The organism is Microvirga sp. CF3062, from assembly GCF_036314045.1.
Classification (GTDB): Bacteria; Pseudomonadota; Alphaproteobacteria; order Rhizobiales; family Beijerinckiaceae; genus Microvirga.
This window is the reverse complement of sequence record NZ_JAYGGN010000001.1, coordinates 504824-617052: the sequence shown is the minus strand read 5'-3', so window position 1 is coordinate 617052 and position 112229 is coordinate 504824. Positions and strand designations below refer to the sequence as shown.

108 protein-coding genes, 1 tRNA gene and 1 riboswitch (2 of these 110 running past the window's edge) are annotated in these 112229 nt (G+C 63.2%); of the genes, 61 read left to right on the top strand and 48 right to left on the bottom strand.

Annotation, left to right across the window (positions count from 1 at the left end; translation table 11 throughout):
* The 3 genes from gatA to VB618_RS02985 all read right to left on the bottom strand — a co-directional run.
* Window positions 1–970 carry the 5' portion of an Asp-tRNA(Asn)/Glu-tRNA(Gln) amidotransferase subunit GatA gene (gatA, locus tag VB618_RS02995; protein ID WP_329795006.1) on the bottom strand. 545 nt of this gene lie to the left of the window's left edge, so only the first 970 of its 1515 coding nucleotides appear in the window; its start codon is at window positions 968–970; its stop codon lies off the left edge, out of view.
* Between the two features lie 115 nt (window positions 971–1085).
* A complete protein-coding gene (gene gatC, locus VB618_RS02990; RefSeq protein WP_329795005.1) occupies window positions 1086–1373 on the bottom strand; it encodes an Asp-tRNA(Asn)/Glu-tRNA(Gln) amidotransferase subunit GatC in 288 nt (95 codons plus the stop codon).
* A gap of 335 nt (window positions 1374–1708) precedes the next feature.
* Complete coding sequence (locus VB618_RS02985; protein WP_329795004.1) at window positions 1709–2410, bottom strand: metal-dependent hydrolase; 702 nt, start codon at window positions 2408–2410, stop codon at window positions 1709–1711.
* 130 nt (window positions 2411–2540) lie between these two features.
* On the opposite strand from VB618_RS02985, the gene VB618_RS02980 reads away from it, so the two are divergent.
* The 5 genes from VB618_RS02980 (at window position 2541) to ruvX (ending at window position 7377) form a co-directional block, all read left to right on the top strand.
* Window positions 2541–3806 carry an ABC transporter substrate-binding protein gene (locus VB618_RS02980; protein ID WP_329795003.1) on the top strand — a complete coding sequence of 422 codons (1266 nt, stop codon included), beginning with the start codon at window positions 2541–2543 and terminating at the stop codon, window positions 3804–3806.
* A gap of 2 nt (window positions 3807–3808) precedes the next feature.
* Complete coding sequence (locus VB618_RS02975) at window positions 3809–4780, top strand: carbohydrate ABC transporter permease (RefSeq protein WP_329795002.1); 972 nt, start codon at window positions 3809–3811, stop codon at window positions 4778–4780.
* Window positions 4777–5601 (top strand): carbohydrate ABC transporter permease, encoded by an 825-nt coding sequence (locus tag VB618_RS02970; RefSeq protein WP_329795001.1) that lies wholly within the window; start codon window positions 4777–4779, stop codon window positions 5599–5601. The genes VB618_RS02975 and VB618_RS02970 overlap by 4 nt, the downstream gene beginning before the upstream one ends.
* A gap of 15 nt (window positions 5602–5616) precedes the next feature.
* Window positions 5617–6753 (top strand): ABC transporter ATP-binding protein, encoded by a 1137-nt coding sequence (locus VB618_RS02965; RefSeq protein WP_329795000.1) that lies wholly within the window; start codon window positions 5617–5619, stop codon window positions 6751–6753.
* Between the two features lie 63 nt (window positions 6754–6816).
* Window positions 6817–7377, top strand: coding sequence for a Holliday junction resolvase RuvX (gene ruvX, locus VB618_RS02960; protein WP_329794999.1), 561 nt, complete (start codon window positions 6817–6819; stop codon window positions 7375–7377).
* A gap of 73 nt (window positions 7378–7450) precedes the next feature.
* Here ruvX and VB618_RS02955 read toward each other — a convergent pair whose 3' ends face one another.
* Entirely contained in the window at window positions 7451–8005 is a 555-nt protein-coding gene (locus tag VB618_RS02955) for a calcium-binding protein (RefSeq protein WP_329794998.1), read from the bottom strand.
* A 444-nt stretch (window positions 8006–8449) separates the two neighbouring features.
* On the opposite strand from VB618_RS02955, the gene VB618_RS02950 reads away from it, so the two are divergent.
* Window positions 8450–8523, top strand: a tRNA-Gln gene (locus VB618_RS02950).
* Between the two features lie 426 nt (window positions 8524–8949).
* Here the strand turns inward: VB618_RS02950 and VB618_RS02945 are convergent.
* Entirely contained in the window at window positions 8950–10434 is a 1485-nt protein-coding gene (locus VB618_RS02945; RefSeq protein WP_442931623.1) for a DUF1254 domain-containing protein, read from the bottom strand.
* Window positions 10435–10840: 406 nt separating this feature from the next.
* Between VB618_RS02945 and VB618_RS02940 the strand changes: the two genes are divergently transcribed.
* Complete coding sequence (locus VB618_RS02940) at window positions 10841–11254, top strand: response regulator (protein WP_329794997.1); 414 nt, start codon at window positions 10841–10843, stop codon at window positions 11252–11254.
* 206 nt (window positions 11255–11460) lie between these two features.
* On the opposite strand, the gene VB618_RS02935 is transcribed toward VB618_RS02940, so the two are convergent.
* Window positions 11461–11835 (bottom strand): hypothetical protein, encoded by a 375-nt coding sequence (locus tag VB618_RS02935; RefSeq protein ID WP_329794996.1) that lies wholly within the window; start codon window positions 11833–11835, stop codon window positions 11461–11463.
* A 1198-nt stretch (window positions 11836–13033) separates the two neighbouring features.
* Window positions 13034–13276: a DUF6894 family protein gene (locus VB618_RS02930; RefSeq protein WP_329794995.1), complete on the bottom strand. Its 243-nt coding sequence runs from the start codon at window positions 13274–13276 to the stop codon at window positions 13034–13036.
* 221 nt (window positions 13277–13497) lie between these two features.
* On the opposite strand from VB618_RS02930, the gene VB618_RS02925 reads away from it, so the two are divergent.
* A complete protein-coding gene (locus VB618_RS02925) occupies window positions 13498–13752 on the top strand; it encodes a hypothetical protein (RefSeq protein ID WP_329794994.1) in 255 nt (84 codons plus the stop codon).
* A gap of 21 nt (window positions 13753–13773) precedes the next feature.
* Here the strand turns inward: VB618_RS02925 and VB618_RS02920 are convergent, their stop codons facing one another.
* Both VB618_RS02920 and cobD read right to left on the bottom strand, forming a co-directional pair.
* Entirely contained in the window at window positions 13774–13944 is a 171-nt protein-coding gene (locus tag VB618_RS02920; protein ID WP_329794992.1) for a hypothetical protein, read from the bottom strand.
* Window positions 13945–14539: 595 nt separating this feature from the next.
* The gene (gene cobD / locus VB618_RS02915) at window positions 14540–15538 is read right to left on the bottom strand and encodes a threonine-phosphate decarboxylase CobD (protein WP_329794991.1); all 999 of its coding nucleotides are present in this window, start codon (window positions 15536–15538) and stop codon (window positions 14540–14542) included.
* Between the two features lie 11 nt (window positions 15539–15549).
* On the opposite strand from cobD, the gene cbiB reads away from it, so the two are divergent.
* Complete coding sequence (gene cbiB / locus VB618_RS02910) at window positions 15550–16536, top strand: adenosylcobinamide-phosphate synthase CbiB (protein WP_329794990.1); 987 nt, start codon at window positions 15550–15552, stop codon at window positions 16534–16536.
* On the opposite strand, the gene VB618_RS02905 is transcribed toward cbiB, so the two are convergent.
* Window positions 16523–17968 carry a cobyric acid synthase gene (locus VB618_RS02905; RefSeq protein ID WP_329795120.1) on the bottom strand — a complete coding sequence of 482 codons (1446 nt, stop codon included), beginning with the start codon at window positions 17966–17968 and terminating at the stop codon, window positions 16523–16525. The two genes, cbiB and VB618_RS02905, sit on opposite strands and share 14 nt — an antisense overlap.
* A 12-nt stretch (window positions 17969–17980) precedes the next feature.
* On the bottom strand, window positions 17981–18586 hold the full coding sequence (gene cobO / locus VB618_RS02900; protein ID WP_329794989.1) for a cob(I)yrinic acid a,c-diamide adenosyltransferase: 606 nt from the start codon (window positions 18584–18586) through the stop codon (window positions 17981–17983).
* Window positions 18587–18690: 104 nt separating this feature from the next.
* Window positions 18691–18879: riboswitch (cobalamin riboswitch) on the top strand.
* 120 nt (window positions 18880–18999) lie between these two features.
* Here cobO and VB618_RS02895 point away from each other — a divergent pair.
* The 8 genes from VB618_RS02895 to cobJ are packed head-to-tail and all read left to right on the top strand — an operon-like array spanning window position 19000 to window position 28019.
* Window positions 19000–19629 carry a HupE/UreJ family protein gene (locus VB618_RS02895; protein WP_329794988.1) on the top strand — a complete coding sequence of 210 codons (630 nt, stop codon included), beginning with the start codon at window positions 19000–19002 and terminating at the stop codon, window positions 19627–19629.
* A 19-nt stretch (window positions 19630–19648) separates the two neighbouring features.
* Window positions 19649–20044 (top strand): DUF1636 domain-containing protein, encoded by a 396-nt coding sequence (locus VB618_RS02890; protein ID WP_329794987.1) that lies wholly within the window; start codon window positions 19649–19651, stop codon window positions 20042–20044.
* A 26-nt stretch (window positions 20045–20070) separates the two neighbouring features.
* Window positions 20071–21108, top strand: coding sequence for a cobalamin biosynthesis protein CobW (gene cobW, locus VB618_RS02885; RefSeq protein WP_329794986.1), 1038 nt, complete (start codon window positions 20071–20073; stop codon window positions 21106–21108).
* Window position 21109: 1 nt separating this feature from the next.
* Window positions 21110–24589 (top strand): cobaltochelatase subunit CobN, encoded by a 3480-nt coding sequence (gene cobN, locus VB618_RS02880; RefSeq protein ID WP_329794985.1) that lies wholly within the window; start codon window positions 21110–21112, stop codon window positions 24587–24589.
* On the top strand, window positions 24586–25881 hold the full coding sequence (cobG, locus tag VB618_RS02875) for a precorrin-3B synthase (protein WP_329794984.1): 1296 nt from the start codon (window positions 24586–24588) through the stop codon (window positions 25879–25881). Before cobN ends, cobG begins: the two co-directional genes overlap by 4 nt.
* Window positions 25878–26510: a precorrin-8X methylmutase gene (locus tag VB618_RS02870; protein WP_329794983.1), complete on the top strand. Its 633-nt coding sequence runs from the start codon at window positions 25878–25880 to the stop codon at window positions 26508–26510. The genes cobG and VB618_RS02870 overlap by 4 nt, the downstream gene beginning before the upstream one ends.
* A 7-nt stretch (window positions 26511–26517) precedes the next feature.
* Window positions 26518–27258 carry a precorrin-2 C(20)-methyltransferase gene (locus VB618_RS02865; protein WP_329794982.1) on the top strand — a complete coding sequence of 247 codons (741 nt, stop codon included), beginning with the start codon at window positions 26518–26520 and terminating at the stop codon, window positions 27256–27258.
* A complete protein-coding gene (gene cobJ / locus VB618_RS02860) occupies window positions 27255–28019 on the top strand; it encodes a precorrin-3B C(17)-methyltransferase (RefSeq protein WP_329794981.1) in 765 nt (254 codons plus the stop codon). The genes VB618_RS02865 and cobJ overlap by 4 nt, the downstream gene beginning before the upstream one ends.
* On the opposite strand, the gene VB618_RS02855 is transcribed toward cobJ, so the two are convergent.
* Window positions 28001–28753 (bottom strand): cobalt-precorrin-6A reductase, encoded by a 753-nt coding sequence (locus tag VB618_RS02855; protein WP_329795119.1) that lies wholly within the window; start codon window positions 28751–28753, stop codon window positions 28001–28003. The genes cobJ and VB618_RS02855 overlap by 19 nt on opposite strands.
* A gap of 37 nt (window positions 28754–28790) precedes the next feature.
* On the opposite strand from VB618_RS02855, the gene cbiE reads away from it, so the two are divergent.
* Genes cbiE through cobM form a run of 3 tightly spaced genes read left to right on the top strand, consistent with a single transcriptional unit; the run spans window position 28791 to window position 31155 of the window.
* The gene (gene cbiE, locus VB618_RS02850; RefSeq protein ID WP_329794980.1) at window positions 28791–30002 is read left to right on the top strand and encodes a precorrin-6y C5,15-methyltransferase (decarboxylating) subunit CbiE; all 1212 of its coding nucleotides are present in this window, start codon (window positions 28791–28793) and stop codon (window positions 30000–30002) included.
* Window positions 29999–30385: a cobalamin biosynthesis protein gene (locus VB618_RS02845; protein ID WP_329794979.1), complete on the top strand. Its 387-nt coding sequence runs from the start codon at window positions 29999–30001 to the stop codon at window positions 30383–30385. The genes cbiE and VB618_RS02845 overlap by 4 nt, the downstream gene beginning before the upstream one ends.
* Window positions 30382–31155 carry a precorrin-4 C(11)-methyltransferase gene (gene cobM / locus VB618_RS02840; protein WP_329794977.1) on the top strand — a complete coding sequence of 258 codons (774 nt, stop codon included), beginning with the start codon at window positions 30382–30384 and terminating at the stop codon, window positions 31153–31155. The genes VB618_RS02845 and cobM overlap by 4 nt, the downstream gene beginning before the upstream one ends.
* Window positions 31156–31166: 11 nt before the next feature.
* On the opposite strand, the gene VB618_RS02835 is transcribed toward cobM, so the two are convergent.
* On the bottom strand, window positions 31167–32270 hold the full coding sequence (locus VB618_RS02835; protein WP_329794976.1) for a cobalt-precorrin-5B (C(1))-methyltransferase: 1104 nt from the start codon (window positions 32268–32270) through the stop codon (window positions 31167–31169).
* Between the two features lie 71 nt (window positions 32271–32341).
* Here VB618_RS02835 and cobA point away from each other — a divergent pair, with 71 nt between their 5' ends.
* A complete protein-coding gene (gene cobA, locus VB618_RS02830; protein WP_329794975.1) occupies window positions 32342–33136 on the top strand; it encodes a uroporphyrinogen-III C-methyltransferase in 795 nt (264 codons plus the stop codon).
* Complete coding sequence (locus VB618_RS02825; RefSeq protein ID WP_329794974.1) at window positions 33133–34455, top strand: cobyrinate a,c-diamide synthase; 1323 nt, start codon at window positions 33133–33135, stop codon at window positions 34453–34455. Before cobA ends, VB618_RS02825 begins: the two co-directional genes overlap by 4 nt.
* A 12-nt stretch (window positions 34456–34467) precedes the next feature.
* Here the strand turns inward: VB618_RS02825 and VB618_RS02820 are convergent, their stop codons facing one another.
* Window positions 34468–34842 carry a response regulator gene (locus VB618_RS02820; RefSeq protein ID WP_329794973.1) on the bottom strand — a complete coding sequence of 125 codons (375 nt, stop codon included), beginning with the start codon at window positions 34840–34842 and terminating at the stop codon, window positions 34468–34470.
* A 181-nt stretch (window positions 34843–35023) separates the two neighbouring features.
* Between VB618_RS02820 and VB618_RS02815 the strand changes: the two genes are divergently transcribed.
* From VB618_RS02815 to VB618_RS02765, 11 genes are all read left to right on the top strand, one after another.
* A complete protein-coding gene (locus VB618_RS02815) occupies window positions 35024–36592 on the top strand; it encodes a sensor histidine kinase (protein WP_329794972.1) in 1569 nt (522 codons plus the stop codon).
* Between the two features lie 66 nt (window positions 36593–36658).
* Window positions 36659–36826, top strand: coding sequence for a hypothetical protein (locus VB618_RS02810; RefSeq protein WP_329794971.1), 168 nt, complete (start codon window positions 36659–36661; stop codon window positions 36824–36826).
* 284 nt (window positions 36827–37110) lie between these two features.
* Window positions 37111–37314 (top strand): hypothetical protein, encoded by a 204-nt coding sequence (locus VB618_RS02805; RefSeq protein ID WP_329794970.1) that lies wholly within the window; start codon window positions 37111–37113, stop codon window positions 37312–37314.
* Between the two features lie 251 nt (window positions 37315–37565).
* Window positions 37566–39542, top strand: a complete 1977-nt coding sequence (locus VB618_RS02800) for an AMP-dependent synthetase/ligase (RefSeq protein ID WP_329794969.1) — start codon at window positions 37566–37568, stop codon at window positions 39540–39542.
* Window positions 39539–40339: an ABC transporter ATP-binding protein gene (locus VB618_RS02795; RefSeq protein ID WP_329794968.1), complete on the top strand. Its 801-nt coding sequence runs from the start codon at window positions 39539–39541 to the stop codon at window positions 40337–40339. Before VB618_RS02800 ends, VB618_RS02795 begins: the two co-directional genes overlap by 4 nt.
* Before the next feature lie 9 nt (window positions 40340–40348).
* Window positions 40349–41305, top strand: coding sequence for a branched-chain amino acid ABC transporter permease (locus VB618_RS02790; RefSeq protein WP_329794967.1), 957 nt, complete (start codon window positions 40349–40351; stop codon window positions 41303–41305).
* 13 nt (window positions 41306–41318) lie between these two features.
* A complete protein-coding gene (locus VB618_RS02785) occupies window positions 41319–42404 on the top strand; it encodes a branched-chain amino acid ABC transporter permease (RefSeq protein WP_329794966.1) in 1086 nt (361 codons plus the stop codon).
* Window positions 42405–42479: 75 nt separating this feature from the next.
* Complete coding sequence (locus VB618_RS02780; RefSeq protein ID WP_329794965.1) at window positions 42480–43802, top strand: ABC transporter substrate-binding protein; 1323 nt, start codon at window positions 42480–42482, stop codon at window positions 43800–43802.
* 145 nt (window positions 43803–43947) lie between these two features.
* The gene (locus VB618_RS02775; protein WP_329794964.1) at window positions 43948–44781 is read left to right on the top strand and encodes an ABC transporter ATP-binding protein; all 834 of its coding nucleotides are present in this window, start codon (window positions 43948–43950) and stop codon (window positions 44779–44781) included.
* 62 nt (window positions 44782–44843) lie between these two features.
* Entirely contained in the window at window positions 44844–45233 is a 390-nt protein-coding gene (locus VB618_RS02770) for a DUF805 domain-containing protein (RefSeq protein WP_329794963.1), read from the top strand.
* Window positions 45234–45288: 55 nt separating this feature from the next.
* Complete coding sequence (locus VB618_RS02765; protein ID WP_329794962.1) at window positions 45289–46521, top strand: phenylacetate--CoA ligase family protein; 1233 nt, start codon at window positions 45289–45291, stop codon at window positions 46519–46521.
* A 480-nt stretch (window positions 46522–47001) separates the two neighbouring features.
* Here the strand turns inward: VB618_RS02765 and VB618_RS02760 are convergent, their stop codons facing one another.
* The 3 genes from VB618_RS02760 to VB618_RS02750 all read right to left on the bottom strand — a co-directional run bounded on the left by VB618_RS02760 (window position 47002) and on the right by VB618_RS02750 (window position 49466).
* Window positions 47002–47781: an outer membrane protein gene (locus tag VB618_RS02760; protein ID WP_329794961.1), complete on the bottom strand. Its 780-nt coding sequence runs from the start codon at window positions 47779–47781 to the stop codon at window positions 47002–47004.
* 322 nt (window positions 47782–48103) lie between these two features.
* Window positions 48104–48553: a sigma factor-like helix-turn-helix DNA-binding protein gene (locus VB618_RS02755; protein WP_329794960.1), complete on the bottom strand. Its 450-nt coding sequence runs from the start codon at window positions 48551–48553 to the stop codon at window positions 48104–48106.
* A gap of 124 nt (window positions 48554–48677) precedes the next feature.
* Entirely contained in the window at window positions 48678–49466 is a 789-nt protein-coding gene (locus VB618_RS02750) for a pentapeptide repeat-containing protein (protein ID WP_329794959.1), read from the bottom strand.
* A gap of 623 nt (window positions 49467–50089) precedes the next feature.
* On the opposite strand from VB618_RS02750, the gene VB618_RS02745 reads away from it, so the two are divergent.
* The 3 genes from VB618_RS02745 to VB618_RS02735 all read left to right on the top strand — a co-directional run bounded on the left by VB618_RS02745 (window position 50090) and on the right by VB618_RS02735 (window position 53746).
* Window positions 50090–50752 (top strand): Crp/Fnr family transcriptional regulator, encoded by a 663-nt coding sequence (locus tag VB618_RS02745; protein WP_329794958.1) that lies wholly within the window; start codon window positions 50090–50092, stop codon window positions 50750–50752.
* 147 nt (window positions 50753–50899) lie between these two features.
* A complete protein-coding gene (locus VB618_RS02740; RefSeq protein WP_329794957.1) occupies window positions 50900–51940 on the top strand; it encodes a Fe(3+) ABC transporter substrate-binding protein in 1041 nt (346 codons plus the stop codon).
* A gap of 81 nt (window positions 51941–52021) precedes the next feature.
* Complete coding sequence (locus VB618_RS02735; RefSeq protein ID WP_329795118.1) at window positions 52022–53746, top strand: ABC transporter permease; 1725 nt, start codon at window positions 52022–52024, stop codon at window positions 53744–53746.
* Window positions 53747–53794: 48 nt separating this feature from the next.
* Here VB618_RS02735 and VB618_RS02730 read toward each other — a convergent pair whose 3' ends face one another.
* Window positions 53795–54475, bottom strand: a complete 681-nt coding sequence (locus VB618_RS02730; RefSeq protein WP_329794956.1) for a 3-oxoacid CoA-transferase subunit B — start codon at window positions 54473–54475, stop codon at window positions 53795–53797.
* Window positions 54475–55212, bottom strand: coding sequence for a CoA transferase subunit A (locus VB618_RS02725; protein ID WP_329794955.1), 738 nt, complete (start codon window positions 55210–55212; stop codon window positions 54475–54477). Before VB618_RS02725 ends, VB618_RS02730 begins: the two co-directional genes overlap by 1 nt.
* Before the next feature lie 199 nt (window positions 55213–55411).
* Here VB618_RS02725 and VB618_RS02720 point away from each other — a divergent pair, with 199 nt between their 5' ends.
* A complete protein-coding gene (locus tag VB618_RS02720; protein WP_329794954.1) occupies window positions 55412–57223 on the top strand; it encodes an AsmA family protein in 1812 nt (603 codons plus the stop codon).
* Here VB618_RS02720 and VB618_RS02715 read toward each other — a convergent pair.
* From VB618_RS02715 to VB618_RS02695, 5 genes are all read right to left on the bottom strand, one after another.
* A complete protein-coding gene (locus VB618_RS02715) occupies window positions 57217–58017 on the bottom strand; it encodes an ABC transporter permease (RefSeq protein ID WP_329795117.1) in 801 nt (266 codons plus the stop codon). The two genes, VB618_RS02720 and VB618_RS02715, sit on opposite strands and share 7 nt — an antisense overlap.
* Before the next feature lie 2 nt (window positions 58018–58019).
* Window positions 58020–58925 (bottom strand): ABC transporter permease, encoded by a 906-nt coding sequence (locus VB618_RS02710; protein WP_442931621.1) that lies wholly within the window; start codon window positions 58923–58925, stop codon window positions 58020–58022.
* A 2-nt stretch (window positions 58926–58927) separates the two neighbouring features.
* Window positions 58928–60097 carry an ABC transporter ATP-binding protein gene (locus VB618_RS02705; protein ID WP_329794953.1) on the bottom strand — a complete coding sequence of 390 codons (1170 nt, stop codon included), beginning with the start codon at window positions 60095–60097 and terminating at the stop codon, window positions 58928–58930.
* 207 nt (window positions 60098–60304) lie between these two features.
* Complete coding sequence (locus tag VB618_RS02700) at window positions 60305–61900, bottom strand: DHA2 family efflux MFS transporter permease subunit (protein WP_329794952.1); 1596 nt, start codon at window positions 61898–61900, stop codon at window positions 60305–60307.
* A gap of 6 nt (window positions 61901–61906) precedes the next feature.
* Window positions 61907–63094 (bottom strand): HlyD family secretion protein, encoded by a 1188-nt coding sequence (locus tag VB618_RS02695; protein ID WP_329794951.1) that lies wholly within the window; start codon window positions 63092–63094, stop codon window positions 61907–61909.
* Between the two features lie 145 nt (window positions 63095–63239).
* Here VB618_RS02695 and VB618_RS02690 point away from each other — a divergent pair, with 145 nt between their 5' ends.
* Window positions 63240–63908 (top strand): TetR/AcrR family transcriptional regulator, encoded by a 669-nt coding sequence (locus tag VB618_RS02690; RefSeq protein WP_329794950.1) that lies wholly within the window; start codon window positions 63240–63242, stop codon window positions 63906–63908.
* A gap of 59 nt (window positions 63909–63967) precedes the next feature.
* Window positions 63968–64882 carry a DMT family transporter gene (locus VB618_RS02685; RefSeq protein WP_329794949.1) on the top strand — a complete coding sequence of 305 codons (915 nt, stop codon included), beginning with the start codon at window positions 63968–63970 and terminating at the stop codon, window positions 64880–64882.
* Here the strand turns inward: VB618_RS02685 and VB618_RS02680 are convergent.
* The gene (locus VB618_RS02680) at window positions 64879–65565 is read right to left on the bottom strand and encodes a Crp/Fnr family transcriptional regulator (RefSeq protein ID WP_329794948.1); all 687 of its coding nucleotides are present in this window, start codon (window positions 65563–65565) and stop codon (window positions 64879–64881) included. The two genes, VB618_RS02685 and VB618_RS02680, sit on opposite strands and share 4 nt — an antisense overlap.
* Before the next feature lie 204 nt (window positions 65566–65769).
* Between VB618_RS02680 and VB618_RS02675 the strand changes: the two genes are divergently transcribed.
* From VB618_RS02675 to VB618_RS02665, 3 genes are all read left to right on the top strand, one after another.
* A complete protein-coding gene (locus tag VB618_RS02675; protein ID WP_329794947.1) occupies window positions 65770–67647 on the top strand; it encodes an ABC-F family ATP-binding cassette domain-containing protein in 1878 nt (625 codons plus the stop codon).
* 373 nt (window positions 67648–68020) lie between these two features.
* Window positions 68021–68158, top strand: coding sequence for a hypothetical protein (locus VB618_RS02670; RefSeq protein WP_329794946.1), 138 nt, complete (start codon window positions 68021–68023; stop codon window positions 68156–68158).
* A 926-nt stretch (window positions 68159–69084) separates the two neighbouring features.
* On the top strand, window positions 69085–69753 hold the full coding sequence (locus VB618_RS02665) for a calcium-binding protein (RefSeq protein WP_329794945.1): 669 nt from the start codon (window positions 69085–69087) through the stop codon (window positions 69751–69753).
* A gap of 104 nt (window positions 69754–69857) precedes the next feature.
* Here VB618_RS02665 and VB618_RS02660 read toward each other — a convergent pair whose 3' ends face one another.
* From VB618_RS02660 to VB618_RS02645, 4 genes are all read right to left on the bottom strand, one after another.
* Complete coding sequence (locus VB618_RS02660) at window positions 69858–70247, bottom strand: hypothetical protein (RefSeq protein ID WP_442931619.1); 390 nt, start codon at window positions 70245–70247, stop codon at window positions 69858–69860.
* The gene (locus VB618_RS02655) at window positions 70247–71800 is read right to left on the bottom strand and encodes a S10 family peptidase (RefSeq protein WP_329794944.1); all 1554 of its coding nucleotides are present in this window, start codon (window positions 71798–71800) and stop codon (window positions 70247–70249) included. The genes VB618_RS02660 and VB618_RS02655 overlap by 1 nt, the downstream gene beginning before the upstream one ends.
* A 103-nt stretch (window positions 71801–71903) precedes the next feature.
* On the bottom strand, window positions 71904–72356 hold the full coding sequence (locus VB618_RS02650; protein WP_329794943.1) for a DNA polymerase III subunit chi: 453 nt from the start codon (window positions 72354–72356) through the stop codon (window positions 71904–71906).
* A gap of 122 nt (window positions 72357–72478) precedes the next feature.
* Window positions 72479–73975, bottom strand: coding sequence for a leucyl aminopeptidase (locus VB618_RS02645; protein WP_329795114.1), 1497 nt, complete (start codon window positions 73973–73975; stop codon window positions 72479–72481).
* Between the two features lie 214 nt (window positions 73976–74189).
* On the opposite strand from VB618_RS02645, the gene lptF reads away from it, so the two are divergent.
* The 7 genes from lptF (at window position 74190) to rpiB (ending at window position 82719) form a co-directional block, all read left to right on the top strand.
* Window positions 74190–75350, top strand: coding sequence for an LPS export ABC transporter permease LptF (gene lptF, locus VB618_RS02640; protein ID WP_329794942.1), 1161 nt, complete (start codon window positions 74190–74192; stop codon window positions 75348–75350).
* 2 nt (window positions 75351–75352) lie between these two features.
* Window positions 75353–76438 (top strand): LPS export ABC transporter permease LptG, encoded by a 1086-nt coding sequence (gene lptG / locus VB618_RS02635; RefSeq protein WP_329794941.1) that lies wholly within the window; start codon window positions 75353–75355, stop codon window positions 76436–76438.
* 35 nt (window positions 76439–76473) lie between these two features.
* Window positions 76474–78996: an LPS-assembly protein LptD gene (locus VB618_RS02630; protein WP_329794940.1), complete on the top strand. Its 2523-nt coding sequence runs from the start codon at window positions 76474–76476 to the stop codon at window positions 78994–78996.
* Between the two features lie 24 nt (window positions 78997–79020).
* Window positions 79021–80022 carry a 4-hydroxythreonine-4-phosphate dehydrogenase PdxA gene (gene pdxA / locus VB618_RS02625; protein WP_442931617.1) on the top strand — a complete coding sequence of 334 codons (1002 nt, stop codon included), beginning with the start codon at window positions 79021–79023 and terminating at the stop codon, window positions 80020–80022.
* Window positions 80019–80879 (top strand): 16S rRNA (adenine(1518)-N(6)/adenine(1519)-N(6))-dimethyltransferase RsmA, encoded by an 861-nt coding sequence (gene rsmA, locus VB618_RS02620; protein WP_329794938.1) that lies wholly within the window; start codon window positions 80019–80021, stop codon window positions 80877–80879. The genes pdxA and rsmA overlap by 4 nt, the downstream gene beginning before the upstream one ends.
* A 151-nt stretch (window positions 80880–81030) precedes the next feature.
* Entirely contained in the window at window positions 81031–82143 is a 1113-nt protein-coding gene (locus VB618_RS02615) for a D-alanine--D-alanine ligase family protein (protein WP_329794937.1), read from the top strand.
* A gap of 126 nt (window positions 82144–82269) precedes the next feature.
* Window positions 82270–82719: a ribose 5-phosphate isomerase B gene (gene rpiB, locus VB618_RS02610; protein ID WP_329794936.1), complete on the top strand. Its 450-nt coding sequence runs from the start codon at window positions 82270–82272 to the stop codon at window positions 82717–82719.
* A gap of 46 nt (window positions 82720–82765) precedes the next feature.
* Here the strand turns inward: rpiB and gmk are convergent, their stop codons facing one another.
* From gmk to fabD, 7 genes are all read right to left on the bottom strand, one after another.
* Window positions 82766–83416 carry a guanylate kinase gene (gene gmk, locus VB618_RS02605; protein ID WP_329794935.1) on the bottom strand — a complete coding sequence of 217 codons (651 nt, stop codon included), beginning with the start codon at window positions 83414–83416 and terminating at the stop codon, window positions 82766–82768.
* Window positions 83417–83420: 4 nt separating this feature from the next.
* Window positions 83421–84308 (bottom strand): YicC/YloC family endoribonuclease, encoded by an 888-nt coding sequence (locus VB618_RS02600; protein WP_329795113.1) that lies wholly within the window; start codon window positions 84306–84308, stop codon window positions 83421–83423.
* Window positions 84309–84398: 90 nt separating this feature from the next.
* A complete protein-coding gene (gene mltG / locus VB618_RS02595; protein ID WP_329795112.1) occupies window positions 84399–85760 on the bottom strand; it encodes an endolytic transglycosylase MltG in 1362 nt (453 codons plus the stop codon).
* A 94-nt stretch (window positions 85761–85854) separates the two neighbouring features.
* Window positions 85855–87117 (bottom strand): beta-ketoacyl-ACP synthase II, encoded by a 1263-nt coding sequence (gene fabF, locus VB618_RS02590; RefSeq protein WP_329794934.1) that lies wholly within the window; start codon window positions 87115–87117, stop codon window positions 85855–85857.
* 66 nt (window positions 87118–87183) lie between these two features.
* The gene (locus tag VB618_RS02585; RefSeq protein WP_036347903.1) at window positions 87184–87420 is read right to left on the bottom strand and encodes an acyl carrier protein; all 237 of its coding nucleotides are present in this window, start codon (window positions 87418–87420) and stop codon (window positions 87184–87186) included.
* Window positions 87421–87654: 234 nt separating this feature from the next.
* Window positions 87655–88392: a 3-oxoacyl-[acyl-carrier-protein] reductase gene (fabG, locus tag VB618_RS02580; protein ID WP_329794933.1), complete on the bottom strand. Its 738-nt coding sequence runs from the start codon at window positions 88390–88392 to the stop codon at window positions 87655–87657.
* A gap of 12 nt (window positions 88393–88404) precedes the next feature.
* Complete coding sequence (gene fabD / locus VB618_RS02575; protein WP_329794932.1) at window positions 88405–89352, bottom strand: ACP S-malonyltransferase; 948 nt, start codon at window positions 89350–89352, stop codon at window positions 88405–88407.
* A gap of 415 nt (window positions 89353–89767) precedes the next feature.
* On the opposite strand from fabD, the gene rpoZ reads away from it, so the two are divergent.
* The 4 genes from rpoZ to VB618_RS02555 all read left to right on the top strand — a co-directional run bounded on the left by rpoZ (window position 89768) and on the right by VB618_RS02555 (window position 93976).
* Window positions 89768–90175 (top strand): DNA-directed RNA polymerase subunit omega, encoded by a 408-nt coding sequence (rpoZ, locus tag VB618_RS02570; RefSeq protein ID WP_329794931.1) that lies wholly within the window; start codon window positions 89768–89770, stop codon window positions 90173–90175.
* 190 nt (window positions 90176–90365) lie between these two features.
* A complete protein-coding gene (locus VB618_RS02565; RefSeq protein ID WP_329794930.1) occupies window positions 90366–92537 on the top strand; it encodes a RelA/SpoT family protein in 2172 nt (723 codons plus the stop codon).
* A 6-nt stretch (window positions 92538–92543) separates the two neighbouring features.
* On the top strand, window positions 92544–93251 hold the full coding sequence (locus VB618_RS02560; protein ID WP_329794929.1) for a gamma-glutamyl-gamma-aminobutyrate hydrolase family protein: 708 nt from the start codon (window positions 92544–92546) through the stop codon (window positions 93249–93251).
* A 14-nt stretch (window positions 93252–93265) separates the two neighbouring features.
* The gene (locus VB618_RS02555; protein ID WP_329794928.1) at window positions 93266–93976 is read left to right on the top strand and encodes an HAD family hydrolase; all 711 of its coding nucleotides are present in this window, start codon (window positions 93266–93268) and stop codon (window positions 93974–93976) included.
* A gap of 61 nt (window positions 93977–94037) precedes the next feature.
* Here VB618_RS02555 and VB618_RS02550 read toward each other — a convergent pair whose 3' ends face one another.
* Window positions 94038–95093 (bottom strand): type I restriction endonuclease, encoded by a 1056-nt coding sequence (locus tag VB618_RS02550; RefSeq protein WP_329794927.1) that lies wholly within the window; start codon window positions 95091–95093, stop codon window positions 94038–94040.
* 133 nt (window positions 95094–95226) lie between these two features.
* Between VB618_RS02550 and pyrE the strand changes: the two genes are divergently transcribed.
* Both pyrE and VB618_RS02540 read left to right on the top strand, forming a co-directional pair.
* A complete protein-coding gene (pyrE, locus tag VB618_RS02545; protein WP_329794926.1) occupies window positions 95227–95814 on the top strand; it encodes an orotate phosphoribosyltransferase in 588 nt (195 codons plus the stop codon).
* Between the two features lie 238 nt (window positions 95815–96052).
* Complete coding sequence (locus tag VB618_RS02540; RefSeq protein ID WP_329794925.1) at window positions 96053–96697, top strand: LabA-like NYN domain-containing protein; 645 nt, start codon at window positions 96053–96055, stop codon at window positions 96695–96697.
* Between the two features lie 57 nt (window positions 96698–96754).
* Here VB618_RS02540 and VB618_RS02535 read toward each other — a convergent pair whose 3' ends face one another.
* The 3 genes from VB618_RS02535 to dapA are packed head-to-tail and all read right to left on the bottom strand — an operon-like array spanning window position 96755 to window position 98707.
* Window positions 96755–97285, bottom strand: a complete 531-nt coding sequence (locus VB618_RS02535; RefSeq protein WP_329794924.1) for a glycine cleavage system protein R — start codon at window positions 97283–97285, stop codon at window positions 96755–96757.
* A 55-nt stretch (window positions 97286–97340) separates the two neighbouring features.
* A complete protein-coding gene (smpB, locus tag VB618_RS02530) occupies window positions 97341–97814 on the bottom strand; it encodes an SsrA-binding protein SmpB (protein ID WP_329794923.1) in 474 nt (157 codons plus the stop codon).
* Between the two features lie 8 nt (window positions 97815–97822).
* The gene (gene dapA, locus VB618_RS02525; RefSeq protein ID WP_329794922.1) at window positions 97823–98707 is read right to left on the bottom strand and encodes a 4-hydroxy-tetrahydrodipicolinate synthase; all 885 of its coding nucleotides are present in this window, start codon (window positions 98705–98707) and stop codon (window positions 97823–97825) included.
* A 189-nt stretch (window positions 98708–98896) separates the two neighbouring features.
* Between dapA and VB618_RS02520 the strand changes: the two genes are divergently transcribed.
* Together VB618_RS02520 and VB618_RS02515 are read left to right on the top strand one after the other, a co-directional pair.
* Window positions 98897–100939 (top strand): lytic transglycosylase domain-containing protein, encoded by a 2043-nt coding sequence (locus tag VB618_RS02520; protein ID WP_329794921.1) that lies wholly within the window; start codon window positions 98897–98899, stop codon window positions 100937–100939.
* A 45-nt stretch (window positions 100940–100984) separates the two neighbouring features.
* Window positions 100985–101866, top strand: a complete 882-nt coding sequence (locus VB618_RS02515) for an alpha/beta fold hydrolase (RefSeq protein WP_329794920.1) — start codon at window positions 100985–100987, stop codon at window positions 101864–101866.
* Between the two features lie 131 nt (window positions 101867–101997).
* On the opposite strand, the gene VB618_RS02510 is transcribed toward VB618_RS02515, so the two are convergent.
* From VB618_RS02510 to VB618_RS02485, 6 genes are all read right to left on the bottom strand, one after another.
* The gene (locus tag VB618_RS02510; RefSeq protein ID WP_329794919.1) at window positions 101998–103245 is read right to left on the bottom strand and encodes a porin; all 1248 of its coding nucleotides are present in this window, start codon (window positions 103243–103245) and stop codon (window positions 101998–102000) included.
* Between the two features lie 504 nt (window positions 103246–103749).
* The gene (gene hppD / locus VB618_RS02505; RefSeq protein ID WP_329794918.1) at window positions 103750–104865 is read right to left on the bottom strand and encodes a 4-hydroxyphenylpyruvate dioxygenase; all 1116 of its coding nucleotides are present in this window, start codon (window positions 104863–104865) and stop codon (window positions 103750–103752) included.
* Between the two features lie 82 nt (window positions 104866–104947).
* Window positions 104948–105574: a maleylacetoacetate isomerase gene (gene maiA / locus VB618_RS02500; RefSeq protein ID WP_329794917.1), complete on the bottom strand. Its 627-nt coding sequence runs from the start codon at window positions 105572–105574 to the stop codon at window positions 104948–104950.
* Window positions 105571–106074: a MarR family winged helix-turn-helix transcriptional regulator gene (locus VB618_RS02495; RefSeq protein WP_329794916.1), complete on the bottom strand. Its 504-nt coding sequence runs from the start codon at window positions 106072–106074 to the stop codon at window positions 105571–105573. The genes maiA and VB618_RS02495 overlap by 4 nt, the downstream gene beginning before the upstream one ends.
* A 105-nt stretch (window positions 106075–106179) precedes the next feature.
* On the bottom strand, window positions 106180–106944 hold the full coding sequence (locus tag VB618_RS02490) for a hypothetical protein (RefSeq protein WP_329794915.1): 765 nt from the start codon (window positions 106942–106944) through the stop codon (window positions 106180–106182).
* Between the two features lie 2 nt (window positions 106945–106946).
* A complete protein-coding gene (locus VB618_RS02485; RefSeq protein ID WP_329794914.1) occupies window positions 106947–108035 on the bottom strand; it encodes a TRAP transporter substrate-binding protein in 1089 nt (362 codons plus the stop codon).
* A 73-nt stretch (window positions 108036–108108) separates the two neighbouring features.
* Here VB618_RS02485 and VB618_RS02480 point away from each other — a divergent pair, with 73 nt between their 5' ends.
* Both VB618_RS02480 and VB618_RS02475 read left to right on the top strand, forming a co-directional pair.
* Entirely contained in the window at window positions 108109–109128 is a 1020-nt protein-coding gene (locus VB618_RS02480) for a fumarylacetoacetate hydrolase family protein (protein ID WP_329794912.1), read from the top strand.
* A complete protein-coding gene (locus VB618_RS02475) occupies window positions 109128–109481 on the top strand; it encodes a VOC family protein (RefSeq protein ID WP_329794911.1) in 354 nt (117 codons plus the stop codon). The genes VB618_RS02480 and VB618_RS02475 overlap by 1 nt, the downstream gene beginning before the upstream one ends.
* 59 nt (window positions 109482–109540) lie before the next feature.
* On the opposite strand, the gene VB618_RS02470 is transcribed toward VB618_RS02475, so the two are convergent.
* On the bottom strand, window positions 109541–110065 hold the full coding sequence (locus tag VB618_RS02470; RefSeq protein WP_329794910.1) for a DUF4142 domain-containing protein: 525 nt from the start codon (window positions 110063–110065) through the stop codon (window positions 109541–109543).
* Between the two features lie 186 nt (window positions 110066–110251).
* Here VB618_RS02470 and VB618_RS02465 point away from each other — a divergent pair, with 186 nt between their 5' ends.
* A complete protein-coding gene (locus VB618_RS02465; RefSeq protein ID WP_329794909.1) occupies window positions 110252–111016 on the top strand; it encodes a tellurite resistance TerB family protein in 765 nt (254 codons plus the stop codon).
* 66 nt (window positions 111017–111082) lie between these two features.
* Complete coding sequence (locus VB618_RS02460; RefSeq protein ID WP_329794908.1) at window positions 111083–111298, top strand: dodecin; 216 nt, start codon at window positions 111083–111085, stop codon at window positions 111296–111298.
* A gap of 50 nt (window positions 111299–111348) precedes the next feature.
* On the opposite strand, the gene VB618_RS02455 is transcribed toward VB618_RS02460, so the two are convergent.
* A protein-coding gene (locus tag VB618_RS02455; RefSeq protein WP_329794907.1) for a cadherin domain-containing protein crosses the window boundary here: on the bottom strand, window positions 111349–112229 show its 3' portion. 1207 nt of this gene lie beyond the right edge of the window; only the last 881 of its 2088 coding nucleotides appear in the window; its start codon lies off the right edge, out of view — the gene reads right to left on this strand; its stop codon occupies window positions 111349–111351.

Genomic DNA, 112229 nt, shown 5'->3' with positions numbered 1-112229 from the left:
AAGCGGGCAGCGCATACTTGGTGTGCGGCAGCGAAACCTCGACGATCTCGGCGCCGGCAGCGCGTAGCCATTCGGCGCCCTGATGCCAGAGCGCCTCGATCTCGGGCGACATGCCGTCGATCCGGTATTCCTTCGGAATGCCGATCTTCAGGCCCTTCACGCCACGGGAGATGGCCGCCTCGAAATCCGGCACCGGCAGGTCCACGCAGGTAGTGTCCTTCGGGTCGGGGCTCGCCATGGAGCGCAGCATGATGGCCGAGTCGCGCACGGTACGGGTGATCGGGCCGGCCTGATCCAGCGACGAGGCGAAGGCCACCGTACCCCAGCGGGAGACGCGGCCATAGGTCGGCTTGATGCCGACCGTGCCGGTGAAGGCCGCCGGCTGGCGGATGGAGCCGCCGGTATCGGTTGCGGTGGCGCCCAGGCACAGATGAGCGGCCACAGCCGCCGCCGAGCCGCCCGACGACCCGCCGGGCACGAGATGGGTGCCCTCGATGGCGCCGGAACCGCCCGCACTCACGTTCGAGCCCTCGCGCCGCCAGGGCGACACGACGGGACCGAAGGCGCTGGTCTCGTTGGACGAGCCCATGGCGAACTCGTCCATGTTGAGCTTGCCGAGCATCACGGCGCCGTCGTTCCACAGGTTCCGGGTGACGGTGGATTCGTAAGGTGGGTTGAAGTTGCCGAGGATCTTAGAGCCGGCCGTGGAGACCACGCCTTCCGTGCAGAACAGGTCCTTGATCCCGAGCGGAATGCCCTCAAGTGCGCGGGCCTCGCCCTTGGCGATCTTCTCGTCGGAGGCCTTGGCCATGGCGAGCGCCTTCTCGGGCGTCTCGAGCACATAGGCGTTGAGCGCCCTCGCCTTCTCGACGGCGGCGACATGGGCCTGCGCGAGTTCCAATGCGGAGAAGGTCTTGGCCTTCAGGCCGTCGCGGGCCTCGGCAATCGTGAGATGGGTCAGTTCGGTCACGGGATCATCCTCGTCATCCCGGACGCTGCCCTGCAGCGATCCGGGATCGTCTGGAAATGAAAACTGGTCTAGCGATCCCGGCTATCCGCTCACGCGTCCTCCCGGGATGATGTCGTTATTCAACGACCTTGGGCACCAGGAAGAAGCTGTCTTCCGTGGCGGGGGCGTTCTGGACGATCTTCTCCGGATAACCGCCATCGGTCACGCCGTCCTGGCGCTTCTTCATCACCATGGGCGTCACGGAGGTCATGGGCTCGACGCCCTCCACATTCACCTCGTTGAGTTGCTCGACGAAGGAGAGGATGGCGTTGAGCTCGCCCTGGAGATGGGGCACCTCCTCATCCGTCACGGCAATGCGCGCCAGATGGGCGATGCGGCGAACCGTTTTCTCATCGACCGACATGAATGGTCATACCCCTTGGATATCTGATGGGCGGGCTATAGCACCCGCCCGCGCCGGGGGGCAACGGCGGATGTGAGGCAGAGCCACTCGCGATGTTCATCGTCATCCCGGACGGAGCGCAGCGAAGATCCGGGATCGCGTTCAGGAGGAGGCGCTGTTTCCCTCCCCCTTGTGGGGAGGGATTAAGGGTGGGGGTGTTGGCGCTGAACTGGACCAGCGTGGCGCCTACACCCCCACCTCCAACTCCTCCCCACAAGGGGGAGGAGGGTTCCAGCGCCACACTTCTCTGACGATCCCGGGTTCAGCTCCGCAGCCCCGGGATGACGACCTTTGGACTAAAGCGTCACACCCACAGTCTTGTGCGGCACCACCACCTGGATTCCTTTACCGTCCATGGCGGCCACGAAGCGGTCGGCGTTGGGGAGGATCATGGGGAAGGAGCCGTAGTGGCAGGGGATCACCGCCTTCGCGTTGCTGAAATAGCGCTCAATGGCGAGCGCCGCGACCTCGGGACCCATGGTGAAGCGGTCGCCGATCGGCACGATCACCACGTCGGGTTTATGGATTTCGGCGATCAAGGCCATGTCACCGAAGATGTCTGTATCGCCCATGTGATAGATTGTGGGCTGGTCCATGGCCTTGACGATGATTCCGTTGGCGCTGCCGAGGGGGAAGTTCACGTCCATCTCGACGAGGCCGGATGAGTGATCGGCCCGCACCAGGGTGACGGTAAATCCACCCTGCCCGGTCGTGCCGCCCGTGTTCATGGGATCGAAGTGCTCAAGGCCCTGCTTGGCCAGATACATGCACAGCTCGAAGTTCGTCACCACCTTGGCGCCTGTCGCCTTCGCGATGTCGAGGGTATCGCCCACGTGATCCCCATGGCCGTGGGTGACGAGGATGTGTGAGACACCCTCAGTGATCGCCGCCTTGTCGCCTTCGAAGCCAGGATTGCCGGTGAAGAAGGGGTCGATGAGCACGGCCTTGCCGGCGAAGTCGAGCCGGAAGGCGGAATGGCCATACCACGTGATTTTCATGGAAATACCCTCATTTTCGGCAAGATGAAATGGAGCGGCTTCAGCCCCTGACCATGTTCCAGAGGAACAAAACGGCAGATCGGGCTTTAAGAAGCTAAGCAATAAACATCAAGCCTGCAGGAGGATAGCCATGCCACGCCTCATCGCCAGCCTCGGCCTTGCTGCCGGAATTCTCGTCTCGACCAGCGTCTGGGCGGTGGAAATCTCCATCTCGTGCAGTGCGCTCGGCAAGGAACACGAGATCTGCAAGCAGGGTGTCGATGCCTGGGCAAAGCGGACCGGCAACACGGTCAAAATCGTCTCGACGCCCAACTCCGCCACCGAGCGCCTGGCCCTCTACCAGCAGCTTCTGGCGGCAGGGGCGTCCGACATCGACGTGTTCCAGATCGACGTGGTCTGGACCGGCATCCTGGCCGATCATCTCATGGACCTGACCGCCAAGGGTCAGGCGGACATCGACGATCACCTGCCTGCCATGGTCGAGACGAGCCGCGTCAACGGCAAGCTCATGGCGATGCCGTGGTTCGCCGATGCGGGCCTGCTCTATTATCGGCAGGACCTTCTCGACAAGTACAAGCGCCCCGTGCCGCAGACCTGGGCCGAGCTCACGGAGACCGCCCGCCTCATCCAGGACGGCGAACGCAAGGAGGGGCGTGGCGATTTCTGGGGCTATGTCTGGCAGGGCCGCGCCTATGAGGGCCTGGCCACCAACGCGCTGGAATGGGTATCGTCCTTCGGCGGCGGCACGATCATCGACGACAAGGGCGACGTCACCATCGAAAACCCGAAAGCCGCCGAGGCCCTGAAAACCGCCGCCGGTTGGGTCGGCACCATCACGCCCGAAGGCGTGCTCAACTACACGGAAGAGGAATCCCGCGGCGTCTTCCAGTCCGGCAACGCCGCCTTCATGCGCAACTGGCCCTATGCCTGGGCGCTGGCTCAAGGCGCCGACAGCACCATCAAGGGCAAGGTCGGCATTGCACCTCTGCCGAAGGGCGGCGCCGACGGACGCCATGCGGGCACGCTCGGCGGACAGCTTCTTGCCGTCTCCAAGTACTCCAAGAACGCCGCGGCCGCGACGGATCTCGTGCTGTATCTCACCGGCCAGGGCGAGCAGAAGCGCCGCGCGGTCGAGGGCTCCTTCAACCCGACCATCGTGTCGCTCTACAGCGATGCGGACATCGCCAGGGCCAACCCGTTCATCGGCGACCTCGTGGACGTGTTCACCAATGCGGTGGCGCGCCCCGCCACCGCGACAGGCCAGAACTACAACAAGGTCTCGACGGAGTTCTTCAACGCGGCCCATCAGGTGCTGTCGAAGCGCGCCGAGCCTGCCCAGGCGCTGAACCGCCTCGATCGTGACCTGAAGCGGATCAAGCGCGACGGCTGGAAGTAGGCATGACGAGCGCCGTCGCTCAAGCGGGCGTTCCCGTGCCGCAACAGGCACGGGGACGCCGCTCATCGCTGACGCGCTCACGCCTTCGGTCTGCATGGCTCTTCATCGCCCCGAGCCTGATCATCCTCGCACTCATCGCCGGCTGGCCCCTGGCGCGGACGATCTGGTTCAGCTTCACCGATGCCAACCTCAATAACTTAAGCGACTACGAGTTCATCGGGTTCGAGAACTACCTTGCCAATTACGACGGCGAATGGCTCGGGCTGCTGACTGATCCCGACTGGTGGCATTCCGTCTGGAACACGGTGTGGTTCACCCTCGTGTCGGTCTCCATCGAGACCGTGCTCGGGATCATCGTGGCGCTGATCCTCAACGCCGCCTTCCCCGGCCGTGGCCTCATGCGTGCCATCATCCTCATTCCCTGGGCCATCCCGACCGTAGTCTCCGCACGCATGTGGAACTGGATGCTGCACGACCAGTTCGGCGTCATCAACGACATGCTCCTGCGCCTCGGCATGATCGCCGCGCCCATCACCTGGACGGCCAATCCCGACACGGCGCTGTGGACGGTCGTCATGGTCGACGTGTGGAAGACGACCCCGTTCATGGCGCTCCTCATCCTTGCGGCGCTCCAAATGCTCCCGGGCGACATCTACGAGGCCGCACGGGTCGACGGCGTCCATCCCGTGCGCGTATTCTTCCGTGTGACGCTGCCGCTCATCAAGCCGGCCCTGCTGGTCGCGGTCATCTTCCGCGCACTCGATTCCTTACGCGTTTTCGATCTGATCTACGTGCTCACGGCCAATTCCCGCGACACCATGTCCATGTCCGTCTATGCGCGCCAGCAGCTCGTGGATTTTCAGGAGGTGGGCATGGGGTCCGCCGCCTCGACGCTGATCTTCCTCATCATCGCCCTTCTGGTCGTCATCACGCTGGCGGTGGGACGAGTCCGGCTCGGGGAGGATCCGCGATGAAGGTGCTGACCCGGATCGGTTTCTGGCTGCTCGTGATCGCCATCGGGCTCTTCGCGCTCTTTCCGTTCTACTATGCGATCATCTCGTCCTTCCGCTCGGGTGCCGAGCTGTTCTCCGTGGCCTATCTCCCGGAACGCTTCGATCTTTCGAACTATGCGGCCGTGTTCGACCGCCAGCCCTTCGGCCAGAACATCCTCAACTCGATCATCGTCGCAGGCGCGGTGGTTGCCGTGTCGCTGGGCCTCGGCATCACGGCGGCCTATGCCTTCGGGCGCATTGCGTTCCGGGGCCGCGCGCTCCTTCTGATGACCATTCTCGCGGTCTCCATGTTCCCGCAGGTGGCGGTGCTGTCGGGCATGTTCGAGCTGATCCGCAGCTTCGGGCTCTACAACACCCTGCCGGGCCTGATTCTTGCCAATCTCATGCTCACCCTGCCCTTCACGATCTGGGTGCTCACCACCTTCATGCGCGAGCTGCCGAAAGAAATCGAGGAGGCGGCTTTCGTCGACGGGGCAACGCCCTGGATCGTGGTCAGGCGCGTGTTCCTGCCGCTCATGATGCCGGCGGCGGTGACGACGGGGCTTCTCGCCTTCATCGTGTCGTGGAACGAGTTCCTCTTCGCCCTCACCTTCACCCTCACCAACGAGCGGCGCACCGTGCCGCCCGCCATCGCGCTCATGACGGGCTCAACGGCGTACGAGCTGCCCTGGGGCACGATCATGGCGGCTTCCGTCATCGTGACCCTGCCGATCATTGCCCTGGTGCTCGTGTTCCAGCGCAAGATCGTTGCGGGGCTGACCGCTGGCGCGGTGAAGGGCTAATCCGGGAAATCATGCATGGCTGATGTGGTTCTCAAGAATGTCCAGAAGTCCTTCGGCAAGGCGAAGGTCATCCATGGGGTCAATCTCGACATCCGCGACGGCGAGTTCGTCGTGTTCGTCGGCCCCTCCGGCTGCGGGAAGTCGACGCTCCTGCGCCTCATCGCAGGCCTTGAGGACATCACGGCGGGCGATCTCTTCATCGGCGCCGAGCGGGTCAACGACCTCGCGCCCGCCAAGCGCGGCATCGCCATGGTGTTCCAGTCCTATGCGCTCTACCCGCACATGAACGTCTACGACAACATGGCCTTCGGCTTAGAGCTGGCGAGATCCTCTCGCGCCGAGATCGACCGCAAAGTGCGGGAAGCAGCGCGCCTGCTGCAGATCGAGGCGCTGCTCGACCGCAAGCCGCGCCAGCTCTCCGGCGGCCAGCGCCAGCGGGTTGCCATCGGCCGCGCCATCGTGCGCGATCCGAAGGTGTTTCTGTTCGACGAGCCGCTCTCCAACCTCGACGCGGCCCTGCGCGTGCAGACGCGCATCGAGATCGCCAAGCTCCACACCGACACTCGCGCGACCATGATCTACGTCACGCACGATCAGGTGGAGGCGATGACTCTCGCCGACCGGATCGTCGTGCTCAATACGGGCCGGATCGAGCAGGTGGGCACGCCGCTCGAGCTCTATCATCGCCCGGCGAACCTGTTCGTCGCGGGCTTCATCGGCTCGCCGCAGATGAATTTCATCGAATGTGAGGTTGCCGGCGCTGGACCCAACGAGGTGCTGGTGAGCCTGCCTGGCGGCGGCACCCTGTCGGTCCCGGTCCAGCCCGACGGCGTGCAGGCCGGCGACGCCGTCACCCTCGGCATCAGGCCGGACCATGTCAGGATCAGCCCTGAGGGTGCGCTGACCGGCCGGGTCGAGCTGGTGGAGGAACTGGGCGAAAACCATCTTCTCTACGTGGATGCAGGCCAAGGCCGCCGTCTCACAATCCGCGAGCCCGGCGACGCACGGCACGAGGCGGGCAGCACAGTGTCCCTCGATCTTGCCCGCGAGTTCTGCCACCTGTTCCGGCGCACCGGCGAAGCGTTGGCGCAACGCACAGGCGCCACGAGCCCGGCCCCCGCCTCCCCCGACCTGACCAGCAGCGCCGCCTGATCTCGACGCCGGGCGAGTTCCTCTATACTGCGGGTGATCCGCGACGCTGCTGAGGAGGCTTCCATGATTTCCAAGGACGACGAACTGGTCGCCTTCATCGACGGCCTGTCTCCACGCGCGCGCCTCATGGGGCTGGACCTCGGCACCAAGACCATCGGCCTCGCTCTCTCGGACGTGGAGAGCCGGATCGCGACGCCGCTCGAGACGATCAAGCGGGTGAAGTTCACGCCGGATGTAGGGCGTATCAAGGATCTCGCCGTCCGCTACGATGTCGGCGGGCTCGTCTTCGGGTTGCCCCTCAACATGGACGGCACGGAAGGCCCCCGCTCACAGGCCACGCGCGCCTTCGTGCGCAACCTTAAGCCCCTCCTGCCCCTGCCCGTCCTGTTTTGGGACGAGCGCATGTCCACCATGGTGGTGACCCGCACCCTTCTCGATGCGGACGCCTCCAGGGCCAAGCGCGCCGACGCCGTGGACAAGATGGCCGCCGCCTACATCCTGCAGGGGGCTCTCGACCGCTACGAGCGGATCGCCGCTGACATGGCGGATGCGGAGGACGAGGCCGCCATGAGAGCAGGCTTGGACATGGAAACGCCGCCCGAAGGCGGCGCCATTGATGAGTAGAAGCGATCGAAACGGCAGACTAGACCCTAGGCGGCTTGCTAGGCCCTCCCCGGCAGGTTCGCTCCGTGACAAGTCAGAAAACGATGAAGTCCTTGTGGGTTACGCTCAGATTCTTATCGAGCGTCGCAAACTGCAGCGCCGCCTTAGACCCGGTGCCATCCGCATCGTAGAAGAGCGCGCCTGTGCTCTTATTGTAAATGATGCGGTCGTTCGCATCATGAGCCTGCGATCCAGTCCAGAAGGCACCCGACGAGATCACGCCGTTTGATGAAGCCGAGACCTTGAAGATGTTCTTCCAGAGCATGATCGTATCGTACTTCACGCTGAAATCCGTGACGGTGTCGATCGAAGAGTTCGACAGCCTGGACTCGAAGGCGAAGAAGTCATAGCCCGAGCCGCCGGTCATGGTGTCACGGCCTGCACCACCGCTCATGAGATCGTTGCCGCCGTCGCCATAGATCTTATCATTGCCTGAGAAGCCATCGATCAGATCGGCTCCACCGCCGCCCCTAATGACATCGTTGCCGCCGCGACCGTCTATGATGTTCGTCCTGCTATTGCCGGTGATGGTTTCGGCCCCGGACGTTCCCAAAGCGTTGCCATTCGAATCGAGCGTAACTCTAGCCATGAAATAAATTCTCCTCTTGAGATTTATCCTAAGATCAATCCGGTTATCATCGCAATAATATCCACGCCCCCAAAAAGCAACGGTATACTAAGTGGATCATATAGATCATCCGGGACTGCGAATATTTGCCTCAGATCTGATAAGATCCCTCTGCGAATAAAGTGCTTCTAGAATTTGCCTCAACGGCAAGCTGTGCGGTTGCGCACGCTGCTCCACAACGGAAGGTGCAGCCTGGGAGAGCTCAGGACGCCAATGCTGTCTGGTTTGAATGCTGGGGAGTGGGTGCGCCGACCAGATGAGCCAAAGTGCCGAACACGCGGCGATTTCGAGGCTTGACGCCGCAAAAAAAGCCCCCTATTTCAGCGCCTCCACGGGCGCTGATTGGCGACACTGGCACTGCCTGAGGGCACAGCACAGAAAACGCTTGTAAATCAGCAGCTTCGGTGGGGGATAGTTTAATGGTAGAACAGCGGACTCTGACTCCGCTAGTCAAGGTTCGAGTCCTTGTCCCCCAGCCAACCTTTATAGCCCCAACGAATAGCAATAATTACAGCGGCTTAGGGGTCGCGGGTTCGATCTTGGCAGCCCAAACCGGTAGCCCAGGATGGTTTTGGGCGGAGTGTCCGCAAATTGCGGTACAATGACTTGCGGAGGCCAGCGTCAGAACGCCGGTCCCTCATCGCCCCCTTCGTCACCCCCTAGGATCTCCTCCAGCTCCCGTTGCACGTCTCTCAATCTGTCCTGGAACGTGATTTCAAGTACCTTCGCCGTCAGCATAATGGTTAAAATCTAACACTTGGTACCCAATCCGCGATACCCGACCGAAGCCAAAGCGGATGTTGGGCCAACGTGGCTTCGTGCCAGGATCGGACATTCGCGACAGTGATGTAATCAGTCAGTCCAAGCGCCGACGTTGAGAACGCGTCGGCGCTCTGCTTGAATACTCATTGGGCGACCAAAGTTGGAAGCCCCTGCACTTTCGTGACCGGCGGCGGGTTCCATTTGCCGGTGAGTGCTTCGGACTTCGGGCCGTAGAGCCGCATCGTCAAGTTGAAGCCGCCTTTCGGCGCCGGCAGCCAGTTGGCCTCCTTGTCCTTGCCCGGGCTCTCGTTCTGGAAATAGAGGTCGAGCGACCCGTCCGGATTGTACTTGAATGGCATCCAACTGCTGACCGCAAAGCGGTCGAGGCTGTTTGTCACCTGGAAACCGTCCGGATCATAGAGCGTGACCGACCAGAAGGCGTTCACGGGCGGCGTCGCGCCCTTCTCGAAGTGCAGCGTGTATTTGTTGGCGCCATCGAGCGGCCTGCCGGCTTCGTCACCAAGATTGAGCGGGTAGACCGCATCCTCGGGCAGATTCGCGCCGAGGCCCTGCTGCGTAACGATGGCGCGCTTGAGATAGTAGTTCCCATAAACACCCATCGTATCGGTGTTCATCGACCAATGGTTCGCGACCCGCGCCAGCGTCGGGAGCTTCCACTCCATCAGCTTCTGCCCAGATTCCGGCGCACTTTCGAGGCCTTTCTTCACCGCTGGCGGAGCCTTCTCGATATCGAAGCTCTGGCCCGGCACGATGCCGATGCGCTTCATCTGCGCGAGGATCGGCTCATCGGTGAGATGCGGTGGATGGAGCTTCAGCAACTCGGCGGCGTAAGCGAAGTATTGACCCGCCGACATGGTGTCGGCCTGAACCTTCGGCGCTGTCTTCATGTCGACGCTGGGATCGATCTTCACCTCGACCGGCCTTGGCGCCTTGCCCCAGTCGGATAGCATCGTGACCTTGTAGCCAGCCTGAATCTTGTGAACCGCGTCATAGTCCGGCGGCCCGTCCGTCTTCGTCCGGCCGATGACCCAGACATACGGTGTCGGTGCGCTGATGCGCGTCATCTCGGCGGGAACGGTCCCGCTCCAACCAGGCGGGGTGACCAGAAAGTTACCGGCCTGCGTTCCGGTCGTGCGCCATCCGGGGGATGCAAACACATCCGTCCACATATCGAGCATTGGCAGGAGGTAGTAGCGCCCGCTGGTGTCCGGCGCGGAGACGACCAGCGGCTCCTTGGTCAGATCAAGCCACGCAACGGAATAGAGCGTATCGAAGTTGACCCGCACGACTATTTTCAGATCAGCAGGGGGAAACGACGGGACATTCACGAACGTGTTCATCGGACCTTTGGCGAACTCTTTCCCGGGTTCGATGTTCGTGGATTGCTTCCGCGTGATGTCCATTGAGATCAGCGGGTAGAAGTAGATGTAGGCATCGACGCCGATGGCGTGTGCCTCCGCCTCAGTGATTGCCGGCGCTGTGCCCTGAGCTATCGCCCCTTGCGCTAGGGCTGGGCCTAAAAGAAGGCCTAACGACAGTGCGATTGCGTTCCTATTCACGTCGTTCTCCCGCTGCAGTTGAAGTGATCGCGACGCAACAAGCCCCATCCAGTCATACCACCCGACTGGGCTAGGCGATTGTCCCCTTAAGGATAGTGTGCCCTGACAAGCCGTATCCTGGAGGCGTCAACGTGCGAACGGGGAAAGCCAAGAATGTCCGGCCCAAGTCGAATCCGGCAATACGGAGAGGATAGGTGAATGTCCGCTTTCTACCCAATGTGCAGGCTTGGTGGTCGGTGCCAAGCGTTAGAATTTAACCACTAGCGAGGCTGGCCCGTTGTCCCTGTGAGGAGGGTCTTCATCGTCCTCTCGGCCAGCCCCGACAAGGGGCAGGATCGGGGTAGCCTCGCCACCACTACAGCCCTTCGTGACGATACCTCAAAGGGGCCGTTTCAATTAAGCTGGCGTTAATCAGATCAGGCGGAAACTCAAGCATCATCTGGAGGAAACCAGAATGGTCTCCGCTTCCCGTTCCAAGGCTACGGTCCTTGTTGTCGAAGATGATGCACTCGCCCGCGAGCTCCTAGTTCAACTGCTTCAGGCCGGCGGTTTTGATGTCATCGCTGTAACGGCGTCAGATCGGGCTCTGCTGATCCTTTGCCAGCAGGGTGAAGAGATTGACTGGCTTGTAAGCAAAGTAAGCCTCCCAGGGCTCGTCTGTGGATGGATCCTCGCAGACGAGTACCACGAGCATCACCCTGATCGACCCGCGCTTTTGCTCTCATCGCTCGATCCGGCAGACAAGCCATCTGCGAACGCAGTCTTTATCCCGCCGGTGGCTCCCATGAGGGTCCTTGAGGCACTACAGGCATTGAAGAGTCCTGAACCAGCACAGGTGCTCCAGTTTCCTATTACCAGAGCAGCTTGACCGTTTTCGTGTTGAACAGCTGCGTGCGCCTCGAAGCCCTTATCTGCGGCAATCGAAACGAGCGGACCATTCACTCAATCCCACCCCGCTTTACCCTCCCAATGACCTACTCCCGCGACACCACCGCCTTCTTTGAGGTGACGGTCAGCAGGGTCGGGGCACATGCAGCTATCAAGCTCAGCGGGAATAATGCCCCGAAAACCAGCTTAATTCATGTGGACAGATTCGAAGGTGCTTTTGAGCGGATGCGGGTTCCAGTCTCCGTTCGAGGCCGGTTTCACGTGTGACCCGCCCGACCACCGCAGCTCGAATTTTTTGGCCGCTTTCTGATCCCTGAAGCCCATGAGGCCGAAGCCGGTGCGGATTTGAAAAAAGTCGTAGGTTGCACCCTGATCCTCGAGCCAGCGAACGACTTGAAGCTTGAGCGCTCTCTTACTCCCGTTCCAGATGTCCCAATCATTGACCAGGAAAATGAAGGGCCAGAGCCTGGCATAAGCCTCAACCTCGCAGCATGTGGCCGAGGCCAGCTCCTCATCGCGGGTGGAGGCTGCAATAGCCTTTTTGATTTTCTCCAGCTCCATCACTGCCTTGCCTCACATCCACGCTAGATCATGGCTAGGCCCGAATCGCATGTCGGCGCCGCATACCCACCGGTATACCTCACATGGGTAAACAATAGGTCATTTGGGCGGTTCCAAAAGCATAATTCTTGAAAGGCGAGAGACCTGCGCTATTCGCGAGCTTCTCTGATCTTGCCAGTCCGGCAGCATCTCGTTTGACGGATCGCGGAAGGCTCTGGCAGCCGCGCAGGAGCTCGGCCGGAGGACCGAAGCCGAGAAAGCCTTGCGTCTTTCCTCGGGCAACTCACCCGTGGAGCACGGTCTGGCGCTGAATGTGGGCGAAGTGACCTATGGCACTGGCGGATCTGCGCACTTCACGTCAGCCTCGCCAATCGCCAAGCCGCAGAAAATAAGCCGTTAGTCGCACAGGGAGCAAGGTTGACACCGGCTCGTCCTGCCACACTTAGACCATCCTATGTTAATCACACCGAGAGCTGGGTTTTGATCAGGCGAGTGCTGGATCGCAAAGCGGTGCCCAATGACCCCGTTGATCGGGGCCTCATGGCTACGGCTCTCGTGGCTGCGCTGACGGCGCTCCTCATCTGCTGGCAGCTCCCCTGAAGCTAGGCCGTATATCGGAAACAGCCCTGAGGCTTCACTTACTCCCTGTTCTATGTTGACGCAAAAGTAGATCTCCTTTTGCCCTAGCCCTTCCGATGGGACGTTCGAGGCTGGAAGTGGTTATGCTTCATGAAGTGAGCCGATCCTCACAACATGAGCACCGATATGCGTTTTTCGACTTTGTGCGTCTTTGCTGCGGCGACTCTCATCTCTGCAAATGCTTTCGCGCAGCCCGGCAACTGGGCCTCTACCCCCGAAGGGAAAGTACGCTGGGACGCGTGCTACAAGGAGACCCGACTGATCCACAGAACCCGCAACCGATCTTCCCTCGATTATAGGGAAATCATCAAGGTGGCCCGCCAGGACCATATGCGCGAGTGCATGACGAGGGACCGACCCCCAGCCCCGGTGCAGGTTGCAGTTCCCACCGACAAGCATCCCGAGACCGCTCTGTCGGGCTGGGCCAGCAACAATTAGTTGCAGCGGCACGCCTGAGGGTTTTGTCGCACCGTGCCGCATCTCCAAAAGCTTCTCGCCGTGCAACAGATGACCGCATGGGCAGGCTCCCTGCCTGTTCGCAATGAAGGCTGCGTGGCGTTCAGTGCTTCATGAACTCCAAATCGAGGCATGGGATGATCAGCACGGGGCGCAGGTCTTCGCCCACGATTTCGATCATGATCTCGTTGCTGTAGTGCGGGCGCATGGCTGCCCAGCTCCGCAGAAGCTCCTGTGCGATCCTCAAGGCCTCGGATCTGGCCGCTGCAACGTCCGGCAGTTCTATGCCGCTCGGATCCTCGTCGGTTCCGAAATGGCTCCTGATATCGATGTAATAGCGGGGCAAAAGCGATCCCCTCGACAACTCTGGACCTGAGGACTATCCCCTCACTATATACACCTATGTTAAACTACAGCGTGCATCGCTGAAATTCACTCTGAATCGCCTCACACTCTTTCGAGCGGATCCTGCTCTCCGGAGCAGTCGGGTCCAACTTTCCAGATTTGAGAGGATCAGATGCCGGCGCTTGGATGTTATCGATTGAGAGAAGCGCCTCAGGAGTTCCGATGCTCGTACCTTGGATGAAGCTTGCAACAGACACCACAATGCTAGCCTTTGAGGCGCAGGCGGTAATCTGGACCCGTATGTCACAGGCCGCTATGGGCCATGGATCTCCCGCAGAAAACCTGCTCATGGTGACGGAGAAGATCACGGCCTTCACCGAAGCGGCAGCCGTTCTTGCTGCCGGCGGCTCCGCTCACAAGGTCGTCAAGGGATATCGCAAGAAAGTCCGTGCCAACTCGAAGCGCCTGAGACGATAGGCACAGCGAACATCACCCCAATCAGCGCGGGGTGACCGTATCCGGATTGGACGGGATCGGCTTGATCGTCTCCTGGCTGGCAGCCCTGCCGGGTGCGGCTTCCGGATCGGCGTGCGTTTCGCGAAGCGCGAAGAAGACGACCACAACGGCAAGTGCAACGAGCGCCAGAGCCGTCCAGCTTCGGGTGTTCATGATGTGCTCTCCTGCTGGGTCATGTCAGAGGGCTGAACTCGGACGCTATCGGCTGGTTCCTCCTGCGATGCACCCGATCATCCCAAAGCAGGGCACGTCATTTCGCGCTTGAGCGAAGAATGGGAGCATCCCACCCCCGTCCCCTGCACATCGACCCCGAAAATGCCCCTTGGATCAGGGAGGTGCGACACTTTGCGCTGCAACGATCACCGGACCGCCTTTCGAAGCGTGGCTTTCGTTGCGGAAGTAAATCGTCCCGACGCCTGTGAGACAGAAATCCTTTTGTATGAAGGGTTTGCGGTCCACCCTTATGCCATGCCCAAGCGAATGGCCAAGCTTAGGCGGCACGATTCCCGCGCAGAAACGTAAACTTGACCGTAGCGCCCTACGTAATTTCCACTATTCCATTCGGCGAACAAATCAGCTTATAGATTTCTGCATTGGCGAAGAATAATTATACAAACGTTCACCAAAGAAATACTTTTGAAGACTTTCGTGTCGGTGGGGGCAGACACGGGCCAAGCCGCGAACCAGCTATACAAGCTGGGCGCGGCTTTTCTTTTTGTCCAGCCACTACATAAACCAATAAATCATCTTACGAGAAGCGGCCCAATACTGTCTTGAGACGCTGCCATTCCGCTTCACCACAGGGTAGCCCGAACCTCAACTGGCCTGAGTTATACTGGAACCGCCGCACCCAGATACCTTGCTCTCCCAGAGCCTGGAACAGTTCATCCGCCCGCGAACCCTCCAGCAGGCGATAGAGGATCGTGCCACGCAGGGGCGCATCCGCAACAGGCCTCAGAAGAGCATCCAGGCGGCAGGCATCATCTGTGCGGGCAACCCGAGCCGCATCGAGCCATCCCTGGTCGCGGAGAGCCTTCCGGCCCACCTCGATGGCAGGTCCCGACACGGCCCAGGGACCAAGCGCCGATCTTAAGCTCGTGGAAATCGGCTCCGGCGCAAGCGCAAAGCCGATCCTCAACCCCGCCAGGCCATAGGTCTTGCCGAAGGACCGCAGGACGATCGCGTTGGACGGCAGCACAGGCACGAGGCTCTCGCCTGAGTCGAAATCGGCAAAGGCTTCATCCACCACCAGCCAGCCGCCGTGCAGGCGAAGGTTCCCGGCGAGGTGAAGCAGGGCCTCGCGCTTGAGGAGCCTGCCGTCGGGATTGTTCGGATTGACCACGACCACGACATCCGCACGGTCAAGACCATCCAGAGACGGGACCTCGGCCACGTCATGACCGGCCTTGCCCCACGAATGAGCATGCTCCGCATAGGTTGGTCCGAGAACAGCCACGCGGGAACGCGGCCGCAGATGGGGAAGAAGGCTGATCAGCACCTGCGTGCCAGGGGCCGCGACCACCATGGCGGCGTCTTTGGCTCCATAGGCTTCGGCGGCAGCCTCCTCCAGATTCCGGTGATCGGCCGGCGACGGCAGCCGCGCGAACAGGGAGGCTGGCAAGGCGGGCACCGGATAGGCTATGGGGTTGATCCCCGTCGACAGGTCGATCCACGGCTCGGGCGCCTGCGGAAACAACCGCCGGGCCTCGCCCAGATCGCCCCCGTGCCAGATCCGCGCCTCACTCATCCGATTTACCCATGGCCCTCTCCGACAGCCTGCTCACTTTAAGCCTCGCCCTCGCGGCGGAGGCGGCTTTCGGCTACCCCAACCGCCTTTACACGGCGATCGGGCATCCCGTCACCTGGATCGGGTGGCTGATCAAGGGGCTCGACCGAACCTTGAACAGGGAGGTTTCATCCTTCCGGCAGCGACGAGCCGCCGGCATCCTGACCCTGCTGGTCCTCCTCGCTGTCACGGGGCTAGCGGCTTGGGGGTTGAGTGCGCTTCTCCTGCCACTCGGCTTCATCGGGATTCTGCTCCTGGCGATCCTCGCCAGCAGCCTCATCGCCCAGCGCAGCCTTCATGAGCATGTGAAGGCCGTGTCGAAGGGGCTGCGCGAGGGCGGCATTGACGGCGGACGCCAAGCCGTCTCGATGATCGTCGGGCGCAACCCGCAGAGCCTGGACGAGGCAGGGGTTTCTCGCGCGGCTATCGAGAGCCTTGCCGAAAATTTTTCGGACGGGATCGTGGCGCCCGCCTTCTGGCTCGGCCTTGGGGGCTTCCCCGGCGCTGCCCTCTACAAGGCTGCGAACACCGCCGACAGCATGATCGGACACCGCACGCCCCGGCACGAAGCCTTCGGCTGGGCGTCAGCGCGCTTCGACGATCTCGTGAACCTCCCCGCCTCGCGCCTGTCGGCGCTGCTGATCGTTGCGGCGGCTGCATTGAACAAGGGTGCCTCCCCCCTCAATGCCCTGCGCGCCGTTAGGCGCGACGCCGCACATCACCGCTCGCCCAATGCCGGCTGGCCGGAGGCTGCAATGGCGGGAGCGATGGGCCTGCGGCTCGCCGGACCGCGCGTCTATGGCGACGTTCGCGTCGAGGATCGCTGGATGGGCAATGGACGCGCGGAAGCGACGGCCGACGACATCGATTTGGCGCTGAAGCTCTATCGCACGGCCTGCGCGCTTCTCTTCGGTCTCGCTGCGGGATTGGCGCTTCTGGCGTGGCTCATCGTGCGCTGATCGCGAAGAGCCTATCGCAATCAAGATGCGCTTCGAGATGATCGGCGAAGCGATCGATAATGTCGTCCACGAGGGTTTCATAGGCAAGATCGCTCGTCTCGGCTCCAAGCAATGTGAGCCATCGGGAGCGCTGGCGGTCATCCGCGAACAGGCCATGCACATAGGTGCCAACCACGCGCCCATCCGCCGAGACCGCGCCGTCCAATTGCCCGTCAGCCAGTCGCGCGAAAGGTCGCTCCGATGCGCTCGCACCGGAGGTCTCGCCGATATGCATCTCGTATCCGGAGAACGGCGTGCCATCAGCAACCGTGGCGCCTGTCACGGCCTCGAGCCGCTTCTCGGCTGTCAACGTGGTCGTGACATCGAGAAGACCTAAGCCCTCAATGGAACGGCCCGCCTCGCCCTCGATGCCGAGAGGATCGTCGATGCGCTCTCCCAGCATCTGGTAGCCGCCGCAGAGGCCGAGCACCCGCCCGCCCCGGCGCACATGCGCCTTGAGGTCGATGTCCCAGCCCTGCCGGCGGATGAACAGAAGATCGTCAATGGTGGTTTTCGACCCTGGCAACAGCACAAGCGCGGCATCGGCCGGCAGAGGCTCGCCGGGCTCGACCAGAGCCACCTCGACACCCTCTTCCTCGCGCAGGGGATCGAGATCGTCGAAATTGGAGATCCAGGGCGTCACCGGCACGGCGATGACGACCGAGCCCTTGCGCCCCTCGCGCCGCAATCCCAAACCGTCCTCCGCCGGCAGACGCGCGGCATCGGCAAAGTGCGGCACGAGGCCGAGCGCCGGCCAGCCGGTGCGCTCGGAAACGAAACGCATGCCGCTGTCGAACAGGGCCGGATCGCCCCTGAAGCGGTTGACGATGAAGCCGCGGATCATCGCGGCATCGGCCTCGTCGAGCACAGCCTTCGTGCCGACAAGGCTCGCGATCACGCCGCCCCGGTCGATGTCCCCCACCAGCACCACGGGCACATTCGCCGCGCGGGCAAAGCCCATATTGGCGATGTCGCCGGCCCTGAGATTCACTTCCGACGCCGAGCCCGCGCCTTCGACGAGCACAAGATCGGCCTCCTGAGACAATCGCCCGAAACTGTCGAGCACCGCTTCCATGAGGCGCGGCTTCCACGATTGATATTCGCGCGCCTTCGCCGTGCCGACCACGCGCCCCTGCACCACCACCTGCGAGCCGATCTCGCTCTGGGGCTTCAGCAGCACCGGGTTCATGTGGACGCTAGGCGCTACGCCCGCCGCTCGCGCCTGCAGCGCCTGAGCGCGGCCGATCTCGCCGCCATCGGCCGTCACGGCGGCGTTGTTCGACATGTTCTGCGGCTTGAACGGCCGGACCCTCAAACCCTTGCGCGCAAAGACCCGGCACAGGCCCGCCACCAGCAGCGACTTGCCTACATTGGAGCCGGTGCCCTGCACCATGAGCGCGCGCATCTAGAACTCCACGCCTTCCTGCGCCTTCACGCCGGCGGCGAAGTGGTGCTTCACCAGGGTCATCTCGGTGACGAGGTCGGCCGCTTCGATCAGTTCCGGCTTGGCGTTGCGGCCGGTGACGACGATGTGGAGACCGGGCCTGCGCTGCCTCAGGGTCTCCACCACCTCGGCGAGCGGTAGGTACTCGTAGCGCAGGGCGATATTGAGCTCGTCGAGCACCAGGAGGCGGATGTCCTCGCGGGCCATCAGTTCCTTGACCTTCTCCCAGGCGCGCTCGGCCGCCGCCACGTCGCGGGTGCGGTCCTGCGTCTCCCAGGTGAAGCCCTCGCCCATGGTGTGCCACTCCACCTGATCGGCAAAGCGGTTAAGCGCCATGCGTTCGCCGGTCTCCCAAGCGCCCTTGATGAACTGCACCACGCCGACCTGGAAGCCGCGCCCCAACGCCCGTAGCATGAGCCCGAAGGCGGCCGTCGACTTGCCCTTGCCGGGACCGGTGTGGACGATGAGAAGCCCCTTCTCCACTGTCTTCGAGGCGACCTCCCGGTCCTGCACTTCCTTGCGCTTGATCATCTTGGCGCGGTGGCGCGCCTCGTCGTCCTGGGTCATCCCGGCCTGCTTTCCTGTGGAAGGCCCGCACCATGAACAGGCTGAAGCCCGATTTCAAGGCCAGCCGCGCCCGATGTGCAGGCTTGAAACATCCCCCCTGGCCAGATAAGCATGAAACCGACGGTGCCCCGGCAACGGGGTGAAAAGGGAATGCGGTGAGACACCGCGGCTGCCCCCGCAACTGTAAGCGGCGAGCCTACGCTCCAAATGCCACTGGGTTTCTACCCTGGGAAGGCGGCAGCGAAAAGCATCGACCCGCGAGCCAGGAGACCTGCCGTCAGCCTTTGCTTCTATCGGGTCTGTCGGACGGGGTGTGCCGACGGTGACCGTAGTCGAATGACTCCTCGTCGTTCGGTTCCGTCCGTGGAAGCGCACCAGACTCTTGACCTTTGAGTCTCCCGACGGAGAGAACGATGATCGCACCGATTCTGCCCAAGACCCGCCTTATCCCCCTGGCATTCGCCGGCCTCGTCGCCGCGACACCGGCCCTCGCCCACCATCCCATGGGCGGCATGACGCCGGAGACCTTCTCCCAGGGACTGCTCTCGGGCCTCGGCCATCCGGTCATCGGTCTCGATCACCTCGCAGCCCTCGTGGGCGTCGGCCTTGTCGCCTCGCGCTTTGCCCGCGGCCTTACGCTTCCGGCCTTCTGGATCGTCGCCATGGCGGCCGGCATCGGTCTGCACCTGATGAGCGCCGACCTGCCCTACGCGGAAGCCCTCGTGGCGCTGAGCGTCGTGGCCATCGGCATCGCGGCCACCATGCGCACCACCCTGCCCTATGGGCTGATCGCGGCGCTCTTCGTCGCCGGCGGCGCCGTGCACGGCTACGCCCTGGGCGAAGCCATCGTCGGCGCCGAAGCCACCCCGCTCGCCGCTTATCTCATCGGCCTCGTGGCGGTTCAGACGGCGCTCACAACCGGCATTGCGTTCGCGGCCCGTTCACTCGCAAAGGGCTCGCTCGCTACTCCCGCGCTGCGGATGGCGGGCGTTGCGGTTGCCGTCACCGGCGTCGCAGCCCTGGCCCTGCCCGCCTTCGCCTGAGCGGATCGGCTCACAAGCGATGACCTCATCCCCTGAGGAGATCTGCCTTCATGTCTGCGTCACCTGCCGTCAGGCGGGTGGCCCGGACGACAAGGCGCTCCGGCCCGGTGCGATCCTTCACCGGGCGCTGACCGAAGCACTCGCCCATCCCGATGCACCGAAGGTGCGCGTGGAGCCGGTCGAGTGCCTCTCGGTCTGCAAGCGGCCCTGCACCATTGCGGTCTCCGGCCCCGGTCGCTGGACCTACATCTATGGCGACCTGAGCGCCGACACTTCGGTGGAGACCATTCTCGACGGGTTGCGCCGCTATGCGGCGACCTCCGACGGCCTCGTACCGTGGCGCGAGCGGCCAGAGGCGTTCCGCAAGGGTGTCGTTGCCCGTATTCCTCCGTTCAAGACAGACAGCGCGGCCTGAAACAAGCCGCCGAAAGGCAAGCCTTCATGAGCGATCTCTCGAAGATCCCCTGCACGATCATCACCGGATTCCTCGGTGCCGGCAAAACCACCCTGGTGCGGCACTTGCTGGAGAATGCGAATGGGCGCCGCCTCGCGGTTCTCGTGAACGAGTTCGGCGATCTCGGCTTCGACGGCTCCTTCATTGAGGGATGCGGCATCGAAGGCTGCACGCAGGAAGACATCGTGGAGCTCCCCAACGGTTGCATCTGCTGCACGGTGGCGGACGACTTCGTTCCGGCCCTGAACACCCTGCTCAACCGGCCGAACCCGCCGGAGCACATCCTGATCGAGACCTCGGGCCTCGCCCTGCCCAAGCCCCTCGTGCGCGCCTTCAACTGGCCCGACATCCGCTCCCGCGTGACGGTGGATGGCGTGATCGCCGTGGTCGATGGCCCGGCCGTCGCGTCGGGCGCCTTCGCGGACGATCCCGATGCGCTCCAAGCCCAGCGTGCGGCGGACACCTCCGTCGATCACGAGAACCCGCTTGAGGAGGTGTTCGAGGACCAGCTTCTCTGCGCCGACCTCATCATCCTCAACAAGACCGACCAGATGCATGCCGGCGACAAGGGCAAGGTTCTGGCTGAAATCAACGAGCACCTGCCTCGCGCTGTGAAGGTGATCGAGGCCGCTCACGGCAAGGTGGATCCGACCGTGCTGCTCGGCATGGGCGCCGCAGCGGAAGCCGATCTCGAATCCCGCCCCTCGCATCACGAAACAGCTGACGATCACGATCACGACGACTTTGAGAGCATCGCGATCCCCATCGATGCCGTTGCGACCCCCGAGGCCCTTGTCGCCCGCGTTGAGCGCGCGGCGGAAGCCGCAGGCGTGCTGCGCATCAAGGGGTTCGCGCCCGTGAACGGCAAGCCCATGCGCCTCGTGGTCCAGGGCGTCGGCCAGCGCATCGCACATCACTTCGACCGACCATGGAAGGCCGGTGAAGCGCGCGACGGCCGCATGGTGGTGATCGGCCTCAAAGGCTTCGACGTGAAGGCCGTCGAAGCCGCCTTGCGCGCGGGATGACATGCACCTCCTTCCGGTCACAGCGATCTCCCTTGAGGAGGGCCAGGAGGCGATCGACCTCCAGCAGCCTCCCGGCGATATCGTCGTCCTCTCCTTCGCAGACAGTGACCTCGGCGCGCTGGCGGCTGCGCATCGGCTGAAGGCGGAGGGGCCCTCGCTCCGCCTCGCGTCCTTGCGCCGCCTGCGCCATCCCCTCTCGGTCGATCTCTACATCGACAAGACGGCTTTGAAGGCGCGCTTCATCCTCGTGCGCTGCCTCGGCGGGCTCGATTACTGGCGCTACGGATTGGAGCGGTTGTCCGCAGCGTGCCGCTCGCAAGGCGTGAAGCTCGCGGTGCTACCGGGCGACGACCGGCCCGATCCGCGGCTTGCGACCTACGCCACCGTTCCGCAGACGCTCTGCGACGAACTGGAGGCCTATTTCCAGGCCGGCGGCATCGACAACATGAGCCGCCTGCTCGCGCGCATCGGGGCGGAGATCGGCGAGGCCGATGCAAAGATCGAGCCGCCACGAGCGGCTCCACGCGCTTTTGCGTGGATGCCCGCCTCCCTGTTCCATCACGCCAACGTCATCCTGAGGAGCCGAGTCAGCGGCGTCTCGAAGGAGGATCCAGCGCTCTCTGGAATCTCCTTCGAGACGCAGACTACGTCTGCTCCTCAGGATAACGTTGGTGGTAGACAGAGTGAGAAAGCCGATGAGCTGCCTTATGAGAGCGGCATCGTCGAACCCGAGGCGGTTCTCACCCGCCTTCCCGGCGAGCGCCCCCTCGCCTACCTTCTCGTTTATCGCTCAGCCGTCCTCTCAGGCGATACGCAAGCCGTCGAGAACCTGTTGGCATCGCTCCGCGCGCGCGGCATTGGGACTCTCGTGCTTGCAGTGTCGAGCCTGAAGGATCCGGAAGCGGTGACGGTCGTCCGACGCGCAATTCAAGCGCGCCGTCCCGACATCATCGTCACGACAACCGCCTTCTCATCCCGCGACGATGATAGCTTCATTCTCGACGAGGCCGATTGCCCGATCCTTCAGGCGATCCCGGTCGGCAGCGCCAAGGACGCCTGGGAGGCCTCGCCGCGCGGCCTCTCCGCCGCCGATCTCGCCATGCAGGTCGCTCTGCCCGAATTCGACGGCCGCATTGCGGCAGGTCCCATCTCGTTCAAGGCCGAAGAGCCCGCCGATCCGGCCCTCGCCTTTTCCCGCCGCGTGCAGGCGCCCGACACCGCCGGCATCGACGCGGTTGCGGACATGGCCGCCGCCTGGGTGCATCTGGCTCGCACGCCACGCGTTGAGCGGCGGCTCGCGCTCGTGCTCTCCGATTATCCCGCGCGCGGCGGCCGCGCCGGCTTCGCCGTCGGGCTCGACACGCCGGCGAGTGCCTGTGCGATCCTCGACCTGCTGCGCGACGCAGGCTACGAGGCCAGCCGGAGTTTCACGGCAGACGACCTCATGCCGCGTCTCACCGAAGGTGCAGAAACCTTCGACGTCCCTCTTGCCGCTTACCGCGCATGGCTCGACACGCTGCCACGCGAACAGCGTGATGCCCTTGATGAGCGCTGGGGCAGCGCCCATGACGATCCTGCGTTTACGAACGGCGCTTTCCGCTTTCGCGCCATTCGTGCCGGCAACGTGCTGGTCGCCCTGCAGCCCGACCGCGCGCATGGGCAGGATCGCAAGGGATTCTACCACGATCCAGAAAGCCCCCCGAGCCACGGCTACCTCGCCTTCTATTGCGGCCTGAGGGCTCTGGAGCAGATTCACGCTCTCGTGCATCTGGGCACGCACGGCACCACGGAGTGGCTGCCCGGCAAGGCAGTGGCGCTCTCTGCAGAATGTTGGCCGCGCCGCGCCATTGGGGCTATGCCGGTGATCTACCCATTCATTGTCGATGATCCAGGCGAGGCCGCTCCTGCGAAGCGCCGTATCGGCGCCGTCACCATCGGCCACCTGACACCACAGACGGCGGCATCAGGTTTGGATGGCGAAGCGAGCGCATTGCGCGAACTGGTGGAGGAGTTTTCCTCCGCCCAAGTGCTGCATCCCGGTCGGGCCGAGCTCGTGGCGAAAGAAATTCTGGAGCGTGCAAGTGCCAGCGGCCTTTCTGATGCCTGCGGGGTCAGCGATGGCATGCCGATGGATGAGGCCTTGACCCGCCTCGACGCGCATCTCTGCGATCTCGGTGAAGTGACGATCCGCGATGGGCTCCACGTCTTCGGCAGCGCTCCCGACGGCTTCCAGGCCAGCGCCGCCGGCGAGCGCGAGGGATTGCTGAAAGCCCTTGACGGTCGCTTCGTCGTGCCCGGCCCTTCCGGCTCGCCATCGCGCGGGCAGACGGACGTGCTTCCCACCGGCCGCAACCTCGCGACGCTGGATCCGCGCGCGATCCCGACCCGCGCCGCCACCGAGCTCGGCAGGCGCGCGGCGGCCGAAGTGGTGCGTCGCCATCTGCAGGAGCAGGGCGACTGGCCGCGCCGGATCGTGATGGACCTATGGGCCTCCCCGACTTTGCGCTCCGGCGGCGAGGACATCGCTCATGCGCTCGCCCTCATGGGCGTGCGTCCGACCTGGGACCACGCCTCGACCCGCGTAACCGGTTTCGAGATCGTGCCGCAGCCGCTCCTCGACCGGCCCCGCGCCGACGTGACGTTGCGCGTCTCCGGCGCATTCCGCGATACGTTCCCGGACCAGATCGCGCTTCTCCACCAGGCGGCTCGCGCGGTTGCTGCGCTCAATGAGGAGGACGAGTGGAACGAGCTTGCCGCCGCGCGCCGGCGTGGTGAGGCGCTGTCCCGTGTGTTCGGATCGGCGCCCGGCACCTATGGCGCAGGCGTGTCGGCGCAGGCGTTGGATGGTGAATGGTCGACCAAAAACGATCTCGGCCGCACCTATCTGAAAGGCACCTCCCATGCCTTCGGTGTTGGCGGCGAGGCGCGGACTGATGAAAGCTTCCCACAACGTGTGGAACAGGCGGAAGCCTTCGTGCATGTGAGCGATGTGGCCGAGCGCGATATTCTCGACGGGGACTCCGCCGCCGATGCCATGGGCGGCTTTGCGGCGGCAGCACAGGCGTTGGGCGCCGCACCTGCCCTCTACAGCCTCGACACAAGCCGACCGCACGCACTAAAGGCGCGTACCCTCAACGAAGATATCGACCGTCTCGCGCGCGGCCGCCTGACGAACCCGCGCTGGATCGCCAGCCAATTGCGCCACGGATGGCGCGGTGCGGCCGAGATCGCGCAAGGGGTCGATGCACTCTTCGCCTTCGCCGCAACGACGGATGCCGTTTCCTCGGCAAACCTCGATCTCGTCTTCACGGCCTTGATTGCCGATGAGCCCGTCTGGCAACAGATCTCCGCCGCCAACCCGGCCGCCGCGCAGGCGATCCGCGACCGCCTCGCAGATGCGCGCCGGCGGGGCCTGTGGGACAGCCGCCTCAATTCTGTTGCAGCCCTGTTCGAGGATGGCCGGAAGGAGGTCGCCGAATGAGCGCGCAAGGCCACATCACGCGCCGGGGCTGGTGCCCGGGCGTGCGCCGCCCGATGGCTACTGGCGACGGGTTGCTCGTGCGCCTGCATCCCTTCGCCGGCAGGCTTTCGGCCGATCAGGCGCGCCTCGTCGCGCAGGCTGCGCGCGAACACGGCAACGGTCATCTCGACATCACCGCCCGCGGCAATCTGCAGATCCGCGGCGTGCGCGAAGATACCTATTCGAGCTTACTCGCCCTCCTTGAGCACGAAGGCCTCGCCGAGCCTGAAGGCGATGGACCGAACCGCCTCACGGTCCTGTCGCCCCTCGCCGGTCTCGATCCGCTCGACCGGTGCGATGTCCCCGCCTTGGCGCAAGCCATCGAGAATGCAGTGAGTGCCATTGAGGATCTGCCCGCAAAGTTCTTCGTCACCATCGACGGTGGCGGCGCGATGCCCCTCGACGCTCTCGGTGCCGATCTTCACCTGCTGGCGATTGGTGAGAATGCAATCACTTTCGGCATATCTTCGTCCAACGGCCTGCACTTGATCGGCACATCGCCCCTCTCCCTCACGCCGGACGCCGTTCACACGATCCTCTCAGGCTTCGCGGAACTGCGGCGCAAGAGCGTAACCGACCTGCGACGCCTGCGGGATCTCGAGCCTGACCGTGTGCGGGAGTTGGCAGCACGCGCAGCTCTCGGTCCGGTTACTGAACCGGCCACACGACCGGCAACTCCTCGCGCGGGTGTCATGCCAATCGACCTCAGGCAGGCCGTTCTCCTCGCCCTACCCTTCGGCCGTTGCAGCAGTGGGCAGTTGGTTCAAGTCGCCGACTGGAGCGAGCGCTTCGGTAGCGGCGAGATCCGCCTCTCCTTCACACGCGGTCTCCTGCTACCGAAGATCGCGGACGAGCACGTGCCTGAATTGATCGACGAGGCCGGCCGCGCCGGCTTTATCACCGAGGCCGATGACGCGCGCCTGTCCCTGGTCGCCTGCCCCGGCAAGCCGGATTGCGGCGGCGCGCTGACAGCCGCTCCGGCCGATGCCCTGCGTATTGCTGAAGCCTGCGGAGACCTCCTCCGCCAAGGCGCAACCCTTCACGTCTCGGGCTGCCCGAAGGGCTGCGCCCATCCGGGCAAGGCGGATCTCACCCTAGTCGGCCGCGACGACGGCCGCTACGACGTCGTACCGGATGGTTCAACCCGCGATGCTTCATCCATCCATCTATCCATTGACGAGATCATGCTCCGTTTATCGACTTTGACATCCACGGACGCCCTGCGCCACGCATTCCCGGAGAGCACGCGATGAGCGGGGCTCGCGACTACATCCGCGATGGCGCGGAGATCTATCGCCGCTCCTTCGCGATCATCCGCGTGGAAGCGGATCTGTCGCGCTTTTCCGGCACAGCCGAACGCGTTGCCGTGCGAATGATCCATGCCTGCGGCATGACGGATCTGCCGAAAGACATCGATCTCTCCGATGATTTCGCAGAAAAGGCTGAAGCTGCATTGAAAGGTGGCGCGCCGATTCTATGCGATGCCAAGATGGTGGCGAACGGCATCACCCGCTCGCGGCTTCCGGCGAACAACGAGGTGATCTGCACCCTGGACGACCCGCGCGTTCCGGCACTCGCAACTGAGCTCGGCAACACCCGTTCGGCCGCCGCCATGGAACTGTGGCGTGAGCGGCTGGAGGGCGCGCTCGTGGTGTTCGGCAATGCGCCGACCGCACTCTTCCATCTGCTCGAAATGCTCGATGCCGGTGCGCCGAAACCCGCCGCCGTAATCGGCATTCCGGTCGGGTTCATCGGGGCGGCGGAGTCCAAGGAGGCGCTCGCCCGCGACGGACGCGTGCCGTACCTCGTGGTGCGCGGGCGGCGCGGCGGCAGCGCCATGGCGGCGGCCGCCGTCAACGCCCTCGCGAACCCGGTCGAGTGAGGTGGACATGGCGAACGACACCATCCGCTTCTTCGGCCTAGGCCTCGGCCCCGGCAACCCCGACTACATGACCGTGCGCGCCCGCAGGGTGCTGGAGAGCGCCGACCGGCTCGTCCATTTCTGCAAGCGCGGAAGGCGCGGCAATGCGCGCACCATCGCGGATGCCATCGTTGGACAGAGCCCGGAGCGGGAGATCGCCCTGGCGTATCCGGTAACAACCGAAGTCCCTGCCGATCACCCGGATTACGCGGCGGCTCTCAACCCATTTTACGAGGAAGCGGCGGCGCGGCTCCTGGCCGAAATCGAAGCCGGTCGCACCGTTGCCGTGCTGTGCGAGGGCGATCCTTTCTTCTACGGCTCCTTCATGCATCTGTGGTGGCGGCTGAAGGATAGGGTGCCGACCGAAGTCGTGCCCGCCGTGTCCGGCATGTCCGGCGCCTGGACCCGCGCCGGCGCGCCGATCACCTGGGGTGACGACGTGCTTACTGTCGTGCCTGGCACATTGCCGGAAGCGGAACTGACGCGACGTCTTTCGGGCACAGATGCCGCCGTGGTCATGAAGCTCGGTCGCAACCTGCCGAAGGTGCGTGCGGCACTCGCCAGTGCAGGCCTCCTGGAGCGCGCGATCTATGTGGAGCGCGCCACCATGGCGGAGGAGCGGATCGTCCCGCTGCCCGAGTTACCTGAGGATTTCGACGCTCCCTATTTCTCGCTGATCATCGTGCCGGGACAAGGGAGGCGCGTATGACAGGCCTGCTCACTGTCGTCGGCCTTGGACCCGGCGATCCGCGCTTTCTGACGCCCGCCGCTGCCGAGGTGCTCGCCTCTGCCACAGATCTCGTCGGCTATGGGCCTTATGTGGACCGTTTGCCGAAGCGCCCCGGTCAGCGCCGTCATTCATCGGACAATCGCGTCGAACTCGACCGGGCGCGTTTCGCGCTCGATCTTGCCACAAAGGGTGCCCGCGTGGCTGTGGTGTCCGGTGGTGATCCGGGCGTGTTCGCCATGGCGGCGGCCGTGTTTGAGGCCGTCGACAATGGCGATCCGGCGTGGCGCAGCCTCGACATCCGCGTGGAGCCCGGCATTACGGCTATGCTCGCCGCGGCGGCCCGGGTAGGCGCGCCGCTCGGCGGCGATTTCTGCGCCATGTCGCTGTCGGACAATTTGAAGCCGTGGGAGGTCGTCGAGGCCCGTCTGCGCGCGGCGCTTGCAGCGGATTTCGTGGTGGCGCTCTACAACCCGATCTCGTCGGCCCGACCCTGGCAGCTCGGCGCCGCGTTCAAGATCGTGGCGGAGACACGTGACCCCGACACGCCGATCATCCTCGCGCGGGCCGTCATGCGGCCGGACGAGCGCATCAGGACTCTGCCGCTCTCGGAGGTCGAAGCGTCCATAGCCGACATGTCGACTATCGTGATCATCGGAGCCAGCACCACCAAGCTCATAGAGCGGTCTGAAGGCCAAGCGCCTTACGTCTATACGCCCCGCTTCTACGGGGTGCGGCCGTGACGGCGCTCGAGCCATTCGACGGCCGCCTCGGCACTCACGGCCTCATCGACGTCGCGTGGTTTTTCGGGCCGCGCCACAATAATGACGGACAGGCCGAGAGCGCGCGCCGCCGCGATCTTCGGATAGGTCGCGGCACCGCCGGAATTCTTCGTCACCACCACGTCCACGCCTTCGCGCTCCATCAGCGCCCGCTCGGCCGCCTCATCGAAGGGCGCGCGATCCTGGATGGCAATGACGTTCGGCACCGGCAGCGCCTCACCTATGGGCTCGATGGTGCGCACGAGGTAGGTGTGCTGCGGCGCGGCCGCGAAGGGCGGCAGTTCGAGACGGCCGACGGTCAGGAAGACGCGGCGGGGCTCCTCGCCCAACGCTCGGACAGCCTCCGCCATCGATACCACGTCGATCCACCGGTCACCCTTCTGCGCGGTCCAGGGCGGACGGCGCAGGGCGAGAAGCGGCACGCGCGCTTGCGCACAGGCCTCCGCTGCGTTGCGCGACATGACGGCGGCAAACGGATGGGTGGCGTCGATCACCGCCTCGATCTGCTCCCGCACCATGAATCCGGCGAGCCCGTCAACGCCGCCGAATCCGCCGATGCGGGTGGGGATCGGCAGGGGCCGCGGGTCGCTGGTGCGCCCGGCCATGGACAGAAGCGGGCTGAAATCGGATCGGCCGGAAAGAAGCGTCGCGAGTGCGGAGGCTTCCGTCGTTCCGCCCAGAATGAGAATGCGCATGCGCCCCTTTTCCCTGAATTCTGAGGCGGAGTCGAGCATGACGAAGGCTCCCTGGCTCACCATTATCGGCATCGGCGAGGACGGGCGCGCCGGGCTCTCTCCTGCGGCTCTGGCTGCCCTTGACGGGGCGGAGTTCGTCATCGGGGGCGCTCGCCATCTTGAGCTTGCGGCGCCTTTGTTAGTAAGGACGCAGACTTGGCCAAGTCCCTTTGCGGAGGGCTATCCGATGGTCCTCGCCCGCCGGGGACAACCGACCTGCGTTCTGGCAACGGGTGATCCGTTTCATTATGGTGTGGGTGCGGAACTCGCGCGCCTGATCCCGGCAGAGGAAGTCGTCTCCCATCCGCAGCCCTCCGCCTTCAGCCTCGCGGCCGCGCGCCTCGGATGGTCGCTGCCGGATTGCGATTGCGTGAGCCTGCACGGGCGGGCACTGGCGCGGATTATTCCCTACCTGCAACCGGGTGCTCGCATTCTCGCCCTGTCATGGGATGGGTCGACGCCGGGCAAGCTCGCGGATCTGCTGAGGGCGCGCGGCATGGGCGCCTCGACGATCACCGTACTGGAAGCCATGGGTGGCCCGCGCGAGCGCATCCGCGGTGCCGGTGCGGACCGGTTCGATATCGGCGAGATCGACCCTCTCAACACCGTCGCAATCGAGATCGTGCCATCACGGGACGCCCGTGTCGTTCCCCTCACGTCCGGTCTTCTCGATTCCTGGTTCGAGAATGACGGCCAGCTCACCAAGGCGGAGATCCGCGCGCTAACGCTGGCGGCCCTCGCGCCGAAGGCTGGTGAGCTGTTGTGGGACATCGGCCTGGGCGCCGGCTCCGTCGGCATCGAGTGGTGCCTGCGCCATTTGCGCAATCGCTGCATCGGCATCGACGAACGACCGGAGCGCGCCGAGCGGGCGCGGCGCAATGCGCTCGAACTCGGCGCAACGGCTCTCGACATCCGCATCGGGCAGGCGCCTGAGGCCCTGGCCGACCTGCCGGCGCCGGATGCCATCTTCATCGGCGGCGGCGCGTCGGAACCCGGCGTGTTCGAGACGGCCTGGGCAGCGCTCAAACCCGGCGGCCGTCTGGTCGTCAACGCCGTGACCCTGGAAACCGAGACCTTGCTCGGAACGCTCTACGCCCGCCACGGCGGCACCATGCGGCGCTTGGCGCTCTCGCGCCTTGAAGCCGTCGGCGGCATGCATGGCTGGCGGGCGGCAATGCCCGTTACGCAATGGGTGGTGACGAAGCCATGATCGTGGCCGGTGTAGGGTTCAGGCGCAGCGTCGAGGCCGATGAGATCGTGGCGCTCGTCGAGCAGGCGCTGGAGCGCGCGGCGCTTGCACGCAATGCCCTGAGCAGACTTGCCACCATCGAAGCGTTGGCCTCCCTGCCTGCCTTCACGGAGGCCGCCCGTCGGCTTGATGTGGTGACGATAGCTGTTGTGCAAACTGCTCTCTCGGCAACTGCGCCTTATGTGCGCACGCAATCGGCCCGCTCCATCGCGGCGCATGGAGTCGGATCGGTTGCGGAAGCTGCAGCGCTTGCCGCTTCAGGACCTCATTCAAAACTCATCCTGGAGCGCATCTCATCAGCCTCCGCCACCTGCGCCCTTGCGCGTTCGGAGATCGGCTCATGACGGTCCATTTCATCGGGGCGGGCCCCGGCGCCCCTGATCTCATCACCGTGCGTGGGCGCGCGCTCATCGAACGCTGCCCGGTCTGCCTCTATGCCGGCTCCATTGTGCCGCCGGAGATCCTGACCTGGTGCCCGCCCGGCGCGCGGCTCGTGGACACGGCGCCCCTCGACCTCGACGCCATCACGGCCGAATACATGCGGGCGCATGAGCGCGGTGAGGATGTGGCGCGGCTGCATTCGGGCGATCTCTCGATCTGGAGCGCCATGGGCGAGCAGCTGCGGCGGCTAGATACCTTATGCATCCCCTACACGATCACGCCGGGCGTGCCCTCCTTCGCGGCAGCGGCGGCTGCCCTGGGGCGGGAACTGACCGTGCCGGAGGTCGGGCAATCGGTGGTGCTCACGCGCACATCGGGTCGGGCCTCCGCCATGCCGGAGACGGAACGCCTTGCCACCTTCGCACAGACTAGGGCGACACTCGCCATTCACCTGTCGATCCATGTCATCGAGCAGGTGGTGGAGGATCTGTTGCCCGCCTACGGTGCCGATTGTCCCGCGGCGGTGGTCTGGCGCGCCTCCTGGCCGGACGAGCGGGTGATCAAGGGAACGCTCGGCACGATCGCCGCCATGGTCCGCGCCGAGAAGCTCGAACGCACGGCGCTGATCCTGGTGGGACGAACGCTGGAGGCAAAGGACTTCCGCGACAGCGCCCTCTACTCGACCGATTACGACCGGCGCTTCCGCCCCAACGCTCGCGAGGGCAGCCGATGAGACACGCGGTGTCAGGCCACCGGGTGAAACGGCACGCGGCCCACAAGCTGGCCGTTGCGGTCGAACACGATGATCTCAAGGGCGATGGCTGTTCCCCGCAAGGCCTTGGCGGCAGTCTGCCACGCATGCTGCGCCACCACGTCGGCCAGCGGAAGGCCGAGGCCTTTGGCGGTTTCCAGCACTTCGAGTGCGGTGTTAGCGCTACGCGCCTGCTCCGCGATGCTGGACTCGGCACCGGCTTCGAGCAGGCGTTCGGCAAGCCATGCGAGATCGACTGCGCCGGAGCGCGAATGCAGGTCGAGCAGGCCCTGACCGAGCTTGGTCATCTTGGCGAAGCCGCCCGCAATGGTGACCTTCGGCACGGGATTGCGGCGCAGGTACTTCAACATGCCGCCGGCGAAATCGCCCATGTCGATAAGAGCATGGTCCGGCAGGTTGTAGAGCGCCTGCACGGCCTTCTCGGAGGTGGAGCCCGTAGCGCCCGCCACATGGTCGAGACCGCCTGCACGGGCGACATCGATGCCGCGATAGATGCTGTGGATCCATGCCGCACAGGAATAGGGAACCACCACCCCGGTGGTGCCGAGGATCGACAATCCCCCGAGGATGCCAAGGCGTGGGTTGAGGGTCTTCTGCGCGATGGCCTCGCCGCCCGGGATGGAGATCTCGACCTCGATGTCCCTAGGCCCACCAAGGCTGCGCGCCGCCTCCTCCAGGTTGTCGCGGATCATCTGGCGCGGCACCGGATTGATAGCGGGCTCGCCTGGCGGCAGGGGGAGGCCTGCACGGGTGACGGTGCCGACGCCCTCGCCCGCGCGGAAGATCACGCCCGAACCCGGCGCGCCGGCACGGACGGTTGTGATCACCAGGGCGCCATGAGTGACGTCCGGATCGTCGCCCGCATCCTTGACGATGCCGACGCGCGCGCCGCCTTCGGTGGTTTCCATGAGCGCGAGGGAGAAAGCCGGCCTGGCGCCGCCCGGCAGCACGATCTCGACGGGATCGGGACAATCGCCCGTCTGCCAACCGATATAGGCCGCCTTGGCCGCCGCCGTGGCGCAGGCGCCCGTGGTCCAGCCACGGCGCAATGGTCCGGCGGGTTTACTCTCGTCCATAAGCCCTCTTACAACGTCCTCATGAATTCCAACAGCCATCTCGGGATGGCCGGTCACGACGGGAGACCCGCATGACCGCCCTCTCCCGCCTCACGCCGCCCTTCGCGCCCGGCACGGTCTGGCTCGTCGGCGCAGGCCCGGGCGATCCCGGCCTGCTCACGATCCATGCGCTGAACGCCCTCGCGAAGGCCGACGTCATCGTCTACGACGCCCTCGTCGATCCCGCCGTTCTCTCCTTCGCCCGCGAAGGCGCAGCTCTGGAATTCGCCGGCAAGCGCGGCGGCAAGCCATCGGCTGTGCAGCGGGACATCTGCGAACGATTGGTCCAGCTCGCCCGCGAGGGCAAGAGGGTGCTGCGGCTCAAAGGCGGCGATCCCTTCATCTTCGGGCGCGGCGGTGAGGAAGCGCTGGCTTTGTCCGAGGCCGGCATTCCCTTCCGCATCATACCGGGCGTCTCGAGCGGGCTCGCGTCGCTTGCCATCCACGGCGTGCCGGCGACCATGCGCAAGACGAACCATGCGGTCATCCTGGCCACCGGCCATCCTGCCCCGGATGCGGAGATCGAATGGGCGTCGCTTGCCCGCACCGGCGCGCCCATCGTGCTCTACATGGCAGTCTCGAACCTTCCCTCCATCGTGCAGGGTCTCATGGAGGGCGGATTGTCCGGCGATACGCCGGCGCTCGTGGTCCATGGCGCAACGACCGCCAAAGAGAGCGTCGTGGAGGGAACGCTCGCGACCCTGCCGAAGCTCGCCGAGGATGGGCTCATCCGTTCGCCGGCCATCGTGGCCATCGGGGCCATCGCGGCGTTCCGCTCGGCCATCGCCAATCATCTCCTCGAGTTCGGCAGCGAGGCCGCGCAGTGAACCTCGGCCCCGGCCTGTTGATCGCCGCGCCCCGCTCGGGATCGGGCAAGACCACTGTGGTGCTCGGCCTCCAGCGGGCGCTCGCCCGAAGGGGCCTCAACGTGCGCGGCGTGAAATGCGGTCCCGATTACATCGACCCAGCCTTCCACGCGGCGGCCACCAGCGCGCCGAGCTTCAATCTCGACAGCTTCGCGATGAGCAGGCCCCTGCTCGGATCCATCGCATCGCAGGCCGCCGGCGACGCCGATCTCGTGCTTGCCGAAGGCTCGATGGGCCTCTTCGACGGCATCCGCCAGGAGATCGGCCACACGGGCGCAAGCGCCGACATCGCGGCCCTGTTCGGCTGGCCGGTGATCCTCGTGCTGGACGTGTCGGGACACGCGCAATCGGCCGCCGCCGTCGCGCTCGGCTGCGCCCGGTTCGATCCGCGAATCCATGTGGCCGGCGTGGTGCTGAACAAGGTCGCAAGCGAGCGGCACCGCAGGCTGGTGGAGGACGGCATGGCCCGCATCGGCTTGCCCGTTCTCGGGGCGCTTACGCGCAACACGGATCTGGCCCTGCCCGAGCGCCATCTCGGCCTCGTGCAGGCGGGCGAGACCGAGGAGCTCGACGCGCGGCTGGAGCGCTTGGCCGATGCGGTGGAAGGCGCCGTCGATCTCGACCGGCTCGTGGCCCTTGCTCGCCCGACCCAGGTCGATAGCGATGACGAAGTGATCCCCTTGGCACCGCCAGGCCAGCGCATCGCGCTGGCATCCGATCAGGCTTTCTCCTTCGTCTATCCGCATGTGCTCGCCGGATGGCGCAAGGCTGGGGCCGAGATCGCGACCTTCTCGCCTCTCGCCGATGAGCCTCCGCCCTCGGATTGCGACGTCTGCTGGCTGCCCGGAGGCTACCCGGAGCTTCATGCCGGGCGCATTGCGGAAGCCCGGCGCTTTCTCGGAGGGTTGCGGAGTTTTGCAGGGAGCCGACCCATCCATGGCGAGTGCGGCGGCTACATGGTGTTGGGCCAGTCCTTGGAGGATGGCGATGGCCATGTGCATCCCATGGCGGGCCTCCTGCCGGTCGAGACGAGCTATGCCAAGCGCCGGATGCATCTCGGCTACAGGATCGCGCATCTGCTCCGTGGTGGAATCATGGGACCTGCGGGCCAATGCCTCGTCGGCCATGAATTCCATTATGCCTCAGTGACGCAGAGCGACATGTCCGGAGACGCTGCATTCGCCAGGATCACAGATGCGGAAGGCCAGGACCTCGGCATCGCCGGCCACCGCAATGGTCCCGTGACGGGCAGCTTCTTCCACACCATCGCTACGCGCTGACGGTGTGATCCCTCACGCGCTCAGGCTGCGACAGGCGCGCTGGATTTCGCCGACGAGACGGCCGGGCTGAACGGGCTTCTGGAGCACGACGATATCGGGATGGCGCTCGCCCACCCCCGATGGCAAGCCGGCGCTCCCGGTATAGACCACGACACCTACCTTCCGGGCGCGTAAGGATTCGAGCACGGGCGTGACATCCCCGTCTCCCAGGTTGACGTCGAGCACCGCCGCGTCGATGGCCTGATCGGCCTTGACGGTCTGCCTCGCCTCGCGGATCGATCCAACAGGGCCGATCACCTCACCCTCGGCCCGCTCGATCAGGTCGCTGATGTCCGTTGCGATGGCAGGATCGTCTTCGACCACGAGAACACGCAAGCCATTCAACATTCCGGCCTCCTCGGTTGCAGGGCAAAGGCCTCAGATCGAGTCAATTCGCCATGTCGACGGCTGTTCCGGCCTATGGACGAGGGGCAGCCATGCCTTCGAATAGGTCAGGTGCGGGAACAGAGCTTCGCAAACACACGTTCCGGAAGGTTAGCATTTTCACATCCTATGATGAGTCCGGCTTGTGAGCAGCAGCCCATCGCAGTCTAGAGGAGCCGAACTCCTCCCCCTATCGCACCGCTCCGAGGAGCTGGCGTACCGGCTCCGGCAACAGGAGGTTCTGGCGGGTTTCGGCCTCTTCGCCTTGCAGGCAACGGATCTCGACGCTCTCCTGCAGGAGGCCTGCAGGATCGGCGCAAACGGCCTTGGAGGCGAGCTGTCGAAAGTGCTCGAGTATCGCCCGGAAGAAGACAAGTTCTTCCTCCGGGCCGGCATCGGCTGGCGGCCGGGCGTGGTCGGGCACGCTCGTGCGTCGGCCGACCTGGGATCTGCGGCAGGCTACTCTTTCCGAACCGGAGAGGCCGTGCTCTCCAGCCATCTTGGAGCGCCCGCTGCCGAAGGCGAGGATCGTTTCCGCACTTCTCCGATCATGGTCGAGCATGGCGTGCGCCGTGCGATCAACGTGCCGATCCGCGGGCGCGACTGGCCCTTCGGAGTTCTTGAGGTCGACAGCCCGCAGGAGAACAAGTTCACCCAGGCCGACATCGCTTTCCTGGAGGGCGTCGCCAATGTCCTGGGTGTCGCCATGGAGCGCGTCAGGATCGAGGGAGCGGTGCAGGAGAGCGAAGAGAGCTTCCGCACCTTGGCCAATTCCATCCCGCAGCTCGCCTGGATGGCTGACCCTTCCGGCTCGATCTATTGGTACAACCAGCGCGTCTTCGACTACACGGGCGTGAGCCTTGAGGAGATCAAAGGTTGGGGCTGGCGCTCACTGCATCACCCCGATCACCTGGAGCGGGTGCTGGAGCGCTTCCGCCGCTCCTTCGAGACGGGCGAGCCGTGGGAGGACACTTTCCCGCTCCGCGGCCAGGATGGTTTCTACCGCTGGTTTCTCTCCCGTGCCCTGCCGATCCGCGACGGCGACGGCAGAATTTTGCGCTGGTTCGGCACCAACACCGACGTGACCGAGCAGCGCGAGGCGGAGGAGCGGAACCACTTGATGACCCAAGAAGTCAGCCACCGGGTCAAGAACTCCCTGGCCCTGGTGGCGAGTCTGCTCGGACTTCAGTCGCGTTCGACGACGAGCCCTGAGGCTCGGCGGGCTCTGGAGGATGCCTATGCGCGAGTCCAGACGATTGCGCAGATCCACGACCGGCTCTGGCGGCAATACGATGCGCAGAGCGTCGACCTCTGCGGCTTCCTCAATGACCTTTGTCACAAGCTGCAGGAAACAGCCATGGAGCACAGGCTCGATTTCCAGGGTCAGTCAGTGATCATATCGACCGATCGGGCGATCTCCCTGGGCCTGCTGCTCAACGAGATCGTCACCAACGCGTTCAAGTATGCCTATCCGGAGGGCGGCGGCGGGTCCGTGCAGGTGCGCCTTTCGGACGGCGGAGGCCAGCTCCGGCTGGAGGTGGCCGATCAGGGCGTCGGTCTTCCGGCCGAGTTCGACTTCTCCAAGCACCGCCAGAGTCTCGGATCGCGCCTCATCGTCAACATTGCCCGACAGTTGCAGGCTCAGGTGGAGGCGGGCGCGAACTCTCCCACGGGTGCGCGTTTCGTGGTGACAATGCCGACGCAGCCAGGCTGAGCTGAGGCCAATCGTTGAACTACCGGACAGGATGGGAGTTGAACAGGGCCCAACAAGGAGACCACTATGCGCCTGAAACTGATCCTGCCGCTGGCTGCCCTGCTCGCCCTGTCCGCCTGCGGCGACGACGGGCCGGACCAGACGGGCAGCACGGAGAACAACAACCAGCCGGCCAACACGACGCCTACCAACCCCACTACTCCCAGCCGTCCGGCCGGTCCGCCTGCGCAATAGGCTGAACACCTTCTTCGAAATGTGGAGTGATCCCGAGGCTGCGACGCTGAGCGTGCGCCTCGGGGATTATCTCATGTTAATGCGCCTGCAGGGGATCTGGGGTCTTCTTACGCCTGTCATGTCTGGAACGGGGACGGCATCATGCCGCGGCAGGAGCCAAAGGGACGAACCGTCATCCTTTTGCCGCAGCCTTCCTTCCTGATCTGGCCAAAGCGTGGAAGAACGCGAGTGGGCATTCGAGCTTGGCAGCTCCTCCCCTTGCGTCGAGGATCGTGGAGGCGCCCATGAAAGAGGCATTCCATATCGGGCAGCTTGTCCGGATTACCAGACCTGCCTCGGGCTATTCGGATCGCCGGACCTACTGCATCGTTTGTCTGGTCTCGCGGGCAGATGGCTACGCTGTCTACCGGGTCAAGAATACGGTGGGCTGTGAGCGTCTCGTCAGGGCCGATGAGATCGAGCCCGCAGCCCTCACGGCCGTCCCGTAGAAAAACCGCTTGAAATTTGATCCGCCAATGCTCCCGCCGGAAACATAATCCGGCGGCGTATTAGCCCATGGTAGCGGGTGATGGCCCTTGCCCTCCCTGGGTGGGCACGACAGAATACTTCCCCAACGACGCCCTGAACGGGCAGCCGGCAAAAAGACCGGCAGGTGCATGCGCCGGTACGGCCATGCATCAAGAGGGAACGTAGCCATACCGCGCCAGAAGACGCGCGAGTGCCAGGGAGATTGACGTCTTTGACGGCAGCAGATGCGCGCGCGGATACCTTTCCAAAACTGCTGGTGCGCAACGCGCGCACGCGCCCGAACCGCACGGCGTTTCGGCACAAAGACCTGGGAATCTGGCAATCCTGGACATGGGGCGAGGTGCACGAGATCGTGCGGGCCTATGCCAGCGGGTTGCAGGCGCTTGGCCTGAAGCGCGGCGGCAAGATCGCGATCATCGGCTACAACCGCCCCTATCTCTACTGGAGCATCGCCGCAGCGCAATGGATCGGCGCGATCCCGATCCCGGTCTACGCGGATTCCGTCGCTGACGAGATGGCCTATGTGCTGGCCCACGCGGAGGTGACCCATGCGGCCGTGCAGAACCAGGAGCAGGTCGACAAGCTTCTCTCCGTGTCCGAGCAGCTGCCGCAGATTCAGCATGTTCTCTATGACGAGCAGAAAGGCCTGAGGGATTACGATCACGGCCATTTGCACTCCATTCAATCCGTCGTGGAGGAGGGCCGCGCGCGGCTGGCGGATGCTCAGGAGGCAGAAGCCATCGAGCGCATTCTCCAGGACGGCAAGGGCTCGGACCTCGCGATCATTCTCTACACCTCAGGCACCACGGGCCGCCCTAAGGGCGTGATGCTCACCTCCGATGCGGTGATCGCAGCAGCCGAGATCGGCTGCGATTTCGACAAGCTCGACGAAACCGACGAGATCATGGCCTATCTGCCGATCGCCTGGGTCGGCGACCACATCTTCTCCTACGCGCAGGCCTTCCTCGCGGGCTTGTGCGTCAACTGCCCCGAGAGCCCGGAGACGGTGGCGGACGACCGGCGTGAGATCGGCGCCACCTACGTGTTCGCTCCGCCGCGCATCTTCGAGAGCATGCTGACGCTGACCATGGTGCGCATCGAGGATGCGAGCGCGCTCAAGCGGCGCATGTTCCGCTACTTCATCGACCACGCCAACAAAGTCGGCGAGAGGATCCTGAACAGGGAGCCGGGCGTCAACGCCTGGGACCGCTTCCTCTGGAAGCTCGGCAACGTGCTCGTCTACGCACCGTTGCGCAACCGCTTCGGCATGACGCGGGTGAAGGTGGGCTACACCGCGGGCGAAGCCATCGGCCCCGAGATCTTCCGCTTCTACCGCTCCATCGGCGTGAACCTGAAACAGCTCTACGGGCAGACGGAAGCATCCGTCTACATCACCATGCAGCCCGACGGCGAGATCCGCGCCGACACCGTGGGCCGCCCTGCTCCCCAGGTGGAGATCCGTATCGCGGACAACGGCGAGGTGCTCTACCGCTCGCCCGGCGTCTTCGTGGGCTACTACAAGGACGACGAGAAGACGGCGGAGACGAAGACTCCCGACGGCTTCGTGCATTCGGGCGACGCCGGCTTCTTCGATGCGAATGGCCATCTCAAGATTATCGACCGCGCCAAGGATGTGGGCAAGATGCGCGACGGCGCGCTCTTCCCGCCGAAATACCTCGAGAACAAGCTGAAGTTTTATCCCAACATCAAGGAAGCGGTCTGCTTCGGCGACGGGCGCGACTATGTGGCGGCCTTCATCAACATCGACCTCGTGGCGGTGAGCAATTGGGCCGAGCGAAACGGCGTCACTTATGCCTCCTATCAGGAGCTCGCCGGCCATCCGCGCGTCTACGAGATGATCGAGAAGCATGTGGACGAGGTGAACCGTTCGCTTGCCTCCGAGCCCCGCATGGGGGGCGCGCAGATCAAGCGCTTCCTCATTCTGCACAAGGAGCTCGATGCCGACGACGGTGAGCTCACGCGGACGCAGAAGGTGCGCCGCGGCTTCATCGCCGACCGGTATGCTCCCCTCATCCAGGCACTCTACGACGGCTCGGCCGAGGCGGACATTTCGACGGAAGTCACCTTCGAGGACGGTCGCAAGGGTGTGATCTCCGCACGGGTCAAGATCAAGGACATGACGCTCTATCCGGCCGACAAGGGACATGTACTGGAGGCCGCGGAATGAGAGCGCCCGACAATCCCGTCTTCGCCAAGGGCGACGTGCTGCTCGCGGTGGACAACGTTTCGCTGGGCTTCGGCGGCGTGAAGGCGCTCACCGATGTGTCGTTCGACATCCGCAAGAGCGAGATCCGCGCCATCATCGGGCCGAACGGCGCCGGCAAGACCTCGATGCTCAACTGCATCAACGGCTTCTACTACCCGACGGAAGGGCGCATCACCTTCAAGGGCGTCAAGCGCCCGAAGATGCGTCCCCACGAGGCAGCGCGGGGCGGCATCGCCCGCACCTTCCAGAACGTAGCTCTCTTCAAGAGCATGTCGACGCTGGACAACATCATGGCCGGCCGCTCGATCAAGATGCGGTCGAACTTCTTCTGGCAGCTCTTCCGCCATGGTCCGGCCATGAAGGAGGAGGTCGCGCACCGCCGCTTCGTGGAAGAGATCATCGATTTCCTCGAGATCCAGCATATCCGCAAGACGCCTGTCGGAAAGCTGCCCTACGGTTTGCAGAAGCGGGTCGAGCTCGGGCGGGCGCTCGCCATGGAGCCGGAGCTTCTTCTCCTCGACGAGCCCATGGCCGGCATGAACCTCGAGGAGAAGGAGGACATGTCGCGCTTTATCCTCGAGGTGAACCAGCAATACGGCACCACCATCGCGCTCATCGAGCATGACATGGGCGTGGTGATGGATCTCTCCGACCGGGTCGTGGTGCTGGAATACGGGCGCAAGATCGCCGACGGAACGCCGCAAGTGGTCAAGAGCGACCAGCGCGTGATCGATGCCTATCTCGGCGTGGCGCATTGAGGGCGGGCGATGGACATTCTGTATAAGGTCTTCATCGAGCCCTTCGTCTTCATGGGCGAGGCGCCGGATCTCCTGATCCAGACCCTTTGGGAGGGGCTCGTCTCCGGCGTGCTCTATGCGTTGATCGCGCTCGGCTTCGTGCTCATCTTCAAGGCCTCGGGCGTGTTCAACTTCGCTCAAGGCATCATGGTCGTGTTTGCGGCCCTGACCCTGGTGGGTCTCTATGAGAAGGGCGTACCGGCCTTCCTGGCCCTGATCCTGGCGGCCCTGACGATGCTCGTCCTGGCCGTGGTGGTGGAGCGGGTGGTGCTGCGCCCGCTCGTCAACCAGCCCGACATCATCCTGTTCATGGCGACCTTCGGGCTCACCTACTTCCTCATCGGGTTCGGCGAGCTGATCTTCGGCGGCAACCCGAAGGAAATGATCACCGAGGCGTTGTTCCTACCCCAGGGCACGACGGAACTGGACATGCTGGGCGGAATGGTGCGCTTCCAGCACCTCGATATCGCTGCCGCCGTCATCGCCTCGATCATGATCGGCCTGCTTGCCGTGTTCTTCTCCAAGACCCGCATCGGCCGGGCGCTCCGCGCGGTGGCCGACAGCCACAAGGCGGCGCTCTCGGTCGGTATCTCGCTCAATCAGATCTGGGTCATCGTCTGGTTTGCCGCAGGCTTGGTAGCTCTGGTCGCGGGCATCATGTGGGGCGCACGCTCGGGGGTATCCTTCTCGCTCCAGATCATCGCGTTGAAAGCGCTACCCGTGCTCATCCTCGGCGGCTTCACCTCCATTCCCGGCGCCATCATCGGCGGGCTGATCATCGGTGTGGGCGAGAAGATCGGCGAGTTCTACTGGGGGCCGCTCGTGGGCGGAGGCGTCGAGACCTGGCTCGCCTATGTGATCGCCCTGCTCTTCCTGCTCTACAGACCGCAAGGGCTGTTCGGCGAGAAGATCATCGAACGGATTTAAGAGGGAACTTTCAGTGCTCTACCGTGAGGCCGGCCAGTTCAAGACCAACTATATCGCGGACAGCGCGATCTTCCCGCTGCGCCAGGACAGGATCGGCCTCGGCCTCATCATCGTCGCCGCCTATGCGCTCGCCTTCATCGGCAACAGCTTCCTGCTGCAGGCGGTGATGATCCCGTTCCTGGTGTTCTCGCTGGCCTCCATTGGGCTCAACATCCTCACGGGCTATACGGGCCTGCTGTCGCTCGGCACCGGCGCTTTCATGGGCGTGGGTGCCTATGCCTGCTACAAGCTGATGACCGCCTTTCCGGAGGTGAACGTCATCGTCTGGATCCTCCTGTCCGGCTTCTTCTCCGCCGCCATCGGCGCCCTGTTCGGATTGCCTTCCTTACGCATCAAGGGCTTCTATCTGGCCGTTGCGACGCTTGCCGCGCAGTTCTTCCTGCAATGGTGCTTCATCCGCATCCCATGGCTGGTGAACTACAACGTCTCGGGCGCGCTCGATGCGCCGCTGCGCACCCTGTTCGGCACGCCGATCATGGGCCCGAACGCCACACCGCAGACGCGCTATCTGGTGGTTCTGACCATCGTCATCCTGCTCACCTGGCTCGCCTCGAACCTCGTCCATGGCCGCATCGGGCGCATGTGGATCGCGATCCGCGACATGGATCTGGCGGCCGAGCTCATGGGCATCCGCCCCCTTCAGACGAAGCTCCTGGCCTTTGCCGTCTCGTCCTATTATTGCGGCGTCGCCGGCGCGCTCCTCGTCTTCCTCTGGTATGGCGGCGCGGAATACGATGTCTTCAACATCAACCAGTCCTTCTTCATCCTGTTCATGGTGATCATCGGAGGGCTTGGCAGCCTCATCGGCTCGTTCTTCGGCGCAGCGCTCATCTTCATCCTGCCGATTGTGCTGGGCATCGTGCTGCCCGCCATGCTCTCGCCTTTCGGCCTCTCGGTGGGCGCGGACGTGATCGAGCATCTGCGCTTCATGATCGTGGGCGCGCTCATCATCTTTTTCCTGATCGTCGAACCGCACGGCCTCGCGCGGCTCTGGCAGATCGGCAAGCAGAAGCTCCTGGTCTGGCCGTTCCCCTACTGACGGCGGGCCGCAAGGAGACGAAAAGACGGAACAAGAATTCGGCCACCGGTCGATACAACGGGAGGAAACGCAACCATGTCGTTTCGCAAATTAGGTCTTGGATTAGCCGCCGCGACGATGCTCGCCGGCATGGCCCTGCCTGCGCTGGCGCAGGACTCGGTCTATGTTCCCCTCTTCACCTACCGCACCGGCCCCTTCGCCGGATCCGGAACCCACATCGCCGACGGCATGCACGATTATCTGCGCATGCTGAACGAGCGCGACGGCGGCATCGGAGGCGTGAAGCTCGTCCTCGAGGAATGCGAGACCGGCTACGACACCAAGAAGGGTGTCGAATGCTACGAGTCGGTCAAAGGCAAGAACCCGGTCGTGGTCAATCCCTGGTCGACGGGCATCACCCTGCCGCTGATCCCGCGCGCCTCCGTGGACAAGATCCCGATCCTGTCCATGGCCTATGGCCTCTCGGCCTCGGCCCGCGGCGACATCTTCCCCTGGGTCTTCAACCCGCCGGCCACCTATTGGGATGGCCTTTCGATGATCGTCAAATACATCGGCGAGAAGGAAGGTGGCCTAGACAAGCTCAAGGGCAAGAAGATCGGCTTCCTGCATCTCGATGCCGCCTTCGGTAAGGAGCCGGTGCCGCTGCTCCAGGAAATGGCGAAGGACATCGGCTTCGAAGTCGCGCTTTATCCCGTCGCCGCGCAGGACATGCAGAACCAGGGCTCGCAATGGCTCAGCGCCCGCCGCGACCGGCCCGACTACATGATCATGTGGGGCTGGGGCTCCATGAATGGCGCAGCCGTGAAGGAAGCGGTCCGCTCGGGCTACCCGATGGACAAGTTCTACTCGGTCTGGTGGCCGGGTGAGGACGACGCCCGTGCGGGCGGCGCCGGCGCCAAGGGCTTCAAGATGCTCAACTGGCATGCGGTGGGAACGAACTTCCCCGCCATCCAGGACATCCAGAAGCACGTGATCGACAAAGGACTCTCGAAGGCCCAGAAGGACAAGGTCGGCGAGCTTCTCTACAACCGCGGCATCTACAACTCGCTGCTGATCGCCGAGGGCATTGCCCAGGCTCAGAAAGTCACCGGCAAGAAGGTCGTGACCGGTGAGGACGTGCGCCGGGGTCTTGAGAACATCAAGCTCGATCCGGCCCGCCTGAAGGATCTCGGCCTCGAGGGCTTCACCGACCAGCTCGTGTTGTCCTGCTCGGACCACAACGGCCACCGTGCCGCCTTCATGCAGGAATGGGACGGCACCAAGTGGGTGAAGATCTCCAACCCCATCGAGCCGATGACCGACCGCGTCCGCGGCCAACTCGAGGCCGCCGCTAAGGACTATGCCGAGAAGAACGCCGGCTGGCCCAAGCGCGCGGAAGCCTGCGACAAGGCGAGCTAAGGCTCCAACCCTCTCCCCTTTGCGGGAGAGGGTGACCTGCAAAGCAGGTCGGGAGAGGGGCCGAGTTCGTTTGATGACTTCCCCTCTCCCGGCTCACTCCGTTCGCCACCCTCCCCCGCAAAGGGGGGAGGGTTGGGAGATTCCGATGACCGCCGCCGCACAACCTGTTTCAGCCGCCGAAACCGTTCTCACGGTCAACAACATCGAGGTCGTCTACGACCACGTGATCCTCGTGCTCAAGGGCGTCTCACTCACCGTGCCCAAGGGCGGCATCGTCGCCCTGCTTGGTGCGAACGGCGCAGGCAAGACGACGACCTTGAAAGCGATCTCCAACCTGCTGCATGCCGAGCGCGGCGAGGTGACGAAGGGCTCGATCGAGTTCAACGGCAAGCGCGTCGACAAGCTCTCACCGAACGAGCTCGTACGCCGCGGCTGCATTCAGGTGCTGGAGGGCCGCCACTGCTTCGGCCATCTCACCATTGAGGAAAACCTGCTCACCGGCGCGTTTACACGCAAAGACGGCAATGCCGCCATTCGCCGTGACATCGAGGCGATCTACGAGTACTTCCCGCGCCTTAAGCAGCGCCGCACGTCGATGGCGGGCTACACCTCCGGCGGCGAGCAGCAGATGTGCGCCGTCGGCCGGGCCATGATGTCCAAGCCTTCGATGATCCTGCTGGACGAACCTTCCATGGGTCTCGCGCCGCAGATCGTGGAGGAGATCTTCGAGATCGTGCGCAAGCTCAACGCAACGGAGGGCGTCTCCTTCCTGCTGGCGGAGCAGAACACCAACATGGCGCTCAAATACGCCACCTACGGCTACATCCTCGAGACTGGCCGCGTGGTGATGGACGGGCCGGCGCAGATGCTGCGCGAGAACGAGGACGTGAAGGAATTCTACCTCGGCGTGTCGGAAGGTGACCGCAGGTCGTTTCGCGCTGTGAAGAGCTATAAGCGCCGCAAGCGCTGGCTGGCTTGATTCTATCATTGATCGTTTGAGCGAAGCCAAAGCGCAAGCGTACGTCTTTATTGGAGTAAAGGATGAAATTTGGACAGGCCATTAGAAGCTGCTTTAACAAGTACGCCAGTTTCTCAGGGCGGGCATCCCGTTCGGAGTATTGGTACTTCGCTCTATTCACAATACTTGTGACAATTGCGGCGGTCCTGTTAGATGAAATTCTGTTTGCTGAACTTCCAATTTTAGATTGGATAGTAACAGCTGTATTCCTCATTCCTAGCCTTTCCGTCGGCGCACGCCGCCTCCATGATAGAGATCTCTCAGCTTGGTGGATTCTGTTGAGCCTTGTACCGATCGTAGGCTGGATCATCTTTCTTGTTTGGGCTTGCCAGCGAGGAACCTCAGGCTCCAACCGTTTCGGACCGGATCCTCTGCTTGTGCCGGTTAATAATACAATTTTGGCACGAGCTTAGAACCTGCAGAACTTACATATCCTGTACGAGTTCTGCAGAAGATTCGGAGTTGTTCATGCCCGACACATTCGACGCTCTCGAAACCCGTGATCCCGCCGAGCGCGAGGCTTCCCTCTTCGCGCGGCTACCTAAGATCCTGAAGCAGGCACTCCATTCGCTGGCCTATGCCGAGCGGCTGAAGGGAATCGATCCCGCCGGCATCACCAGCCGTGAAGCTCTCGCGACCCTGCCCGTGCTGCGCAAGGCCGAACTGCCCGGCCTGCAGAAGGCCGCCCTCCCCTTCGGCGGCCTCGTGGCCGATGCGCCAGGATCGTTCGGACGCCTCTTCACGTCGCCAGGTCCGATCTTCGAGCCGGAATCCGCCACCTCCGATCCGTGGCGTTCCGCGCGCGGCTTGTTCGCTGCCGGATTCCGGCGCGGCGACGTGGTGCTCAACACCTTCAGTTATCATCTCACCCCCGGCGGCTTCATCATGGATTCCGGCGCGCGGGCTTTGGGCTGCGCCGTCATTCCGGCCGGACCCGGCAACACCGAGCAGCAGTTCGAGCTGATCGAAGCCTACCGCCCGGTCGCCTATTGCGGCACGCCGGACTTTCTCAAGATCCTGCTCGACGGCGCTGCGGCGTCAGGGCGGGATGTCTCCTCCATCAGGCGCGCGCTCGTATCGGGTGCAGCCTTCCCGAAGTCGCTGCAGGAGGAATTCTCCTCCAGGGGCCTCGAGGCCTATCAAGCCTATGCCACGGCGGATCTCGGCTTCATCGCTCATGAGACCTCAGCCCGCAACGGGCTCGTGGTGAATGAGGACATCATCGTCGAAATTGTCCGACCTGGAACCGGTGACCCCGTACCTGAGGGCGAGGTGGGCGAGATCGTCGTCACCACTCTCGATCCGCATCACCCCTTCATTCGCCTAGCCCTCGGCGACCTGACAGCCGTCATGGCGGGCGCGAGTTCCTGTGGGCGCACCAACATGCGCATCAAGGGCTGGATGGGCCGGGCCGACCAGGCCACCAAGGTCAAAGGCATGTTCGTGCGTCCCGAGCAGGTGGCGGAGATCGGCCGCCGGCATCCGGAGCTGGGCCGCCTGCGCCTGATCGTGACCCGGGAAGGAGAAACCGACGTGATGACCCTGGCGGCGGAAACTGCCACGCCGAGCGATGACCTTGCCGCTGCCCTCGGAGCGACCTTGCTCAGTATCGCCAAGCTGAGGGGCATCGTGACTTTTGCCCCGCCTGGAAGCCTCCCGAATGACGGGAAGGTCATTGCCGACGAGCGCAAATACGATTGAACCGCCCCGCTTTCATCCTGACAATCTGGCTTTGCGCGGATGCAATGACAGCCAAGCTTCCCAGCCTTGAACCCCTGACTCGCAGTTCATAAGCTCAGGCTCGACGGTGATTCGAAAAGCCCGGAAAACAAGGGAATACAAAAAGAAAGAGCACCCCGAAGGGTGCTCTAAGGTGTCCGGCCGTAGGGGCAAAAGTGACCGGAGATGCATATAAACGCACGTGTCAAAAGTAAGTTCCAAATTATTTTGAAAAATTTTTCTGGCCAGGACAGCGCCTCAATGAGGTCACGTTTTCCGGGTCTAGAGCTGAGCTTCCCGTGGGGGCAACTACGGGCCGGGGCCGCGACCACAGATCCTTCAAGGACGGGTCGCGGCCAATTTCCCTCTCATAATCCGTCAGCGCCCGTCTCGTCTATTCAATGGGCGAAGAGGAGGTCCGGGATGTCCCGGACCCCATTGGTATGAGGCCAGAACAGGCCCTCAGTACGTACCGAACTTGAAGTTCAGCTTGGCACGGGCGACGAAGAAGTCGCTTTCGTTATCCCCTCCGGTGGGCGCGACCACCGGAATGGCAGCTCCTCCGCCAGCCGGAGTGAACGTACCGACCACGCCATCGAAGTCGTCATCGTCCTCATCGAAGCTGAGCCACAATCCCTCGAGGCCGAAGGTGACGGCCGAAGAGCCGAACCAGTTCACCGGCAACGCCCATTCCACGCCACCACCCGCAACCCAGCCAGTGGTATCGTCCGAATAGGCCAGACCACCTGTCGCATAGATCAGGACGCGGTCGAACGCGACGCCGGCACGGGCCCGGACAGTGCCGAACCAATCCGACAGATTGTTGTCGAATGTGCCGGGGACGAAAACGCCGCCTGCACCGGCTGGGACGAACCTGACGTCCTCGCCCTCATCGGTATCCGCCCACTGGATATCGGTCTCGAGACCGATCACGAAGGACCCGATCTGGTAGTTGTAGCCAATCTGGGCACCACCGGTGAAACCGCCGTCTCCACTGTCCGGAAAGATCAGTGTACCCGGGGTTGCGCCGCCAAGAACGACGGATTCCTCGTCGTCACTGCGCCAGCCCCAGCCGGCGTTCACGCCGCCGTAGAAGCCAGTCCAAGTGAAGATCGGGGCCGGGGCAAACACCGGAGCCGGAGGTGGCGCTTCGCGGGCCGGAAGGTCCGCAGCAGAGGCAGAGGCTGCAGCAAGAGTCAGGCTGGCAACCCCTGTCAGGAGACTAAGTACGCACTTTCTCATGACCGTAACCCCTTGATGTGAGGATTCACGAGAAAAACCTACGCCTCTTACCTAAAGGAAGGATATTGCAAAACAGCAACACTCGCACAAACCCTAAGTATTCAAGTGGCAAAAAAGTAGTACCCCCTTTGTCACAAAGAATATAGTCCATAGGACATGAAAATAAGTCTCTTAATAAATTGTTTAAATTCGATTGACAGTACTATCGACGGGTGCCCTAATATCTATGTTTTCGGCTTGACAACCGAAGGCGAGGAGATCACTCAACCCTGCCCCACCGGGCGGGGTTTTTTCTGGAATTTTCCCCGGCTATCCGGCGAAACTACAGATCACCGAACAGCAATTGAGCTTGGTTGCTTGTCTTCCGAGCCGGGCTTTTTTTGGTGGGCGACGCAGCGGCCCTGATTTCGCGGCTGTCAGTGCGCTTCCGATTGGCAGGGCCAGCCATCCGCGCCTTGGCCTTATCCCTTGCGACGGCCTCGGGGGCCGCTGGATTGTCGTCCAGCCACTTGCCGCGCTTGATCACCTCGTTGACGCGGCCTTGATTGACGCCAAGCTGGAAGGCGATCTCCTGCTGAGTCATCTCTGTTGTTCCATGAAGCTCCAGGATGCGCCTCGCCAGCTCCGGCGTCATCTTGTGCCCGGTGATGCGTCGCGCAGGGGCCACCGAACGCTTGGTCCGGTCCCGCTCTCGAAGCTTCTGCAGGATCGCGAGGGCCATATGCATTCCCTGCTCGCGAAGGGCATCCTCGAATTCCTTGAGCGTGGTCAAATCGAACGCACTCCTCCAGAGACAAGGAAGGCTTACAAGGAAACAGGCACCCGGTTCCCAATCCTAACGTCCCTCAATGGAACAACGGCCACGCTCGGACTTGGTTTCAGCAATGGCCGGGCGATCAATCCTCCTCTTCCTTGCAGGGCCAGGATTTCGGCTGGGACAGACCGTCCGGAAGCTTGGTCTGGGCAGTGCCGCAGGCAATATCGACTTGGGCCTGAGTCAGGCCGACGGCACGACTCAGGTCCGAACCGCCGATCTGAGCCAGGAACATGTATGCCCTGGTGAAATTCGCACCCTGAAGATCAAGCCCGCTGAGGCCGGCCCGGGATAGATTGGAGTAGCTGAAATCCGCTCCCGTCACCTTGGCGCTTTGAAACAGCACGCGGGCGAGCTCGGCCTTAGCCAGGTTCGCCCCCGTCAGATCTGCGCCGCTGAAATCGGATCGGTTCAGCTCGGCTTTATTGAAATTTGCTCCTGCGGCTTTGGTCTGGGCGAAGTTGGAGCGGCTCATATCCGACGAGACGAACACAGTACCGGTGAGATTGGCTTGCGCGAAATTGGCACGCCACCCCAGGGCCTTTGTGAAGTCGGCGCGCGACAGATCCGCTCCTTCAAAGCGTGTGCGGCTTACTTCGGTCTCGGTCAGGTTGGCCCCTGCCATCTTCGACGATGCGAAATCGCTCAAGGTCAGCAGGGAGCGCTGGAAAACAGTCCCGGTCAGATCCTCGCCGGTGAGGACCAGGCGGGCCTTGGAGCACCCGGACCAGTCGGCACCCGGCCCTGGCGTGTCCTGACACTTGGCCGTTGCGGGTCCTGCGCAGACGACAAGGAGGATAAGGCCTCCCAGGATCCGGCTTCCCGCCGCCAGCGATGACTCCCGAATCTGCACGAACTCACAATCCTCCATGGGGCCCTCTCAAGGCTATGATTGATAACTAGAGCATCGTGCGGAAAAGTGGACCCGGTTTTCCGCGCCAAACGATGCTCTTATTCATAGAGGAAGCATCGGATCGATCCCAAAAGTGCAAATCCACTTTTGGGTCCGATGCTTTCGGCTTCGGGTCTCTGCCGAGGAGGCCCAAGATGCAACTTTCATGGATTGCGCAAGACTCGACTTCCCTAACGTATGGTCTAGCTTCTGCAGCGATTCTTGTGGAGCCAAACATGCGTGTCATCGTCACCGTCCCCGCACTCATTCTTGCCGGCTTCACCCTCGGCGGCTGTGTTGCCTCCACGGGCCCCGTCGGTGTTTTGCCTCGCGACCCTGTTCCGCCCCCGCCTTCTGTCTCCAGCCAGGCACCACGGAGCAACGCCGCCAGCCAGAGAGCTGGCACGACGGCTCAGCGCCGGACGTTGAGCGTGCCGGGCCAGGCCGCCCCCCGTCCCTAGCCTAAGGCACAGACGGGTCACCGTATCGGCGCAGTGCATCCTCCTTTCGAGGCCGCCACACTGCGCCAATGCGTAGCTGGCGCAGATTCCTATTCCGATGATATATGCCCTACCGTGACATCATAATGCGGGTGATTTTCCATGACCTGGGTTGAGGCCATCGGGTGGTTCGGGGCGGCCCTTGCCATCACGGGCAGCGCGATGAAGACCATCATCCCGCTGCGTTGCATCGGGATCGGGGCGAACATCTGTTCCCTGATCTTCTCTTCATTCACGGGCAACTACCCGAGCCTTTTGGTCAATCTGATCCTGTTGCCCCTCAACAGCGTGCGCCTTTATCAAATGCTCGGCTTGATCAAGCGCGTGAAGCAGGCCTCCAAGAGCGACCTGTCCATGGAATGGCTCAAGCCCTTCATGACCCGCCGCAAGACGACGTCCGGCGAAGTGCTATTCGCCAAAGGCGAGGTCGCAACCTGCATGTTCTACACAATTTCCGGGCGCTACCGGCTGAAGGAGATGGGCATCGAACTGGTTCAGGGGCAGGTCGTCGGCGAGATGGGTTTCCTTTCACCCGACAACACGCGCACGCTGACCCTCGAATGCATCGAGGCCGGCGAAGTGCTGAGCATTTCCTATGACGAGGTGCGCCAGCTCTACTTCCAGAACCCCGAGTTCGGCTTCTATTTCCTGCGCCTCGCCAGCGAGCGCCTCTTCGCCAATATGGAGAGGATGGAGGAGGAGATCGCCCGTCTGCACGCTGCCCTGCCGGAAGTCGAGACGGTCCGGAAGGCAGCCTCAGCTTAGAAGTCCTACAAAGAATCTTCAGTTTAGAATTCTTATAAGTTATTGATATAGTTCGCTTTTTGATTGACCACACACTGCGATCATGGTTCTTGCGGCATCGACGGGACACGGCACAACGCCCCCCGAAATCGATTCTGAAGGAAACCTATGATGGCGAACATCTCGTTTGCGCGCGGTCTTCTCTGCGGGGCGGCTGCCCTTGGTGCTCTGGCAGGTTCGGGCCTCTCCGCCTCGGCCGAGGAAATGCTGAACATCTACACCACCCGCGAGCCCGGCCTGATCAAGCCCGTCCTCGACGAGTTCACCAAAGAGACCGGCATCAAGGTCAACACGATCTTCATCGCCAACGGCCTTGAGGAACGCATCCGCACCGAGGGCGCGAACAGCCCAGCCGACGTGATCATCACGGTGGATATCGGCCGCTTGGCAGCAGCCAAGGATTACGGCGTGACTCAAGCCGTGAAGTCCGAAGCGCTCGAGAAGGTCATCCCGACGGCCTATCGCGATCCGGAAGGCCACTGGTTCGGCATCGCCCTGCGCGGCCGCGTCGTCTACGCCTCGAAGGAGCGCGTGAAGCAGGACAAGATCTCCTACGAGGAGCTTGCCGATCCCAAGTGGAAGGGCAAGGTCTGCATCCGCTCGGGCCAGCACCTCTACAACATCAGCCTGATCGCCGCCATGATCGCCCACAAGGGCGAGGCGAAGGCCGAGGAATGGCTCAAGGGCGTGAAGGCGAACCTCGCCAAGAAGCCCTCGGGCGGCGACCGCGAGCAGGCCAAGGACATCCTGGCGGGCGTGTGCGACATCGCTGTCGGCAACACCTACTACGTCTCGCTCATGCTCAACGGCAAGGACGAGGAGCAGAAGAAGTGGGGCCAGGCGATCAACGTGATCCTCCCGACCTTCGAGGGCGGTGGCACGCACGTGAACGTCTCCGGCCTCGCGCTGGCCAAGAACGCTCCGAACAAGGCCAATGCCGTGAAGTTCATGGAATACATGGTCTCGGACGCGTCGCAGCAGATCCACGCCGAACTCAACTCGGAATACCCGATCAAGGCCGGCATCAAGATCCATCCGACCATCGCGTCCTTCGGTGAACTCAAGGCCGACAACGTGAAGATCGCCGAGATCGCCAACCTCCGCAAGAAGGCCAGCGAGATGGTCGACAAGGTTGGCTTCGACCAATAAGACAAAAGGTGGCTCCTTCAGCCGCCCTCTTCCTTCTCAGAGAGGCGCTGCCGGCGACGGCGGCGCCGTTTCCGTTTGACCGTGATCGCCAAGACCCAGACCGCAATCGGCTTTTCGCCCCGGACGATGGCAAGGGGCATCCCCTGGTGGCTGTCTGCCGCCGTGGCGGCTGTCGGCCTGCTTGTCGTCCTGCCCGTCGGCGCCCTCATCGGAATCGCGGCCGAGGGCGATGCAGAAATCTGGCCGCATCTCATCGCCAATGTGCTGCCGGCCAGCACGATCGACACGCTGGCCCTGCTCGCCGGCGTTGCCATCGTGGCAGGCTCCATGGGCATCACGACGGCGTGGCTCGTCACCGCGCATCACTTCCCTGGACGCAGCATCCTCGTATGGCTGCTGCCGCTGCCACTCGCCGTGCCGACCTACATCACGGCCTATATCTACGTGGAGATCTTCGACTCCGCAGGCCTCGCGCAGATGGCTCTGCGCGACCTCATGGGATGGCGGTCGCGTGCCGATTACTGGTTCCCCGAAATACGTTCGCTGCCCGGCTGCATCCTCGTCCTGTCCGTGGTGCTCTATCCCTACATCTACATCGCCGCGCGGGCGATGTTCCTGACGCAGAGCGCCAGCATGCTGGAGGTGGCGCGCACTTTGGGCGCGAGCCGCATCAAGCTCTTTCGCATCATCGCGCTACCCCTCGCCCGCCCGGCGCTGGCCGTGGGCGTGTCGCTGGCGCTGCTGGAAGCGCTCAACGATATCGGCGCCAGCGAATATCTCGGCGTGCGCACGCTTACGGTGTCCGTCTACAACACCTGGCTCAACCGGGGCAGCCTTGCGGGCGCGGCGCAGATCGCCTGCGTGATGCTCGCCTTCGCCGTGGGCCTGATCCTGATCGAGCGCTACGGGCGGCGCGACAGGCGCTATGCCCTCTCGCCAAAGCGCCATCGCACGGTCCATCCCGTTCCGCTCGCCGGGGGACGCGGCTGGACGGCATCCCTGCTTTGCGCCCTGCCTGTCTTTATGGGATTTATCCTGCCGACGGGATTCCTGCTGCGTGAGACCCTGCGCGGCGGCCTCGTCGATCAATTCAATCTGGATTTCCTCGCCCACTTCATGACGACCATCGGCCTTTCCGTGATCGCAACGATTGTGGTGCTGGTCATCGCCGTGCTGCTGGTTTCGGCGGCGCGCCTGTCCAAGAACTCCCTTACCAAGGGAGTGCTCCTTGCAGCAGGACTCGGCTATGCTCTGCCCGGCACCGTCCTGGCGCTGGGGCTCATGACGCCGCTGGTCGGCTTCGACAACCTAATCGGCACGGTCTGGCGGCACCTGACCGGCGAGCGCCTCGGCCTCCTGCTCATGGGAGCCGCAGGCGGCATCATCATCGCCTACGTAATCCGCTTCCTGTCCATCGCGACGGGCTCGCTTTCCGCGGGCCTGGATCGCGTTTCACCCAGTCTCGAAGATGCGGCACGCACGCTCGGGGCCTCACGCCGCGAGATGGTGTGGAAAATCCAGATTCCGCTCATGCGCCCGGCTCTGGCAAGCGCCGCCCTTCTGATCTTCGTCGACTGTATCAAGGAGCTGCCCGCGACCCTGCTGCTGCGGCCCCTCAACACGGAAACGCTCTCGACGCTCGTCTACACCTATGCGTCGCGTGGGCGCTTCGAGGACGGATCGTTGGCTGCCCTCGTCATCGTGCTGGTCGGACTTATCCCGGTGATCCAGCTGGTGCGCAGCGCCGAGGCTCGCCCGAAAGTGGTGGCGGACAACACGGATTTATCGGGCACAGCCAGCCCATAAGAAAAGCGGCCCTTCCGGGCCGCTTCCATTTTCGTCTTCCGGTTCAGATCAGGCCGCGTTCGACTGGCCGCCGTTCAGCGCGACCTTGAAGTCCGCCGCCGTCTTGGCCTTGATCTCATCCACCGTCACCCCATCGGCGAGTTCGATCAGGGTCATGCCGGAGCCACCCTTCTTGTCGATTGCAAACACGCCGAGATCGGTGATCACAAGGTCCACCACACCGGTGCCGGTCAGCGGCAGGTTGCACTCCTTCAGGAGCTTCGGATCCTCCGAGCCGTCCTTGGCTTTCGCCACATGCTCCATGACCACGACGACGCGCTTGACGCCCGCCACGAGGTCCATGGCGCCGCCCATGCCCTTCACCATCTTGCCGGGGATCATCCAGTTGGCGAGATCGCCGTTCTGGGCCACCTGCATGGCGCCGAGGATCGACAGGTCGATATGGCCGCCGCGGATCATGCCGAAGGAATCGGAGCTCGAGAAATAGCTCGTGGTCGGCAGCTCGGTGATCGTCTGCTTGCCGGCATTGATCAGGTCCGCATCCTCCTCGCCCTCGAAGGGAAACGGACCCATGCCCAGCATGCCGTTCTCCGACTGGAGCTGCACGCGCATGCCCTTGGGGATGAAGTTGGACACCAGCGTCGGGATGCCGATGCCGAGATTCACGTAGAAGCCGTCACGCAGCTCCTTGGCCGCGCGGGCGGCCATCTGTTCACGGGTCCAAGGCATCAGACTTCCTCCCCTGCTCCGGCAGGCACCGCTGCTTCAGCGCGCTTGCGGGTCGTGCGTTGCTCGATGTGTTTGGCCGGGTTCGGCAGATGCACCATGCGCTTCACGAAGATGCCCGGCGTATGGATGCAGTCCGGATCGATCTCGCCGGCCGGCACCAGATGCTCTACCTCGGCGACGGTCATGCGCGAGGCGGTCGCCATCATCGGATTGAAGTTGCGGGCGGTCTTCCGGTAGACGAGGTTGCCCTCGGTGTCGCCTTTCCAAGCGTGCACGATCGAGATATCGGCGAACAGGCCCGTCTCCATGACGTATTTCTCGCCGTTGAATTCGCGCACTTCCTTGCCCTCGGCGATGAGGGTGCCGACGCCGGTCTTGGTGTAGAAGGCCGGGATGCCCGCGCCACCGGCACGAATGCGCTCGGCGAGGGTGCCCTGCGGGTTGAACTCGAGCTCCAGCTCGCCGGAGAGGTATTGCTGCGCGAAGAGCTTGTTCTCGCCCACGTAAGAACTGATCATCTTGCGGATCTGGCGGGTTTCCAGAAGGCGGCCGAGGCCGACCCCGTCCACGCCCGCATTGTTGGAGATGAAGGTCAGGTCCTTCGCCCCCGAATCACGAATGGCCTCGATCAACGCCTCCGGAATGCCGCAGAGACCGAAGCCACCGGCCATGATGGTCATGCCATCCTTGACCAGACCAGCCAGCGCCGAGCTTGCGTCGCTGTAAACTTTATCCATCAAATCCTCTCCTTGTGAGCAGGTGCCTGCCCGTTCGAAGTGTCGCGGTTCGAATGGCGGCCACCCTGCAACCTGGCCTCAATTTAGACAATCCCTTCGTATGGATATATGGATATCGTTCATGAATTCGGCCCTGCCCTGAGGACATCTCCTCTTCACCGCTTGCGAGGCAGCGCCCAAGGTTTACAACATTCGTTCCATGTCCCGCCGCGTTGTCCTTCTCATCGCCTTGATCTCGCTTGCCGTTCTCGGGACGGCGGCCTCCCCCTGGACGCTGCCCGGAGGCGGGTTGTCGGCGGAGCTGAAGGAGCACGTGAGAGAGCGATACAGCCTGGACCTGACGGTCAGGGGCCGGAGCACCTTTGCTGTCCTGCCCATCCCGCGGGTCAAGTTCGAGAACGTGGCGCTCGCGTTTCCGGACGGGGCGCTCGAAGCCGAAGGCGGCACCCTGCGGGGCGAGCTGCGCATCCTGCCCCTGCTCTTCGGGCGGATCGAGCTGTCCGACTTCGACCTGAGCGAAACCCGCATCACCGCCTCGGCCCAGAAGCTCCAGGCCGTCAAATGGGCGGAGATCTTCAAGGACCCTTCGACCGAACCCCATGCTCGCCGGCTCGTGTTGACGAAATCCTCATTGCGCTGGGCCGACCTGAACCACGCCAATCTTGACGGGCTCAATGCCATGATCCGCTGGGTGGATCCGTCCGAGCCTCTGACAGTGTCAGGGTCCGCTCGCTGGCGGGACGAGGTCGTTTCCCTGGAGCAGGCCTCGATCTTCCCGGACCTGCTGGCATCCAACAAGATCAGCCCGTTCTCCTTGAACCTTTCCGCGCCCGGCGCCAGGCTCACGGCCGAAGGTGAGGCGCATCTCGGGGACGGGCCCCGCGTCACCGGAGAAAGCACCATCAAGACGGCCTCGGTGCGCGACTTTACCCGCTGGAGCGGACTGGATCTGCCCTTCGGCTCCCTGCTGCGGGGCCTTTCGATCAGCGGCGATTTCTCCATGGACCGCCGCCGCCTGTCCTGGCCTGCGGTCGCCATCACACTGGGGCCGGACAAGCTGGAGGGCACCCTGGGCGTCCGCTTCGATACGGAGCGGCCCATCATCGCCGGGACCTTGGCGGCCGATACGCTCAACCTGTCAGACCTCTTCGCCCCGTTCAATCAGACACGCACCTCCTCAGGCCAGTGGAGCGAGGAAGCAATCGACCTAGCCGGGGCTACGGGCACCGACCTCGACCTTCGCCTCTCGGCCGCAACCGCCAGCCTCGGGCGTCTCAGCCTGGATGACATGGCGGCCAGCGTGCTCATCCAGCCCGGCCGCATCGAGGCCTCCATCGGGCGGGCTGACTTCTATGACGGCACCCTGAAAGGGCGCCTGTCGCTCGTGGCACAGAACGGCCTCGTGGACTTCAAGAGCCAGGGAACCTTCTCAGGCGTGAAGATCGCCCCCTTCCTCGCCGCCGTCGGCGAGCCGCGCTGGATCACCGGCCTTGCCCGGGGACAATTCAGCTTCGACGGTCAGGGCCGGAACCCCGCGGACGTGATCCGCCAGGCGGAGGGCCGCTCCTCGATCGAGCTCACGGACGGAGAACTGGTGGGGATCAACCTTCAGGACGCGCTGGTTCGCGTCGAAAAGCGCCCTCTCCTCGCATCCCTGAACTGGAAGGGCGGCCGTACGCCTTTCGACAAGGCCGAAGCTCAGGTCGTGATGCAGGACGGTGTCGGTCAGATCGTCGAGGGCAAGCTGAAAGGATCAGCCGTGCAGGCCCATCTTCGCGGGCAGGTGCTGCTGGTCGATCGGACGCTCCAGGTCACGGCGGGCATTGCACCCTTCGATGCACCGGCCGGACAAGCCCCTGCCCTCGCATTCGACGTCACGGGTGACTGGGACAATGTCGCCGTCACCCCCCAGGTCCGCTCGCTCATCGAGCGCTCTGGCGCAGCAAAGCCGCTGTTCCCTTCGCCGCGCGTTCCGGCGGGCGAGCAGAGCCCGCAGGCCACGGCTCAGTGAGCGTTGCGGTGCGAGCGTAAGACTGAGCGCTTGCTCAGCAGGGTCGCTGAGATCACGCCCAGCGTCACGATCCCGATCAAGATGGCCGAGGCCGCATTGACCTCCGGTGAGAGGCCGAGCCGCACTGCGCTGTAGATCTTGATCGGCAGCGTGGTGGCACCGGGACCCGCGTTGAAGCTCGCGATCACCAGATCGTCCATCGACAAGGTAAAGGCGAGCAGGAAGCCCGCTACGATGGAGGGTGCGATCAGCGGCAGCGTCACCGAGAAGAACGTGCGCAGGGGCGGCGCGCCGAGATCCATCGCCGCTTCTTCCAGTGAACGATCAAACGTCATCAGGCGCGACTGCACCACCACGGTCACGAAGCACATGGTGAGCGTGGTGTGGGCGAGCGTGATGGTCCAGAAGCCCCGGTCGAAATCGACCGCCACGAAGAACAGCAGCAGCGACAGGCCGGTGATGACTTCCGGCATGACCATGGGCGCATAGACCATGCCGGTGAACAGCGTGCGCCCGGGAAAGCGCCCGTAGCGGGTGAGTGCGAGAGCCGCGAGCGTGCCGAGAACCGTCGCAAGCGTTGCGGACAGGAGTGCGACACGCAGCGTCACCCAGGCCGCTTCCATGAGCGCCTGATTGCGGAACAGCGCGCCGTACCATTGGGTGGAGAAGCCGCCCCATACGGTGACGAGCCGCGAGGCGTTGAAGGAATAGAGCACCAGCAGGAGGATCGGCAGGTACAGGAACGCGAAGCCGATCACGAGCGAGGTGACGTTGAAGACGCTCAGGCGGCGCATGCTCATGGCCGGGCCTCCACGCGCCGCGCCTCGACATCGCGATAGATCACGATGGGCACGACAAGAACGATCAGAAGCAGGATGGCGACCGCGGAGGCCAGCGGCCAGTCGCGGTTCGAGAAGAACTCGCTCCACAGCTGCCGGCCGATCATCAGGGTCTCCGAGCCGCCGAGCAGATCGGGAATGACGAACTCGCCCACCGCCGGGATGAAACACAGGAGCGAGCCTGCAACGATGCCCGGCATGGCGAGCGGCACAGTGATGGTCCAGAACGAGCGCCAAGGCGTCGAGCCGAGATCCAGCGCCGCCTCGAGCAGCGTGTCGTCCATCTTTTCCAGCGTCGCGTAAAGCGGCAGCACCATGAAGGGCAGATAGGCATAAACGATGCCGATATAGACCGCCGTCTCGGTGTTCAGGATGTCGAGCGGCTCCGAGATCAGGCCGATCCCCATGAGGGCCTGCGTCAGCAGCCCTTCGGGCTTGAGGATCGCCACCCAGGCATAGATGCGGATGAGAAAGCTCGTCCAGAACGGCAGGATGATCGCCGCGACCAGGAGCGTCCGATAGCGCTCCGGTGCGCGCGCCATGCCATAGGCGATGGGAAAGCCCACGAGCAGCAGCAGCAATGTCGAGACGGCGGCGATGCGCACCGACGAAAGCGTCGCCCGAAAATAAAGATCGTCCTCAGTCAGCAGCGCGAAGTTCTCAAAATCAAGCGCGCTAAAGAAACCGGCAATGTCGCTCCATTCGAAGACGGGCTTATACGGTGGCTGGGCTACCGCCGGGTCAGAGAGGCTGATCTTGAGAACGATCAGGAACGGCACGAGGAAGAGCACGCCGAGCCAGAGATAAGGCAATGCGGGCACGAGACCTGCGGTGAGGCGCCGCGTGAGGGTGCGCTCCATCATGGCTATTCGGCCAGGATCACTGCCGCATCCGGCGCGAAGGTGACATAGACCTGCTCGTCCCACTCGATGGGGTTTTGGACAAAGCGGGAGGCGTTGGCGCGGGTCACGCGCACGATCTCGCCCGTGGCGAGCTTCACTCGATAGACTGTCCAGTCGCCGAGATAGCCGATATCCCACACCTCGCCGGTGAGCACGTTGATGGCGCCGGGACCCGGCGGGTCGCGCTGGATCACCATCTTCTCGGGCCGCACGGCAATCGCCACGGCTTGGCCGGAATGCAGCACCTCGTCGGGATCGTCGATGGTGAGCGGCACCTCGGCCGACGGCGTCTTCACGCGCCAGAGGCCGTTCTCCTGGCCCTGCACATGGCCCTCGATGATGTTCACGTCGCCGACGAACTCGGCGATGAAGCGGGTCTTGGGCTGCTCGTAGATCTCGCCCGGCGTGGCTACCTGCACGATCCGGCCGTGATCCATGACGGCGATCCGGTCGGCCATGGTCATGGCCTCTTCCTGATCGTGGGTGACGACCACGAAGGTCATGTGGAGGTCGTGCTGGATGTCCATCAGCTCGAACTGGGTTTCCTCGCGCAGCTTCTTGTCGAGGGCGCCCAGCGGCTCGTCGAGGAGGAGCACCTTCGGCTTCTTGGCGAGAGCCCGGGCGAGCGCCACGCGCTGGCGCTGGCCGCCGGAGAGCTGGCTCGGGTAGCGCCGGGCGAGTTTCTCGAGTTGGACGAGGCGCAGCATCTCGCCGACGCGATCCGCGATCTGATCCTTCGACATCCCGTCCTGCTTGAGCCCGAAGGCGATGTTCTTCTCCACGCTCATATGCGGGAAGAGTGCATAGGACTGGAACATCATGTTCACGGGCCGACGATAGGGCGGCACGCCGGCCAGGTTCTGGCTCCCTAAGGTAATCGTGCCCTCACTCGGCGTCTCGAAGCCGGCCAGCATGCGCATGAGTGTCGTCTTGCCGCAGCCGGAGGGGCCCAGCAGGCAGAAAAACTCGCCTTCGAAGATGTCCAGGGAGAGATGATCGACCGCTGTGGAGTCCCCGAAACGCTTCGTGACGTTCTCGAAGCGGATGAGCGGTTTGGCATCGGGGTTCGCCCAGGGGGCGAAGGAGCGGCGCACGGCGCCGACGGAGGCGGATTGACGGGATGGAGGAGGCAAGATGCTTGAACTTCACCTGTCTGAGAAAAACCAGCGCGCAAACTATGACGTTTGGGCTGCAAGAACAACAGCTTAAAAGCCCTACGTCCCCACCCTTCGGACCGGGTGCAGGAACAAGGGCGATGCCGCTTCGTTCGACCGCAGAGGCTGAAAACCACCAAACAAGAAAAGCCCGGCATAAAGCCGGGCTGAGTTTTGGAGGTCAACTCAATGGCCGCTGGCCCCGGCGGGAGCCGCCCTGGGTTTCTCGATGAATGGCAGGGCGAGGATCAGTCCCAAGAACAGGATCGTCAGCATGAGGAACACATCCGCGAAGGACATGACCATCGCCTCGCGGTGGACCATGTTGGACAGGGTCTTGATCGCAGCTGTGCCGGCGTCGGTGCCTAGGGACTGAAACTTCATCGTCATGGCGTTCATCGTCTCGACGGCCGTCGAACGGCCCCAGTTCACGCTCTCGCGCAACCGCTGAAGGTGCAGGTCCAGGCGGTCGTTCAACGTCGTGTTGATGACCGCCAAGCCAACAGCTCCACCCAGATTGCGGGTGAGGTTGTAGAGACCCGAGGCATTCTTGATCCGGTCCGGCGGCAGGGTGCCGAGCGCGATGTTGTTGATCGGCACCATGCAGATCATGAGCCCTACGCCGCGGAAAATCTGTGGCACGAAAAGCTCCCAGAAATCCCAGTCCTTGGTCAGGCTGCTCATCATCCATGTACCGAAGGCAAAGGCGGCAAAACCGATCCCCATCATGATCCGGGGGTCCATCTTGCGGGACAGGATGCCCGCCACCGGGGCCATCAGGAACATGGTGGCGCCCGACACGAACATGGTCTCGCCGATCTGCAGGGACGAATAGCCCCGCACGCTGCCCAGATAGACCGGATAGAGATAGGTCAGGCCGTAGAGCCCGATACCCATGACGAAGCTGAAGGACGAGCCTGCGAGGAAGTTGCGGTCGGCGAACGCGCGCAGGTCGACAATCGGCTGTTTGGCCGTGAAAGCCCGGTAGAAGAATCCGAGGCCACCGACCACGCAGACGATGGTGAGGATCAGCACCAGTTCGTCCTGGAACCAGTCGTTCAGGGGCCCCTCCTCCAGCACGTATTCCAGGCTGCCGAGAAAAGCCGCCATGAAGCCGAGGCCCGCCCAGTCGAAGGACTTGAAGAGGCTCAAATCAGGCTCGTCGAAGTCGACCAGCAGATAGGTAGAGATCGTGACGAGGATGCCCGGCACGATGTTGATCAGGAACAGCCAGTGCCACGAGAACAGATCCGTGAGATAGCCGCCCAGCGTCGGCCCGATGGTGGGCGCGAGCGTCGCCACGAGGCCGATGATCGGCGAGATCACGGGCCGCTTTTCCGGCGGGAAGATCGTGAAGGCTGAGGCGAAAACGGTCGGGATCATACCGCCGCCGATGAAGCCCTGCAGCGCGCGATAGACGATCATCTGATCGATGGTAGTGGCCGTCGCGCACATGAAGCTCATGAACGTGAAGCCACCCGAGGCGATCACGAACATCCAGCGCGTGGAGAGCACGCGCGAGAGCGTTCCCGACAGCGGGATCATGATCACCTCGGCGATTAGGTAGCTCGTCTGCACCCAGGAGATTTCCTCCGACGACGCGGAGAGGCCCGCCTGGATTTCCGCCAGCGACGCGGAGACGATCTGAATGTCCAGGATCGCCATGAACATGCCGAAGACCATGCAGAAGAACGCAAAGGTCCGGCGCCCGCTCACGGGCACCGCTTTCGCAGCCGGCATGGAGCCTTGCGGCTTGTTCGAGATGGCAGCCGATGCGGCCATGGTTCCTTACTCTTTGAGGCTGGCGGTCTTCTCAGTGTCGGCCGATGTGCGCGTATCCACATCGACCACCACGGACAGGCCGGGACGCAGGATGCCCTGCTGGACGATCTCCGGATTGACGGAGACGCGCACGGGCACGCGCTGAACGATCTTGGTGAAGTTGCCGGTGGCGTTTTCCGGCGGCAGCAGGCTGAACACGGCGCCCGAGGCCGGCGAAACGCTCTCCACCGTTCCGATGACATCGGCGTCCGGGAACGCATCGACCTCGATATGGACCTTCTGGCCGACCTTCAGGGATGCAAGCTGCGTTTCCTTGAAGTTGGCGTCCACATGCACGCTCGTCAGGGGCACGAGGGCTGCGAGCCGAGCGCCAGGCTGCACATAGGTGCCGATCTCCATCGCCTTGTTGCCGATGACGCCATCGACCGGCGCGCGGATCTCCGTGAAGGTGAGGTCGCGCTCCGCCTTCTCGACGGACGTCTGCTGCTCGGCCGCAACACGCTGGGCCTCGTTCTGCTGCGCGGCGAGAACATCGACATTCGACTTGGCAGCGGCAAGCGCGGCTTCGGCGCTCTGCACATTGGCCTGGGCACGGTCGCGGGCGGCCTTGGCGTTCTCGAGCGCAGCCCGGCTGGTGAAGTCGGATCGGGCGAGCTGCTGCTGGCGGGCATAGTCGCTCTCGGCGCGCTCGGCCTCCGCCTTTGCCGCGGCGATTTGCGCCTGAGCCTGCGCCACGGAGGCACGGCCGGCCTCGATCTGGCGGCCGATGCGCGTGACGGCGCTCTGCTGCGTAGCGAGCTTGTCCCTGGCCGATTGGAGAGCGAAGCGGTAATCGCCGTCGTCGATCTTGGCGATCAGGTCGCCCGCCTTGACGCTCTGGTTGCTGGTGACGGCAACGGACTGCACATAGCCGGAGACCTTGGCCGACAGGATCGTAATGTCGGCCTGCACATAGGCGTCCTCGGTCGAGACCATGAAGCGGCCGTTCGTCCACCATTCGTGGCCCTCGTAGCCGCCGAAGGCGAGCGCTCCGGCCAAGACAGCCAGGATCAGGGGTTTCTTGCCGAAACCCTTCTTCTTGGCCTCAGGTGCAGCCGCCTTCAGAGCGTCCTGCCCTGCTTGGAGCGTCGGCGCGTCCACAGCATCTTCGGGGCCGCTCTTCGCGCCTTGGTCGAACTCTTCCCGATAAGCCATCTTAAACCTCTGCAAGACCTGCTAGAATTCGCCCGGACCGAGCAATGCAGCCTGTCCGACAAGGCCTTGATCTCTGTTGTTTGCCTGCCATATATGAGTTGACCGAACCGTTCGGTCAATAGACGAAAAGGAAGTTCTGGAAGCTATGAGCGCTGTGCATGACGAGACCCTGGACCGGAACATTTCCCCCACCGCGGAGGAAAGCACCGAGAGCGCCAAGCGCCGTCAGATCCTGGAAGGGGCTCGCAAAGTCTTCCTTGCCCAAGGCTTCGACGGTGCCAGCATGGGCGAAATCGCCAAGGTTGCCGGCGTCTCGAAAGGCACGCTCTATGTCTACTTCGACAGCAAGGAGAGCCTGTTCGAGGCCCTGACCACGGAAGAGAAACAGGGCTTGGCCGAGGTACTGTTCAAGCTCGACCCTGAGGATCCCGACGTTCGCGGCGTTCTGAGAACGCTCGGCGTCAGCTACCTGCGCCGCATGGGCAAGCCCGAGCATATCTCGTCGATCCGGATGGTCATGGGTGCGGCGGAGAAGTTCCCGCGCCTGGGCCAAGCCTTCTATGAGGCAGGCCCCACCCAGGGCATCGCCCGGCTCAAGGGTTATTTCGACCGGCAAGTAGAGGCAGGAAGACTCTCCATCGAAGACACCGAGGTTGCAGCCCAGCACTTCCTCGACCTTTGCGTTTCCGGCATGCTGCGCCGCCTGCTCTTTTCCGTCGGCGAGCCACCAAGCGAAGCCCAGATTCAGAAGAACGTGGAGAATGCCCTGCGGGTGTTCTTTGCAGCCTATGGGCCGGACGCCCCGAAGCCATAAAGCTTTCCCACTGCCCTGCCCTTCTCTAGTCTGACCCCGCGGTTGGCTGGGAGTGGGCAATGGAGAAGAGCGAGGGCGGCGGAGCAGGACATATGGCGGCCTTTGCCGCGATGGCGCTGATCTGGGGCCTGACCTGGCTGCCGATGAAGATCGCCTCCGAGGCCGTGCCGCCGATCTTCCTGGCGATGATCCGCTTCCTGCTGGCGGGCCTCTGCTATCTGGCCTTCATTCTCGTCAGGGGTCTGCCGTTGAGGATGAAGGAGCCCTGGCGTGTCATCGTCGCGTCGCTTCTCATCACGACCGGCTGCTACAGCCTGCTGTTCTGGGGCGTCGCCAGGGCACCGACAGGCCTATCGTCCATCGTCAATCTCTCCCTCATGCCGATCTTCCTGATCCTCGTTGGCGCGCTCTATGGACAGGAGCGGATTACCCCCCGCAGGCTCGGCGCCATTGCCCTTGGCATCCTCGGTCTCGTGATGCTCTTCTCCGGACGGACAGGCACGGCGCAGGATGGCGCCCTGCTCGGCCTTGCCGCGGTGGCGGTCGCAACTCTGAGCTATGCCTGGGGAGCGGTGGTCAGCCGCCCGCTGATGCAGGCGATGCACCCGATCACTCTCGCCTTCTGGGAGACGAGCATCGGGGCGCTCGGTCTCGTCCCAGTATCGCTCCTGGTGGAAGGGTATGATCCTGCCTACTTCGTCGGGCTCACGGACGGGCGCGCGATCCTGGGGCTGATCATCCTGGTCCTCGGCGGCTCGCTTGGAGGATTTTCGATTTATCTTTGGCTGGTGCGCGACTGGGGCGCCTTCCGGGCCGGGCTGTACTCGTTCGTCAGCCCCGTCGTGGCGGTCGCCGTCGGCGTCGCCTTCGCCAACGAGGCCTTCGGCTGGCCTGAAGCCGTAGGTATGGCCGTGATGCTCTCCGCCACGGCGCTCGCCCTCACCGAGGGCAAGCGTGCAGCGGTTTCGGCTTAATGGTCGGTCCGGAAGGCCTCGGCTACCCGCTCCTTGAGCACGTCAGGCTGGCGCAGGATCAGGGCGCCACGCGTGCGCTCGATCAGGCCCTCCTGGGACAGCATCGTGAACTCACGGGTGATCTGCTCGCGGCGGCAGCCGATGCGGGCGGCCACGATATGGTGGAAGGGCGGCGGCGTGATCACCCGCTCTCCGGACTTGTCCGTTCGCGGGGTCGACAGCCGCAGGAGTTCCGAATAGAGCCGGTGCCGCAGGTCGAGCACCGTCTGCTCCATGAAGCGGGCATTCAGCTCGCGGATGCGCGAGGCCATGAGGCAGAACAGGCGCTCGGACACGGATTGATGGGAGAAGAGCATCTCCTTGAAGACGGAGGCCGGCATCACGCAGGCTTCGCCCCGGGTCAACGCCGTAACATTGGCCGAGCGCGGAACGCCGTCGAGAGCGGCCAGTTCGCCGAACAGGTCGCCGGGCCTCATCTCGTGGAGGATGACCTCCTTGCCGGAGGCCGTGCGCATCAGGACCCGCACCTCTCCGGATAGAAGGAAATACACATCCGTCGAGGGCTCGTCGAAGTCGACGACAACTTCTTCAGGGTCGAAACGACGCCAATTGGCCCGCGACTCGAAAGGCGCAAGGTCGATCTCCAGCCCCTTGAATAACTTGATCCCAGTGAGCCGACCCATCGGTGTCCTCCCTGCACGATATCTTGGCTATACCATAGATCCCGTACTTTCGGTACGGAAGAGATGCCGTATCCCTTTGTCAAGCCTTCAGTATCCTGTCACTGGCGATTCCGGCTATCGCACAGGCCTTGTTCGAGGCAGCGGCAGAGCGGTGAAGCCGCCCAAACACCTTGCCAGCGCGGCCTTCCCGAGCCAAAAGGCGGCATGCTCCACGTCAACGACCTGACCTATCGCATCGGCAACCGGCTGATCCTCGACCACGCCTCCTTCAACCTGCCTGACGGTGCGAAGGTGGGGCTCGTCGGGCGCAACGGTGCGGGCAAGACCACCCTGTTCAAGATCATCCAGGGTGAGCTCACCACCGAGAGCGGCACCGTCACCCTGCCCCGCGGCATGAAGATCGGCGCTGTGTCCCAGGAGGCGCCCGGCGGCCCCGAGACCTTGATCGAGGTGGTGCTGGCTGCCGACAAGGAGCGCGCCGCCCTCCTCGCCGAGGCGGAGACGGCCGACGGCCTGCGCCGGGCCGAGATCGAGACGCGGCTTACCGATATCGGCGCCCATTCGGCCCCTGCCCGCGCGGCCGCCATTCTCCACGGGCTCGGCTTCGACGCGGAGGCCCAGAACCGGCCCTGCGCGGACTTCTCCGGCGGCTGGCGCATGCGGGTGGCATTGGCCGCCGTGCTCTTCACCGAGCCCGACCTGCTGCTCCTCGACGAGCCGACCAACTATCTCGATCTCGAAGGCACGCTCTGGCTCTACGACTATCTCGGGCGCTATCCGCACACGGTGCTGATCATCAGCCACGACCGCGAGCTGCTCGACACCTGCGTCAACCACATCCTCCACCTCGACCGGGGCAAGCTCGCGATCTATCGCGGCGGCTATACGTCGTTCGCCAAGCAATATGCGGAAAAGCGCGAGCTCACGGCAAAGGCAGCGGCCAAGCAGGAGGCCGAGCGCAAGCACCTGCAGGCTTTCGTGGACCGCTTCAAGGCCAAGGCCTCCAAGGCCCGTCAGGCGCAGTCGCGCGTGAAGCGGCTGGAGAAGATGGAGGCGATCACGACCATCGTGGAAGACGACGTGCTGCCCTTCAACCTGCCGGGACCTGAACGCCCCGCCGCCCCGCCGCTGATCACGGTGGAGAGCGGTGCCGTCGGCTATGGCGAGCGCATCGTCCTCGACCGCCTGAATCTCACGATCTCCCCTGACGACCGGATCGCCCTGCTCGGCTCCAACGGCAACGGCAAGTCCACCTTCTGCAAGCTCATCGGCGGCAAGCTCGCACCCATGAAGGGCGAGATGCGCACACCCACCCGGATGGATGTCGCCTACTTTGCCCAGCACCAGCTCGATGAATTGAACCCGAAGGCGACCGCGTACGACCATGTGGCCGAGCGCATGCCCGACACGCCCGTCGCCAGGATTCGCGCCCGCACGGCGCAGATCGGCTTTCCTGGCGCGAAGGCCGATACGCCGGTCTCGGCTCTGTCGGGCGGCGAGAAGGCGCGCCTGCTCATGGGGCTTGCCGCCTTCAACGGCCCTCACCTGCTCATCCTCGACGAGCCGACGAACCACCTCGACATCGATAGCCGCACCGCCCTGATGGAGGCGATCAATGATTATACCGGCGCGGTAATCCTGGTCAGCCACGACCGCTTCCTGATCGAGGCCTGCGCCGACCGTCTCTGGATCGTCGGCAACGGCAGCGTGAAGCCCTTCGATGGCGACATGGACGATTACCGCCAGCTCGTTCTCTCGGGAGAGCTCGATCCGCAGAAGCGCCCCGATAGACCCCAGGCCTCCACAGCCTCCAAGGTCGACGAGCGCCGGGCCGCTGCCGAGCGCCGTGCTGCCCTCGCCCCCCTGCGCAAGAAGCTGGAAGCTCTTGAGAGCCGGATGGCCAAACTCACGGACGTCATCGGCAAGGTCGATGCCGTCCTAGGCGACGGAACTGCTTTCCAGAAGGATCCGGCAAAGGCATCCGAGCTGTCCAGAATGCGCGCGGAGGCCGCATCCACCCTGGAGACGGTCGAGGAGGAGTGGTTGGCACTGAGCAGCGAGATCGAGGAGGCGGGCGCCTAGAACAGGCAGGTGCCTGCCCGCTCCTACTCCCGTAGAGCAGCGGAGCTACCTCCTCGGAGCGCACCCAAAATTGAAACATGATCGTAAGCTGATCCTCGCCTTACGGGGGAGGCTGACCATGAGAATCCTGATTTCCGCCTGCACCGACAGGGCCTTTACGGGAGGCCTCATGCCGATGGCCCATCTGATGATCGGATCGGCGTCGGCCGTGAATGACAACACGGCTCAGACTCAATCCAGATGGAGGCTTCGTCTGCATCGGGGGCACCCTGCCGATCTGACACGTCAGGCGGCCTCGTAGGCAGGGTGCGGGGGAGCACATCGGGCCGTTCCATGTGGGGTTAGCTTCCGGCTGTCCTCGATGGAGGCTTCGATGGCTCAAATCCTAACTTACTGCACCACGAAACTGTTCTCCCACGCCATTCTGCCGCTGGTGATGATCAAGCCGCAGCCAGTCGCAAACGCCAATGACGACGAACCCCTGGCGCCGTTCCCGAGCGTGTGGCGGTAAGCGGCCGCCTTGCCCCAAACGCATTCCTCAGCGGACGATCTTAAAAAATCATAGAGTGCCCTGAGGCACCTTAGGGCTCGTCGCTGCATCTCCAGGTCGTGAACACGCGCCATTATTGCTGCGTTCATCATGAGAGGCGTACATCGGTACACCTGGAATGGAGAACGGACCATGTTTCGTGCAGTTTTGGCCACAGCAGTGCTCATGAGTGGCGCCATGTTCGGCATATCTTCGGAAGCACAGGCACAAGAGTTGGTGCCTTGCGCACGGGAGAACGGGTTCTGTCGCGTTCCTTATCCGACCCGTGTGATCTACGGCATTCCCGGTCGAGGCGTCGAGGTTTTCGTTCGGGAGGGCGGCATCCCCTGCTCCAACAGAGCGTTCGGCGATCCCGCTCCTGGTGTTGCAAAGCGCTGCGCCTACATCGCCCGTGGAAATGATAGAGGCCCGAGACGGTACGAGGAGCGATCCAGACAATACGACGACGGGTATCGCAGGTCCTTCCGCGAGTATGATCGTGGTCCGAGAGACTATTATGACGACGGATACGAGCGCCCTTACCGATCCTACGAAGTTTATTGATCCGTAGGCGGACAGCCAATTCATGAATGAGGGAAATAGAGGAGGCTGGCGCTCAGGTCTTGAGCGCCAGCCTCTTTGCTAATGGAACTCCCACTACCCTTTACAGGACGGCGAGAACCTATTCGCGCCCTGGCCCGATTTTTACCAATCGTTCATCATGATTTCAGTTCGCGATCGAGCCGGCGGTTATACGCCCGATGAACAGGACGCCTTGCCACCATTCAGCCGTCCTGTCCGATGATGCAGTCACGAGTGGTTAACCGCCCTGTGGCACTACTTGGGCCTGATACCTTCGACGGGTCTCGCAATGAGCAGCCCGGCAACAGAAGACTGCGGAGACAACGATGGCGGCCATCTACGGGGATGATTTCGACGAAACGATTGAAGGCTTCGATAGCTCAGATACCATCTACGGCTATGACGGCAATAATCTGATCTACGGCTGGGATGGGCACGACGACATCTTTGGCGGCTGGGACCACGATACGATCGATGGCGGCTTCGGGGACGATTATCTGATCGGCGGCGCCGGCCATGACGATCTTTACGGCGGTGATGGATGGGACGACCTCTATGGCGGATCCGGTCTCGACTATCTCTCCGGCGGCTTCGGTGAAGATCTTCTGTCCGGCGGAACCGGGCGCGACACGCTGGCCGGCGGCGCAGGAGAAGACGAGTTCCTCTTCAAGAAGGGCGACTCGGGCGTAACCTCCAGCACGGCCGACACGATCACGGACTGGAACCGTTCCTTCGACTTCATCGACATGACGATCAAGGGTACCAGGAGCAATTACCGTGAGGTCAAGACGGACGCAGCCTCCATCGCAACAGCCGCTTCGGATGCCGACTTCCTGTACGGTGACACCAATGTCAGGCACGTGTTCCTGTACAACCCTAAGACGGACAAGGGCTTCCTGATCTCCGACCTCAATGCGGACGGCTATTTCGATACGGGCATCGTGCTCAAGAGCGCCGGTTTCGCATCCGACATGAGGTACGATTACATCATCTGAGACCAAGTTTCGCATCAACGAAAATGGCCGCACTTGTTGCGGCCATTTTCATTTGGAGACTCGAAGACGCTGACCCGGAAAGGCTCAGAGCATAGGCATGATCTTTAAGGCTTCACCACCCGGTCGAGCCTGTTGTTCACGAAGAAATACAACTCGCGACCGCCGGGCTCGGAATAGAGCACCTGCACTTCGCGCTGCCCTTTGCCGCTCTCACCCACGAGCACGTCGGTGGCGGGCTTGCCCTTCAGGCGCACGAGATCGCATTCGGTGATGCCGGGCTCGATGGCGGCAGCCGTTCCCGCAGACGCGCCAGTGCAACGGCCATCGGGCCCAAGGACGGGGCCGTCGATCACAGGACCCAACGCAGCCGAAGGCGCAGGTGCGGCGGCCACGGGCACCGCCGCAGACGGCGCCTGACTGCGCGTGCTGTTGCACGCGGAGAGAACCAGCGCCACGAGGACGACGCTGGACAGAACTTTCACACTCATTCCCATCAATCCTTGTTGTCGGCCGCCCTCGCCTGCAGGGCCTCGTCGAAGAGCCTCTGCACATCGGCCTTGAAGGCCTGCCGTGACGCCTGCCGCGAATAGAACATGTGGCCGCCTTCGTAAACCGTCAGCCCCACACGGCTCTGGGGGCCGAGGTCGGGCAGCTGGTTCAACAGCAGCTGGGAGGTGAAGTATGGCGTCACAAGATCAGTGAAGCCGTGAGTGACGAGCACGCGGAGTTTGCCGTCGAGCGACAAAGCCTGCCGCAGCTCTTCCAAGTTTTCGGGGCCGTTGCGTCCGTTGCCCCAGCGCCATGCGCCGTTGACGGATCCGTTGAGCAGGCTGTAGCGTCCCTCCGCCTTGTAATTCAAAGTATGGGTCAGGTGATGGATGATCGCGCTCGACAAGGGCGCGGTCATGCCGTCGAGAACCGGATCCTCGAATCGGGAGACCTGGGCATTCGGGTTCGGGTCGGCGATGGCCACATTGGTGTCATAGGCGCTGACGATCTCGGACGAGCCACGCCGCAATTCCCTTTGAGCAGCACGCATATCGATGCGCCCTGCCAGGCGCCGCGAGACTTCGGGGCTGAGCCCGCTCAGTTCGGCGACGCGCCGGCTGACGCGCTCGACCGCCTCCTTGTCCTGGAGCCCACGCATGAGGTCGACCAGATACTCGCCGGACGCATAGGCCTCCGCGCCCTTCAACGCCTCGCGCGAAACAGATCCGTTCCGCGACAGGTTCGCCGCCGCAAGCGACGGCAGGAGCCCTGCACTGGTCCAGGGTGCGCCGGCACCCTGGTCGAGCCAGTCGAAATCAAAAACCGGGGAGACGAGAACCAGTCCGCTGAAGCCAACGCCCTGATCGCTCTGGAGCTTCTGGGCCAGCAACGGACCTCTAAAGCCGCCATAGCTTTCGCCGGTAAAGAATTTCGGCGACATGAGCCGGTTCTTCTCCTTGAGCCAGCGCATGACGAAGGCGGCGAGCCCGTCGATATCACCCTGAACGGAGTAGAACCGCTCCCGCACAGGATCACCGCCGACCACGCGGCTGTAGCCGGTTCCCGGCGGATCGATGAAGACGATGTCTGTGAAGTCGAGCCAGGTCTCGGCATTGGGCACCAGCGCCGGAGGAGCCGAGGGGCTGATCGTCGGGCCATCGAGGGGCAGGAGCCACGGTCCGATGGCGAGAAGGTGCAGATAGGCCGAGGATGCGCCCGGGCCGCCGTTTACCACGAAGGTCACCGGCCGAGTCACTGCGTTCGAATCGTCCCGCGTGTACGCCACGAACCCGATCTCCGCCTGCGGCGCGCCCTGCGGATCGGCCAGCGTCAGATGCCCGGCCGTTGCGGTAAACGACAGGGTCTGACCAGGGAGTTGAAGCGTATGCCGCGTGACCGATTCCGGCGGCAGTGCCTGCGAATCCCTGGCCTCGGGCCGGGGTCGGCGCTGCTCCTGCTGCTGCCCTTGTGGCGCCTGCTCTTGGGCTCCAGCCCCAAGGGGCACAGCGAGCGACAGAAACAGGGCGGCATAGAGAGGAAGGCGCAGCTTTCGGGTCATCGGAAGATCCTTGTGGACGCCCTGAAACTGGAGACCCCGCCCCCGGTGGCAAGCGCCGGGGTGATGAAGAGTTCGTGTTCCGGCGCCCGACTCTGGAACCTCCTCACGCCTTCCGCTGCCAGCGGCCGCTCTCGTCCTGCTGCCAATAGGTTGCATCGTGGCCGCCCTCCTTCACCGCCCGCCACTGATCGCGGGCGAAGGCCAGCGCCTGGATGTCGTTTCCGTCAAACAGGATCGCCAGGCGCTGGTAGGCGGTCATGTCGTCCGGCAGGTCGGCGCCCTCCACCAGGAAGCGGATGGAGGCACCGTTGGGATTGGTCCCCGAGAGGGTGATCAGGATCGGTTGATCGGCCGCATGGGCCTCGCGGTCCGTGCCATGCGGCAGGAAGCTCTCGTCGGTGAAGGTCCACAGGTGATCGTCGAGGGCGGACATGCGCTCCTCGGTCGTCACCTGCACGACTGCGCGCCACCCACGCTCCAGGGATTTCTGCAGGAGCGTGGGCAGCACGGACTCAAGCGGCTGGTGCTGGAGATGGTAGAAAAGGACCTCGGTCATAATACCCCTGTCATCCCGGACGGAGCGAAGCGAAGATCCGGGATCGTCGTCAGGATCAAGCACCATTCGCGTCGAACGATCCCGGGTTCTGCTGCGCAGCCCCGGGATAACGCTTCATAGGATCACCGGGTCTCATAATGATCGCGCACGAGGCGGTCGAGGATGCGCACGCCCCAGCCGGAACTCCAACCCTTGTTGATCTCCGTCGCGGGCGAGCCCATGGCTGTGCCGGCGATGTCGAGATGGGCCCAGGGCACGTTGTTGACGAAGCGCTGTAGAAGCGCCGCCGCCGTGCTCGACCCGCCGAAGCGCCCGGCCGAGTTCTTCATGTCGGCGAACTTGGAATCGATCATCTTGTCGAACTCGGGTCCCAGGGGCATGCGCCAGACCCGCTCACCGGTCGCCTTGCCGGCAACGGTCAGGCGCTCGGCCAGTTCGTCGTTGTTCGAGAACAAGCCGGCATATTCCTGCGCGAGCGCCACCATGATCGCACCCGTGAGGGTCGCGAGGTCGATCATGAACTTGGGCTTGAAGCGATCCTGCACGTACCAGAGCACATCGGCCAGCACGAGGCGGCCTTCGGCGTCCGTGTTGATGATCTCGATGGTCTGGCCCGACATGGTGGTGACGATGTCGCCGGGGCGCTGGGCATTACCGTCGGGCATGTTCTCCACGAGGCCGATGGCACCGACCACATTGGCCCTGGCCTTGCGGCTCGCCAGGGCATGGATGAGCCCGACCACGCAGGCTGCGCCCGCCATGTCGCCCTTCATGTCCTCCATGCCGGCGCCCGGCTTGATCGAGATGCCGCCGGTGTCAAAAACGACGCCCTTGCCCACAAAGGCGATGGGCTTGTCGTTGGCCTTAGCCCCGTTCCAGCGCATGATCGCGACCCGGCCGCCCCGCACCGAGCCCTGCGCCACGCCGAGCAGCGCTCCCATGCCGAGCTTCTTCATGGCCTTGTCGTCGAGAATCTCCACCTCGACGCCAAGCTTGGTCAGAGCCTGCGCGCGGGCGGCAAATTCCTGAGGCCCGAGTACGTTCGGCGGCTCGTTGACGAGGTCGCGGGCGATGATGACGCCCTGCTGGATGCCCTCCCGGGCCTTGTAAGCCTTTTTCACCGCTGCGGGGTCCGCAACGCTGAAGACCAACCGTCCGCCGCTCTTGGCTTCGTCCCCGTCCTTCTTCTTGGTCTTGTAACGGTCGAAGCTGTAGCGGCGCAGCTGAGCGCCGATTGCGATATCGGCCACCGCCTCAGGGGTAATTCCGATCTCAGGCAGGTCCAGGACCACAGTCGCGAGCTTGCCGTTCACCTTACCGGCAAGCAGGCCACCGAGCTGGACGAAGTCCACGTCATTGCGGTCCTTTTCGCCGCCGGTGCCGATCACGATCAGGCGGTCTACGGACAGGCCCGAGGGAACCACGATCGACATGGCCGATTTCGCCTTGCCCTTGAAGCTCTCCGCTGCGGCCGCCTTAGCGATCAGATCGACAGCCTTCGGCCCGAGCTGCTTGGCCACGGCGGCGGAGGGCTTGAGATTCTCTCCAACGAAGACGATGAGATCGCCGGATTCAACTTTCCCGTGGGCCTGGAAGTCGATCTTGAAGCTGTCGGCCATGAAATCCTCTTTGTTCTGGTGCATGTCCGGTCTTAGGGCCGGCTGCGACGCTGATGCGCGATAGTGACGGTTGGGACATATATCATATTGCACGCTCGGGAACGGGGAAGCTGCCGTGAAATCGGCGCAATCTAAGGCTGTTGAAAACGCCCGTCTTGCCTGAGACCGTGTGACACGATACCCAGGGCGCAACCGCCCGGGGGCGAAGGGCCTTATGACACTTCTCGAACGCTACATCCTGAAAATCACATTCAGCGCCTTCGCCGCCTGCCTGGTTGCCCTGACAGGTGTGATCTGGATCACGCAGGCTCTGCGCGAGCTCGACCTGCTGACCGGCAAGGGCCAGACCCTCCTGATCTTCCTGACGGTGACGGGCTTGTCCCTGCCGGCCTTGATCAGCGTCATTGCGCCGGTCGCTCTGTTCCTCGCCACCATCTATACGCTGAACAAGCTGAACGGGGATTCCGAACTGATCGTCATGAGCGCCGGGGGCATGCCTCCGGGGCGGCTGCTGCGCCCCTTCCTGGCGCTGGCGGCGTTCGTGTGCCTGGCCGTCGGCATCATCTCGATCCACATCATGCCCGCGAGCTTCCAGGAGATGCGCCAGCTGTTCACGAAGATCCGGGCCGACTTCGTGGGTACCATGGCCAAGGAGGGCCAGTTCATCAGCCTGGAGAACGGCATCACCTTCCATTACCGGGAACGCCAGGGGGATTCCCTGCTCGGGATCTTCATGGAAGACCTCAGGGAGAAGAACAAAGCCATCGTGTATCTGGCCGAACGCGGCCAGACCGTCGAGCAGAATGGAACGGCCTATCTGGTTCTCCAAAAGGGCAGCGTTCAGCGTAAGGAGCCGAACAGCCGCGATTCCTCCATTGTCGCCTTCGAGCGCTATGCGGTCGATCTGTCGGCCTTCAACAAGGAGGGCGGAGAGGTCGTCTACAAGCCGCGGGAGCGAAGCACCATGCAGCTCCTGTTCCCTGACAAGAGCGAACCCATCTACCAGGAACAGTCAGGGCGCTTCCGGGCCGAACTGCATGAGCGCCTGTCCTCCTGGCTCTATCCGCTCGCCATGATGATGATCGCCTTCGCGGCTCTCGGCGAGCCCCGCACGACCCGACAGGGCCGCGGTTTGGCAATTGCCAGCGCCGTCGTGGCGATCGTGCTGATGCGAATCCTTGGTTTTGCCGCATCGAGCGGCGTCGCCCGGACTCCCGCTGCGGTGGTCGCGATCTATGCCGTGCCGCTAGCGAGCATCTTCATCAGTCTTCTGCTGATCCTGCAGGGGCCGGCCATGCGGTCAGCCCAGACCAAGTTCCTGAGAGCGCTCAGCAATCTGCTACCGGCACGCTCTCCCGCGATCCAGAAGGCCTGACCATGCTGATCGGCCGGACCCTTGGCTTCTACTTCTCGCGGCAGTTCCTCAAGACCATCTTCCTGGTCTTCGCGACGGTCTTCACCCTCGTTTATACCCTGGACTTCGTGGAACTGATGCGGCGTGCCGGTGATGCGCCGGGTGCAACGGCGGCCGTGATCGCCCAGCTCGCCCTGTTCCGCACCCCGGCCATTGCCGAGCAGGTGATGCCCTTTGCGGTGCTGTTCGGCAGCATGGCGGCTCTCCTGCAGCTCAGCCGCAAGCTCGAACTGGTGGTGGCCCGGGCGGCGGGAATCTCCGCCTGGCAGTTCCTTCAGCCAGGGCTCCTGATCGCGTTGCTGATCGGCGTGCTCTCCGTCACCGTCTACAATCCCCTTTCCGCCATTCTCAAGCAGCGCGCCTCCACCCTGGAAACGAGCATCTTCTCCAGGAATATCCAAACCCGGGACAAACCGATCTGGCTTCGTCAGCGAAGCCAGGACGGGCAAGCCATTTTCCGGGCGAACGGCTCGGCGACGAACGCTGCGACCCTCTATGACGTCACGGTTTATGCTTTCGACCACGATGGCGTCTTCAACCATCGGGTCGAGGCCCGCGAAGCGAGCCTGCACGAGGGTTTCTGGGAGCTGAAGGAAGCCAGGATTCTGTCCGCCACCGAGGAGCCTCAATCCCACGATCGTTACCTGATCGCCTCGAGCCTGCAGCCCTCGGAGGTTCGACAGAGCTTCATTGACCCCGATGCAGTTCCGTTCTGGAACCTGAAGGAAACGATCAGCCGGATGGAGCAGGCGGATATCAACGCCACCACCTATCAGCTTCATTACGACCTGCTTCTGGCCCGCCCTCTGCTCTTCATAGCCATGGTCTTTGTGGCCGCATCCGTCTCGTTAAGATTCTTTCGATTTGGCGGTGTAGCCATGATGGTTCTGGGTGGCGTCGCAGCCGGGTTCATGCTTTATGTCGCCACTGAGCTTATGGCGGAGCTTGGAGCCTCCGGAATCATCAGTTCCCTGGTTGCGGCTTGGTTTCCTGCTGTAGTAGGCAGTCTTTTAGGGACCTTAGCCTTATTGTACCAAGAGGACGGCTGACCGTTCTCGATAAGAAGTATTGCGAAGGAGTGGGGATGCGGCGGCTTAAGACAACGATCGCAACGTCTGCGGTCGCAGCGGCACTGGTATATGCCGCTGGGTCAATGCCTGCGCTTGCTCAAGCCACGCTCAACGAGGCCATCGGCGCCCGTGCCCAATCGGGATCCGGGGAGGATCGCCTCCTCGTCGACGCCAGGGAAATCGTCTACGACAACGACCGGAACACGATTGCGGCCTCCGGCGATGTGCAGATGAACTACCAGGGCCGGACGCTCCAGGCCGACCGGGTCACCTACGACCGGAACACCGGCCGCGTCTTCGCCGAGGGCAATGCCCGCCTGACGGATGCCAACGGCACCGTCGCAACAGGCGACCGTTTCGAGCTCACCGACGACTTCAAGAACGGCTTCATCGATTCCTTAAGGGTCGTTCAGACCACCGTCGAGCAGGGCCGTCCCCTGACGACCCGTTTCTCCGCCCCACGGGCCGAGCGCGCGGAAGGCGAGACCACGACCTTCGAGCGCGGCACCTACACGGCCTGCGAACCCTGCAAGGACAACCCGGAACGCCCCCCGCTCTGGCAGGTGAAGGCGGCGAAGATCATCCACAACAACAGCGAGCGGACGATCTATTACGAGGATGCCACCCTTGAGTTTCTCGGCATCCCGGTCGCCTACCTGCCCTATTTCTGGACGCCCGACCCGACCGTCAAGCGCAAGACGGGCTTCCTGGCGCCGCGCTACGTCTACTCGAACACCCTGGGCTACGGTGGCTCGATCCCGTTCTTCTGGGCCATCGCCCCTAACTACGACCTGACGATCAGCCCGACCATCCTGAGCAGGCAGGGCCTCCTCGGGCAGGTCGAGTGGCGCCACCGCCTGGAGACCGGCGCCTACAGCATCCGCGCGGCCGGTATCAACCAGCTGGATCCGGAGGCCTTTCTCCCCTCTCCGTACGGAGCCGGAGATCGCGACTTCCGTGGCTCCCTGGAGTCTTCGGGCGAATTCTTCATCAACCAGAACTGGCGCTGGGGCTGGGACATCGCCCTTGTTTCCGACAAGTGGTTCCTCACGAACTACCGCATCCGCAGCGAGAGCCTGAGCAACTATTACGTCAAGGAATCGATCTCGACCCTCTATCTCCAGGGTCAGGGAGATCGCTCATTATTCGATGCGCGGGGCTACTATTTCCAGACCCTCTCCACCTACGATTGGCAGAAGCAACAGCCGGTCGTGGCTCCGGTGATCGACTACAACAAGCGCTTTACGCCTCCGACCATCGGCGGCGAGTTCGCCCTCGATGTGAACGTCACCAGCCTGTCCCGCGAGGCTGCACAGTTCGACCCGCTGTCTAACGCCAACACGACCTACTTCGGCATTGCGCGGACCTGCACCGTGTTCGATCCGAGTTCATGCCTCGTTCGCGGCATCAGCGGCTCGACGTCTAGAGCTTCCGTTACGGCATCTTGGCGACGTGAGTTCATCGACCCCATCGGCCAGGTCTGGACCCCGTTCGCCTATCTGCGGGCCGACAATTTCTGGGTCGCTCCCGACTTCAACGGCTACCAGAACCAGAAGCTCGAGAACTTCATTGACGGGGATGACGACTATCTCTTCCGCGCCACCCCGGCGGTCGGTCTCGAATACCGCTACCCCTTCATCGCCAGCCTCGGCACCTCGGGCCAGCAGATCCTGGAGCCCATCGCCCAGATCGTCGCCCGCCCGAACGAGACCCGGATTGGCAACCTTCCCAACGAGGATGCCCAGAGCCTCGTGTTCGACGACACGTCGCTCTTCGACTGGGACAAGTTCTCCGGCTACGACCGCGTCGAGGGCGGCGTGCGCGCCAATGTCGGCCTGCAGTACACGGTCACCGGCGCGGACAACTTCTATGCCAACATGCTGTTCGGCCAATCCTATCAGATCGCGGGGCGCAACTCGTTCCGGCAGGGTGACCTCGCCAATGTAGGCTTGGATTCGGGCCTCGACTCCCGGGCATCCGATTATGTCGGCCGTTTCCAGATCTCGCCAAACAGCAACTTTGCGTTCGTGACGCGCGGACGCTTCGATCAGGAAGATTTGAACCTGAACCGGTTCGAGGCCGGCATCCGGGCAAACTTCAATCCCTATCTGCCGGTTTCGACCTCGCTGACCTATGCCCGTTACGAGGCTCAGCCGGCCATCGGCTTCCCGACCCGCCGCGAAGGTCTGCTGGCCTCCGCCCGCTGGGACATGACGCCGAATTGGTACGTCACGGGCTCGATCCTCCTCGACCTGGATCGCTACTTGGTGGCGCGCCAAGGTGCTATCCCGATAGCCGTTCCGGGAGCAGCGATTTCCCAACGTGAGAACGTCGCTTATGTTGCCGGCATGTCCCTAGGTCTGGGCTATATGGACGAGTGCACGACCTTCGCAGTGAGCTACAGCATTACCCCGCGCGACATCACTCTGACCTCGGGCGAGAAGGAGCAGAACCACACGATCGCCTTCAGTCTTGAGCTCCGCTCCCTCGGCGAGGTGGGCTATACGCAGAGACTCAGCGGTTCCGACGATGAGTGACGGTGAAAGACACCGGTGCCAGCCTTGAACCAGCCCTCACTCCTGCTGACGCAGGGTGACCCTGCCGGGATCGGGCCGGAACTGGCCCTGAGGGCCTGGATGCTGCGGGAAGAACGGACCCTGCCCCCTTTCGCAGTCTTGAGCGACCCCGCATTCCTTGAGCGCGTTGCACAGAGCCAAGGCTGGGACGTTCCGATCATGGTCGTCGAAACGGCGCAGATCCCGGACACTTTCCCGCAGGCTCTCCCGGTTCTCCCCTTGAGCGTTCCGGTCTCCGCACAACCGGGCCAGCCTGATGCAGGCGCTGCGGCATCGGTGATCGAATCCATCGAGATGGCCGTACGGCTGGTCCAGAAGGGGGCAGCTTCGGCGCTCGTCACCAACCCCATCGCCAAGCACGTCCTCTATCAGGCCGGGTTCCGGCATCCGGGCCACACGGAGTTTCTCGCCGCTCTGGCATCCCAAGGCCGGGATGAGACCTATCATCCCGTGATGATGCTCTGGAGCGAGGAACTGGCGGTGGTGCCCGTGACCGTGCACATCTCCCTTGCGGACGTGCCCTCTGCCCTTACTACGGATCTGATCGTGAAGACCGGACGCATCGTGGCCCGGGAATTGCGGGAGCGGTTCGGTATCGCAAATCCGAGGCTGGCGCTCGCGGGCCTCAACCCTCACGCAGGCGAGAACGGAGCGATGGGAATGGAGGACGTCAGCATCATCGTCCCGGCCGTCGATATCCTGCGCGCCGAGGGCATCGAGGCAGCGGGCCCGCTGCCAGCGGACACCATGTTCCATGCCCGTGCCCGCAGCCGCTATGATGCGGCCCTTGCCATGTATCACGACCAGGCTCTGATCCCGATCAAGACCATAGCTTTCGATGAGGCGGTCAACGTGACTCTCGGGCTTCCCTTCGTGCGCACCTCCCCGGATCACGGCACGGCCTTCGACATCGCAGGTAAGGGCATCGCCCGGCCCGACAGCCTCATCGCGGCCATCAAGCTCGCCGCCCGTCTGGGGGCGTCATGAGCCAGATCGACGACCTTCCCCCTTTGCGCGAGGTGGTCCGGACTCATGGTCTCATGGCCAGGAAGTCGCTGGGCCAGAACTTCCTGTTCGACCTCAATCTGACGAGCCGCATCGCCCGCTCCGCCGGGCCGCTCGAGGAGGCCACCATCATCGAGGTCGGTCCCGGCCCCGGCGGACTGACCCGAGCGATCCTTGCGGCTGGCGCTAAAAGAGTCATCGCCATCGAGCGCGACACCCGCTGCCTGCCGGCGCTTGCCGAGATCGCCGAGCGATATCCGGGCCGCCTGGAGGTGGTCGAGGCCGACGCCTTGCAATTCGATCCGCGCCCGCTGATCGGAGAAGGTGTTGTCCGGATCATTTCCAACCTGCCCTACAATGTCGGCACGGCCCTCCTGACCGGATGGCTCACCGGTGAGCCCTGGCCGCCTTGGTGGACTTCGCTCACCCTCATGTTCCAGCGCGAGGTCGCCGAGCGCATCGTGGCCGACGAGAGCGACCCGAAGAACTACGGCCGCCTGGGCGTCCTCTGCGGCTGGCGCGCGGAATCGCGCATCCTCTTCGACGTGCCGCCCTCCGCCTTCGTGCCGCCGCCGAAGATCACCTCAAGCGTCGTCCACCTGACGCCGCGGGCGAACCCTCTGCCCTGTCGCCTCGAAACCCTGGAGGCGGTCACGCGGGCTGCCTTCGGGCAGCGCCGCAAGATGCTGCGCCAGAGCCTGAAATCCATCGCGCCGGATCCGTCCGAGATCATCCAGGCGGCCGGGCTTGAAGAGACGACACGGGCCGAGAACATCCCGGTCGAGGGCTATGTGGCGCTGGCCAATGCCCTGGACGCCACGCGCGGCTCGCGGGCTTAAGACGATCCAGGGGCTGGCCTCGTCTTTGATGCGGCCTATATGCAGCCCCTCCACGGGGCAGAGCGGGTCTTTCACAGGACCTTAACCGCGCCTCTTCCATGATCGGTTCAGGTAAGCGGCCTCTATACAGCCGCGAGAGGAGTAAGCGGGCATGTCGCAGCCGCGCAAGAGGATCGGGCTTCTGTTCGGTGGGCGCTCTGCGGAGCACGAGGTGTCCAAGCTCTCGGCCGCCAATGTCCTACGCGCCCTCGATCCGGACCGCTACGACATCATCCCCATCGGTATCGGACGGGACGGGCGCCGGCTCCTCTGCGACAGCGGCAATGGCGGTGGACGGGGGGCAAAATCCCTGGAGATCCCCGAGGGATCGCCTCAGGTGGCTCTGCTTCCGGGCGGTGCGGGCGAGATGATCGTCCTGAATGGCGATGCAGGCTCCACCACGCTTCGTCTCGATGCAATCGTGCCCGTGCTTCACGGACCGAACGGCGAGGACGGAACCGTCCAGGGTTTCCTCGAACTCGCCAATATTCCCTATGTGGGTTCCGGCGTGTTGGGCTCCGCCGCCGGCATGGACAAGGACGTGGCCAAAAGGTTGTTGCGCGACAGCGGCCTGCCTGTCGTTCCCTTCCTGACACTGACGCCTCGCACCCGCGTCGACTACCGGAGGGCCGTGGAGGCGCTCGGCACGCCCGATCTGTTCGTGAAGCCCGCCAATATGGGCTCGTCGGTGGGCATCTCCCGCGCCTCGTCAGAGGAAGAATTCAATCACGCCTGCGAGCGCGCCTTTCGCTATGACGGCAAGCTGCTGGTGGAGCGCAGTGTCACGGGAGCGCGCGAGATCGAGTGTTCGGTGCTGGAGAATGCCGCGGGTGAGATCAAGGCCTCCCCGCTTGGCGAGATCGTGCCTGCCGGCAGCCACGGATTCTACAGCTATGATGCCAAGTACATCGATGCGGACGGCGCCCTTCTGCGCATCCCGGCCGAACTCCCTGCCGGTAGAGCGCAGCGTATCCAGGAGCTTGCGGTTGAAACCTTCAAGGTTTTGGGCTGCGAAGGCTTGGCCCGCGTCGACTTCTTCGTCGATCCGACAAACGAGGACAGCCTGTTCGTCAACGAGGTGAATACCCTGCCGGGCTTCACCGCGATCAGCATGTATCCGAAGCTCTGGGAGGCAGGAGGCCTGCCACAAAGCGAACTGATGGAAGTGCTGATCGGGCATGCCATCGCCCGTCATGAGCGCCGGAACCAGCTGGCGCTCGCCTGACCGGAAGCGTCGATCTAGAGCACCTCCGGTTTAATCTGGGTCATGGTCAGCGGCTCTGAAGTAAAAAGCATCTGGTGCAACTCGGCCAAGCTGCCAAATTGCCTCGGGAAACGGGACGACTTCTCCATGACAGCCAGCAACCGCATCGTCCTCTCCAGCGACCACGCCGCCATTCAACTCCGACAGGCCATTGCCGCTCATATCGCGGCGCATGGCTGGGTGGTGGTCGACATCGGGCCGACAACGCCCGAGAGCACACCTTATCCTAAGCACGGCGAAGCGGCGGCGCGGATCGTCGCCTCCGGCGATTGCCGGTTTGGCATCGTCCTATGCGGCACCGGCCAGGGCATCATGATGGCGGCGAACAAGGTAAAGGGCATCCGTTGCGGCGTCTGCAGCGACACATTCTCAGCCCGCATGATCCGCCAGCACAACGATGCCAACATGCTGTCGATTGGCGCGCGCGTAGTGGGCGAAGGGCTGGCGCTCGATATCGTGGATGCGTTCCTGACCGCCCAGTTCGAGGGCGACCGGCATGCGACGCGGGTGGAGATGATTGAGGCGCTGGAGGGGTAGCGCCGTTCGTCACTTCATAATCGATTCAACGACCAGCGGAAACGCTCTAGTCGAGCTTCTCAGCCAACAGCCCTTCGACGAATTCAGACAGGCCGACAAGACGGTCGCGCTTCAAGCGCTCGGCGGCCTGAATCGCCTTGAGGCTTTCGAAAGACCTACCGAGGTCCTCGTTGACGATCACGTAATCGTACTCAACCCAGCGCTCCATCTCGATGCAGGCATTGGCGAGACGCTTGGCGATGACGTCGGGCGCATCCTCCGCCCGGCGCTCGAGGCGCGCCTTCAATTCCTTGAAGCTCGGAGGCAGGACGAACACGGTCACCACATCGTCGGGCAGCTTCTCCCGCACCTGGCGGGTGCCCTGGTAGTCGATGTCGAAGACCATGTCCTGGCCGCCTGCCAGCGTTCTCTCCACGGGCTTGCGCGGCGTGCCGTAGAAGTTGCCGTGCACCTCGGCCCACTCGAGGAGTTCATCGCGATCGCGCAACGCCTTGAACTCTTCCACATCGATGAAGTGATAGTGCTTGCCCTCGATCTCGGACGGGCGCTTTGGGCGCGTAGTAACGGAGACCGAGAGGACACCGGCCCGCTCTTCCACGAGGCTGCGGGTGAGCGTGGTTTTGCCGGCGCCTGACGGTGACGACAGGATAAGGATCAGGCCGCGACGGTCGACCAGAGACTTCGGATCTTGGCTCACCGCATCACTCCACGTTCTGAACCTGCTCGCGGAATTGCTCGATCACGGCCTTCAGTTCAAGGCCGGTCCGCGACAGGGAGACGTCATTGGCTTTTGCGCACAGGGTGTTCGCCTCGCGCCCGAATTCCTGCGCCAGGAAATCGAGACGCCGGCCGACCGGTCCGCCCTCCTGCAGCAGGCCGCGTGCTGCATCCACATGGGCGCGCAGGCGATCAAGCTCCTCGCGGATGTCGGCGCGGGCCGCGATCAGCACCGCCTCCTGATGGAGGCGCGCCGGGTCGAGGGAGTGTTTGCCCTCGAACAGTTCTGCGATCTGGGCCTCCAGCCGGGTGCGGATCGCCTCCGGCTGGCGAGCGGGCGCAGCCTCGGCCTCGTCGACAAGCCGTGACACCAGATCCAGCTGCTGCCCGAGGACGGCGGAGAGCGCCTGTCCCTCTCTCAAGCGGGCCGCCTTGAGCGCTTCGATCAGAGCTCCGACACCCGCTCGCACCGCGGCCGCAAGCTCCTCGTTCTGCCCAGGATCGTCGGAATCGTCGTCGAGTTCCACCACGCCGCGCACGGCGAGAAGACCGTCGAGGGAGGCCGGCTTCACGTTCTCTGGCAGCGACAGGCCACTGAGGGCGGAGAGAAGCGATTGCAGCACGTCCTGATTGACGCGCAGCTTCGGGGCTGACGATGCCTTGCTTAAGGATAAATTGAGCTGGCCCTGCCCGCGGGTGAGCGCCTTGAGGATCTGCCCGCGCGCTTCCTCGCCCATGGCGTCGAGGCCCGAGGGTGCTCGAACACGCACTTCGAGCCCGCGGCCGTTCACGGTCTTGAGTTCCCAGGCCCATTGATAGGCGCCGGTGACGCCGGCCTCGCGGGCAAAGCCGGTCATGCTCGCAATGGACATGCGTAAAACCTCGGACGGAATGAAAATCGGCGCGACCATAATGCGCGCCGATCCAAGAGTCGATTGAGGATTGGGGATCTCCCCGGCCCGTCAGGGCTGCCGGAGAGCCGGAACGTTCTTCGGATTGCTCAGGTCGAAGCTCTTGTTCTTGAGCGGGTCCTTATCGGTTCCCTCGCTGGCATCGAAGCCACGTCCCGGGCGGCCGCCCACCGCCGGAAGAGCATTCGCGGTGCCGCGCAGCGCAGGAGTTGCACCGGGCGGCAGGCCGGTCTGCTCGCCCTCGGGCGCGACGCGATCCACCTCATTGGGCTCAGGTGTCGGGCGGCTCTTCTCGATCTGGCGCCAGCGGGCCACGTTGCGTTGATGCTGCTCATAGGTCTCGGCGAAGGCATGGCCGCCGGATCCATCGGCCACGAAGTAGAGATCCTTCGTGCGAGACGGGTTGGCCACCGCTTCGAGCGCGGCGCGACCGGGATTAGCGATGGGCCCGGGAGGCAGCCCTTCGACCACATAGGTGTTGTAGGGCGTCGCGGCTTCGATCTCGCTGCGCAGGATCCCGCGCCCCAGGGTGCCCTTTCCGCCCACGAGACCGTAGACGATGGTGGGATCGGACTGGAGCTTCATGCGCTTCATGAGTCGGTTGATGAACACGCCAGCCACCCGCGTGCGCTCGTCGGCACGGCCCGTTTCCTTCTCAACGATGGAGGCGAGGATCACGAGCTCCTGCGGCGACTTGATCGGCAGCTCGGGCGAACGGCGCTGCCAGATCTGCTCGATCGCCTGACGTTGGGCCGTCTGCATGGTGTTGAGGATCTGCTGACGCGTGGTGCCTCGCTCGAATTTATAGGTATCCGGCAGGAGCGAGCCCTCGCGCGGGGTCTCGGTGATGTCGCCCGTGAGGATATCGTGCTCGTAGAGACGAGCCAAGACCTGCTCGCTGGTGAGCCCCTCCGGAACCGAGACGGTGTGCAGGATGGCCCGGCCCTGGATCAGGGTATCGATAGCCTCCTCGACGCTGGTTCCAGCCTTGAACTGGAACTCGCCGGCTTTGAGCTGCCCGCGCTGGCGGTTCATGTAGGCATAGGCCTGGAACATCAGGGGCTGCTCGATGACGCCTTCCTGCTTGAGGATCTGGGCGATCTCGCCCGTGCCGGTGTTGCGGGGGATCACCACGACCTTGTCGCTCTGCAGGGGGCCGTCCGTCGTCACCGCCTGCTGCAGCATGGAGAAGCCGAAGATGCCCGCGATGGACACGGCCACCAGCAGGGTCAGCAGACCGCTGAGCAGGGACAGCATGCCCCTGCGGCGGCGGCGGAGCTTCGGCGGCGGCGGCGGAGCCATCGACGGCTTGATGGCCTCGCTCGGGGACCGGGGTGCCAAGCGGGGCTGCGACGATCCGTTCTCGGAATCGTCCACGGGGGCCAGAAGGATCTTTTTCTTTCGTCCGAACATCACGCCGCTTTTCTGGTGTCGGCCGGCGGTCCTGCCGGTCCGCCGACACCCTAGCCGGGATTATGGCGAAAAGCCGTAACAGGCCGCGCCGTTCTCAAGATACGCGACGAAGAATGAGCGAAGCGTTAGTTCCGCCGAACCCGAAGGAGTTCGACAGGGCCACGTTGACCTCTTTGCGCTTGGCCTGCTTCGGCACGAGATCGATGGCCGTCTCCACCGACGGATTGTCGAGATTGATGGTCGGCGGGATGATGCCGTCGCGCATGGCCAGGATCGAGAAGATCGCCTCGACGGCACCGGCGGCGCCGAGCAGATGACCGATCGCCGACTTGGTGGACGACATGGAGAGCTTGCCGGCGGCATTGCCCATGATCCGCTCGACTGCCTTCAACTCCAGCTCGTCGCCCAGCGGCGTCGAGGTGCCGTGGGCGTTGACGTAGTCGATCTCAGACACGTCGATGCCCGCGCGCTTCAGGGCTGCGGCCATACAGCGATAGGCGCCGTCGCCATCCTCGGATGGCGAGGTGATGTGGTAGGCATCGCCCGACAGGCCGTAGCCGATGACTTCGGCGTAAATCTTGGCTCCGCGCGCCTTGGCGTGCTCGTATTCCTCCAGCACCACGACGCCGGCGCCCTCACCCATGACGAAGCCGTCACGGTCCTTGTCGTAGGGGCGAGAAGCCTTCTCGGGCGCGTCGTTGTAACCCGTGGAGAGAGCCCGGCAGGCGGCAAAGCCCGCGATGGAGAGGCGATTGACCGGGGATTCCGTGCCGCCTGCGACCATCACATCCGCATCGCCGAGAGCGATCAGGCGGGCTGCGTCGCCGATGGCATGGGAGCCGGTGGAGCAGGCGGTCACAACCGCGTGGTTCGGCCCCTTCAGGCCGTGCTCGATGGACACGTAGCCGCCAGCCAGGTTGATCAGGCGGCCAGGAATGAAGAAGGGCGAGATCCGGCGCGGTCCACGCTCGATCAAGGTGGCAGAGGCCTCGTAGATGCCCCCGATGCCGCCGATGCCGGATCCGAGCAGGACGCCGGTCGCGCATTGCTCCTCATACGTCTTAGGCTCCCAGCCGGAATCACGAAGAGCCTGGGTCGAAGCTGCCATTGCATAGACGATGAAAGGATCGACCTTGCGCTGCTCCTTGGGCTCCATCCACTCGTCGGCATTGAAAGTGCCATCGGTGCCGTCGCCGCGCGGGATCTGGCAGGCGATCTGACAGGCCAGGTCATCGACCTGGAAATCCGTGATCTTGCCGGCGCCGCTCTGCCCTTCGATAAGGCGCGACCATGTGGCATCGACCCCGCTGCCCAGCGGAGTGACCATGCCAAGACCTGTAACAACTACCCGGCGCATGAATTCCTGCCCTATCGATTGATAAAATTCGGGCGTCGGATGAGTCACCCGACGCCCCTTCAGCTTTTAGGCTGCGTTCTTCTCGAGGAAGCGGACAGCGTCGCCGACCGTCACGATGGTCTCAGCCGCGTCGTCCGGGATCTCGACGTTGAACTCTTCCTCGAACGCCATCACCAGCTCGACCGTATCAAGGCTGTCGGCGCCCAGGTCGTCGATGAAGTTCGCGTTCTCGACCACCTTGTCAGCTTCGACGCCGAGATGCTCGACAACAATCTTCTTCACGCGATCAGCGACGTCACTCATCGTTTTTTCCTCAGTGGCTGCCGCCTCAGGAATTGGGCGGATCAAGAAATAATTTTAGATCAGCTGCTCAGCTGACAACGCTGAAACGGCTACCCTGCGCCGTGCAAAGCCGCATTTTTAAGCGCCGGTCAACCCCTTTGACCTGATCGGAAACATGCTTAACACAAGCTTATCCTGTCTGGCGAGGGGGTGCCGGCACCTGCAAACAGATTCCGGAAACGGCCCTAAGTTACTTTAGAACATGGCCATTCCGCCATTCACGTGCAGGGTCTGGCCCGTCACGTAGGCGGCTTCGCTCGATGCAAGATAAACCACGGAAGAAGCTATTTCCTCGCCATGTCCCAGGCGTCCCATGGGGATCGTGCCCAGGATTCCCTCGCGCTGCTTCTCGTTGAGCACGTCGGTCATGGGCGACTCGATGAAGCCCGGAGCGACGCAGTTCACGGTGATATTGCGGCTGGCGACCTCGGCGGCGAGCGCCTTGGTCATGCCGATCAGCCCGGCCTTGGAGGCGGCATAGTTGCCCTGCCCCGGATTGCCGGTGGAGCCCACCACGGAGCCGATATTGACGATGCGACCGTAGCGGCGGCGCATCATGTTCTTCACGGCGGCCCGGGACAGGCGGAAGGAGGCGGTGAGGTTCACGGCAATCACCGTGTCCCATTCCTCGTCCTTCATGCGCATGAAGAGGTTGTCCTTGGTGACGCCGGCATTGTTGACCAGGATGTCGAGCCCTTCCATGGCCGCCTCAGCCGCCGGGACGAGAGCCTCGACCGAATCCTTGTCGGACAGATTGGCCTCGACCACGTGGACCCGCTCGCCCAGCGACGAGGCAAGCTCATCCAGGGCAGCCCGGCGGGTGCCGGAGAGGGTCACGGTCGCGCCCCGGGCATGCAGGGCGCGGGCGATGGAGCCGCCGATGCCACCCGTGGCGCCGGTGACGAGAGCCTTGCGGCCGGTGAGATCGAACATGCAGGGTTCCTCTTATCCGTTCAGGGATGCCTTGAAGGTGGCGATATCCTCAGGGGCTCCGATGGCGGCGGACGATGCGCCGGTCGCAATGCGCTTCACGAGGCCGGTCAGCACCTTGCCGGAGCCAACCTCATAGAAGGAATCGACGCCCTGAGCTGCCATGAAGGCCACGCTCTCGCGCCAGCGCACGGTGCCGGTGACCTGGCGGACCAGAGCGTCCCGGATCATTGAGGGATCGGTGATGGGGGCAGCCTCCACATTGGCCACCACCGGAACGACGGGAGCGTTCACGGTCACGCGGTCCAGGGCCTCGCGCATGGCGTCGGCCGCCGGCTGCATGAGGGCGCAATGGAAGGGGGCGGACACGGCCAGCATCACGGCGCGCTTGGCGCCCTTGGGCTGGGCAATGGCCATGGCCCGCTCGACGGCCGCCTTGTGACCGGACACCACCACCTGGGCGCCGCCATTGTCGTTGGCCGCGTCACAAACCTCTCCTTCAGCCGCCTCGCGGGCGACCTCGAGGGCAGCGTCGTATTCCAGACCCAGAAGCGCCGCCATGGCGCCCTGCCCTAAGGGAACGGCGTTCTGCATGGCGTTGCCGCGGATTCTCAAGAGCCGGGCCGTATCGGAGATCGAGAGGCTGCCTGCGGCCGCGAGAGCCGAATACTCGCCCAGGGAGTGTCCAGCCACAAAGGCGGCATGCTGCTTCAGATCGAGACCGGCCTCGGCCTCCAGCACGCGGATCGCTGCGAGGCTGACCGCCATGAGGGCCGGCTGGGTGTTGGCCGTGAGGGTCAATTCCTCGGCAGGACCGTCCCACATGAGGGTGGAGAGCTTCTGGGACAGAGCCTCATCCACCTCGTCGAAGACAGCCTTCGCTTGCGGGAAGGCCTCGGCCAGGGCCTTGCCCATTCCGACCGTCTGGCTTCCCTGCCCGGGAAAAATGAATGCGCGCGTCATCAGGAATGGAACCCTCAGTTCAACGAATCCGCGCGGGACTCGCACCCGGAAGGCAAGGAGTCAAGGCGAAGGGCGCGCTGCTCCGCACTTGACCTGTGATCAGATGAGGCGCCGCCACCCCCGCAGCATCTGCCGGTTCACGGGAGGCCTTTGCAGGCTCAGATGTCTCAGGACAATACCCAAGGCATGACCGAGACTTCGCAGAATGGATCTTATGGCTCCCAAGAACAGCCCTCCTCAGGCTTGACCTTGGGAAACTGTACTCAGGCCGGAGTACCTCCGCCGTGCGCACCCACACCTGTCCCCGGCTTGGGCATAGGCCCCTGCGGCAGAACGCATCCTCTTGTTTTCTGAGGGCAACCGGTGTATCCGGTCCCTCTTCCGATATTCCTTGAACCTGAAGAAGGAGCCCCGCATGGCTCGCGTGACCGTCGAAGACTGCATCGACAAGGTCGACAACCGGTTTGAGCTCGTGCTGCTGGCCAGCCACCGGGCCCGCCTCATCTCGTCGGGCTCGCCCCTGACGATCGATCGCGACCGCGACAAGAACCCGGTCGTGGCCCTTCGTGAGATCGCGGACGAGACCATCGCTCCGGACGACCTGAAGGAGCAGCTCATCCACTCCATGCAGAAGTATGTCGAGGTGGACGAGCCGGAGGCCGAAGCCGTTCCGATGCTCAGCAACACCGCCGCGGCCCCGTCCACGGGCGGCGACAACGACGCGGACGTGCAGTTCGACCGCATGAGCGAGGATGACCTGCTGCGCGGCCTTGAGGGCCTCGTGCCCCCGAGCAGCAGCGCGGACGACGACGAGCGCGAATAAGCGTTCTCAAGCCTTTTTTCGGAAAGCCCGGCCCTGCGCCGGGCTTTTTTGTTGCACGGCTTAACCACGACCCGGCATGCCTGCCCTGCGGCAAGGTATTCAGCTTGCGGTCAGAAGACGTTGTACAATATCCTCAATAGCTTCCTGACTTTTAGCCGGATCGAACGGGCCCAAAGGAGATGTCGGCCGAATGATGCGCCAATATGAACTCGTCGAGCGGGTCAAGCGCTACAACCCCTCGGCCGACGAGGCGCTTCTCAACCGCGCTTACGTGTACGCCATGATGGCCCACGGCACCCAGAAGCGGGCATCCGGCGACCTGTTCTTCGGCCACCCTCTTGAGGTGGCGGCCATCCTGACCGATCTCAAGCTCGACGACGCGACCATCGCGGCGGCGGTCCTGCACGATACGGTGGAGGATACCCAGGCGACCCTGGAGGAGATCAACAAAACCTTCGGCCCTCAGATCGGCGCCCTCGTGGACGGCCTCACCAAGATCAAGCGTCTCGACCTCGTGTCGAAGCGGGCGGCCCAAGGCGAGAACTTCCGCAAGCTGCTGCTCGCCGTGGCCGACGATGTGCGGGTGCTGCTGGTCAAGCTCGCCGATCGCCTGCACAACATGCGCACCCTGCAGTTCATGCCGCCGGAGAAGCGCGAGCGCATCGCCGAAGAAACCCTCGACATCTACGCGCCGCTCGCCGGCCGCATGGGTATCCAGGAGATGCGCGAGGAGCTGGAGGAGCTGTCCTTCCAGAACCTCGACCCGGAAGCCTACGAGGCCATCAAGCGCCACCTGCACGAACTCTCGACTAAGAGCGAGAAACTGGTCGAGGAGATCGAGCGGACCCTGACCACCAAGCTAAGGGCGCAGGGAATCGAGGCGGTGGTGACGGGACGTCAGAAGCGCCCCTATTCCATCTGGCGCAAGATGGAGCGGAAATCCGTCTCCTTCGAGCAGCTCTCCGACATCTTCGCCTTCCGCATCATCGTGGGAACCATCGACGAGTGCTACCGGGCGCTCGGCATCGTCCACACCAGCTGGCCCATGGTGCCGGGCCGGTACAAGGACTACGTCTCGACCCCCAAGCAGAACGACTACCGGTCGATCCACACCACGGTGATCGGGCCGGGCAGCCAGCGCGTCGAGCTTCAGATCCGCACCGAAGACATGGACGAGGTGGCGGAATTCGGCATCGCGGCGCACGCCCTCTACAAGGAAGGCGTGAACAACGATTCACGCCTCGCCACGGAAAGCCGCGCCTACCAATGGCTGAGGCGGACCATCGACCTCCTGGCGGAGGGCGACAATCCGGAGGAGTTTCTCGAACACACGAAGCTCGAACTCTTTCACGACCAGGTCTTCTGCTTCACACCCAAGGGCCGCCTGATCGCCCTGCCGCGCGGCGCAACGCCTATCGACTTCGCCTATGCGGTCCACACGGATGTCGGAAACACGGCGGTGGGCTGCAAGATCAACGGCCGCATGTCGCCGCTGTTGACCGAGCTGCAGAACGGCGACGAGGTGGAGATCGTCCGCGCCGAAGGGCAGACGCCTCCGGCCGCCTGGGAATCCCTGGTGGTCACCGGCAAGGCCCGGGCCTCGATCCGCCGCGCGACCCGCGCTGCGGTGCGCCGGCAATATACCGGCCTCGGCCATCAGATACTTGAACGCGCCTTCGAGCGTGCCGGGCGTCCCTTCTCCGACGAGAAGCTGAAAGGGGCCTTGCCCCGGCTGGCGCGTGTCTCGGCCGAGGACGTCCTGGCGGCAGTGGGCCGCGGTGAGATGTTCTCCGGCGACGTGGTGCGTGCCGTCTATCCCGACTACTTCGAGGAACGGCGTGCCGGCAGCGACGGCAGGGGCAGCGGACAGCCGGACGGTGCCGGCAAGAAGAGCCCCGGAGAGCATGCGAGCGGCATTCCGATCCGCGGCCTCAGCACCGACATGCCGATCAGCTTTGCGCCGGAAGGCGGCGCCGTGCCGGGAGACCGCATCGTCGGCATCATGAACCCCGGCGAGGGCGTCACGATCTACCCGATCCAGTCACCTTCGCTCGCGGCATACGACAACGAGCCGGACCGCTGGATCGACGTGCGCTGGGATTTGGATTCGGGATCGACACAGCGCTTCCCGGCACGCATCAAGCTGCAATCGATCAACGAGCCTGGATCGCTCGCCCAGATCACCCAGGTGATCGCCGACCATGACGGCAACATCGACAACGTCTCCATGAAGCGGCGCACTCAGGACTTTACCGACATGACCATCGACCTGACGGTCTGGGACCTGAAGCATCTCAATGCCATCATCGCGGAGCTGCGCGCCAAGCGCGTGGTGAGCCGCGTCGACCGTGTAACCGGATAGAAGCCTATGTCTCCTAAGCCCCGCATTGCCGTCATCATGGACGAGAACACCAGCGGCGACGGCACCCGCTACGAAACTACGAAGGCATATTTCGTCGCCGTCCAGCGCGCCGGAGGACTTCCCTTCGGCATTCCCTACATTCCGGAGATGATCGAGCCGGTCGTGGAGGAGTTCGACGGCTTCATCAGCGTCGGCGGGCGCATCCGGTTTCCTCGCGACTGGTATGTTGCCGACGACGAGTCTCGCTATCCGTCATCGGAGCGGCTCGATATCGAGCAGGCGCTCATGCGGGAATTTCTCGAACGCGACAAGCCGGTGCTCGGGATCTGCAACGGCATGCAGATGCTCGCCTGCCTCCATGGCGGGCGTATGGTGCATGAGGTACGCAAAAGCGGGCCCCATATTCTCATTCATGACGACCGGACGGCCATGCACCCCGTCGAGATCGTGCCGGGCACGATGCTTTCGCGCATCGTGGGCACGACGCGCCTCGACGTGAACAGCCGCCATCAGGAAGCGGTTGTTGCAGTGTCCGATCAAGCCGTCATTGCCGCCAAGGCGGATGATGGTGTGATCGAGGCTGTCGAGATCCCGTCCAGGCGTTTCGCCATCGGTGTCCAGTGGCACCCAGAGGCCTTTGCGACTCAGGACAACCCTGGCAACAGGCTGTTCAGCGCCTTCGTGCAGGCGTCACACGATCGCCGGCAGGGCTGATACAGGAATTCCGGATGCCCATCACCGTTCTCGGTCTCGATGCCGACGACACGCTCTGGCACAACGAGACGTTCTATCAATCGTCTCGTCAGCGCTTCAACGAACTGCTTGCGGATTTTGTCGATGTTGAGCGGCTCGAAGAAGAGATCGCGGCAACGGAAAAGCGCAATCTCGGCCTCTACGGCTATGGGGCGAAAGGCTTCACGCTCTCGATGATGGAGACTGCCATCCAGGTGAGCGAGGGCAAGGTTTCGGGCCAAGCCCTCGGCGAGATCCTCACTATCGGCCGCGAGTTGATGAACCATCCCGTGGATCCCCTCCCCGGCGTTCACGAAGCTCTGGAAGCGCTCTCGGAACAATACAGGCTCGTACTCATCACCAAAGGCGATCTCTTCCACCAGGAGTCGAAACTCGCCGCCTCCGGCCTCGGCAGCTTCTTCTCGGGCGTCGAGATCGTCAGCGAGAAGAAAGCTGAAACCTACACCCGCATCTTCTCGCGCCACGGCGCAGGCCCTGAGCACGCCGCCATGGCCGGCAACTCCGTGCGCTCGGACGTGCTTCCGGCCCTCGAAGCCGGCAGCTACGCAGCGCTCATCCCATTCCATCTAGTCTGGGCCCACGAGGACGCGCCGCTTCCCACCGACCATCCACGCTTCGCCGAATTGTCGTCGCTTGCGGAGTTGCCGCATTGGTTGGCTAAGGTTTCCGGTTCTTCAGGATCCTAAATAGGCGAATAGCTACTCTGCAAAGAACTTCTTATAGAGAAATTTTTTCTCGCATTTCGATCTAACTTGCATAAATTTGCGCCGTCGAACGAATGCGATCTGCATGCTCATATATCTCGTCAAGCGTGTCGACTTTAACCCGCTCTTCCTGCTCTTTGTCGAACAGACCAAGATATTTCACAGTTCTATTAAAGTGCAGGCGAACTAGCGGTTTTCTATTGTTGTCATCAACCAGAATTCCACAGTAGCTCTTTTGATCACGCATTATGACGCGCGAAGGCTTAAGGATGTCTCGTACAATCGCACGAACAATCATGAAGCCTTCGCGCTCTTCATCCGTTGTAGCAATTTCGTCGTCTCCCACTGAATCCTTTATATCCGGGATTCCAGGATCGATGACTTCCGTTTCTGCGAGAGCAGTAGATAGTCGAGCTTGAACAGCATCACGAACCACCTCCCGGAATGCAATCTTCACCATCGGAGTGAATTGATCTCTAACGGCTGCTGTGAATCTCGGGATCTGCAGACCCGCTATCATTAGACGGACGAACTCCTCAGATGGAGCTTCCATCTGATTGACGATTTCTTTCTTGATCGCTGATGTGTATTTGAGTTGGTGCGCAGATTGCAAAATGTTGTCGACGCTGAACTCTGCTTTGGAGAATTTTTTCAATTCATGGGTTAGATGCCCTTGAAGATCCGACAAATCAAAGGTCAAAAAAGGACGTTCATCGAGTTTGTTTGGAGCTTCAAGATCAGTATGAAAATGGAATGTGCGTCCGTTTGTTAGGATCGCAAATTTTGCATCTGTCACTGAGAAGTATCGATAAAGTTGCGCAAGGTGCACTTTATCTAGGTTAGTCATGATCGGCTTACATTCAACAAGTATTCTAATTGCTCCATCAACTTTGATAGCGTAATCAACTTTCTCACCCTTTTTACCAACCGCATCCGCCGTGAACTCTGGAACAACCTCATGAGGGTTGAAAATGTCGTAGTCCAAAGCGTTGAGGAATGGGAGGACAACAGCTGTTTTTACGGCCTCCTCAGTCACCATAGCACTAGAGTGAAATTTCACTTTTTCTGAAAGAATGCGCAATTTCTCTTCAACGCTCATCTTCGCCCCCAGAGTACCGATACGATACAACAACACCGTGAGTTGTATCCGTCAAGTAAGCTTCTTCAGGTCTGAGATTGCCTATTGCCTCTACCTTGAGGGACTGCCAAAAGCGCCCTAGCTGGAGACGCCTATGACCCCGAACGACATTCTCGATGAATTCCGCTCCGCTGGCGCGTTGCTGGAGGGACACTTCATTCTCTCGTCGGGACTGCACAGCCCGGTCTTCTTGCAGAAGATGTTCGTGTTTCAGGATCCGGCGCGCACCGAGCGGGTCTGCCGAGCGCTGGCGGACAAAATCAGAGAGAGGTTCGGAGCTGTCGATTACGTGGTCTCGCCTGCCGTCGGCGGCATCGTTCCGGGTTACGAAACGGCCCGGCATCTCGGCTGCAAGGCGATATTCGTTGAAAGGGAAAACGGCGTCTTCGTTCTGCGGCGCGGATTTACGATTCCGGAGGGCGCCCGTGTGGTCATGGTGGAAGACATCGTGACGACTGGACTTTCCTCTCGGGAATGCCTGACGTCTCTTCGCGAGCATCCTGGAACGATTCTTGGAGCCGCTTGTCTCATCGACCGCTCCGGAGGCAAGGCGGATCTCGGCGTGCCCCTCGTGTCCCTCGTCCAGCTCGACATTCCGGCCTACGCGCCGGACCAGTTGCCGCCTGGTTTGGCTGCGATTCCGGCCATCAAACCGGGCAGCCGAAGCCTGAAATCAAAATAGCTGTTTATTTGTCACACACAGGCTTGACTGCCTTGGTTCCGACAACTTGACTCTTGGAATTTACACGCCATTAAGTATTTTCCATTGTCAGGATTACTGGTCCGAAGGGTTTACAACAGCCTGTTCTGGGGCACGTCATACATTTTTCGCGCAGTTTTATTGCCTGCGTAAATAATAGATGTCGCTTGAATAATGAAGGTTGTTAGGCCGCTCCGGCATACACAGATAGAGAATACTTATGTCAGGCCAGCAGCGGATCGCCCTCTTCATTGATGGCGCCAACCTTTACGCTACCACGAAAACTCTCGGCTTCGATATTGATTACAAGCGCCTGCTGAAGGAATTCCAGGGTCGCGGCTCGCTCGTACGCGCCTTTTACTACACGGCCCTTGTAGAAGATCAGGAATATTCTTCCATCCGCCCGCTGATCGACTGGCTCGACTACAATGGCTACCGCGTGGTCACGAAGCCGACGAAGGAGTTCGTCGACTCTGCCGGCCGCCGCAAGGTCAAGGGCAACATGGATATCGAGCTCGCCATCGATGCGCTGGAGCTCTCGCCGTTTATCGATCACATGGTTCTGTTCTCCGGCGACGGCGACTTCCGCTCCCTCGTCGAGGCCATGCAGCGCCGTGGCGTCCGGGTCTCTGTGGTGTCCACGGTCACCACACAGCCGCCGATGGTCGCCGACGAATTGCGCCGGCAGGCGGACGAGTTCCTCGACCTGTCGCAGCTCGCGTCCCGGATCGGCCGCGATCCCTCGGATCGCCCGCAACGCCCGCTGAATGAGAACGGAGAGCGCCCGCGTCCGCAACCGCGCAGCCCTGCACTCGAGAGCCGCTATGGCATCCGCCAGCCTCAGGATGATGAGTTAGACGTCTGACGCGATCGAATAAAACAGAAGCATGGCCGGGCCTGTCCCGGCCATTGTCTTTTCAGGTCAGAGTGAACTCTCTTCAACCTGGCAGCTCAACCCCAATGCGCCGGCGGTGTTGCTGACGGTGGCCAGGCACAGAGCCGTCCGCTCCGGCGGGATCGAGACGGCAAATCGCGTCACATAAAGCCCGCCCTCCGCCTCAGGCAGCTTGCGCGCTTCAAGACGCACGATATTGGCCTCATATTGCTTGAACACCTCGGCCAGCCGGGCCACGAGGCCAAGCTGGTCGCCGCCGCTGATCGCGATGCGATGGGTAACGCTTCCCGCAGGCCCGGGACTCGGGTCGAAAGCATAGGGAACGGCTCGGATCTCGGCGCCTTCGAGTTCCGCAAGCTGCTTGAGTCCGGCCTCCACGTCGGCCGCCGTCACCTCCGGTGGAAGCTCGCACAGAGCTACGAACTCGGCCCCGGTCCCTAAGGACGCAAAGGTCGTGTCCCGAAGGTTCACTCCGATGTTGAACAGGTGCTCGGCAATGGCGGCAACCAGCCCGACCCGATCGGGTCCGAGAACCGACACGAGAGCCACGGATGCCATATCTTCCCTCCCGGCTGGACGCTCCAGAGGGAACCTAGCGCACATTGCCCTTGCGTCAGCCCTTGTCGCGCATGAGACGGGACTTCTCCCGGTTCCAGGTGCGCTCCTTCTCCGCTTCGCGCTTGTCGTGCAGCTTCTTGCCCCGGCCGAGGCCGAGTTCCACCTTCGCACGCCCGCGCTCGTTGAAATAGATCTTGAGCGGGATCACCGTGAACCCTTCCCGCTGCGTGGCACCGATCAGCTTGTTGATCTGGTGCTTGTGCAGGAGCAGACGCCGGGGGCGCTTGGTTTCGTGGTTGAAGCGGTTGGCCTGCAGGTATTCAGGGATATAGGCGTTGAAGAGATAGAACTCCGCGCCCGAGGGCCCGGCATGGGCATCGCCAATGGTCGCCTTTCCCTGGCGCAGGGATTTCACCTCCGTGCCGGTGAGCGCAATCCCGGCCTCGTAGGTATCGATGATCTCATAATTGAACCGCGCCTTCCTGTTGTCGGCGACGACGCGGTTGGGGCTCTTTGGATCTTTTGCCATGAACTGCTTTATGCGTTGATCAGGCCCGCATGGACCATAGCCGAGCGAACGGCCTGCTTTGCGTTGTCGGAGGCGGGCACCAGGGGCAGGCGCACATCGGCTTCCATGAGGCCGAGCAGCGATGCCGCGTATTTCGCCGGCGTGGGGTTTGTCTCGATGAACAGGTTCGTGTGCAGGGGCATGAGGCGATCCTGCACTTTCAGGGCCGAGGCGTAATCCCCGTTCAGGCAAGCGCTCTGCATCTCGGCGCAGAGGCGGGGCGCCACGTTGGAGGTCACGGAAATGCAGCCATGCCCGCCATGGGCCATGAAGCCGAGAGCCGTGGCATCCTCGCCGGAGAGCTGGATGAAATCAGGCCCCATCATCTGCCGCTGCAAGCTCACGCGCGCCATGTTGGCGGTGGCGTCCTTCACGCCCGCGATGTTCTTCAGCTCATAGAGCCGGGCCATCGTCTCCACCGACATGTCGATCACGGAACGGCCGGGAATGTTGTAGATGAAGATCGGAATGCCGATGGCGTCGTTGATGGCCTTGTAGTGCTGGTAAAGGCCTTCCTGCGTCGGCTTGTTGTAATAGGGCGTGACGATCAGAACGGCGTCGGCACCGACCTTCTCGGCGTTCTTGGAGAAGGCCACCGCCTCCGCGGTGCTGTTGGAACCGGCACCGGCGATCACCGGCACCCTGCCCTTTGCCTCCTCGACGCAAATCTCGACGACCCGGTCATGCTCCTTGTGGCTCAGCGTCGGGCTCTCACCGGTCGTTCCCACCGGAACGAGGCCGCTGGTGCCCTCCTGGATCTGCCAGTTGATGAAGGACCGGAACGCCGCCTCATCTACGGCACCATCCTTGAAAGGGGTCACCAGGGCCGTGATGGAGCCTTTGAATTGGGTCATGAATCTTCCTCGGGTAAATTGCGCCGGGTCCTAGAGGCCACAAGGATTTAACACATAGGAGGTGCGGCGCATGGGCGCAAACCTTCCTTCGGGGAGTTGTCCTAGCTCGGCTCTTAGTGTTTCCTCAAGAGAAACGTCGTCACAATGAGATTTGGGCGACAGCAAAGGGGTTAGCGGGTGAGCCTCAACATGCGTCTTTTCATGGGTCTTGTGACATCCGTCGCGCTTGTCCAACTCTCCACCCTCGCCGTCCATGCCACTGATACGCCTCCTCCGAACACGGAGACATCCCAGGCCAGCACTCTGGAAGCCTTCGTTCCGGCCAATCCGGTGCCGGGAGACCTGGATCACTTGGCCGGGATCTTCAAGGCCTATCGGGACAACGATCTGACCGAGGCCGAGATCCTCAGGACCAAGCTCACACAGCCGGCCGCCCGTGCTCTCGGGGAATGGTTCGCGATCCGCAGCGGCACACCCATCACCTTCGACCGGATCATGGCCTTCCGGAAGGATTATCCGGACTGGCCCCTGACCGGCCAGATCCGGCGCAGAAGCGAGGATACCCTGCTGGCCGAGCGCCGGTCGCCGCCTCAGGTTCGCTTCTTTTTCGCCAACCAGACCCCCGTCACACCGGGCGGACGGATCGCGCTTGCCTTCGCCCTGAAGGCGGACGGCCTTGAGCAGGAGGCCCATGACAAGATCCGCCATGTGTGGCGCGAGGACACGTTCGGCCCCGACGTGGAGCGCCGCATCCTCGACCAATTCCCTGGCCTGCTCACCCAAGCCGATCACCGCTTTCGCATGGAGCGGCTGCTCCTGAAGGAGAACTGGGGCGGCGCGCAGCGAGCTGCAGGCTATGCAGGCAAGGATTACGGACTTCTCGTCAAGGCACGCATGGCCGTGTTCCAGGGCAAGAAGAAAGCCGAGAAGGCTTTCGCCGCCGTTCCGGCATCCCTGCGCAGCGACACGTCCTATCTCTTCTCCCGCGCCCTGCTCCAGCGCCGCAGCAACAACCTGGTCGAGGCCGCAAGCATCATCATGCAGGCGCCGCGCGACCCGGAACTCCTGGTCGATGGCGACGAGTGGTGGGCCGAGCAGCGCCTGATCACCCGCGAGCTTCTCGACAAGGGCGACGCCAAGACGGCCTATGAGGTCGCAAGCCACCACGCGGCCGAGTCCCCGGTGCAGCAGATTGAGGCGGAGTTCCACGCAGGCTGGATTGCCCTGCGTTTCCTGAGCGAGCCGTCAAAAGCCTCCGGGCACTTCGCAGCCGTTGGCAAGACGGCCTCAACCCCCATTTCCATGTCCCGCGTTGCCTATTGGCAAGGCCGCGCGGCGGACGCATCCGGCGAGGCTCAGAACGCTCGCCTGTTCTATGAGCGCGCCGCTGATCATCCCACAACCTATTATGGACAGCTCGCACAGGAAAAGCTCGGTCGGATCAGCGCCCTGAGGAAGGTCGATCCTCTGACGGAGAATGAAAGCAAGGCCTTCAACGCTCTCGTTCCCGTTCAGGCCGTGCAGCTGCTGCAGCAGATCGGCGAGCAGGACCTAGCGATGGGCCTCTATTCCGATCTGGCCCAGACAATGAGCGACCCCGGTCAGCTCGATGCGCTCGCGGGTCTCGCGACATCGCAGCAGAACCCCCGGGCGGTTCTCGCCATCGGCAAGATCGCGTTGCAGCGAGGCTTCCCGCTCGATCAGCATGCCTATCCTTTGGCCGCCATTCCTGACTTCCAGCCGGTCGGGGACGAGGTGGAGCCCGCCATGGTCTATGCCATAGCCCGCCAGGAAAGCGCCTTCAATCCGCGCGCCATCTCCAGCGCCGGAGCTCGCGGCCTCATGCAGCTCATGCCGGCCACCGCCAAGAGGACGGCCCAGCGCTTCGGCGTCGGATTCGATCTGAAGCGCTTGATCGAGGATCCGTCCTACAACGCGAAGATCGGCTCCGCCCATCTGGGCGAATTGATGGAGGACTGGAAGGGCTCTCATATCCTTGCCTTCGCGTCCTATAATGCGGGCGGCGGCAATGTGATGAAATGGGTCCGGTCCTACGGCGATCCCCGCAAGCCGGACGTGGATGAGGTCGATTGGGTCGAGCGCATTCCCTTCTACGAGACTCGCAACTACGTGCAGCGCGTTCTAGAGAACCTGAGGGTCTACCGGCAGCGCCTGAACGAGAAGGCTCTACCGGCAACTCCTGCCACGGCGGACGCGACAAGCACCAACTAGTGATGCAAGATGCGGCTCATCGATGTCCAATGACCATGGAATGAGATGAGCGACACCTACCGGGATCTTTTCGTGTCTGCAGCAGACGGGCTGCGCCTTTACACTCGAGACTATGATCCCGGTACGGCCGGTGCCTTACCGGTCGTGTGCCTTTCGGGCCTCACACGGTCATCCGAGGATTTTCACGACCTCGCCGTGGCTCTGAGCCGCGACGCAGCGCGTCCCCGCCGCGTCCTGTCCCTAGACTATCGCGGCCGCGGCCGTTCCGAGTGGGATCAGGACTGGCGCAACTACGACGTCAAGATCGAGCTGAACGATGTCCTGCAGGTGCTCACGGCTGCCGGCATCGAGAAGGTAGTCTTCGTCGGCACGTCCCGGGGCGGACTAATCACGATGGCCCTGAGCGCGGTTCGCCCGACACTGATTGCCGGTGCAGTCCTTAACGATATCGGTCCTGTTATTGAGGCCAGAGGGCTCATGCGGATCCGCGGCTATGTCGGTAAATTGCCGACACCCAGCACCATGGACGAGGCTGTGCAGATCCTGCGACAGATGTCAGGATCTGAATTCCCAGCCTTCACGGATGAGCAATGGCAGGCCCTGGCACGGGTGACATGGCACGAGAGCGAAGGCCAGTTCATTCTGAACTACGACCCGAACCTGATGAAGACTCTCGAAGCCGCCGATCCGGAGGCTCCATTGCCTGATCTCTGGCCGCTCTTCGAAGGATTGAAGCCGTTCCCTCTTCTCGTCATCCGTGGCGAGCATTCGGACCTGCTGTCCGCCGAAACGGTGCAGACCATGCAGGCAAGACACTCGCGGCTCACGGCTATTACGGTTCCAGGCCAGGGACATGCCCCTGCCCTCGATGGTGATCTCGCTCAGGTGATCGAACAGTTTGTTCTGTCAGTGGAAGGCTCCACCTGAAGGCTGAACACGCAGAGATCTGACGCCAGGATCCTTCAGACAGCAAGGCTGTCTGCTCCACCATCGACGGCGGCCAAAAGAAAAACCCCGGTGTTGCCACCGGGGTTTTTCTGTCCAATCAGACGAGCCGATTAGAAGTCGCGCTGCACGCGCAGGCGAGCTTCCCAGCGATCGTCGTTATCGAGAGCAAGGCCGTCGATGTCGATGTTCGCGTAGATGGCTTCAACACCGATGTCCAGACCGGAGACCGGGGTCCAGAAGATGTTGGCACCAGCGCGCCACTCGGTGAGGTCCGAGATGCCGAGCGGAGCGTCACCGCCGAAATCGACCTGAGCGTACGAACCATGGACGTTCGAACGCAGGGTGGGCGTCCAGTAGTGACGCAGACCACCGGCGACCTGCCAGCCACGGCCGGTCTCGACGTCGCCGTTGAGGTCAACGAAGGCATCAGGAACCGCGAAGCCGCGGAGCGAGCCGGAAGCGCCAACGCCCGTCACGTTCGAGCCGAAGCCGAGGTAGCCGAGAGCGCCGTCAGCGTAGGCAGCAGCAAACCAGAGGGCATCGCCTGCGCCGAGAGCCGGCAGGTTGAAGCCGATCTGCGTGCCGATCGCCCAGCCGAGCTCGCTGTCACCGAAGTCAGTATCATCGACACCGAACAGGTTGGAGCGGGTCTGGTGCAGAGCACCGGAGAGCTGGACCGAGCCCCAGGTGCCGGCGTACTTCACGTTACCGACGAGGTCAGGCCACATCTGGCCAGCAACTGCGCCAGCGGCGTCCGTCAGGCGGTTGCCAGCGAAGGAGCCTTCTTCGAGCGACAGGGTCGCCGAGAAGCCATTGCCGAAGGAGAAGGTGTAGGCGAGCAGGTTCACGTCCGGATAGTCGTAGAAGCGGAGCGTGGTGATGTTGCCGTTCGGCAGGTCGCCGTTGGTGAAGAACGACGTCGTGCGACCAGCGGTCAGGCCACCGAACTGAATGTAGGCCTGGGCGATGTTCGGCGAGGTAGCAGACGAGGTGCCGCCAGCCTGACCAGCGTACACGCCGGTGTTGCGGTCCATCTCCATGCGAACGTAAGCGCGGAGGAGGCCGTAAGCGGTGGCAGTGCGAGCGTCGAGAGCGACGCGGCCACGAGCGCGGAAGCCGATCGAGTTGTCTTCGCGGAACTGCGGCTCGAGGTACTGATACTCAGCGCGGACGCGGCCGGAGACGCGCAGGCAGGTTTCAGTGCCGGGGATGTAGAAGAAGCCTGCGCCGTAGGTGGAGCAGACGCGAACGTATTCAACAGCAGCAGCCTTCTTCACGGGAAGGTCGGCAGCTTGAGCTCCGGCAACAGCCGCGAGACCCGCGACCGATCCGAGGAAGAGGCTCTTAACGAGCTTCATGGTTAAACCTCCAAAGTTTCGAGACCCTGGGGGGCCGGGTTTTTGTGCTTCGGCGACTTCATCGAAGCCCTAAACACGTCCCTTTTCCCCTTAAGAATCCGGCGGTCCGCCTTTTCGGTCGAACCCACCAGGATCACGACTGGGGTGCCCCCGTCGCTGGAGCCACATTATCCATCACCGCCTCGCAAGCAACCGAATGAAGGCGCAAAACAGGCAGCGGCGGGGGCTTTTCAGGGGCATGTTGCACAAACGCAACGCTCCTAACCGACTTCTTTACTTTTCGTTAAGACTTCAGCCCGACTCTTCATAAATCCTTAAGAAAAAAGGCTTTTGACGTGCGATCAAAGTCGCGTGACTGCCTGCTGGAGCCTCTCTTTATACCAGCCGGCCTCAGGGTTGCCCCTGTGCATAAAAGCATTGCATCGACGGCCACGGGTTCGCCCAGATTGCAAAAAAGAGGCCGGAGCGGGTCCGACCTCTTTCGAATCGACGATCTAACAGGGCTCAGGCGACCTTCGGGCCGATCACTCCCCGGCGAATCTGATCTTCCTCGATGGATTCGAAGAGAGCTTTGAAGTTGCCCTCGCCGAATCCGTCATCCCCCTTGCGTTGAATGTACTCGAAGAAGATCGGGCCGATGGCCGTCTTGCCGAAGCGCTGGAGCAGCACCTTCGTGAAGCCGCCTTCGACCACGCCCTCCCCGTCGATGAGGATGCCGTTCCTCTTGAGGCGGTCGAGGGGCTCCTCGTGCTTGGGGAGGCGCTTGTCGATGCGCGAATAGTAGATCTCGTTCGGTGCCGGCATGAACTCCAGGCCTGCTTCGATGAGCGTTTCGATGGATTCGTATAGATCGTGCGAGCCCAGCGCCACATGCTGGATGCCCTCGCCCTTATATTCCTGCAGATATTCTTCGATCTGCCCGGTCTCGCCCGCATCCTCGTTGATCGGGATACGGATCTTGCCGTCCGGGCTCGTCATGGCGCGGGAGTGAAGGCCCGTCAGCTTGCCCTCGATGTCGAAGTAGCGAATCTGGCGGAAGTTGAAGAGGCGCTCGTAAAAACCGGCCCATTCGTTCATCCGTCCGCGATAGACGTTGTGGGTCAGGTGGTCGATGTAATGGAGGCCGACGCCCTTCGGCTTCGGATCCGACCCGCCGAGCCACTCGAAATCGACATCGTAGATCGAGCCCTTCGCGCCATAGCGGTCGACGAAATAGATCTGCAGGCCGCCGATGCCCTCGATCCCGGGAATCTCAAGCTCGTTGGGTCCGACCTGCGTCTGAACGGGCTTGGCCCCCATGGAGAGCGCGCGCTCGTAGGCATATTTCGCATCAGCGACGCGGAAGGCCATGGCCGGAGCGGAGGGCCCGTGCTGGGCCGCGAACCGCTCGGCGAAGGAGCCCGGCTGCGCATTGACGATGAAGTTGATGTCGCCTTGGCGGTAGAGCAGCACGTTCTTCGAGCGGTGCTTGGCAACGACACTGAAACCCATGGTCTTGAAGAGCCGGTCGAGGGCCTGCGGATCGGGATGGCAGAATTCCACGAACTCGAAGCCATCGGTCCCCATCGGGTTCTCTTCGGAAATCGTCGCCGGGGGCGCATCGTGCGGGAACGGTCCCATGGTCTTCCTCCTGTCACGCCTCCGATAACGAAGGCCTTGTGTGAAACCAACGCATCCGCCGTTCGGCGGATGCAATTCTTCGTCAGGCAGCGTCAGGCTGGTTGGCCGGCGCGGCGTCCTGGAAAGTCTTGAGCTCGGCGCAGGCGGCATCGACCGCGGCGATCTTCGGATACGCATCGAGCGGAACATTGAAGCGCCGCGCATTGAAGACCTGCGGCACGAGATAGACATCGGCCAGGGTGACCTTGGGCCCGAAGGCGTAGGGCCCTGGCCCAAGCAGGGCTTCGATGGCATCGAAGCCTTCACGGACCCAATGGGCATACCATTCGTCCGCGGCGATCTGATCGTGCCCGAGACGGTTCTTGAGGTAGCCGAGCGTTCCGGAGTTGTTGAGCGGGTGGATATCGCAGGCGATCAGACTGGCGATGGCCCGGACCCTGGCCCGGTTGACGGCGCCCATCGGCAGCAGCGGCGGCTCGGGATAGACCTCATCGAGATATTCGAGAATGGCAGGAGACTGGATCAGCGTCGTCCCACCGATGTCGAGGGAGGGCACGCGCATCTGGGGATTGAGCGTTTTATAATCCGCCTCGCGCTGCTCCCCCTTCAGCAGGTTCACCGATACCGATTCATAGGAAACACCCTTGAGGCTGAGAGCTATCCTCACCCGGTAGGCCGCGGACGAACGGAAATAGGTGTAGAGCTTCACGCCTCATCCCCTTCTGCATCCTGCGGCGCCAGCAATCGCGCCTGCCGGGTGAGCTTGTCGATCAAGGCGGATAGCGTCTTCTGCTCCTGAGGAGTCAGCACCGATAGGAGGCGCTCGCCGACAGCAAGGGCTTCGGGAGCCACCGCCTCGTAGATCGCCCGTCCCTCCGGCGTCAGGGCGAGCCATTCCTCGCGGCGGTCGTCCAGATTCGGGCGACGCTTGACCAGACCTCGCTTTTCGAGCGCAGAGACCGCCCGCGAAACCGTTGATTTGTGCATGACGCCGTCAGGCGCCATGTCCCTGGCCGTTCGGCATTCATATTGACCGAGGGTTACGATCACACGCCAAGCCGGGATCGAGAGACCGAACCGCTCGGCATAGATCTGAGCGAGCGCGCTCGACGTGAGCCCGGCCAGCACATTGAGCCGGTAAGGCAAAAACTCCTCCAGAACCACCAGGGGTTCGGGTGTCGGCTTTCTCGCTGCAGATCCACTCGCCATCGCCATACCGTTCGTTGCTCGTGCAACAAATAGCAGGATTCGTTGCACGAGCAACTAGATTTGACTGACGAAACGGCAAGTCATCCCGGTTCGAACCCGATGGGATCAGAGTGCAGGCTTGAAGCTCAGCCCATCGCCAATGCTTTCAAGGGTTAAAGGAGGCATCTGCGGGAGTGTCTGCCAGCGAACCTTATCGGCGTCCCGACTGATGTGACCTGTCGTCTTTTTCACTTTTCGCGTCAGGTAGTTGATGCTGAGGGACGTAATGTCGCCGCTCCCTCGGTGAACTGTGTTTCGATCGTAGCCGATTAGCTCGAAACGGTCGGCTTTATGCCGGAATGTATAGGTCGTGTTGAAAGTCTCCCATCCTCCCGCGCTCATGAACCAGTCCAGACGCACCTGAAACCCATCGCGCACGATGGAGATCCCGATCTCCTTGTCGAAGGGATCATCGGCGGCTGGCTCGGTGCGGCGGGAAATGAGGATATGGTTCTCGAACTGCAGGGTGAATTTGCCTGCATCCCCATCACGAAAGGCGATGGCCAGGATGCGAGGATTGGTGTTGAACGGCTTCTCGCCAAGCCCTTCGAAATGCTCGATCACATTCGCAGGGTTGTTTTGGCGCAGGACCAGAATCAGATCGGCACTGCTATCCCGATTGAGGTCGCCGGACGCTTGCGCCTCAAGCATCCATCCTGGTGGGACGAAGTCTTCAGCCGTCCCGGCCTGATGCGGCAGGCTCGGATAAACCACCTCGGGAATGGTGAGGTCCTGAGCCGCTGCGATTGAGGAAATCAGAATCGCAGCGGCAGCAAGACAGGAGCGAATGGCTGTCAGGCAGGAAGCTAATCTCGCCTGATAGCGAGTCATGCTTACACCCGGCCGCGGGTGCGGATCATGAAGGTGTCGAAGGCGTATTCGTTGAGCTGCCACCAGGGCAGGACGTCGGTGCGGTAGGCCACCATCGAATCGTAGACCTTCTTGAAGTTCGCATCCTTGGCGGACAGCTCCGCATAGAGCTCGTTCGCCGCCTTGAGCGAAGCCTCCATGATGGCTGGCGAGAAGGTGCGCAGTTCAGCGCCGGCGCCGACCATGCGGCGCAGCGCCTGGCCGTTCACCGCATCGTACTTGGCCAGCATCCAGTTGTTCGCCGCTTCGCAGGCGTTGGACATGATGGCCTGATAGTGCTTGGGCAGCTCGTTCCACTTCTGCTGGTTGACCACGAGATGCAGCATGGCGCCGCCCTCCCACCAGCCGGGGGCGTAATAGTATTTGGCGACTTTCAGGAAGCCGAGCTTCTCGTCGTCGTAGGGGCCGACGAACTCGGCCGCATCGAGGGTGCCGCGCTCCAAAGCTGGATAGACCTCGCCCGGTGCGATCTGCTGCGGCACCACACCGAGTTTGGCCAGCACCATGCCGCCGAGGCCGCCAATGCGGAACTTCAGTCCGTTCAGGTCTTCGACGGAGTTGATCTCCTTGCGGAAGAAGCCGCCCATCTGGGTGCCGGAATTACCACAGACCAGAGATGTGCAGTTATATTTCGCCAGGATCTCGTTGATGATCTCCTTGCCGCCGGCGAAGTGCCACCAGGAATGGAGCTGGCGCGCATTGAGGCTGAAGGGCAGCCCGGTGCCCATGCCGAGCGCAGGCTCCTTGCCGACCCAATAATAGGTCGGGGTATGGGCGCATTCCACCGACCCGTTCTGCACCGCATCCATGGCCTGCAGGCCGCCGACGATCTCACCCGGGGCGAAGACCTGGATCTGGAACTTTCCGTCGGTGGCGTCCGCCATGTACTTGGCGAAGGTCTGGGCGGTGCCGAAGATGGTGTCGAGGGATTTCGGGAAGCTCGAGGTCAGGCGCCAGCGGATTTCCGGCATGCTCTGGGCAATCGCAGGAGCAGCCACCGTGCCGGCTGCCGCCGCGAGGCCGGCGCCTTTCAGAAAGTTTCTTCTCTTCATCGTCGTCATTGGCGTTTCCCCGGAAAGCATTTCGTTGCAAGTTGAGTGGACCATAACAACCCGGTCGGTGGCAATGAAGCTCTCTTCCCTGAATCAAGGCCGTGATGGCCGCCTTGTGGTCGTGTCGAAGGACCTGACCCGCGCGACGGACGCATTTTTCATTGTCCCCACCCTCCAGCAAGCCCTGGACGATTGGGAAAAAGTCGAGCCTCGCCTGCGCGACCTCGCCGAGCAGCTGGAGCACGGCTCGGTTCCGGCCTTCCGCTTTCACGAGCACGATTGCGCCTCGCCCCTGCCCCGCGCCTATCAATGGGCCGACGGCTCGGCCTACGTGAATCACGTGGAACTGGTGCGCAAAGCCCGTGGCGCCGAGATGCCCGCCTCGTTCTGGACCGACCCGCTCATGTACCAGGGCGGCTCCGACTCGTTCCTCGGCCCGCGCGACCCTATCCCGGCGCCCGACGAGGCGCACGGCATCGACTTCGAGGCCGAGGTCGCGGTGATCACCGGGGACGTGGCCATGGGTGCCACCCGCGAGGAGGCAGCAGCTGCCATCAGGCTGGTGGTTCTCGTCAACGACGTCTCCTTGCGCAACCTGATCCCGGCGGAACTCGGTAAAGGCTTCGGTTTCTTCCAGGCCAAACCCTCCTCCACGCTGTCGCCGGTGGCGGTCACGCCCGACGAGCTGGGCGAGGCCTGGGATGGCGGCAAGCTGCACCTGCCCCTGCTCTCAGCCCTCAACGGCAAGCCCTTCGGCAAGCCTAATGCCGGCATCGACATGACCTTCGACTTCCCGAACCTGATTGCCCATGCGGCCAGGACCCGGCCGCTCGGAGCCGGCACAATCATCGGCTCGGGCACGGTCTCCAACAAGGACGAGGGCGGCGGACCGGGCAAGCCCATCGAACAGGGAGGCCTGGGCTATTCCTGCTTGGCGGAGCTGCGCACGGTGGAGACGCTCTTCCATGGTGAGGCCAGGACGCCGTTCATGCGCTTTGGCGACACGATCCGCATCGAGATGAAGGACAAGGCGGGCCACTCCATCTTTGGGGCCATCGAGCAGGAGGTCCAGGCCTACCGCAAAGAAGCGTGATGCTGCGCCTGGATCACGTTCAGCTCGCTATTCCGGAAGGCGCGGAAGACCTGTGTCGGCCGTTCTATGCCGGCCTGCTCGGCATGAGGGAGGTGCCGAAGCCCCCTGCCCTTGCCAAACGCGGCGGCCTCTGGCTGGAGAGCGGCTCGGTGCGGATCCACCTTGGGGTCGAGGATGATTTCCGCCCGGCCCGCAAGGTGCATCCGGCCATTGCCGTTGCCGATCTCGATGCCCTGGCACGGCTCATATCCGAGGCTGGCCATGAACCCGCCTGGGACGATGCCATTCCAGGCATCCGGCGCTTCTACGTTCAGGATCCGGTTGGCAACCGGATCGAGTTCATGGAGGGCTGATACCTCTAACGAAAAAGGCCGCCGGGTTCCCGACGGCCTTTCCATCAAGCATCGAAAGCTTACATGGCACGGCCGCCGGCGATGCCCTGGGCATGCTGCAGATGCATCTGCAGGTTCGGCAGGGTCTGTCGGGCGAAGGCTGCAAGCGGCGGAACATCGCCGTTCGACCCGTAGGACGAGAACAGGGTCACGGATTCCTGATGGGCCATAACCTGAACGCCCATATAGGCCGCGTCGAAATCGGAAGCCGTCTGCAGTGAGGCCACCATCTGCTGGTGACGCGGGATCATCGCAGGAGGCGGCACCGGCAGGCCAGAGCGGCGCACGGCAGCCGCCATCCGGCGGGTGGCGAGGTTATGGTCGCGGATCATCTGCCGGGCGAAGCGGCGAACCTCGGGATTACGCGCGCGCTGCAAGGCCATACGGCTCGACTCGATCTCCAGGAGATTGGACGAAACTGCGGTCGGCACGAACACGGCCGCGGTGGTGACGGCCATCGGGGCTGGGGCCGATGCCATGGGCGTCATGCAGCCGGCAACGCCGAATGCCATGGCACCGGCGACAAGAGCGATTTTGAGATTCATCGCGGAGGTTCCCTTCCTGTGCCCGGTCCGAACGGCCGAGCTGACGGCTCCTCAACTAGGGAGCACGCCCCAAGTTCCGGCACGGCTGCCTGAATTCCTAACCAATCGGTGAACGCCGTCGCGGGGAACTCTTGGAAATGCCCTGCCTTTTCCTGATGCACATCCTCAGCACAGGGAGAATAGACCATGAATCTCGGCAGCATCCTCGATGGCCTCATGCGCAGCCAGGGCTCCTCAGGTGGTCGGCGGCCGCATCAGCAGGGCGGCATGGGCGGCCTTGGCGGCATGCTCGGTGGCTCCGGCGGCTTCGGCTCCCAGATCCCGGGCGGCATGGGCGGCTTGGCGGCGGGAAGCCTCCTGTCCCTGATCCTGGGCTCCCGCGGCGGACGCTCGGCGGGCGGCTCGCTGATGAAGGCCGGCGGCCTCGCGGTGCTCGCGAGCGTGGCCTTCAAGGCCTATCAGGACTGGCAGGCCAAGCAGGCACCGGGCGCCAGCCAGCCTGGAACCCTGCCCTCGCAGCCCCCGGCAGGCAGCGGCTTCCACCTGGAAGAGGAGAAGGACAAGAACGGCCATGAAATGGGCCTCGCCTTGGTCCAGGCCATGATCTCGGCGGCGAAATCCGACGGGCATCTGGATGGCGAGGAAAGCGCCCGGATCCAGGAGCAGATCCAGCAGCTCGGCCTCGGCAACGAGGAGAAGGGTTTTCTCCTCGACATGATGGCCAAGCCCGCCGATGCCGCCGCCATCGCCCGCCTCCCCAAGACCAAGGAGCAGGCCGCCGAACTCTATGTGGCCTCGCGGGTGGCCATAGGCGACGCGGACACGCCCGCGGAGAAGGCCTATCTCGATCGCCTCGTGGCCCTCATGGATCTTCCCACAGATCTGGTTACCCATCTCGACGCGCAGATCGGCGCAGTCCGCCAGACGGTGGCCACCGGCACGGGAGTCTGACCCGACCGGCGAGGCTCCATGGGACAGCCATGGAGCCTTATTTCTCCAAGATCCATGGAGCACTTCATGAGCGACCACGTCTATAAGATCGTCGAACTCGTCGGCTCGTCCGAGACCAGCATCGAGGATGCCATTCAGACCGCCATCCGGCGGGCCAACGAGACTTTGCGTAATCTGCGCTGGTTCGAGGTCATCCAGACCCGCGGGCACATCGAGAACGGCGAAGTGCACCACTATCAGGTCGTGCTGAAGGCCGGATTCACGCTGGAAGCGGGGAGCTAGCATGCCAGGCTGCAGAGAGCATCAAGCTCGCTGCAGCCGCGCTGCCGAACTCAGATGACGAAGAAGTCCGAGTATTTGAGGACGGCTTTGTTGGTGATGGTGGCGATCTGGACCTGCGCCTTCGATCCCGTGCCGTCCTCATCGTAGTACAGCTTGCCGGTCTTCTTGTCGTAAACGATCCGGTCCTCCGCGTCCTGGGCCTTAGTGTTCTGCACGAACATGTCGCTCGTGAACTTCTTCGGCTTGGAGAACGTACCCGAGCCCAGCTTGGTGAAGATCTTGTTCTCCAGGTAGATGCTGTCGTCCTGGGTGCGGAAGTCGGCGATCTTATCGACATTAGTGCGCTTGTTGAGCCTCGTGTCGAACACGAACACGTCCTTGCCCGCGCCGCCCGCGAGCACATCGTTGCCCAGGCCGCCATAGAAGGTGTCGCCGCCCGCTTCGCCTGTGAGGCTGTCGGCCACTGACGTGCCACGCAGGGTGAAGGGCGTGGTCTCGACTGCGTTGATCACGGACAGGTTCACCGTCGTGGTGGCGATGCCGCCATAGGCATCCTTGGCCTGGACCGTGACAGCATGCTGGCGGGTGGTCTCAAAGTCGATGGCGCCGGTCACGACCAGGCTGTTGCCGACGATGGCAAAGGCGCTGCTAGAGCCCGGAACCAGCGTGTAGCTGATCGCATCGCCGTCCGCATCCGTGGCTGAGAGGGAAGCGGCCACGCTGCCGGCTGGCGCATTTTCCACGACTGTTCCGCTGGAAACGGCAAGGCCTGTCGGGGCTGCATTGGTGAGCGTTGTTAACCCGTCGGAAAACTTCAGGAAACGCACGTTGCGCACGGTGTCCGTGCCGTCAGGTCCTGCCACCGTCACGCTGCCGTCCCCGTTCGAGGTGATCTGGTACCCCGCCTTGGCCCCGGAGAACACGGCCGTGT

Excerpts from the sequence above, each read along its gene's own strand:
- VB618_RS02675 (WP_329794947.1), top strand. The coding sequence starts at position 65,770 with ATGCTCCACGTCAACGACCTGACCTATCGCATCGGCAACCGGCTGATC.
- VB618_RS02615 (WP_329794937.1), top strand. The coding sequence starts at position 81,031 with ATGTCGCAGCCGCGCAAGAGGATCGGGCTTCTGTTCGGTGGGCGCTCT.
- cobO (WP_329794989.1), bottom strand. The coding sequence starts at position 18,586 with ATGACCCAGGACGACGAGGCGCGCCACCGCGCCAAGATGATCAAGCGC.
- rsmA (WP_329794938.1), top strand. The coding sequence starts at position 80,019 with ATGAGCCAGATCGACGACCTTCCCCCTTTGCGCGAGGTGGTCCGGACT.
- VB618_RS02510 (WP_329794919.1), bottom strand. The coding sequence starts at position 103,245 with ATGAAGCTCGTTAAGAGCCTCTTCCTCGGATCGGTCGCGGGTCTCGCG.
- VB618_RS02835 (WP_329794976.1), bottom strand. The coding sequence starts at position 32,270 with ATGGACGAGAGTAAACCCGCCGGACCATTGCGCCGTGGCTGGACCACG.
- cobD (WP_329794991.1), bottom strand. The coding sequence starts at position 15,538 with ATGAGTGAGGCGCGGATCTGGCACGGGGGCGATCTGGGCGAGGCCCGG.
- VB618_RS02465 (WP_329794909.1), top strand. The coding sequence starts at position 110,252 with ATGAATCTCGGCAGCATCCTCGATGGCCTCATGCGCAGCCAGGGCTCC.
- VB618_RS02475 (WP_329794911.1), top strand. The coding sequence starts at position 109,128 with ATGCTGCGCCTGGATCACGTTCAGCTCGCTATTCCGGAAGGCGCGGAA.
- cobW (WP_329794986.1), top strand. The coding sequence starts at position 20,071 with ATGAGCGATCTCTCGAAGATCCCCTGCACGATCATCACCGGATTCCTC.
- VB618_RS02480 (WP_329794912.1), top strand. The coding sequence starts at position 108,109 with ATGAAGCTCTCTTCCCTGAATCAAGGCCGTGATGGCCGCCTTGTGGTC.
- VB618_RS02695 (WP_329794951.1), bottom strand. The coding sequence starts at position 63,094 with ATGGCTTATCGGGAAGAGTTCGACCAAGGCGCGAAGAGCGGCCCCGAA.
- dapA (WP_329794922.1), bottom strand. The coding sequence starts at position 98,707 with ATGACCCAATTCAAAGGCTCCATCACGGCCCTGGTGACCCCTTTCAAG.
- VB618_RS02820 (WP_329794973.1), bottom strand. The coding sequence starts at position 34,842 with ATGTTGAATGGCTTGCGTGTTCTCGTGGTCGAAGACGATCCTGCCATC.
- VB618_RS02890 (WP_329794987.1), top strand. The coding sequence starts at position 19,649 with ATGACCTCATCCCCTGAGGAGATCTGCCTTCATGTCTGCGTCACCTGC.
- lptG (WP_329794941.1), top strand. The coding sequence starts at position 75,353 with ATGCTGATCGGCCGGACCCTTGGCTTCTACTTCTCGCGGCAGTTCCTC.
- fabD (WP_329794932.1), bottom strand. The coding sequence starts at position 89,352 with ATGACGCGCGCATTCATTTTTCCCGGGCAGGGAAGCCAGACGGTCGGA.
- lptF (WP_329794942.1), top strand. The coding sequence starts at position 74,190 with ATGACACTTCTCGAACGCTACATCCTGAAAATCACATTCAGCGCCTTC.
- VB618_RS02745 (WP_329794958.1), top strand. The coding sequence starts at position 50,090 with ATGACCTGGGTTGAGGCCATCGGGTGGTTCGGGGCGGCCCTTGCCATC.
- VB618_RS02760 (WP_329794961.1), bottom strand. The coding sequence starts at position 47,781 with ATGAGAAAGTGCGTACTTAGTCTCCTGACAGGGGTTGCCAGCCTGACT.
- VB618_RS02940 (WP_329794997.1), top strand. The coding sequence starts at position 10,841 with ATGGTCTCCGCTTCCCGTTCCAAGGCTACGGTCCTTGTTGTCGAAGAT.
- cobJ (WP_329794981.1), top strand. The coding sequence starts at position 27,255 with ATGACAGGCCTGCTCACTGTCGTCGGCCTTGGACCCGGCGATCCGCGC.
- VB618_RS02975 (WP_329795002.1), top strand. The coding sequence starts at position 3,809 with ATGACGAGCGCCGTCGCTCAAGCGGGCGTTCCCGTGCCGCAACAGGCA.
- VB618_RS02670 (WP_329794946.1), top strand. The coding sequence starts at position 68,021 with ATGGCTCAAATCCTAACTTACTGCACCACGAAACTGTTCTCCCACGCC.
- smpB (WP_329794923.1), bottom strand. The coding sequence starts at position 97,814 with ATGGCAAAAGATCCAAAGAGCCCCAACCGCGTCGTCGCCGACAACAGG.
- VB618_RS02790 (WP_329794967.1), top strand. The coding sequence starts at position 40,349 with ATGGACATTCTGTATAAGGTCTTCATCGAGCCCTTCGTCTTCATGGGC.
- cobA (WP_329794975.1), top strand. The coding sequence starts at position 32,342 with ATGACCGCCCTCTCCCGCCTCACGCCGCCCTTCGCGCCCGGCACGGTC.
- VB618_RS02855 (WP_329795119.1), bottom strand. The coding sequence starts at position 28,753 with ATGCGCATTCTCATTCTGGGCGGAACGACGGAAGCCTCCGCACTCGCG.
- VB618_RS02935 (WP_329794996.1), bottom strand. The coding sequence starts at position 11,835 with ATGGAGCTGGAGAAAATCAAAAAGGCTATTGCAGCCTCCACCCGCGAT.
- VB618_RS02740 (WP_329794957.1), top strand. The coding sequence starts at position 50,900 with ATGATGGCGAACATCTCGTTTGCGCGCGGTCTTCTCTGCGGGGCGGCT.
- VB618_RS02955 (WP_329794998.1), bottom strand. The coding sequence starts at position 8,005 with ATGGCTAGAGTTACGCTCGATTCGAATGGCAACGCTTTGGGAACGTCC.
- ruvX (WP_329794999.1), top strand. The coding sequence starts at position 6,817 with ATGATTTCCAAGGACGACGAACTGGTCGCCTTCATCGACGGCCTGTCT.
- VB618_RS02710 (WP_442931621.1), bottom strand. The coding sequence starts at position 58,925 with ATGATGGAGCGCACCCTCACGCGGCGCCTCACCGCAGGTCTCGTGCCC.
- VB618_RS02550 (WP_329794927.1), bottom strand. The coding sequence starts at position 95,093 with ATGAGCGTTGAAGAGAAATTGCGCATTCTTTCAGAAAAAGTGAAATTT.
- VB618_RS02700 (WP_329794952.1), bottom strand. The coding sequence starts at position 61,900 with ATGGCCGCATCGGCTGCCATCTCGAACAAGCCGCAAGGCTCCATGCCG.
- VB618_RS02920 (WP_329794992.1), bottom strand. The coding sequence starts at position 13,944 with ATGAACACCCGAAGCTGGACGGCTCTGGCGCTCGTTGCACTTGCCGTT.
- VB618_RS02770 (WP_329794963.1), top strand. The coding sequence starts at position 44,844 with ATGAAATTTGGACAGGCCATTAGAAGCTGCTTTAACAAGTACGCCAGT.
- VB618_RS02845 (WP_329794979.1), top strand. The coding sequence starts at position 29,999 with ATGATCGTGGCCGGTGTAGGGTTCAGGCGCAGCGTCGAGGCCGATGAG.
- VB618_RS02540 (WP_329794925.1), top strand. The coding sequence starts at position 96,053 with ATGTCAGGCCAGCAGCGGATCGCCCTCTTCATTGATGGCGCCAACCTT.
- VB618_RS02865 (WP_329794982.1), top strand. The coding sequence starts at position 26,518 with ATGGCGAACGACACCATCCGCTTCTTCGGCCTAGGCCTCGGCCCCGGC.
- VB618_RS02565 (WP_329794930.1), top strand. The coding sequence starts at position 90,366 with ATGATGCGCCAATATGAACTCGTCGAGCGGGTCAAGCGCTACAACCCC.
- VB618_RS02725 (WP_329794955.1), bottom strand. The coding sequence starts at position 55,212 with ATGGATAAAGTTTACAGCGACGCAAGCTCGGCGCTGGCTGGTCTGGTC.
- VB618_RS02515 (WP_329794920.1), top strand. The coding sequence starts at position 100,985 with ATGAGCGACACCTACCGGGATCTTTTCGTGTCTGCAGCAGACGGGCTG.
- VB618_RS02660 (WP_442931619.1), bottom strand. The coding sequence starts at position 70,247 with ATGGGAATGAGTGTGAAAGTTCTGTCCAGCGTCGTCCTCGTGGCGCTG.
- VB618_RS02765 (WP_329794962.1), top strand. The coding sequence starts at position 45,289 with ATGCCCGACACATTCGACGCTCTCGAAACCCGTGATCCCGCCGAGCGC.
- VB618_RS02665 (WP_329794945.1), top strand. The coding sequence starts at position 69,085 with ATGGCGGCCATCTACGGGGATGATTTCGACGAAACGATTGAAGGCTTC.
- rpoZ (WP_329794931.1), top strand. The coding sequence starts at position 89,768 with ATGGCTCGCGTGACCGTCGAAGACTGCATCGACAAGGTCGACAACCGG.
- VB618_RS02535 (WP_329794924.1), bottom strand. The coding sequence starts at position 97,285 with ATGGCATCCGTGGCTCTCGTGTCGGTTCTCGGACCCGATCGGGTCGGG.
- VB618_RS02980 (WP_329795003.1), top strand. The coding sequence starts at position 2,541 with ATGCCACGCCTCATCGCCAGCCTCGGCCTTGCTGCCGGAATTCTCGTC.
- VB618_RS02470 (WP_329794910.1), bottom strand. The coding sequence starts at position 110,065 with ATGAATCTCAAAATCGCTCTTGTCGCCGGTGCCATGGCATTCGGCGTT.
- VB618_RS02730 (WP_329794956.1), bottom strand. The coding sequence starts at position 54,475 with ATGCCTTGGACCCGTGAACAGATGGCCGCCCGCGCGGCCAAGGAGCTG.
- VB618_RS02715 (WP_329795117.1), bottom strand. The coding sequence starts at position 58,017 with ATGCGCCGCCTGAGCGTCTTCAACGTCACCTCGCTCGTGATCGGCTTC.
- VB618_RS02690 (WP_329794950.1), top strand. The coding sequence starts at position 63,240 with ATGAGCGCTGTGCATGACGAGACCCTGGACCGGAACATTTCCCCCACC.
- VB618_RS02460 (WP_329794908.1), top strand. The coding sequence starts at position 111,083 with ATGAGCGACCACGTCTATAAGATCGTCGAACTCGTCGGCTCGTCCGAG.
- cbiE (WP_329794980.1), top strand. The coding sequence starts at position 28,791 with ATGACGAAGGCTCCCTGGCTCACCATTATCGGCATCGGCGAGGACGGG.
- mltG (WP_329795112.1), bottom strand. The coding sequence starts at position 85,760 with ATGTTCGGACGAAAGAAAAAGATCCTTCTGGCCCCCGTGGACGATTCC.
- VB618_RS02945 (WP_442931623.1), bottom strand. The coding sequence starts at position 10,434 with ATGGGGCTTGTTGCGTCGCGATCACTTCAACTGCAGCGGGAGAACGAC.
- VB618_RS02805 (WP_329794970.1), top strand. The coding sequence starts at position 37,111 with ATGAAAGAGGCATTCCATATCGGGCAGCTTGTCCGGATTACCAGACCT.
- VB618_RS02485 (WP_329794914.1), bottom strand. The coding sequence starts at position 108,035 with ATGAAGAGAAGAAACTTTCTGAAAGGCGCCGGCCTCGCGGCGGCAGCC.
- VB618_RS02810 (WP_329794971.1), top strand. The coding sequence starts at position 36,659 with ATGCGCCTGAAACTGATCCTGCCGCTGGCTGCCCTGCTCGCCCTGTCC.
- VB618_RS02655 (WP_329794944.1), bottom strand. The coding sequence starts at position 71,800 with ATGACCCGAAAGCTGCGCCTTCCTCTCTATGCCGCCCTGTTTCTGTCG.
- VB618_RS02965 (WP_329795000.1), top strand. The coding sequence starts at position 5,617 with ATGGCTGATGTGGTTCTCAAGAATGTCCAGAAGTCCTTCGGCAAGGCG.
- fabF (WP_329794934.1), bottom strand. The coding sequence starts at position 87,117 with ATGCGCCGGGTAGTTGTTACAGGTCTTGGCATGGTCACTCCGCTGGGC.
- fabG (WP_329794933.1), bottom strand. The coding sequence starts at position 88,392 with ATGTTCGATCTCACCGGCCGCAAGGCTCTCGTCACCGGCGCCACGGGT.
- VB618_RS02560 (WP_329794929.1), top strand. The coding sequence starts at position 92,544 with ATGTCTCCTAAGCCCCGCATTGCCGTCATCATGGACGAGAACACCAGC.
- VB618_RS02795 (WP_329794968.1), top strand. The coding sequence starts at position 39,539 with ATGAGAGCGCCCGACAATCCCGTCTTCGCCAAGGGCGACGTGCTGCTC.
- VB618_RS02780 (WP_329794965.1), top strand. The coding sequence starts at position 42,480 with ATGTCGTTTCGCAAATTAGGTCTTGGATTAGCCGCCGCGACGATGCTC.
- VB618_RS02520 (WP_329794921.1), top strand. The coding sequence starts at position 98,897 with ATGCGTCTTTTCATGGGTCTTGTGACATCCGTCGCGCTTGTCCAACTC.
- VB618_RS02495 (WP_329794916.1), bottom strand. The coding sequence starts at position 106,074 with ATGGCGAGTGGATCTGCAGCGAGAAAGCCGACACCCGAACCCCTGGTG.
- VB618_RS02970 (WP_329795001.1), top strand. The coding sequence starts at position 4,777 with ATGAAGGTGCTGACCCGGATCGGTTTCTGGCTGCTCGTGATCGCCATC.
- rpiB (WP_329794936.1), top strand. The coding sequence starts at position 82,270 with ATGACAGCCAGCAACCGCATCGTCCTCTCCAGCGACCACGCCGCCATT.
- VB618_RS02630 (WP_329794940.1), top strand. The coding sequence starts at position 76,474 with ATGCGGCGGCTTAAGACAACGATCGCAACGTCTGCGGTCGCAGCGGCA.
- VB618_RS02555 (WP_329794928.1), top strand. The coding sequence starts at position 93,266 with ATGCCCATCACCGTTCTCGGTCTCGATGCCGACGACACGCTCTGGCAC.
- VB618_RS02685 (WP_329794949.1), top strand. The coding sequence starts at position 63,968 with ATGGAGAAGAGCGAGGGCGGCGGAGCAGGACATATGGCGGCCTTTGCC.
- VB618_RS02775 (WP_329794964.1), top strand. The coding sequence starts at position 43,948 with ATGACCGCCGCCGCACAACCTGTTTCAGCCGCCGAAACCGTTCTCACG.
- VB618_RS02585 (WP_036347903.1), bottom strand. The coding sequence starts at position 87,420 with ATGAGTGACGTCGCTGATCGCGTGAAGAAGATTGTTGTCGAGCATCTC.
- VB618_RS02985 (WP_329795004.1), bottom strand. The coding sequence starts at position 2,410 with ATGAAAATCACGTGGTATGGCCATTCCGCCTTCCGGCTCGACTTCGCC.
- VB618_RS02905 (WP_329795120.1), bottom strand. The coding sequence starts at position 17,968 with ATGGTGCAGGGCACCGGCTCCAATGTAGGCAAGTCGCTGCTGGTGGCG.
- cbiB (WP_329794990.1), top strand. The coding sequence starts at position 15,550 with ATGGCCCTCTCCGACAGCCTGCTCACTTTAAGCCTCGCCCTCGCGGCG.
- VB618_RS02650 (WP_329794943.1), bottom strand. The coding sequence starts at position 72,356 with ATGACCGAGGTCCTTTTCTACCATCTCCAGCACCAGCCGCTTGAGTCC.
- VB618_RS02870 (WP_329794983.1), top strand. The coding sequence starts at position 25,878 with ATGAGCGGGGCTCGCGACTACATCCGCGATGGCGCGGAGATCTATCGC.
- VB618_RS02925 (WP_329794994.1), top strand. The coding sequence starts at position 13,498 with ATGCTCGTACCTTGGATGAAGCTTGCAACAGACACCACAATGCTAGCC.
- cobN (WP_329794985.1), top strand. The coding sequence starts at position 21,110 with ATGCACCTCCTTCCGGTCACAGCGATCTCCCTTGAGGAGGGCCAGGAG.
- cobM (WP_329794977.1), top strand. The coding sequence starts at position 30,382 with ATGACGGTCCATTTCATCGGGGCGGGCCCCGGCGCCCCTGATCTCATC.
- VB618_RS02750 (WP_329794959.1), bottom strand. The coding sequence starts at position 49,466 with ATGGAGGATTGTGAGTTCGTGCAGATTCGGGAGTCATCGCTGGCGGCG.
- hppD (WP_329794918.1), bottom strand. The coding sequence starts at position 104,865 with ATGGGACCGTTCCCGCACGATGCGCCCCCGGCGACGATTTCCGAAGAG.
- VB618_RS02600 (WP_329795113.1), bottom strand. The coding sequence starts at position 84,308 with ATGTCCATTGCGAGCATGACCGGCTTTGCCCGCGAGGCCGGCGTCACC.
- VB618_RS02645 (WP_329795114.1), bottom strand. The coding sequence starts at position 73,975 with ATGGCCGACAGCTTCAAGATCGACTTCCAGGCCCACGGGAAAGTTGAA.
- pyrE (WP_329794926.1), top strand. The coding sequence starts at position 95,227 with ATGACCCCGAACGACATTCTCGATGAATTCCGCTCCGCTGGCGCGTTG.
- VB618_RS02895 (WP_329794988.1), top strand. The coding sequence starts at position 19,000 with ATGATCGCACCGATTCTGCCCAAGACCCGCCTTATCCCCCTGGCATTC.
- gatC (WP_329795005.1), bottom strand. The coding sequence starts at position 1,373 with ATGTCGGTCGATGAGAAAACGGTTCGCCGCATCGCCCATCTGGCGCGC.
- VB618_RS02680 (WP_329794948.1), bottom strand. The coding sequence starts at position 65,565 with ATGGGTCGGCTCACTGGGATCAAGTTATTCAAGGGGCTGGAGATCGAC.
- cobG (WP_329794984.1), top strand. The coding sequence starts at position 24,586 with ATGAGCGCGCAAGGCCACATCACGCGCCGGGGCTGGTGCCCGGGCGTG.
- VB618_RS02490 (WP_329794915.1), bottom strand. The coding sequence starts at position 106,944 with ATGACTCGCTATCAGGCGAGATTAGCTTCCTGCCTGACAGCCATTCGC.
- VB618_RS02720 (WP_329794954.1), top strand. The coding sequence starts at position 55,412 with ATGTCCCGCCGCGTTGTCCTTCTCATCGCCTTGATCTCGCTTGCCGTT.